Source organism: Nannocystis sp., from assembly GCF_016714285.1.
In the GTDB taxonomy this organism is placed as follows: Bacteria; Myxococcota_A; Polyangia; order Nannocystales; family Nannocystaceae; genus Nannocystis.
Map to the genome: position 1 here is coordinate 172662 of NZ_JADJNN010000042.1, position 81738 is coordinate 254399.

Annotated in this window: 60 protein-coding genes and 2 pseudogenes (1 of these 62 cut by a window edge); 23 read left to right on the forward strand and 39 right to left on the reverse strand. The window is 69.7% G+C overall.

Annotation, left to right across the window (positions count from 1 at the left end; genetic code table 11):
* From IPJ59_RS37060 to IPJ59_RS37085, 6 genes are all read right to left on the reverse strand, one after another.
* Window positions 1–867 carry the 5' portion of a DUF4215 domain-containing protein gene (locus IPJ59_RS37060; protein WP_293275868.1) on the reverse strand. 735 nt of this gene lie to the left of the window's left edge, so the window shows 867 of its 1602 coding nt (coding positions 1–867); its start codon is at window positions 865–867; its stop codon lies beyond the left edge, outside the window.
* A 131-nt stretch (window positions 868–998) separates the two neighbouring features.
* Window positions 999–2450 (reverse strand): NHL repeat-containing protein, encoded by a 1452-nt coding sequence (locus IPJ59_RS37065; protein WP_293257868.1) that lies wholly within the window; start codon window positions 2448–2450, stop codon window positions 999–1001.
* Window positions 2451–2555: 105 nt separating this feature from the next.
* On the reverse strand, window positions 2556–6533 hold the full coding sequence (locus IPJ59_RS37070) for a DNA topoisomerase 3 (protein WP_293275869.1): 3978 nt from the start codon (window positions 6531–6533) through the stop codon (window positions 2556–2558).
* A gap of 40 nt (window positions 6534–6573) precedes the next feature.
* Window positions 6574–8277, reverse strand: a complete 1704-nt coding sequence (locus IPJ59_RS37075) for an FAD-dependent monooxygenase (protein WP_293275870.1) — start codon at window positions 8275–8277, stop codon at window positions 6574–6576.
* A gap of 156 nt (window positions 8278–8433) precedes the next feature.
* On the reverse strand, window positions 8434–10074 hold the full coding sequence (locus IPJ59_RS37080; RefSeq protein ID WP_293275871.1) for a DUF4215 domain-containing protein: 1641 nt from the start codon (window positions 10072–10074) through the stop codon (window positions 8434–8436).
* 251 nt (window positions 10075–10325) lie between these two features.
* Complete coding sequence (locus IPJ59_RS37085) at window positions 10326–10727, reverse strand: hypothetical protein (protein WP_293257914.1); 402 nt, start codon at window positions 10725–10727, stop codon at window positions 10326–10328.
* Between the two features lie 130 nt (window positions 10728–10857).
* Here IPJ59_RS37085 and IPJ59_RS37090 point away from each other — a divergent pair, with 130 nt between their 5' ends.
* Window positions 10858–12249 (forward strand): peptidoglycan-binding domain-containing protein, encoded by a 1392-nt coding sequence (locus IPJ59_RS37090; RefSeq protein WP_293275872.1) that lies wholly within the window; start codon window positions 10858–10860, stop codon window positions 12247–12249.
* Between the two features lie 35 nt (window positions 12250–12284).
* Here IPJ59_RS37090 and IPJ59_RS37095 read toward each other — a convergent pair whose 3' ends face one another.
* Window positions 12285–13277, reverse strand: coding sequence for a YukJ family protein (locus tag IPJ59_RS37095; RefSeq protein WP_293275873.1), 993 nt, complete (start codon window positions 13275–13277; stop codon window positions 12285–12287).
* 202 nt (window positions 13278–13479) lie between these two features.
* Between IPJ59_RS37095 and IPJ59_RS37100 the strand changes: the two genes are divergently transcribed.
* Window positions 13480–13896: a hypothetical protein gene (locus IPJ59_RS37100; RefSeq protein ID WP_293275874.1), complete on the forward strand. Its 417-nt coding sequence runs from the start codon at window positions 13480–13482 to the stop codon at window positions 13894–13896.
* A gap of 23 nt (window positions 13897–13919) precedes the next feature.
* Here the strand turns inward: IPJ59_RS37100 and IPJ59_RS37105 are convergent, their stop codons facing one another.
* Window positions 13920–14597 (reverse strand): hypothetical protein, encoded by a 678-nt coding sequence (locus IPJ59_RS37105; protein ID WP_293257922.1) that lies wholly within the window; start codon window positions 14595–14597, stop codon window positions 13920–13922.
* A 213-nt stretch (window positions 14598–14810) separates the two neighbouring features.
* Window positions 14811–17204, reverse strand: coding sequence for a hypothetical protein (locus IPJ59_RS37110; RefSeq protein ID WP_293257924.1), 2394 nt, complete (start codon window positions 17202–17204; stop codon window positions 14811–14813).
* Between the two features lie 107 nt (window positions 17205–17311).
* Here IPJ59_RS37110 and IPJ59_RS37115 point away from each other — a divergent pair, with 107 nt between their 5' ends.
* Complete coding sequence (locus tag IPJ59_RS37115; protein ID WP_293275875.1) at window positions 17312–17809, forward strand: hypothetical protein; 498 nt, start codon at window positions 17312–17314, stop codon at window positions 17807–17809.
* A 15-nt stretch (window positions 17810–17824) separates the two neighbouring features.
* Here IPJ59_RS37115 and IPJ59_RS37120 read toward each other — a convergent pair whose 3' ends face one another.
* Complete coding sequence (locus IPJ59_RS37120; protein WP_293275876.1) at window positions 17825–19147, reverse strand: radical SAM/SPASM domain-containing protein; 1323 nt, start codon at window positions 19145–19147, stop codon at window positions 17825–17827.
* A gap of 114 nt (window positions 19148–19261) precedes the next feature.
* Between IPJ59_RS37120 and ftsH the strand changes: the two genes are divergently transcribed.
* Complete coding sequence (gene ftsH / locus IPJ59_RS37125; protein ID WP_293275877.1) at window positions 19262–21184, forward strand: ATP-dependent zinc metalloprotease FtsH; 1923 nt, start codon at window positions 19262–19264, stop codon at window positions 21182–21184.
* Window positions 21185–21196: 12 nt separating this feature from the next.
* On the opposite strand, the gene IPJ59_RS37130 is transcribed toward ftsH, so the two are convergent.
* The 5 genes from IPJ59_RS37130 to IPJ59_RS37150 are packed head-to-tail and all read right to left on the reverse strand — an operon-like array spanning window position 21197 to window position 28547.
* The gene (locus tag IPJ59_RS37130) at window positions 21197–24256 is read right to left on the reverse strand and encodes an efflux RND transporter permease subunit (protein ID WP_293275878.1); all 3060 of its coding nucleotides are present in this window, start codon (window positions 24254–24256) and stop codon (window positions 21197–21199) included.
* Entirely contained in the window at window positions 24256–25422 is a 1167-nt protein-coding gene (locus tag IPJ59_RS37135; RefSeq protein ID WP_293275879.1) for an efflux RND transporter periplasmic adaptor subunit, read from the reverse strand. The genes IPJ59_RS37130 and IPJ59_RS37135 overlap by 1 nt, the downstream gene beginning before the upstream one ends.
* Entirely contained in the window at window positions 25403–26776 is a 1374-nt protein-coding gene (locus IPJ59_RS37140) for a TolC family protein (RefSeq protein ID WP_293275880.1), read from the reverse strand. Before IPJ59_RS37140 ends, IPJ59_RS37135 begins: the two co-directional genes overlap by 20 nt.
* Window positions 26773–27882, reverse strand: a complete 1110-nt coding sequence (locus tag IPJ59_RS37145; RefSeq protein WP_293275881.1) for a sensor histidine kinase — start codon at window positions 27880–27882, stop codon at window positions 26773–26775. The genes IPJ59_RS37140 and IPJ59_RS37145 overlap by 4 nt, the downstream gene beginning before the upstream one ends.
* Window positions 27879–28547, reverse strand: a complete 669-nt coding sequence (locus tag IPJ59_RS37150; RefSeq protein ID WP_293275882.1) for a response regulator transcription factor — start codon at window positions 28545–28547, stop codon at window positions 27879–27881. Before IPJ59_RS37150 ends, IPJ59_RS37145 begins: the two co-directional genes overlap by 4 nt.
* Before the next feature lie 234 nt (window positions 28548–28781).
* Between IPJ59_RS37150 and IPJ59_RS37155 the strand changes: the two genes are divergently transcribed.
* The 4 genes from IPJ59_RS37155 to IPJ59_RS37170 all read left to right on the forward strand — a co-directional run bounded on the left by IPJ59_RS37155 (window position 28782) and on the right by IPJ59_RS37170 (window position 33076).
* On the forward strand, window positions 28782–30335 hold the full coding sequence (locus tag IPJ59_RS37155) for a c-type cytochrome (RefSeq protein WP_293275883.1): 1554 nt from the start codon (window positions 28782–28784) through the stop codon (window positions 30333–30335).
* Window positions 30323–30769: a hypothetical protein gene (locus tag IPJ59_RS37160; protein WP_293257946.1), complete on the forward strand. Its 447-nt coding sequence runs from the start codon at window positions 30323–30325 to the stop codon at window positions 30767–30769. Before IPJ59_RS37155 ends, IPJ59_RS37160 begins: the two co-directional genes overlap by 13 nt.
* Window positions 30770–30773: 4 nt before the next feature.
* Complete coding sequence (locus IPJ59_RS37165; protein ID WP_293257948.1) at window positions 30774–31865, forward strand: hypothetical protein; 1092 nt, start codon at window positions 30774–30776, stop codon at window positions 31863–31865.
* 200 nt (window positions 31866–32065) lie between these two features.
* Window positions 32066–33076, forward strand: coding sequence for an alcohol dehydrogenase (locus IPJ59_RS37170; RefSeq protein ID WP_293275884.1), 1011 nt, complete (start codon window positions 32066–32068; stop codon window positions 33074–33076).
* 9 nt (window positions 33077–33085) lie between these two features.
* On the opposite strand, the gene IPJ59_RS37175 is transcribed toward IPJ59_RS37170, so the two are convergent.
* Window positions 33086–33391: a helix-turn-helix domain-containing protein gene (locus tag IPJ59_RS37175; protein WP_293275885.1), complete on the reverse strand. Its 306-nt coding sequence runs from the start codon at window positions 33389–33391 to the stop codon at window positions 33086–33088.
* 92 nt (window positions 33392–33483) lie between these two features.
* Here IPJ59_RS37175 and IPJ59_RS37180 point away from each other — a divergent pair, with 92 nt between their 5' ends.
* The 4 genes from IPJ59_RS37180 to IPJ59_RS37195 all read left to right on the forward strand — a co-directional run bounded on the left by IPJ59_RS37180 (window position 33484) and on the right by IPJ59_RS37195 (window position 40109).
* Entirely contained in the window at window positions 33484–34014 is a 531-nt protein-coding gene (locus tag IPJ59_RS37180; RefSeq protein WP_293275886.1) for a helix-turn-helix transcriptional regulator, read from the forward strand.
* A 92-nt stretch (window positions 34015–34106) separates the two neighbouring features.
* Window positions 34107–35024 (forward strand): FHA domain-containing protein, encoded by a 918-nt coding sequence (locus IPJ59_RS37185; RefSeq protein WP_293275887.1) that lies wholly within the window; start codon window positions 34107–34109, stop codon window positions 35022–35024.
* A 126-nt stretch (window positions 35025–35150) separates the two neighbouring features.
* Window positions 35151–38702, forward strand: a complete 3552-nt coding sequence (locus IPJ59_RS37190; RefSeq protein WP_293275888.1) for a serine/threonine-protein kinase — start codon at window positions 35151–35153, stop codon at window positions 38700–38702.
* A gap of 1050 nt (window positions 38703–39752) precedes the next feature.
* Complete coding sequence (locus IPJ59_RS37195; protein WP_293256718.1) at window positions 39753–40109, forward strand: hypothetical protein; 357 nt, start codon at window positions 39753–39755, stop codon at window positions 40107–40109.
* Between the two features lie 30 nt (window positions 40110–40139).
* Here the strand turns inward: IPJ59_RS37195 and IPJ59_RS37200 are convergent, their stop codons facing one another.
* From IPJ59_RS37200 to IPJ59_RS37215, 4 genes are all read right to left on the reverse strand, one after another.
* Window positions 40140–41237 (reverse strand): POTRA domain-containing protein, encoded by a 1098-nt coding sequence (locus IPJ59_RS37200; protein ID WP_293256715.1) that lies wholly within the window; start codon window positions 41235–41237, stop codon window positions 40140–40142.
* Entirely contained in the window at window positions 41234–41875 is a 642-nt protein-coding gene (locus tag IPJ59_RS37205) for a SurA N-terminal domain-containing protein (protein ID WP_293275889.1), read from the reverse strand. Before IPJ59_RS37205 ends, IPJ59_RS37200 begins: the two co-directional genes overlap by 4 nt.
* 352 nt (window positions 41876–42227) lie before the next feature.
* Window positions 42228–43556, reverse strand: coding sequence for a hypothetical protein (locus tag IPJ59_RS37210; protein WP_293256709.1), 1329 nt, complete (start codon window positions 43554–43556; stop codon window positions 42228–42230).
* A 34-nt stretch (window positions 43557–43590) separates the two neighbouring features.
* Window positions 43591–44286 carry a hypothetical protein gene (locus IPJ59_RS37215; protein WP_293275890.1) on the reverse strand — a complete coding sequence of 232 codons (696 nt, stop codon included), beginning with the start codon at window positions 44284–44286 and terminating at the stop codon, window positions 43591–43593.
* 48 nt (window positions 44287–44334) lie between these two features.
* Between IPJ59_RS37215 and IPJ59_RS37220 the strand changes: the two genes are divergently transcribed.
* Window positions 44335–44547, forward strand: a complete 213-nt coding sequence (locus IPJ59_RS37220) for a hypothetical protein (RefSeq protein ID WP_293256703.1) — start codon at window positions 44335–44337, stop codon at window positions 44545–44547.
* A 99-nt stretch (window positions 44548–44646) separates the two neighbouring features.
* A complete protein-coding gene (locus tag IPJ59_RS37225) occupies window positions 44647–45384 on the forward strand; it encodes a hypothetical protein (protein WP_293275891.1) in 738 nt (245 codons plus the stop codon).
* A gap of 22 nt (window positions 45385–45406) precedes the next feature.
* Here the strand turns inward: IPJ59_RS37225 and IPJ59_RS37230 are convergent, their stop codons facing one another.
* The 4 genes from IPJ59_RS37230 to IPJ59_RS37245 form a co-directional block, all read right to left on the reverse strand.
* Window positions 45407–47596, reverse strand: coding sequence for a UvrD-helicase domain-containing protein (locus IPJ59_RS37230; RefSeq protein WP_293275892.1), 2190 nt, complete (start codon window positions 47594–47596; stop codon window positions 45407–45409).
* A 102-nt stretch (window positions 47597–47698) separates the two neighbouring features.
* A complete protein-coding gene (locus IPJ59_RS37235; RefSeq protein ID WP_293275893.1) occupies window positions 47699–49024 on the reverse strand; it encodes a class I SAM-dependent methyltransferase in 1326 nt (441 codons plus the stop codon).
* Between the two features lie 137 nt (window positions 49025–49161).
* A complete protein-coding gene (locus tag IPJ59_RS37240) occupies window positions 49162–51624 on the reverse strand; it encodes a serine/threonine-protein kinase (protein WP_293275894.1) in 2463 nt (820 codons plus the stop codon).
* A complete protein-coding gene (locus IPJ59_RS37245; RefSeq protein WP_293275895.1) occupies window positions 51581–53053 on the reverse strand; it encodes a tyrosine-type recombinase/integrase in 1473 nt (490 codons plus the stop codon). Before IPJ59_RS37245 ends, IPJ59_RS37240 begins: the two co-directional genes overlap by 44 nt.
* Before the next feature lie 717 nt (window positions 53054–53770).
* Between IPJ59_RS37245 and IPJ59_RS37250 the strand changes: the two genes are divergently transcribed.
* Window positions 53771–54409 (forward strand): tyrosine-type recombinase/integrase, encoded by a 639-nt coding sequence (locus tag IPJ59_RS37250; RefSeq protein WP_293275896.1) that lies wholly within the window; start codon window positions 53771–53773, stop codon window positions 54407–54409.
* A 737-nt stretch (window positions 54410–55146) separates the two neighbouring features.
* Here IPJ59_RS37250 and IPJ59_RS37255 read toward each other — a convergent pair.
* Window positions 55147–55539, reverse strand: a complete 393-nt coding sequence (locus IPJ59_RS37255) for a hypothetical protein (RefSeq protein ID WP_293275897.1) — start codon at window positions 55537–55539, stop codon at window positions 55147–55149.
* 92 nt (window positions 55540–55631) lie between these two features.
* On the reverse strand, window positions 55632–56276 hold the full coding sequence (locus tag IPJ59_RS37260) for a ParA family protein (protein ID WP_293275898.1): 645 nt from the start codon (window positions 56274–56276) through the stop codon (window positions 55632–55634).
* Window positions 56277–58429: 2153 nt separating this feature from the next.
* Between IPJ59_RS37260 and IPJ59_RS37265 the strand changes: the two genes are divergently transcribed.
* Window positions 58430–59314 (forward strand): hypothetical protein, encoded by an 885-nt coding sequence (locus IPJ59_RS37265; RefSeq protein ID WP_293275899.1) that lies wholly within the window; start codon window positions 58430–58432, stop codon window positions 59312–59314.
* A 33-nt stretch (window positions 59315–59347) separates the two neighbouring features.
* Here IPJ59_RS37265 and IPJ59_RS37270 read toward each other — a convergent pair whose 3' ends face one another.
* Window positions 59348–60727 (reverse strand): hypothetical protein, encoded by a 1380-nt coding sequence (locus tag IPJ59_RS37270; protein ID WP_293275900.1) that lies wholly within the window; start codon window positions 60725–60727, stop codon window positions 59348–59350.
* Window positions 60728–61089: 362 nt separating this feature from the next.
* Entirely contained in the window at window positions 61090–61959 is an 870-nt protein-coding gene (locus tag IPJ59_RS37275) for a hypothetical protein (protein ID WP_293275901.1), read from the reverse strand.
* 94 nt (window positions 61960–62053) lie between these two features.
* On the opposite strand from IPJ59_RS37275, the gene IPJ59_RS37280 reads away from it, so the two are divergent.
* Together IPJ59_RS37280 and IPJ59_RS37285 are read left to right on the forward strand one after the other, a co-directional pair.
* Window positions 62054–64615: a protein kinase domain-containing protein gene (locus IPJ59_RS37280; protein ID WP_293275902.1), complete on the forward strand. Its 2562-nt coding sequence runs from the start codon at window positions 62054–62056 to the stop codon at window positions 64613–64615.
* Window positions 64616–64892: 277 nt separating this feature from the next.
* The gene (locus IPJ59_RS37285; RefSeq protein WP_293275903.1) at window positions 64893–65366 is read left to right on the forward strand and encodes a hypothetical protein; all 474 of its coding nucleotides are present in this window, start codon (window positions 64893–64895) and stop codon (window positions 65364–65366) included.
* A gap of 133 nt (window positions 65367–65499) precedes the next feature.
* Here IPJ59_RS37285 and IPJ59_RS37290 read toward each other — a convergent pair whose 3' ends face one another.
* A complete protein-coding gene (locus IPJ59_RS37290; protein ID WP_293275904.1) occupies window positions 65500–65823 on the reverse strand; it encodes a hypothetical protein in 324 nt (107 codons plus the stop codon).
* Between the two features lie 435 nt (window positions 65824–66258).
* On the opposite strand from IPJ59_RS37290, the gene IPJ59_RS37295 reads away from it, so the two are divergent.
* The 4 genes and pseudogenes from IPJ59_RS37295 to IPJ59_RS37305 all read left to right on the forward strand — a co-directional run bounded on the left by IPJ59_RS37295 (window position 66259) and on the right by IPJ59_RS37305 (window position 68633).
* Window positions 66259–66681, forward strand: a complete 423-nt coding sequence (locus tag IPJ59_RS37295; RefSeq protein ID WP_293275905.1) for a hypothetical protein — start codon at window positions 66259–66261, stop codon at window positions 66679–66681.
* A gap of 776 nt (window positions 66682–67457) precedes the next feature.
* Window positions 67458–68204 carry an IS66 family transposase gene (locus IPJ59_RS37300; RefSeq protein ID WP_366524769.1) on the forward strand — a complete coding sequence of 249 codons (747 nt, stop codon included), beginning with the start codon at window positions 67458–67460 and terminating at the stop codon, window positions 68202–68204.
* Window positions 68167–68280: pseudogene (locus IPJ59_RS38645) on the forward strand (hypothetical protein); the annotation flags it as partial. The gene IPJ59_RS37300 and the pseudogene IPJ59_RS38645, both read left to right, overlap by 38 nt.
* Before the next feature lie 92 nt (window positions 68281–68372).
* Window positions 68373–68633, forward strand: coding sequence for a transposase domain-containing protein (locus IPJ59_RS37305; RefSeq protein WP_293275907.1), 261 nt, complete (start codon window positions 68373–68375; stop codon window positions 68631–68633).
* 120 nt (window positions 68634–68753) lie between these two features.
* Here IPJ59_RS37305 and istB read toward each other — a convergent pair whose 3' ends face one another.
* The 3 genes and pseudogenes from istB to ltrA all read right to left on the reverse strand — a co-directional run.
* Window positions 68754–69539, reverse strand: a complete 786-nt coding sequence (gene istB / locus IPJ59_RS37310; protein WP_293275908.1) for an IS21-like element helper ATPase IstB — start codon at window positions 69537–69539, stop codon at window positions 68754–68756.
* Entirely contained in the window at window positions 69536–70192 is a 657-nt protein-coding gene (locus IPJ59_RS37315; protein WP_463673397.1) for a Mu transposase domain-containing protein, read from the reverse strand. The genes istB and IPJ59_RS37315 overlap by 4 nt, the downstream gene beginning before the upstream one ends.
* Window positions 70193–70210: 18 nt before the next feature.
* Window positions 70211–71697 (reverse strand): annotated as a pseudogene (ltrA, locus tag IPJ59_RS37320) (group II intron reverse transcriptase/maturase); the annotation flags it as partial.
* On the opposite strand from ltrA, the gene IPJ59_RS37325 reads away from it, so the two are divergent.
* Window positions 71585–72274 (forward strand): IS66 family transposase, encoded by a 690-nt coding sequence (locus IPJ59_RS37325; RefSeq protein ID WP_293275909.1) that lies wholly within the window; start codon window positions 71585–71587, stop codon window positions 72272–72274. The pseudogene ltrA and the gene IPJ59_RS37325 sit on opposite strands and share 113 nt — an antisense overlap.
* An 18-nt stretch (window positions 72275–72292) precedes the next feature.
* Here IPJ59_RS37325 and IPJ59_RS37330 read toward each other — a convergent pair whose 3' ends face one another.
* The 7 genes from IPJ59_RS37330 to IPJ59_RS37360 form a co-directional block, all read right to left on the reverse strand.
* On the reverse strand, window positions 72293–72520 hold the full coding sequence (locus tag IPJ59_RS37330) for a hypothetical protein (RefSeq protein WP_293275910.1): 228 nt from the start codon (window positions 72518–72520) through the stop codon (window positions 72293–72295).
* 195 nt (window positions 72521–72715) lie between these two features.
* Complete coding sequence (locus IPJ59_RS37335; protein WP_293275911.1) at window positions 72716–73972, reverse strand: hypothetical protein; 1257 nt, start codon at window positions 73970–73972, stop codon at window positions 72716–72718.
* A gap of 1464 nt (window positions 73973–75436) precedes the next feature.
* The gene (locus IPJ59_RS37340; protein ID WP_293275912.1) at window positions 75437–76354 is read right to left on the reverse strand and encodes a hypothetical protein; all 918 of its coding nucleotides are present in this window, start codon (window positions 76352–76354) and stop codon (window positions 75437–75439) included.
* Between the two features lie 993 nt (window positions 76355–77347).
* Window positions 77348–77788 (reverse strand): hypothetical protein, encoded by a 441-nt coding sequence (locus IPJ59_RS37345; RefSeq protein ID WP_293275913.1) that lies wholly within the window; start codon window positions 77786–77788, stop codon window positions 77348–77350.
* Window positions 77785–78120 (reverse strand): hypothetical protein, encoded by a 336-nt coding sequence (locus IPJ59_RS37350; RefSeq protein ID WP_293275914.1) that lies wholly within the window; start codon window positions 78118–78120, stop codon window positions 77785–77787. Before IPJ59_RS37350 ends, IPJ59_RS37345 begins: the two co-directional genes overlap by 4 nt.
* Before the next feature lie 233 nt (window positions 78121–78353).
* Complete coding sequence (locus IPJ59_RS38650; protein WP_366524771.1) at window positions 78354–79277, reverse strand: protein kinase domain-containing protein; 924 nt, start codon at window positions 79275–79277, stop codon at window positions 78354–78356.
* 1059 nt (window positions 79278–80336) lie between these two features.
* Window positions 80337–80951 carry an IS66 family transposase gene (locus tag IPJ59_RS37360; RefSeq protein ID WP_293275916.1) on the reverse strand — a complete coding sequence of 205 codons (615 nt, stop codon included), beginning with the start codon at window positions 80949–80951 and terminating at the stop codon, window positions 80337–80339.
* Between the last annotated feature and the right edge of the window lie 787 nt (window positions 80952–81738).

Consider the following 81738-nt stretch of genomic DNA (forward strand, 5'->3'; position numbering starts at 1 on the left):
GCAACTCTTGGTCGAGAGGCCCTTGCAGGTGTTGGAGCAGCCGTCGTTGTCGACCATGTTGCCGTCGTCGCAGTCCTCGACGCCGGCCTGCACGACCTTGTCGCCGCACTTGGCGGCCTTGCAGGTGTTCAGGCAGGCGTCGGTGTCGACCATGTTGGCGTCGTCGCAGTCCTCGACGCCGGCGTTGACGACCATGTCGCCGCACTTGGCGGCCTTGCAGGTGTTCAGGCAGGCGTCGGTGTCGGTCAGGTTGCCGTCGTCGCACTCCTCGACGCCGGCCTGGACCGCCATGTCGCCGCACTTGGCGGTCTTGCAGGTGTTCAGGCACATGTCGGTGTCGACCATGTTGCCGTCGTCGCAGTCCTCGCCGGGCTGCAGCTTGCCGTCGCCGCAGGACGCGGCGGCGCACATGTTGGTGCAGTCGTCGTCGTCGATCTGGTTGCCGTCGTCACAGGCCTCGCCCGGGCCGAGGATGCCGTCGCCGCACACGGCGTCCTTGCAGGCGTTGGTGCAGGCGTCGGTGTCGATGTCGTTGCCGTCGTCGCAGGCCTCGCCGGGGTCGACGTTGCCGTCGCCGCAGCCTGGCTGCACGCCGGTGCTCGCGGTTGTCGAGGCGTCGGTGGTCGAGGCGTCGGTGGTCGCGTCCGTCGTCGAGGCGTCTGTCGTGGCGGCGTCGGTCGCGGTGCCGGTGGGCGTGTCGCTGGTGGGCGTGTCGCTGGTGGGCTCCGTCGCCTCGCCGGTCGAGGACTGCGGGCTCGTGCTCGACGGGGTCATCGTGGTGAAGGGGCTCTCGGTGGTCGCGTTGTCGCTGTCGCCGCAGCCGCCGAGCCCGGTCGCACACGCGACGATCAGAACGGTCCTACCCATGAGTCGATGCATGCCTGGATGGTCGACAAGTGCCCGCCAGCCGTCAATCCCGAACCTCGGGCGCGGCTGGGCGCGAGGTTCGGGATTGACGGCGCCGCGCCACACCAGGAGCGCGCGGCGGTCTCGCTGGTTCATTGCGGGGCGACGTTCTTGAGCGCGTAGCCGGTCATGTCCGAGTACGTGTAGGGGCCGTTGAGGCCGCCGACCCAGCTCGCCATCTTCGTCATCGGGTTGTACACGAACGCGCCGCCGCCGTTCTTGGACTGGTCGACCAGCCAGATCTTGCCCTGGACGTCGATGCTGGCGCCGGTGGGCTCCTGGATGCCGACGAGGGTGGCGGCGCCGATGTGCTCGATGAAGGTGGCGGTGTCGGTGTCGATGCGGAGGAGGCCCTGGGGCTCGAACAGGGCGGCGATCCACAGCTCGCCGTTGGTGTCGTTCATGCCGCGGCTGAGGACCGGATACTGCGGCGGGATCATGGCCTTGGTCCACGACTTGGCCACCGGGTCGTAGCGCTGGAGGTTGCCGTCCCAGCCGCCGACCCACGAGCGGCCCTTGGCGTCCACGGTGAAGCCGTAGGCGCTGCCGATCGGCAGCGGGATGGTCTCGGCGATCATGGTGTCGTAGTCGACGTGGACCAGGGGGCCGGCGGAGTAGGTGACGCCCCAGAAGTCGTTGTTCTGATCGACGGCGCCGCCGTAGATGCCGAGGCCGCCGTTGGCCCCGGGCACCAGCACCTGATCGAGGATCGCACCGGTCTCGCCGTCGAGGATGTAGACGAAGGCGTCGTTGCCGGTCGGCGCCGAGGTCCACACCTTCTCGCCCGTGAAGCCGGAGCAGGGGTTGTTGGGATCGATGAGCTCGCCGGAGGTCCAGGCCGCGGGCCGCGAGGCGGGCATCAGCAGGGTGTTCCACAGGACGCACTCGTCGGCGCCCCAGGCCAGGACGTCGTTGGGGCCGGAGGAGGTCTGGATGCCCGGCTGGCCGTTCTTCTCCTTGCACTGATCGTCGATGGCGCCGATCTTCGTGATGCTGCCGTCGCGGTTGGTGACGGCGACGTCGCCCTTGAGGTTGACCGAGGTGCGCGAGGGATCGGAGCCCTGCGGGCCGGTGCGGTAGCGTGCGACCTCGATCAGGGTCTCGGTGTCGATCTTTGAGACGGTGCCCTCGGGCGAGTTGGAGATCCAGATGTACGAGAACTGGATGTCGCCGCCGCCACAGTCCGTGTCGACGCCGGTGTCCATGCCGCCGGTGGTGCTGCCTTGGCCGGTGGTGGTGTCGAGGACGCCACCGCTGGAGGCCTCGCCCGTGCTCGTCGCGCTGGTGGCCGTGGTGGCCTCGGTGGCGCTCGTGCTGGCGACGCTCGTGCTGCCGCCGGTCATGGCCTCGGTCGCGCTGCCGCCGGTGTCCGCGGTGCCGGCGGTGGTGGTCGGCGTGCCGCTGGTCGGCGTGGTGGTCGGCTCGTCCGTGCTCACGCCGGTCGGCGACTGGGTGTTGCCGGTGGCGTCCGAGGACTGCGTGGTGTTGCCGGAGTCGCCGCAGGCGGCCAGCGCGAGGAGAGAGGCGTAGGGAGCGAAGCGCATGCCGGGAGTCTACCCGAAGCTGCGGGTGATTCCGAGGGCCGCTGCAGCGGGCAGGCGGGGTGTTCCCAGCAGCGGCTGCGGTGTCGCTGGATGCGGTACATGCCGTCATTCGCTCCCGGCGGCGGGCGCTCGCTTGCGCGTGGCGGTGCTGCGTTTCGCGGCGCTGCGTTTGGTGGTGCTGCGTTTGGTGGTGCTGCGTTTGGCGGCGCTGCGCTTGGCGCTGCGCTTGGCGGTGCTGCGCCGTGTCGGTCGCCCGGCTTTCGCGGCGCTCAGCTTCGGGAGCAGCAGCCCGGTCGCGGTCCAATCGTGCGATCTCCCGGCGGCGGTGAGGGTCGCGCGCTGGAATGGGATGACCTTGCCACGCTTGGTGAATGAGGCCGCCGCGAGCGTCACGAGGCCGGCGGTCACCAGGCCGCCGAGCAGATGTTCAAAGGAGTGGCGATCGACGTCGCCGTCCGGGAAGGTCTCGAGGTGGAGCCGCCCCGTGGCCTGGCCCTTGGCCTGGCCCTTGGCCTGACCGTCGGCGCGGGCCAGGGCCGCCAGGATGCGGGCCGCGTGGACCTGTTCGCTGGCGCTCGGGGTGCGAAATTCCTGGGCGATGCAGCGATCCGGGGCGCACACATCACAGATACCGCAGGGTGCGCCGTGGTCCTCCTGATCGCCGAAGTGACGGATCAAATGCACCATCCTGCAGTCGTGCGATCCAGCGAAGCGGGCCATGATCTCGAGCTGGCTGCGCCGGTGCTCGCGCTGGGCCGCGTAACCCGGGCCCCAGCTGGCGGCGCCCTTCATGATCTCGTCGTCGCCGGACTCGATCGCGCCGCCGTGGACGACCAGCTTCTCCAGGGCCTTGTCGAACGCCTCGCGGGCGGCGCGGCTGCGCTTCTTGTTCAGCGCGGCGCGGGCCGTCGCGGTCCTCGGTAACCTCGCGTGGATCGCCGCGAGCTCGAGCGGATCGGGGTAGTCGCGTTCATGGAAGAATTCATGGGTCTTGCGGTCGACGTATGCGTGCATCAGGATCGCCTGCGCGGGGGCGCCGTCGCGGCCGGCGCGGCCGATCTCCTGATAATATCCCTCGAGGCTGCCGGGCAGCGCGGCGTGGATGATGGTGCGCACGTCGGCCTTGTCGATGCCCATGCCGAACGCGGTGGTGGCGACGATGACCTCGCGCTGGCCGGCGAGGAAGGCGGCCTGGACGCGATCGCGGTCCTCGCTCGCCATGCCGGCGTGGTACGCCGCGGCGAGGCGGGGACCGATGGCGCGGGCCAGCGACTCGGCGCTCTTGCGGGTCGCGGCGTAGACGATCGCGGGCCGGTGGGTGGGCTCGGACAGGAGCTCGCGGATCGCCGCGGCGCGCTCGCCCGGGTTTCGCTCGAGCACCTCGATGGCGATGTTGGTGCGGCGAAAGCCATGAATGAAGCGGCCGGCGTCGCGCAGGCCCAATTGGGCGACGATGTCGTCCTGGACGGTGGGGGTCGCGGTCGCGGTGAGGGCGATGATCGGCGCCGGGCGCAGCATGGGGAGGCGCTGGCCGAGCATGCGATAGTCCGGGCGAAAGTCGTGGCCCCACTGCGAAATGCAGTGCGCCTCGTCGACGGCGATCAGCGCCGGTGTGCGGCGGGCGAGCATCTCGGGGAAGCCGGGCACGCGCAGGCGCTCGGGCGCGATGAACAGGAAGTCGAGCTTGCCCGCGAGGTAATCGACGCAGGCCTGGCGCGACTCGGCGCGGCCGCGGCCCGAGTGGATGCGCTCGGAGCGGAGGCCCAGGGCGGTGAGCCGCGAGGATTGATCCTCCATCAGGGCGATGAGCGGGCTGATGACCAGAGTCGTGCCGCCGCGGGCGATGCCCGGGAGCTGATAGCAAAGCGACTTGCCGGCGCCGGTCGGCATCACCAGCAAGAGATCGCGGCCGAGCGTGGCGGCGCGGCAGACCGCCTCCTGGTGCGGGCGAAACGCCGGGAAGCCGAAGCGGGAGCGCAGCAGTCCGTGCAGGTCGTCCACGCGGGTGCTGCTGGATTGCGCCAATTCGCGGCGCGGGGGTGGCGTTGGGGTGGGCTCGCTCGCAGTGGTGCGGGCGGGGGGAGTCTCGCTGATCTTCGGCTCGCGTGGCGTGGCGCTCGCGTTGGCACGGGGGTGCCGCTCGCCTGGGCCGGCGCTGTGCGGTGGGGTCGGGGTGGGCGACCCGCCCGAGGTGACGCGGTCGATGACGCCGCGGACGAAGGACTCGATGCCGGCCATGAAGGTCGGGAGGTCGCCGTCGCCGCGCGACATTCGTCGGAGTTTGGCCTCCCATTCGCCGGTCATGGCGGGGCTCTTGACCTCCGGGTGGACGACCGAGATGAGATGAATGCCCTTGTCCGTGGCCGCGAGCGCCTTGCCGTCGCGGATCATATATTCGCGGCGCAGAAGCGTCTCGATGATCTGGGCGCGCGTCGCGGGCGTGCCGAGGCCGAGGTCGCGCAGCGCGTCCGAGAGCTCCTTCTCCTCGAGGGTCCGGCCCGCGGTCTCCATCGCGGTGAGCAGGGTGCCCTCGCTGTGGCGCGGCGGGGGGCGCGTCTGCTTGGCGACTGCGGTGGCGCCCTGCACCTGTTGCGGCTGGCCGCGGGCGAGGCCGGCGGGCAGCGCCTGATCGCCGGGGTCCTGTGTTTCCGTGCCCGTGCCGGGTTTGCCGCGGGGTTTCACGGCCGGCTTGCCGTAACCGACCTCGAGCAGCTTCCAGCCCGGCTTCTGGATCGCGGTGCCGCGGCTCTCGTAGGTGTCGACGATCGGCTGCGGCTCCGGCGACGTGATGGCGGTGATGACGGTCGTCGCCGAATATACGTAGTCCTCGTGCCAGGCCGCGAGCAGGCGCCGGCAGATGAGATCGTAGATCTTCTGCTCGTCGGCCGCGAGCGCGCCGGCGCGGGCCGGGGTGGCGGTGGGCAGGATCGCGTGGTGATCGCTGACCCGGGCGTCGTCGACGAAGCGGCGCCCGAGCGGCGTCTCGCCGGTGCCGGGGGCCAGGAGGCCGGGGTAGCGGCCGCCGATCGCCGCGGTGACCGCGGCGAGGGTCGCCGCGATGTCTGTCGATAGATGGCGGCTGTCGGTGCGCGGGTAGCTGATCAGCTTGTGCCGTTCGTACAGCGCCTGGGCCACGTCCAGGGTCTTCTGCGCGCTCAGGCCGTAGAGGCGATTGGCGTGGCGCTGCAGCTCGGTGAGGTCGTAGAGGAGGGGCGGTGGGATGGCCCGGGTCTCGGCCTTGACCGAGGCGATCGCGGCCTGACCGGCGAGCGCCCGGGCCACGATCGCCGCCGCCTCCACGCCGTCGGCCGGCAGTCGCTTGCGTGGGGTTGCATCGTCGTTGCGCTCCCCCCAGGTCGGGGCCTGGGTCGGCGCCCGGAACCATGTGCCAACATAGGCGACGGGCGTGCCGGTGGTCGGCTGGAAGCGGGCCTGGACCTCGCGATAGTCCTCCGGGACGAAGTCGCGGATCGCCAGCTCGCGCTCGACCAGGATCGCCAGGGTCGGCGTCTGTACGCGGCCGACGGAGAGGTCCTGGTCGAACACCAGGCTGTAGGCGCGGGACAGGTTCATGCCGACCAGCCAGTCGGCGCGGCTGCGGCCGCGGGCGGCGTCGGCGAGGCCGTCGTATTCGTCGCTGCTGCGCAGGCGCGAGAGGCCGTCGTGGATCGCGTCGGGGGTGAGGGACGAGATCCACAGGCGGCGGACCGGCTTCGTGCAGCCGGCCGCCTCGTAGATGTAGCGGAAGATCAGCTCGCCCTCGCGGCCGGCATCGGTCGCGCAGATCACCTGCGTGACCGAGCGATCGCAGAGGACCCGGCGCACCACCGTGAACTGATCGCGGGTGTCGGGGACGACGACCAGGGGGAATTGGCTCGGGAGCATCGGCAGCGTGCTCAGGCTCCAGCGCTTCCACGCGGGGTCGATCTCGTGGGGCTGGGCGAGCGCGACGAGGTGGCCGATCGCCCAGGTCACGACGTAGCCTTCGCCGGTGAAGCAGCCCTCGCCGCGCCGCGTGGCGCCGAGCGCAGCGGCGATGTCACGGGCGACCGAGGGTTTTTCGGCGATGACGGCGGTGGTCACGGCGGGGCGCGGACCTTAGCACGCGCCGTGACCGGTGCCGCTACACGAAGATTCGCTCGAGGTATGCGACCAGTTTGTCGGGGTCGGCGGGCTGGCAGCGATAGGCGACATAGCCGTCCGGGCGGACGAGATAGAGGCACTCCGAGCGAGCGCCGTAGCGTTCGTGGATCCGTCCGTCGGCGTCCTGCAGGACCTCGCCGGGCCACGCGGCGAGCGGCGCGGGGCGCTCGTCGTGGGGCACGACGATGCGCACGGCCACGAGCCCGGGGAAGCGAGCCGCGAGGCGCTCGGCGAGGGCCACGAAGCCGCGGTACCCCGCCTCGGAGGCCGAGGCGCCGTCGAACAGCAGCAGCGTGTGCCGCAGCGGGTCGAACGCGGCGAACAGGCGCGGCGAATCCTCGATCTCGGGATCGAAGACGTCGGGGGCGCGGTCGCCGGGGGCGGGCCCGTGGCCGAAGTGGAACCAGTCGCGCACGAAGGGCGCCTCGTCGCTACGCTGGCCGAACACGTGGGCGCCGAGCAGCGAGGGCCGATCCTGGGCCACGATCGGACTGCCGGGATAATGCACGTCGAGCATCGAGGCGGCGCGCGACAGCTTGCGGCGCAGGAAGCCGAGGCTGGTGGCGAAGCCGACCAGGCGATTGCGCAGCTCGAGCGCGGTGTGGCTGCGCAGGCCGAGGTTAAAGGCGAGGCCGGAGGTCGCCGCGTCGGTGCCGGCGAGGGTGGCCGCGGCGACCGGGTGACGCTCGGCGTGGTACGAATCCAGCAGCTCGGGGCGGGCGCGGCCGTGGTGGCACAGCGCGAGCTTCCACGCCAGGTTGAATGCGTCCTGGATGCCCATGTTCATGCCCTGGCCGCCCGCGGGGCTGTGAATATGGGCGGCGTCGCCGGCGAGGAAGACGCGGCCGACGCGGTATCGACCGACCATTCGGCAGTGCAGGCGGAAGGCGATCATCCACGCGGGGTCGTCGACCACCGCGCCGGGCGGGCCGACCGCGGTGAAGATGCGCTGAAAGTTCTCCAGGGTGGCGTCGGTCTCGTCGCCGGGCGGTCGCGGCACGAGCATGCGATAGCGGTGCTTGCCGGGCAGCGGCAGGAGACCGACGAGGGCCCCCTCGCCGAAGAACACGACCGCCTCGTCGTCCTCGGCCGGGATCGGCAGGTCGACGCGCACGTCGGCCTGGATGATGCGGACCTCGTAGCTCGAGCCCTCGAAGGGCAGCTCGAGCGCGTGGCGAACGGTGCTGTGGGCGCCGTCGCAGCCGACCAGCCAGGCGGCGCGCACGGCCTCCTCGCGGCCGTCGGCGTGCACCAGCGTCGCGTCGACGCCGTGCTCGTCCTGGCTGAAGCGGGCGAGCCGGAGCTGGCGCTCCACGACCCCGCCGGCGCGCTCCAGGCAGCGGGCGAGCACGATCTCGGTGTCGCGCTGCGCCAGGCTGTAGATATATGGATAGGCGGTATCGAGGCCCTCGATCTCCATGTGGGCGACCCGTCGGCCCGCGGCGCCGTAGATATTGACCTGGCGGATGCGCTTGCCGTCGCGGAGCAGATCCTGGGCGATGCCGGCGCGCTCGAGCAGCTCGAGCGTGCGCGCGTGGATCGCCTGCGCCTTGGACCAGATCGAGGGCCCCTCGCCCTGGTCGATGACCCGGCAGCGCAGGCCGTGGCGTCGCAGCTCGTGGGCGAGCGCGAGGCCGGTCGGGCCGGCGCCCACAACCAGTACGTCGATCTCGATCGTGCTCATGACGCGTGATGTTGGCCGGCCCGCCCGCGGGATGTCAACCACCCCCGGGCCTGGCGTTCGAAGTCCTACGATTGCGATCGCGGGTCCGGACGGTCAGGGTGCCGGGGGGCTGTGCGCCGCGCGGGTCGCAGGGGCCGCGCGACGCAAGAGGTCGGCTCAGCGGCGCCGACGCGGACGGCTGCGGACGAGGAAGCCGAGGCCCAGCAGCGCGAGCAGACCGCCGCGCAGGTTGTCGGCGGGGTCGCGGGTCGTGCAGCCGCAGCCGAAGTCGTCGTCGATGCCCACCTCGGTGGTGGTGCTGCTGCCGTCGCCCGTCGTGGTGTCCGTGGTCACGGGTGGACCGTCGGTCGTCGGGGTCTCGCCGGTGCTCGAGCCGCCGCCGCTGTTGGAGTCGCCGCCGGAGTCCGAGCCGCTGGTGCTGGCGGGCTCGCCGGTGCTGCCCTCCGTCATGCCGGCCGAGGCGCCGCCGGTGCCGTCGGTGGTGGTGTCGGCCGGCGGCAGGGTGCAGTTGTTGGTGCACTCGTCGTCGTCGATTGCGTTGCCGTCGTCGCAGTCCTCGATGCCGGCGTAGACGAGGCCGTCGCCGCACATGGCGGGTTTGCAGCCGGCGACGCAGCTGTCGCTGTCGTCGGCGTTGCCGTCGTCGCAGTCCTCGACGCCGTCCTGGAGGAAGCCGTCGCCGCAGAGCGCCTCGACGCAGGTGTCGAGGCAGGCGTCGATGTTCTCGAGGTTGCCGTCGTCGCAGGCCTCGACGCCGGCCTGGAGGAAGCCGTCGCCGCAGCTGGCGGCGAGGCAGGTGTCGAGGCAGGCGTCGGTGTTGTCGACGTTCTTGTCGTCGCAGTCCTCGTTGACCTGCTTGATGCCGTCGCCGCAGCTGGCGAGCGCGCAGGTGTTGCTGCAGGCGTCGTCGTCGACCATGTTGCCGTCGTCGCAGGCCTCGACGCCGTCCTGGACGAAGCCGTCGCCGCAGACCGGGAGCTTGCACAGCGAGGTGCAGAGGTCGGTGTCGACCATGTTGCCGTCGTCGCACTCCTCCTTGTCGGCGTTGTTGTCGACGCCGTCGCCGCACTTCTCCAGCTTGCACATGGCAGTGCAGCCGTCGCCGTTGGTGTTGTTGCCGTCGTCGCACTCCTCGCCGTTGTTGACCATCCCGTTGCCGCAGGGGCTGGCGCACCAGCTGAAGGTGTTTCCCCACAGCTTGTAGAAGTCGCCGTTGAAGTCGACCCCGTAGTCGCCGTAGGACTCGTAGTCGGGGAAGATGGAGATGCCGACGAAGCGGCTGCCGTTGTTGTCCTCGCGGAAGCCGACCACGGGGTCGGCGGTGCCGAGCTTGTTCGGGCCCAGCCATTTGCCGAGGACCGTGGTGCCCGGCTTGGCCTCGACGCCGCCGCGGTAGGAGCCGGCGCTCAGGGTGGCCACCCCCTGCGTGATCGGGTGCGGGACGATCGAATTGGGGTCGAGCGAGTCGGGGGCGTACTCGCTGCCGCCGGCCTTGCCGAGGAACACGTCGACCGCCTCGAGGGCGCCCCAGCCCGGCGTGTTGAAGACCGTGTTGTCGCTGCGATCCTGCCAGTAGAAGGTGCCGATCACGACGCACTTCCCGCCCTGGTTGTAGTATTCTGCCACCGCGTCGCCGACCGCCTTCGCGTTGCCGAACAGGCCGTTCTCGAACAGCAGGACGGCCTCGTATTGATTGAGCGTCGCCAGCGACGGGACCATGTTCGGGACATCCATGCCGGTATAGGTGTGGCCGACGGTCTTGGCGGTGAAGTCGGTGGCCACCTGGTCGGCGCCCAATTGGACAGGACCAGCACCTTGGCCGCGTGGGCCGGGGCGACGCTGGTCATGGCGAGCGCACAGGTGGCCGCGGTGAGGGAGATGCGAGCGATAGGGTATTTCACGGTAGTATCCTTTGCCGTGGGCGCTGGGGCCCGAGTCCATCGATTGTCAACAGCGACGCGAGCGCCAGCGCTCGCGGCCTCGATGGTACCCATTTGCGGGCCGCACCGCCAGGCTCGAGAATGGTCCGCGAAGACCGGCCCGCGGGGTCAGTTGGTCTTGCAGCTGGGGTCGCTGCAGCTGCTCTCGCAGCTCCCGATCGTGGCGCAGGCCAGCTCGCAATCCTTGGTGCACTCGGTCAGCTCGCACGAGCCCGCGCCGCTGCAGCTCAGGTTGCAGTTGTTGCCCGGGCAGGCCAGCTCGCACGAGCCCTGGCCGTGGCAGGCCACGTCGCAGCCGCCGCCCTCGCAGCGAAACTCGCACGATCCGGCGCCCTCGCAGCTCATGGCACAATTGCCGTCCGGGCAGTCATATTCGCACGAGCCCGCGCCCTCGCACACACAGGATTTGCCGGCCGCGCAGGTCGCCTCGACGGCGCCGCAACCCGCCGGTGCATTGAGCCACAGGCCGAGAGCCAGCCCGATCCCCATCATGGTCCGTCCGCTTCGCATGTCGGCCAGGTTATCGCAGCCAGAGGGGCGCTGTCACGACGGCGTCGGGGCGAAGACGAAGCCGCGGGGTGCGGCTCGCGGAACAATCTGCGCGATACGAGCGGCCCAAGGTGCGTTACTGTTCGCGCGCATGCCGATCGAACTCCACTCCAAGATCTTGCGCGGGGTCAGCGACCTTCAGCGCGTCGCCACGGGTGAACTGGTCCTCGTCCGCGGCGCCCGCGGGGAGGGCGTGCGCGCCATGCAGCGCGGCCTCCTCGCACTCGGCTACGCGCTGCTCGGCGGCGCCGACGGGGTCTTCGGTCGCTCGAGCGAGTCGGGGCTGCGCAGCTTTCGCGAGCTTCACCTCCGCTTCGCGGCGGCGGTGCTGGACGCGGCGACCCTCGCGCTCCTCGACGCGTCGCTGGTCCGCGCCGAGGCGGTCGCCAGCTATACGCTGGTCAACCCGCGCTTCGCCGCGGACCCGCAGCTCGTGCGCCTCCTGCAGGGGCGCGCGCCGCTGCCTCGCCGCGGGGACGCGGTCACCCGGGTCCAGAAGGCGCTGCTCGACCTCCTGTTCTCGCTGCCCCGCTTCGGCGCCGACGGCTCGCTCGGCGACGAGAGCCGCGAGGCGCTGCGCCAGTTCCAGTGCTGGCAGCGGATCCGCCCCGGCGGCGAGGCGACGCCGCTGACGCTGATGGCGCTCGACCAGCTCGCGCCAGCGCCGGAGCAGCGGATCACGCGGTACCCCGAGTACGACAGGTTGATCCGCGACGGCTGGCTGACGGTCACCGTGGCGATCGGCTACGACGAGGACAGCAACGACCTGCGCGAGCTCAGCGAATTCCGCACCGGTCTGGTCGGCGACGGCTTCACCCGCTCCGGATCGACCGCCGAGGACGCCGTCCACACCTACAGCCGGGCGCTGATGATCCCGGGCCACACCGGCGGCATGCGGGTGCGGCTGGTCTCGCGCCACACCGCGGACCCCGAGGAGCGCTACGCCGACGGCCTCGTCCAGGATTCGGTGTGCCTGTACGCGGGGCACGCTCGCTACGGCACCGGCCCTGACTTCGACCCGATCGAGTCGACGGCGGAGAACTTCGTCATCGGTGTCGGCGCGCCGCAGCACCTGAGCGGCGAGCTCGAGCCCGGCTACGACCCGCACATGAACCAGATCCTCCGCGGCGTGCCCAACGATCTGATCACCCGCCGCTTCGACCCCGAGCGCTATCAGCTGTGGGCCTTCGTCGGCTGCACGACCCGGCATTATCTCGACGAGCTGCGCACGCTGGTCGCGGGCAAGCGCAGCGACAACCTCGACCTGATCGTCTCGACCCGGCCGCTCTATTGGAGCGACAGCGGGTACTACCCGCTGGCGATCATTCGCGGCCTCCTGCGCGGCCAGAGCATCAACGCGATCACCGCGGCGATGTGCGCCCAGGCGGTGGCGACCGAGAAGAGCCTCGGCATCGAGAAGACCGGCGACGCCTTCTTCGGCGACGGCTTCGGGGACGACGCCCCGGCGTGGACTCCGACCTGACGCAGGCAGGCGACGGCGGGCTCGCGCCGCCGAGCCTATGCGCCGAGGATCAGCGTGTGCCCCTCGGCGGGCACCTGGCGCTTGCTGTAGGCGGCGCCGTCGATCTTGAGGCCGGCCTCGTCGAGGAGTGTGATGATATCGCCGGTGTTCGCCAGGGCGAGGGGGGCCGCGACCGGGACCGCGACGGCCGCGCCCGGGGCGAGGATCCCGGTGAGCGGGCAGCGGGCCTTGCGATAGTCGGCGAGGCACCACCCGGCCAGGTCGACCGGCTCTGCGCCGGTGTTGAGCAGCGTGACCGTCTGCGCCTGGCCCCGCGGGGCGCGTAGCCTGGCGGCGACGATCCGCACGAGCCCGTCGCGGACGGCGGGCGCGGGGATGGTGTGCCCGGTGCCGTCGTCGGTGTGCAGCGCCTGCGACTGAAACGCGAGGAACACCGCGACCCAGCGCAGCGAGCGATCCGCCTGGGGGAAGCTCAGCAGCAGCCCGCCGTCCTGCCAGGGGCCGTCGTCGCCGGCGAAGCTCTTATCGTTCCCCTGATTCATGTGAATGTTGTGGATCCCGGCGCCCGGGAAGAACCCCATGTATTTGTCCTTCTGCGGCTCGGCCGACCACGGCTCGCCGAAGGCGTAGATATTCGCCGCGCCTTCGCCCATGACGCGCTGGGCCAGGGCGTCGAGCTGATCGTAGAGGTCGTTCGCGGGGCCGACCTCGGCGTAGGGCAGGACCTTCAGGCGCCGGGCGCCGAGCAGGTTGCCGCGGATGTAATCGAGCGCCATGCCACCAGGGCGAGACTCGAGCTCGGTGAAGCCCGGCGGCAAGCGCTGCAGCGCCTCGGTGAGCGGGTGCTGAAAGTCATCGATGACGGCGAACATGAGCTCGGATGGCGCCAGCGCCGAACGAACATTGACCGCGGCGCGATAGTCGGCGACCTGGTCGATGATGCGAAGCTGGTGATGCGGCGAATTGCCTTGCCCCGCGAGCTGTTGCGTGATGCGTCCCTTAAGAACCCCGTAACGTGCGAGCGGCATGGCCACGAAGTACCGCGCCGGGTCGCCGCTGGCGCGTGCAGAACTTGCGTCGGGAAGCCGCGGCTGGACCGGCCACGCTCAGCTCAGGGCCGGGTCGCTCGGGATGTGGATCGGCGCGGGGCCAGGCGTGGGCACGTCGTCGGGCTGGGCCGGCTCGTCGGGGTCGGCGGGGTGGTCGGGCTCGATGGGACCGGACATGCGCGTGGACTTCATCACCGGAAGCATCATCGGCGTTGCCGACGAAAATGTCGATGCCTGGCGCCCCCGGGCGCCAAAGCCGCGGCGAGATAATTCACCGTTGCGGCGCGCTTGCTGTCATCCTGTGGGTCTTGGCTCGCTGGGTAGGCTGTTCGGCCGGTGGCGTTCTTCGAAACTCGCCGAAAGGAAGTGCCTCATGTCGATGTCCGAGATCGCTGACAATAAATGGGAAGTCCAGGCCGCCAAGGCCCCCGTCACCTCGTTCTCCGCGATCTGCCAGGTCCTGCTGATCGTGGGCTTCACCGGCATTTTCATCTACATCCTCCAGGGCTCGGCCGCCGGCATCTTCGGCGCCAAGCGTGACGGCGGCATGACCGACAATTACGGCAAGATGACCAACGAGGCCTCGCCGAAGAAGTGACCCGGCCAGGCCGCGACCGTCGATCAGCGAGCGGGCCGAGCTCGGCGACGGCGGGTCGCGCCCAGCACGAGCAGGCCGACCAGACCGCCGCTCGGCGCCGTCTGGCTGGCACATCCGCATCCGGCCTCGTCCCTGGACTCCTGGCCTGACGTACCGCTGCTGTCGGTCGCGTCCGAGCTCGCCGCTTCTCCGCCAGTCGGGTCGGGCGGGTCAGTCGTGGCGGGTGGGTCGGTCGTGGCGATGCTCGTGGTCTCATCGGGGCCGGCGTAGGTCGACGCGTCGGCGCTCGTGTTGCCGGTGGTCGTCCCGCCGCTGCTGGACGAGGAGGTCCCGGGGTCGGAGGTCGTCGTCCATGGCGAGATCGTGTCGGTCTCGTCAGGGCCCGAGTAGGTCGAGGCGTCGGGCGTCATGGTGGTGTCGTCGAGCGTCGTCCCGGTCCCGGTCCCGCTGGTCCCGGTGCTGCCGCTGGTAGCAGTTGTGGTGCCGCCCGTGGACGTGCCCGGGAGGTCGCGGAGCAGCCACGCCGCGTCCTCGTTGTCGTCGCAGGCGAGGGTCGTCAGACCGAGGCCGCAGACCAGGGAGGCCGCGAGCCAGCGCGGGGCGCCGACGCGGCGCTGCGCCGCGCCGCAGAACGGGCAGGTCGGATCCTCGACCTGAATGAGACACGCACAGGTGTGACAGTCCACCAGGACACGGGCCATGACGGGAGGGTAGCAACCACCCCGGCGATGCGCAGCAGTCGTGCCCGCGATCCGCGTCTCGATCGGGGTCTCGCTTGGTGCAATGATCGATGTCGGGTGCGCAGCGAATGCGCTTGAGATCGATGCGTGACCCTGCTGTGGGTGACGATCGCCGTGAAGTCTGCGCATATCGACGCGGCGAGGTCACGCTGGCGTGCGTGCGGCTCGGCGCCGTCACCCCGGCGGGCCACGCAGCGCCACGGCGCTCGCCACATGGCGGCGGCGATCCTCGCGGGCCCACACGCCGAGGCCCAGCGCGAGCCCGAGCGCGAGCAACAGCCACTGCGGCGTCGGAGCATCCTGTCCTTTGGGCCAGGTGTAGTGCAGGCTCCCTGGCGGGGCGGGCGGCAGGCCGTGGCGGGCGCGCAGCTCGTCGTCGAGCTGGGCGAAGGGCTCCGTGGCGCAGGTGATGCGGGTGATCGGCTGGGCCACCGCGCGGGCCCAGAAGTCGACCGGCCCTGGTGCGAGCGGATCGATCGCCGCGCTCATCCGCTCGAGGATCACCGCGCGCGCCGGCTCGCGGTGCTCGAGCTCCCACCGGCGGCACAGCCAGCGCGCGTGCCAGGGCGCCAGCTCGGGTCGGGACAGGCTGATCGCGTCGTCGATCTTGCGCGACCGATCGTGACGCAGCGAGGGTCGCACGAGGTGGTGCTGGAGCTCGGTTCGCAGGTCGTGCTCGACGCCCGCGGCGTCGATGACACGCGTGCGCAGGGTGGTGTTGTGGCGCGGGTGATTCGGCGCGAACATCGACCACGCCTGGCGCGTGGCGCAGAGGTCCATCCACGGGCTGACCAGCGCCCGCACCGGGTCGCGGTAGGGCAGGGCCGGCCACCTGGGCAGCTGCCACAGCAGCAATGCGACCAGATGGTATGTGAAGACCCCGCCAGCCGCGAGCCGCCCCGCGGGTCCGTAGGCCCACGGCTCGCCGCTGGCCTGCAGGGCCGCCCGCCTCGCGCTGCGCCAGCCGACGATGCTCAGCCCCGCGGCGACCAGCAGCCAGCCGCTGTGCCACCACCAGGGCCCGCGCTCGGGCCCCGCGACCGCGAGCAGCGCCGCGGCCAGCAACAGGGCGCCCGCGCCCGCGAGCGCCCAGCCGGGCACGGCGGCGGCGTCGCGTCGCAGCTGCGGCAGGTCGCGGTCCTCGGCGGCGATCGGTGTCGCAAGCGACATGTGCTTCGGGACAGGTATGCCACGGCCTGCGAGCGCCCGTGCGATCCGCTGCAGGCCCCGCACCGCGCCCGGTCCAGCGCCGCACGCGAGGTACACGCTGAGGGTCGCCAGAGCGAACGCGCCGACGTTGAGCAGCGCGAGGTTCAGCGCGTGAAAGACGGCGCCGAAGCCGAGCCACACGCGCGGCGCGAGCGGCCAGCGTAGCAGCCACCTGCGGTCGAAGCGGCGGCCGACGAGCGTCGTCGCGACGATCGCCCCGGCCATCAGCGCGAGCACCAGCGCCCGCGCCGGGGCGCTCGGGTCACCTGGCCCTTCGACCAGGTCACCTGAAAGCGCCGCGATGGCCAGCGCGAGCGCCAGCGCGAGCCAGCAGGCGAATGTGGCCCGGCGGCTGGCCGGCGGCGCCCCCGGGTGGCGCGCGCTGGCCTGCAGCCACAGGCCGATCAGCAGCAGCGGGAACAGTCGCTCCCACCACAAAACGCCCCAGGTTGCGATCCGAAACGGCCAGGGCCCGAGCGCGACCACCAGCGGATGCCAGTCCGCGCGGCCCCATTTGTCGAGCTGCAGCGTGTACATGAGCGCATCGCCGGACACCCAGCCAGCGCCCCACTTGGCCCAGCCGTTGGCCGCGTAGCAGATCGCTAGCTGGGCCACGATCAGCGCCTGCGGCCAGGCGGGCACGCGGCGGTATATCGCGGCCAGGCCTTGCGGGTGCCCGGGGCCAGGCGGCGCGCCGGCCCCGGCTCCGGGCCCGTCCGCCTCGCTCAGCAAGGCGCGGGCGCGCAGCCGACGGCAGCGCAGCCAGTTGTCGACGCTGAAGGCCTCGCCGCAGCGGGCCAGCACCAGCAAGAACATGAATCCGCAGTACACCTGCTCGCCGCCCCAGTGGGCGTCGCCGCGGCGCAGCATGCCGATGTAGAGCAGCCAGGTGATCGCCGCGGCGACGCGCGTGCGCCAGCCGAGCACGAACAAGCCGCAGGCCGCCACGAAGGCCGCGAAGTAGGCGCGCACGAACGCCGGATCGTCGCGAAAATACAGCAATGACCAGCGCCCGCTGACGAGGAAGTCGCGGACCCCGAGGCCGTCGACGAAGCCAGCCGGGGCGCGCACACCGTCGCCGTAGCCGAGCAGAGCGGCCTTTCCGTACACCTGCGGCACGGCCGGGCTCGGCAGCAGGCCCTCGTCGGAGAACAGGTATTGATTGAGCGGCGCGACCTCGAGGGCCCCGAGCAGCAGGCAGAGCCCGAAGCAGATCCGCAGCAGCGCCAGCGGTCGCGGGTCGATCAGGCCCAGCAGCACTCGCCGCAGCTGATCCCGCTCCAGGCTCACCACACCGATCACCGCGCCGGCTCCCAGCAGCAGCGCCGCGGCCAGCAGTGGGGAGGCGGCGGGGACCATGGCTGGCCACAGGGTACCGCAAGCCGGCGCGCGCGTCGGCGCGCCCTGCCAGTCCCGGCCCTCGGGTTCACTTGTTGCTCGCGCCGGTGCCGTGATACGGTCCAGAGATGCGCGCGTATGTGGATTGCCCCGGTTGCTCCTGTCTGGTCGGCGCCGGAGAGTCCTCGTGCCCGTTTTGCGGGCACGGGCTCCGCAGCAGCACCGCGCCGCTGTGGCTCGCCCTCGGGCTCGTGTTCTCGCTCGGCACCGTCTCGGTTAGCTGTGCCGACAAGGAAGGCGACTCCGTCTCGGAGAGCCAGGGCAGCAACAGCTACGAATCCATCGGGGTCACCTACGCCGGCCCCGACGAGACCTCGGTGACCGACCCGGGCGGCGACAGCAGCAGCACCGACCCGAACACGACCACCACGAACCCTACCGCCGACCCCACCGCCGACGCCTCGACCTACGCGGGCCCGGACGAGACCACGACCACCAACGACGTGACCAGCAGCAGCGAGGGGTCGGGCAGCGAGAGCTCGGGCACCGGCAGCACGGGGGACAGCACAGGCGGCACGGGCGAGAGCACGGGCGAGAGCTCGGGCGGCACCGGCAGCACCGGATAGGCCCGGGCGTTCGGCTCAGCGCTCGAGCGGCCGGCCGGGCCCGCTGGGCTCGACCTGGCGCGACACCCGTGGCTCCTCGGTGGCGACTGGACCGCCGTGGGCGGCGCGCATCTCGGGGTCCTTGTGCTCCCGAATGACCCGAAACAGGCCGTTGTCGAAGCCCTCGCCGCGAGCGCCAGAGATCTGCTCAATGCGCTCGCGCAGGCCCTCGCGGTCCATCATCAGCGCGCGGTGGTGGCAAAACGGGTTGTTGCCGGGGCGACCGAGCAGCGGCTCGGCGGCGGCGGTGCAGCCGGCCATGCAGGTTTCAGCGTAGTAGCAATCGCGGCAGTATCCCCACAGGTCGTCGACCGTGCGGCCGCGGATGTAGCCGAGCTGGTATGTCTCCTCCCAGAGCTTCTTGAGCCCGTGCACGCGCCAGTTGCCGCCGACGTTGTTCTCGCCGCCGAGGCTCGGGCAGTTCTTGATCCCGCCGTTGCTCTCGATGCCGACCACGGACACCCCCGCCGTACAGCCGCGCCAGTGCTTGCTCTGGGACGCCCGCAGGCGCCGCTCGATCGGCCCGAAATAGCCGAGGTTGTTGCCCGGCCACAGCCGCACGCCGCGGGCCTTGCAGCGGTCGACCAGCCTGTCCAGGGTCTCGAAGACCTCGAGGTACATGTATGGTTGGAGGATGATCTCCGGGTGATCGGCCGCGTTGCCGTGCGGGACCGTGATCTGCAGCTGCCATGAGTGGATGCCCTCGTCGGCGAGCAGCTCGAACAACGCCGGCAATTCGCCGCGGGTCAGCGCGTTGATCTGGGTGTTGCAGGCGATCTTGCCGCCCGCGGCCTTGACGCGGCGCATCGCCTGGATCGCCCGCTCCCAGCTCTCCGGGACCCCACGCAGGCGGTCGTGGGTGGCCTGCAGGCCGTCGATGGAGAATGTCACGCTGCCGATGCCGGCCTCGATCATGGCGTCGACGCGCTCGCGGCTCAGGTTGTATCCGCCGGTGGTCATCGTGCAGCTCATGCCGGCCTCGCGGATCGCCCGGATGAGGAGGATAAAGTCGCTGCGCAGGTACGCCTCGCCGCCGATCAGCACCACCTCGCCGGTGCCCATGGCCCGGAGGTCGTGGATCACCTGCAGGCATTCCTCCGTGCTCAGCTCGTCTGGACGCCGATGGCCCGCCCGCGGGCCGCAATGAGCGCACTTCTGGTCGCAGGCCAGGGTCAGCTCCCACACCGCCCAGCGCGGGCCTGCCGCGACCTCTCGCGCCTCGCGGGTCGACCACCGGCTGTCTGGTTGCGGCAGGCTGGCAACCACGGGCAGACGGCGGCGAACATCGGCCAGGCTCATGCTGCGACGCTATCACGCCGCCCGCGGCCTGCCCAGATCGACGAAGATCGGCGACCCGCGCGCGGCCTTGCCTCACGCGGCAATACCCGTCATGGTGCCCGCGATGGTGCGCCCATGATCGAGCCCCGCGAGACCGACGCCACGCCGACACGGCGCGCACCGCAGGCGAGCCCGCGGCGGCGTCAGCCGTGGTGGGTGCTGATGCTGTTCGCGCTCGCTGGCAATTATCTGCTGCTGCGCGCGTGCTCCGGTCCCGAGGACGCGATCACGATCCCGTACACGGTGTTCAAGGAGCAGATCCAGGCGGACAACGTGGTGAGCGTCACCGGGGCGGGCGACGCGATCCGCGGGCAGCTGAAGGCCGAACTGCGCTATCCGCCGGATGCCGGGGGCGACCGCAGCTGGTTTGAGATTGGCGGCAGGGCGCACACATCGAAGCAGTTCCAGACGCGGCGGCCGAGCTTCGCCGATCCGGGGCTCGAGGCGCTGCTCGCGGCCAGGGGCGTCGTGATCGAGGCGACCGACGAGCACGAATCGTCGTGGTTTGGCGTGCTGATCGGCTTCGGGCCGACCCTGCTGCTGATCGGCGCCTTCGTGTGGCTGTCGCGGCGCGCCGCCGAGGCGGGCAGCGGCGGCGTGTTCGGCCTCGGCAAGAGCCGCGCCCGCCGCTACAGCGAGACCGAAAAGAAGGTCAGCTTCGCCGACGTCGCGGGCATCGACGAGGCCAAGGCCGAGCTGGTCGAGATCGTCGACTTCCTGAAGCACCCGCAGAAGTATCAGCGGCTCGGCGGTATGATGCCCAAGGGGGTGCTGCTGGTCGGCGCGCCGGGCACGGGCAAGACCCTGCTCGCGCGGGCGATCGCGGGCGAGGCCGGCGTCCCGTTCCTGAGCCTGTCGGCCTCGGAGTTCATCGAGATGATCGTCGGCGTTGGGGCAGCGCGCGTGCGCGACCTGTTCAAGGAGGCGAGGCAGGTCGCGCCCTCGATCATCTTCATCGACGAGCTCGACGCGATCGGTCGCTCGCGCGGCAGCGGTGCGGCGCTCGGAGGGCACGACGAGCGCGAGCAGACCTTGAACCAGATCCTCACCGAAATGGATGGCTTCGACTCGCGCGAAGGGATCGTCGTGCTCGCCGCCACGAACCGGCCCGACGTGCTCGACGCGGCGCTGCTGCGGCCGGGTCGCTTCGACCGTCGGATCGTCGTGCAACACCCGGATCGCCCGGGTCGCGCGGCGATCCTCAAGGTCCACACGCGCAACGTGCCGCTGGCGCCGGAGGTGTCGCTGGAGCGCCTCGCCGCCGAGACCCCCGGGCTCGTGGGCGCGGACCTGCGAAACCTCGTGAACGAGGCGGCGTTGCTCGCGGCGCGCCAGGGGGCCGCGGCCGTCGGCCCGGAGCACTTCGCCGAGGCGATCCAGAAGATCACGCTGGGCCCGGTGCGCCACGTCCTGCTCAATCCGGCCGACCGCGAGCGCACCGCCTACCACGAGGCCGGGCACGCGCTGCTGGCCCTGCTGGTGGCGGGCAGCGACCCGGTGCATCGCGTGTCGATCGTCCCGCGAGGGATGGCCCTCGGCGCGACCTACCAAATGCCGAGCGACGACCGCAGCAGCCACGGCGAGGACTATCTCCGCGCGCGCATCACCGGCGCGCTCGGTGGCCGCGCCGCGGAGCAGCTGATCTACGGCGTGGTCACGACCGGCGCCGAGAATGACCTCCAGCAGGTGACGGAGATCGCCCGGCGCATGGTCCTGCGCTGGGGGATGAGCGCGAAGCTCGGGCCGATCAGCTTCGTCGCGGCGGCCGACGAGGGCCTGCCGCCCGCGTTCCAGCACCAACCCTACAGCGAGGCGACCTCCGAGTTGATCGACAGCGAGGTGCGCCGCATCGTCGAGGAGTGCCACGCGGAGGCCGATCGCCTGCTCGCCGAGCACCGGCCCAAGCTCGAGTCGCTGGCGCGCGCGCTGCTCGAGCACGAATCTCTCGACGAGCAGGAGGTCCGCGCGGCGGCGGGCCTGGGCGCCCGCGTGGCCTAAAACGCGGGTCGGCTACGGCGTCCGGCCGTAACGCAGGTAGAGCACCGGCGCGAGCAGGAGGTTGAGGGCGGTGGAGGTGATGAGTCCGCCGAGGATCACGACCGCCATCGGGTACTCGATCTCCTCGCCCGGGAGGTCGCCGCCGAGGGCGAGGGGCACGAGGGCGAGGCCGGTCGCCAGCGCGGTCATCACGATCGGGGTGACGCGCTCGGCGGCGCCGCGGAGCACCAGGGCCGGGCCGAAGGCCACGCCCTCGACCTGCTCGAGGTGGCGAAAGTGGCTGATGAGCATGATGCCGTTGCGGGCCGCGATCCCCAGCACGGTCACGAGGCCGACGAGCGAGCCGAGCGAGAGCACGCCGCCGGTCCACCACACGCCGGCGACGCCGCCGACCAGCGCGAAGGGCAGGGTGGTGAGCACGAGCAGCGTCGGGCGCAGCGAACGGAAGTCGATGAAGAGGACGACGCCGATGCCGAGCAGGGCCAGCAGCGAGAGGCCGAGCAGGCGGGCCCTGGCGGCCTGGCGGGCCGCGTATTCGCCGATGAACTCGGCGTGGTAGCCGGCGGCCAGCGGGAGCGCGAGGGTGCGGGCCTCGACCTCGCGGGCGACCTCGCCGAGGTCGCGGCCGCGGACGTCGCAGGTGATGTCGAGCTTGCGCGAGCCGCCCTCGCGCAGGACGACGTTGGGGGTCGCGCTGACGTGAACCTCGGCGACGTCGCCCAGGCGCAGCTCGCCGCCGATCGGGGCGCCGATCCGCAGGGCCCGGACGGCGGCCAGGTCGGCGCGCAGCGGCGCCGCGCCGATGACGACGACGTCGATCACACGCTCGCCGCGGTAGACCTCGCCGACCTTGGTGCCGCGCACGAGCGTGGTGGCGACGCGGCGGACCTCGCCGGGGCTGAGCCCGAAGGGCAGGGCGGCGGCGGGCTGGAAGCCGACCTCGATCTGGGGCACCAGCACCTGCGGCTCGATCTTCAGGTTGGTCACGCCAGGGATGTCGGCGATCGCGTGACCGACCTCGGCGGCGTGGCGGCGCAGCTGGTCCTGGTCGGGCCCGTAGAGGCGCACGACGATCGCGCCGCCGGAGCCGCTCAGGACCTCCTTCATCTTCTCGCGCAGGTAGGTCTGGACGTCGCGGTAGATGCCCGGGTAGCCGTCGACGACCGCACGGATGCGGGCGAGCGCGGGGCCGTGATCGGCGGCCGGATCGAGGCTGATCCACAGCTCGGCGAAGTTGGGACCGACGACCTCGTCGGCCGCCTCGGCGCGACCGATGTGGGCCCCGAAGTTGCGCACCCCGGGGATCGCCCGCAGCTCGGCGCTGGCCCGGATCGCCGTGCGCTGCACCGCCGCGAGCGAGGTCCCGGGCTTGGCGACCCAGTGCATCAGGAAGTCGTGCTCCTTGAACTCGGGCAGGAAGCCCTCACCGAGCCACGGCACCGACGCGGCGGTGCCGGCCAGCAGCGCCCCCGCGGTCGCCAGGGCCAGGCGCGGGCGGGCGAGCAGCGGTGCGAGCATCGGCGCGTAGATCCGGCGCAGGCCGTGGGCCAGCGGGCTCTCGCGGCCGGTGCCCGCGCTGCGCGGCAGCAGGAGCAGCGAGAGCGCGGGGGTCAGGGTCACGGCGACCAGCATCGATGCGAACACGGCGAGCACGTAGGCGAGGGCGAGCGGGCGGAAGAAGGCGCCGGCGACCCCGTCGAGGAGGACGATCGGCAGGAACACGAGGATGACGATCGCGGTCGCGTAGACCACGGCGCTGCGGACCTCGAGCGAGGCGGCGAGCACGACCTCGAAGGCAGGGGCGGGCGTCGGCTTGCGGCGGTTCTCGACCAGCCTGCGCAGGATGTTCTCGACGTCGATGATGGCGTCGTCGACGACCTCGCCGAGGGCGATCACGAGGCCAGCGAGGACCATGGTGTTGATCATCGCGCCGGTCGCGTGCAGCACCGCGACCGCGGCCAGCAGCGAGGTCGGGATCGCAAGGATGCTGATCGCGGCGGTGCGCAGGTTGAACAGGAAGCAGCCGAGGATCAGCACGACGAGAGCGCAGCCGACCAGCAGGGCGTGGCCGAGGTTGGCGATCGCCAGCTCGATGAAGGTGGCGGGGCGGAAGATGGTCGCGTCGATCTCGACGCCCGGCAGCCCGGGCGCGACGGCGGCGAGCGCCGCCTCGATCCCGCGGGTGACCGTCAAGGTGTTGCCCCACGGTTGCTTCTCGACCACCAGCAACAGACCGGGGCCGCCGTTGACGACGGCGTCGCCGATCGGCGGCGGGTGGTCCTCGACGATGTCGGCGACGTCGCCGAGGCGGAGCACGGCGCCGCCGCGGACGGCGACGACGATCTGGGCCAGCCCGGCGGCGTCGCTGGCGGCCGGCAGGTGGTTGACGGGGAGCCGCTGATTCGGGGTGTCGACGAAGCCGCCGGCGCCGAGCAGGGCCGCGTCGCCGCTGGCGCGCAGGACCTCGTCGAGGCGCACGCCGTGCAGGCGCAGTCGCTCTGGATCGACCAGGACCTGCAGCTGGCGATCGCGCTGGCCCCAGATCGCAACGTTGGCGACGCCGGGCACGGCCATCAGGCGCGGGCGCAGGATCCAGCGCACGCGGTCGGTGAGCTCCATCTGCGACAGGGTGGGCGACGAGACGCCGATCTTGAGCACGCGGCTGGTCGATGACAGCGGCGGCATGAGGACCGGCGGGCGCGACACGGCCGGCAGCTGCGGGGCAGCCCGGGTCAGGCGCTCTTGCACGAGCTGGCGCGCGGCCATGAGGTCGGTGCCGTCGGCGAAGATGAGCAGGACCGACGAGAGGCCGAGCACCGACTTGGAGCGCAGGGTCTTCAGCCACGGCGTGCCGGCGAGGGCCGTCTCGAGCGGGACCGAGACGAGGCGCTCGACCTCGGTGCTGGCCAGGCCGGGGGCCTCGGTCTGGATCTCGACCATCGGCGGGGCGAACTCGGGGAACACGTCGACGGGTGTGTCGGCGGCCACGCGCACGCCGAGCACCATCAGCAGCGCCGCGGCGAGCACGACGACGTGGCGCAGGCGCAGGCAGGCGACGATGAGCGCGCGCATCAGTGCCCGGCTCCGAACTCGGTGCCGTAGAGCTCGACGGCGCCGGCGACCACGACCTGGGCGCCGGGCTCGGGGCCGCGGCTGAGCAGCGCGAGCTCGCCGACGACGCGCAGCAGCTCGACGCGACGGCGGGCGTACTGCTGGGCCCCGACCTGCACGTAGACCCAGGTGCCGCCGGTGGTGTCGTGCACGACCGCGGGCCACGGCACGATCAGGGATACCGGCGCGGCGCGGGTCGGCACGGTCACCACGACGCGCTCGCCGAGGCGCCACGCGCCAGGTTCGGGCAGCGCGAAGTAGAGGTCGACGGTGCCCGCGAGCGGATCGGCCGAGGGGGGCCCGAGCACCGAACTTGCGATGGTCGGCGCGGCCTCGCTGGCGAAGGCGGCGACCTGGGCGGGCCCGTCGGCGAGCTCGGCGAGCTCGACCGCGAGGATCGCCGCGACGCGCACCCAGCGGGCGTCGGTGGCGACCAGCTCGACGATCGGCGCGCCGCCGCTGACGGCCTGGCCGTCGGCGACCTGGACCTGGCGGACCACCGCGGCGAAGGGGGCGTGCAGCACGGTGGCGACGTCCGACGAAAGCGGGGCGCGTTCGATGATCCGCAGGCGAGCCCGGGCCGCGACCAGCTCGGCGGCGGCGACGTCCCGCTCGACCCGGGCGTCCTCGGCGGCGCGTTCGCTGCCGGCCCCGCTGGCGATCAGGCTCTCGGCCCGCTGAGCGCGGCTCTTGTTGGCGAGCAGGCGGGCCTCGGCGGCGGCGACCCGGCTCTGCGATTGGGCCCGCAGATCGCGGTCGACCGCCGCGAGAGGGATCAGGCGGACGATCGCTTGCCCGCGCTCGACCGTCGCGCCCGCACGCGGAAGGCCGTCGACCGCGAGCACCAGACCTGGCACTGGCGCGGTGATCGTCACGGTGCGCCCCGGCGGCGCGATGACCTCGCCGGGCAGCTGCCGCGCCCCGGGCACGCTGCGTCGCTCGACCGGCGCGAGGGCGACGCCGAGGCGCTGTTCGGCCTCCGGTGTCAGCGTGACGCTGGCGAGCGCCTGCTCCTCCGGGTGCGCCGGTGTGAGCGCGGGGGCAGGCGTGGGAGCCGGCGGCGCGGCGCGATCGCAGGCGAGGCAGAGGGCGCAGACGGTGATCCAATCAACGAGGCGACGTGACATCAGCGGCCCCTCCTGTTCGCGCGGGTCCGTCGACGCGTCGACCGACGCTGCGGCCGAGCTGGGCGAGCGCGCGGCGCAGGTCGGCGCGCAGCTCGATCTCTCGCAACCTCGCGTCTTGCAGGCGCCGGGTCGCGTCGATCACCGCGACGTAAGATTCGGCGCCGGCGGTGAAGCTGCTGGTCGCGGCGGCGACGTTGCGCGCGAGGGTCGGCAGCAGCTCGCGGCGCCAGCGGGTCAGCGAGTCGCTGGCCTGTTGCGCCTGCAGCTGGGCCGTCGCCACCTCCGCGACGATCTGCTGGCGCAGCGCCGCGTAGCGCCACAGGGTTCGCTGCAGCTCGGCCCTGGCCCGACGGCGCCCGCCAGGGTTCCAGTTGAAGATCGGGAGCTCGATCTGGTGCACGCCGATCGACGGGTGAAAGCCCTGGCTGTCGAGCTGGCCGTCGAGTCGCAGCAGCGCCTGGAAGATCCTGGCGCGCTCGAGCCCGAGGCGCTTGCCCGCGGCCTCGACCGCCAGCTCGGCCGCCCGGAGGTCGGGCCGGGCCGCGAGGGCCTCGCGAACCAGCGCTGGCGTGTCCGTCGGCGCGTCGCGCTCGCTCGCCGCGACGATCGCCAGGTGGTCCGGCAGGAGCCCCTCGTCCACGCCGAGCAGCAGGCGCAGCCGCAGCCGGGCGGTGACCGCGTCCTGTCCGGCCCGCGCCACCAGGTCCGCGGCCATCAGCGCCTCGCCGTGGATCGCATCGAACTCGAGGCGGCTCGCGTCGCCGGCGTCGGCCCGTGTCCGTGCCAGTTGCTCGCTGGCGGTCCACAGGGCGAGCATCACCTCGCGGGCCTGGGCCCGCTCGGCGGCGGCCTGGGCCTCGCTGTGGGCGACCCGCACGTCACGGATCAGGTCGAGTCCGGTCTGCACGAGCGAGTGGGCCACGCGCTCGACGTCTCGCTGGGCCGCCTTGACCCGCGCGGGTCGCTGTGCCAGCGCCGCGAGCGGCAGCAGCAGATAAGCGCTGAGCTGGTGCGGCCCCAGCGGGAACAACATCGTCAGCATCGGGTTCGGCAGGGCGCCCGCCTCCGCGAGGTCGGCTCTGGCCGTGGCGAGCTGCGTCAGGTCGGCCTGAAAACCCGGGCTGTTCCACAGCGCCACGCTCACCGCGTCATCCTCGCTCAGGCCATCGGCCAGCGACACGCCGGTCGGGAGCGTCGCCTTGCGGTCGACCTCGGGCGGACCGACGCGGGCGCCCGGCGAGCGCGTGCCGAGCTCGTGGCTGACAAAGCCGCGATCGAAGTCGGAGCGGGCACACGCCGCCGAGCTCGCCAGCAGGGCCATCAGCACCGCGTCGCTGCATCGGCTGTGTCTCATGTCGGGAGCGCCACTCTGGGCAAGTTGACGCTGAAGACCGCACCGCCGCCGGGTCGATCCTCGACGAGAATGTGGCCACGATGCCCCTCGACCACGCGACGGGCGATGGCGAGGCCGAGGCCGAGGCCGATCCGCGAGCCGCCGCGGTCGGCCGTCGCCGCGGCGCCGCGGACAAAGGGGTGAAAGATCCGCTCGCGTTCACCCGGCGGGACACCGGGGCCCTCGTCGCTCACGCGGATATGGACATACTCCTCCTCGGCGATCGCCCCCACGCGGACGCTGCCGCCCGGGGGCGAGTGGGCGATCGCGTTGGCCACGATATTCCCCAGCGCGACCGTCACCAGCTCGCAATCGACCGCCACGGCGAGTTCGTCGAGGATATCGATCTCCAGCTGTATCCGCCTGCTCGCCGCGTGCGCCGCGAGGCGGGCGAACACCGCCTCGACGAGCGCGCGCGCCGTGATCGGCGTTGTCCTGGGCAGGGTGCCCGCGCGCGCCAGTTGCAGCAAGGACTCGACCAGGCGGGTCATATGCTGCACCTCCCGCAGCGCGCCGTCGGCGACCGCCTCCCACTCCTCGCTCGAGCGCGGACGCCGGCGGGCGACCTCCAGCGTGCTCGAGAGCACCGCCAGCGGCGAGCGCAGCTCGTGCGACGCGTCCGCCGCGAACTGGCGCTGCAGCGCCACGCCGTCCTCGAGGCGGGCGAACAGGCCGTTGAGGGCCACGGCCAGGGCGTCGAGCTCATCGCCGCGGGGCGACACCGGCAGGCGCTCGCTGAGCTGCTCCGCGGTCATCCGGGTCGCTGTGGCGCTGACATCGACAACCCGGGCGACCGCGCGCCGTGTCAGCCATTGCGCGCTGACGATGGCGAGGAGGATGCCGATGGGCGCGGCGACCAGCATCGCCGTGCCGACCTCCTCGAGGGCCTCGTCGAAGGGCTCGATCGCCGGGCCGCTGTGCGGCGCCTCGCGTGCCTCTCGCTCCTCGGCGAATTGTAGGACCGCCGCGGCTGCGCCCGCGAACACCGTCAGGCTAAACGCCGTGGTGAGCCCGACCCAGCGCGCGAGGGATGTGCTGAGCGAGCGGCGTGGTCGGTTCGCCGTCATCGCTCCTCCACCTTCACCCGGATCCCGACCCCGCGGATGGTCTCGAGGGTCAGGGCCGTGCCGGCCAGCTTGCGGCGCAGGTGGGTCAGGTGCACGTCGATCGCGTTGGTCCCGGGATCGGAGACGTAGCCGAACACCTCGCGCAGAATGTCCCCTCGCGGCACGACCTCTCCGCGCCGCCGCACCAGGTACGCGAGCATCGCGTGCTCGCGCGGCGACAGCAGCACCCGCTGGTCCGCGAACTGCACCCCATGCTCGTCGTCGAAGGACACCACGCCCTCGACCCGCGGTGACCACCTCGGCCCGGCCGCCCGGCGGCTGAGCGCCCGGATGCGGGCCAGCAGCTCGGCGAACGCGAAGGGCTTCAGCAGGTAATCGTCGGCGCCGAGGTTCAGCGCCTGGACCCGTGATTCGACGGCGTCGCGCGCGGTCAGGACGAGGATCGGCACATGCGACTGGCTGCTGCGGAGATCTCGGAGGACATCCATTCCGTCGCGGTCGGGGAGCCCGAGGTCGAGGACGACGAGGTCGAGGTCACCGCGCGCCGCACGCGCGAGCGCCACGCCAGCCTCACCCGCGGCCACCACGTCGATGCCCTCCTCGCGCAGCCCCTGCCCGAGGGCAGCGACGAGCCGTTCGTTGTCTTCGATCAGGAGGACTCGCATGCGGCGCCGCTGGCCCGGGCGATGCTACACCTCTCGGGCTCCGCGGGTGGACTTATTGGGCCCCTCGCGCGCCTCCCAATTATTAAGAATGGGTGAAGGAGTGTAACAATCGGGCAGGCGCCTATCATGGCCCGCCGGGCCGGGCACGCGGCGCCCTTTCATTAACCAATCTTAATACATGCGCGACGAAGCTCCGCGCCGAGGAGTGGTAGATCCCAGCGGAGCGAACGACCCATGCGCCACTCCCCACGATCCCAGCAATCCCGCGCCGCCCTCCTGTGTAGCTTGCTCGCGGCCGCCTGCGGCAGCGACGGCGCGAACGACGAGGATTTCGGCGAGACGAGCACCCTCCTGATGGGCGAGCTCGGCGAGCTCGGCGAGCTGAAGCCCACGGTCTCGTCGCTGGTGATCGAGAACAGCGGTGAGGTGCTGATCTACATGAGCTCTGCGCCGATCACCTGCGCGCAGCTCATGGTCTCGCGTTGGCTCGGGGACGTCGAGGTCGGCGCGCAGGTCGTGGAGGTCGTGGTGCCCTCGGAGCTGGCCGTCGACACGGTCGCCGTCGAGCCAGGCGGGGCGGAGGTCAACTACGCGGCCGGCGGAAAGTCCTCGGCCTACGAGGTCGGGGCCACGGGCGGCCACGTGACCTTCACCAAGGGCCTGCCCGGATCGCTTCTCGGCCACCTACGCCGACGCAGCCGTCAGCGTGAAGGGCCGCTTCCAGGCCGAATTTTGCGCGGGCGGACAAGGATACTGATCACAGGGCGACCCCCGGAGGACGAATCAATGACCAGGCAAAGATCCATTATCTGCAATCGCGCTGTCGCCCTCGCCTTGTTGCTGGGCGCCTGCGCCGGTGATTCAGGCGCGTCCGCCACGCACAGCGGCGGGTCATCGTCCTCCGGAGGCGAGACCGGCCAAGATCCCCTCGACGCGTACCGCGGCACGGTGGAGCGCGGTCAATACCTGGTCGACCACGTCCTGATGTGCGGCGTCTGCCACACGCCCACAGGGGACGATGGTAAGCCCGACATGTCCCTATACCTCGCGGGCAGTCGATCCTACGACTTTACCGACATCGACGGGACCATCATCACGGTCAACGCCGAGAACCTCACCTCACACAACCCGGAGGGGCTGGGCAGCTGGACCGACGACCAGATCCGCACCGCGCTCATCAAGGGCATCGACGACGAGCACATCGCGATCTATCCGATCATGCCGTACCCCGAGTACGCGCTCCTGACGCCCGAGGATGTCGACTCGATCATCCAGTACCTGAGGACCGTGCCGCCGAACGACAACGTCGTCGCGGCCGATTTCCCACACTTCGACCAGCAGCCGCCCGCGCCCGCCGTCAAGGATACGGAGGTCCCACACTCGACGCTGCCCGCGGGCGACCCTGACTTCGCGGCGGCGGAGCGCGGCCGCTACATCGCGGCGACGGCGTGCCTCAACTGCCACACCGAGCAGATCACGCCGGATGTCCCCGATCTGGCGAAGGCCTTCGCGGGCGGCAAGACCTACACCTTCATCCGCGGCGCGCCCGAACAAACCTCCGTGAACCTGACACCCGACGCGACGGGCCTGGCGGACTGGAGCGTGGCCGACATCGAGGCGGCGCTCAAGACGAACCTGGAGAAGGGCACGAACCGCGAGCTCTGCAATACGCACCCGGGCGGCCCCGATCGCCTCGGCGGAATGACCGACGCCGATCGTCACGATGTGGCCGTGTACCTCCACACCCTCCCGCCGGTCGAGAACGGCCCCTTCCAATGCGAACCCTGAGGATCAAGCTGCGCCTGCGGGCCCGCCACGCCGTGCTGCTGGCCGTGAGCGCCGCGGGCTGCGGCAGCGACGGCGGCGGCGAGCCTCCGGGGACCTTCACCGAGATCTTCGAGACCCTGTTTCCGCCGACCACGAATGCGCGCTGCAACTTCTGCCATTCGATGCCGGCCAGCGACATCAGCAACGGCAACCTGAGCACGGGGATGGACCAGGCCAGCGCCTACGCGGCGCTGATCGACGTCGTATCGACGAGCAGCCGCTGCGGCGGCAAACCGCTGGTCGTGCCCTTCCACCCGGAGGAGAGCCTCTTCCTCGACAAGCTCATGGGCAAGCCAACGTGCGGAGATCGCATGCCGCTCGGGGGCATGGCGCTGTCGGAGAGCGAGCTCGAGGTGGTCCGGAGCTGGATCGAGGCGGGGGCCAAGGACGATTAGGCCCATGACGACCACTTGCCACGATGTTCGGGTGCTCGTCCTGTGGGTGTTGGCTTCGGCGAGCTGCGCCCCCGGTTCGGGCGCGGTGGGCGACGCTGATAGCGGGACGAGCGGGACGACCGGCGCGGAGCCCCCAGCGTGCGAGATCCCAGTTCAAGGATTGCCGGCGGACGTGTTCTGCACCGGCCTCTACCAGGGCCGCGATTCGGGCAAGTACGCGGATGAGGTCATGCCCTACACGCCAGGCGTGACCCTGTGGAGCGACGGCGCCGAGAAGCGCCGTTTCCTGTATCTGCCCCCCGGGGCCGCGATCGACACCTCGGACATGGACGTGTGGAAGTTCCCGGTCGGGACGAAGTCATGGAAGGAGTTTCGTGTCGGCGGTGTGCTGATTGAGACGCGCTTCTTCTGGAAGCGCGGGGCGTCGGACTGGGAGTCTGGCACCTATGTCTGGGACGACGCTGGCGAGGCCGCGCTCAATACCTCGAAGCAGCCGATCCTGCTGGCGGACGGCTATGAGATCCCCACCGCGAAAGATTGCGGCAAGTGCCACCATGGTGGAGCCGACAAGCTGCTCGGCGTCGAGGCCGTGGCGCTCGGCCTGCCGACCGCGGAGGGCGCGACGCTGGCGAAGTTGGCCGCCGCCGGGCGCCTCAGCGCTCCGCCGGCCCGAGCCACCATCGAACTGCCCGAGGACGCCACGGGCAAGGCTGGCGCGGCGCTCGGCTACCTCCACGCCAACTGCGGCATGCCCTGCCACTCGACGCGCGGGCTGGGTGACGAGACCGAGCTCGTCTTGCGCCTGCGCGCCGGCGAGTTCTGGCCCGCCGACGCCGGCCCTGACCCGCCGCCGGTCGACGCGACCGAGACGGACACCTACGCGGCCACCGTGAGCCAGGTCGCCACGACCGCCTCGGTGGCCCAGAAATTCCCCGATGCGCTGCGCATCACCCCTGGGTCCCACGAGCAGAGCCTGGTGTGGCTGATGTCGCATCGCCGCGATGACTACGCGATGCCACCGCTGGTGAGCCACAAGATCGACGACGCGGGCACCCAGGCGCTGGCCGACTGGATCGACGCGCTACCGGCTCCCTGACGTGGATATTTGAAAGTGCCTGCTTTCGGCCGCTGCTCCAACATCGGGCTGGAGCTCGTCGATCGCATGGAGGGTATCTTCACCAAGCGAACGGTGGCTGAGCGGGGCCCGGATCGCTGCAGCACGCGGGTCCGCGGGTGGTGCTTGGGGGCGTCAGGCCGCTTGCGGAGGCGGGCAGGGCGCTGCACTATCGCCGCACCATGCCCACCATGCGCGCGATCCAGGTCAGCAAGCCCAACGGTCCCTTCGAGCTCGTACAGCGGGAGGTCCCGACGCCGGCGCCGCGCTGGGTGCGGGTGAAGGTCGAGGCGTGCGGTGTGTGCCACAGCGACGCGTTCGTGCGCGCCGCTGCGTTCCCGGGGCTGGTGTTGCCGCGGGTGCCGGGGCACGAGATCGCCGGGCGGATCGACGCGGTCGGGGCCGAGGTGACGGCGTGGAAGGTCGGCGATCGCGTGGGGGTGGGTTGGCACGGGGGGCACTGCTTCGAGTGCGACGCGTGCCGGCGCGGGCACTTTATCAATTGTCCGAAGGGCAAGATCACGGGCATCTCGCACGACGGGGGATATGCCGAATACGCGGTGGTGCCGTCGGAGTCGGTGGCGCGGATCCCCGAGGGGCTGTCCGCGGTCGACGCGGGGCCGCTCTTGTGCGCCGGGGTCACGACCTACAATTCGCTGCGCAACAGCGGGGCGCGGGCGGGCGACACGGTGGCGGTGCAGGGCATCGGCGGGCTCGGGCACCTGGCCATTCAGTACGCGGCGCGGATGGGGTTCCGGACGGTGGCGATCTCGCGGGGGGCGGACAAGGCCGCGCTGGCGCGTGAGCTCGGCGCACACGAGTACATCGATACGGCGGTGACGAGCGCAGCCGAGGGGCTGCAGAAGCTCGGCGGGGCAGATCTGGTGCTCGCCACGGCCCCGAGCAGCGCGGCGATCGAGAGCACGGTCGGCGGGCTCAAGTCGCGCGGCAAGCTGCTGATCGTGGCGGCGGCGTTCGAGCCGCTGAAGGTGTCGGCGATGGGCCTGCTGAGCGGAAAGACGATCGCGGGCTGGCCGAGCGGCAGCGCGATCGACTCGGAGGACACCATGGCCTTCAGCGCGCTGACCCACGTGCGGCCGCGGGTCGAGACCTTCCCGCTCGAGCGGGCGGAGGAGGCGTTCGCCTGCATGATGGAGGGCCGGGCCCGGTTCCGGGTGGTGCTGGTGCCGTGATACCCCCGATCAAGCGGAGCCCAGGAGCGCGATGACCAGCTGGGCGCGGTTGCCCACGCGCAGCTTGCCGAAGATCGCGGCGATCTGATTCTGCACGGTCCGGACGCTGCGCCCGCGCTGCGCCGCGATCGCCTGGCTCGAGAGGCCCTTGGCGACTTGCGCCGCCACTTCGCGCTCGATCGGCGTGAGCTGGGCGAGCGCGACGGAGCGGTCCACTGCCGCCTCGTCGAGACAGACCACGACGTACTGCTGGCCCTCCAGCGCGAATCGCGTCTGTCTCGCTGCCTTGTCTCGTGTGGACACTGCACGATCCATCACAGCAAAGGCCTGGCAAAGTTGCAAGCCGGCGATCGAGCGCGAAGGCCCGTGTAACAGAGCCGTAATGGTCCGCGGCGGGCCTGGTCGGCATGATCGGTACGCGAGCATCGACGCACTATCATGGGACCAGCAGAGAATATCGATATCATCGATGCTGCCCACAACGACGTCGTGGGCTCGCCCTCGGGGACCATCGCCGGCGCCGGGGGTGCTCGCCGCGAGCCCGCGAGCCGCTGCGCGCCGCGGCGGTCGCCCACGACCGGGCCCGCCTCTGCCGCCGCGACGCCGACGACCCGCTCGACCTGCATCGGGCGCTCGTCGCCGGATGCTGGCACCTGGTCGACACCTTCGAGCGTGACGGCAAGCGCTACCTGATAGCGCGACGCACCACGCCCGCGCCGACTTCGGGGTCCGAGTTGAGCGTGCGCGAGACCCAGGTCGCCGTGTTCGCGGCGATGGGACACGCGCTCAAGGTGATCGCCTACGAGCTCGGCGTGAGCGAGTCCAGCGTCGCCACGTACCTGCGGCGGGCCCTGGTCAAGCTGCGGCTGCCGGACCGCATCGCCCTCACCCGGCAATTCGCCGGGTTCCGCCAGTCGACGGGCCCACCGGCGCAGTGACCCGCTGAGCCGGGGCGAGCGCTTGTCCCACTTTTGCGCCTCGGATATTCTGGCGGGCGTGGCGATCCTCGTTCAGCCGGACACGGACACGAATGTTCCTGCCGAGCCGCTGCCTGATCGGACGGTCGCCGGCCAGCGACCTCGTGCTCGCCGAGAAGAACGTCTCCGGCCAGCACGCCGTCCTCGAGTGGACCGGCGTGGTCTGGCAGCTCCAGGACCTCGGGAGCCGCAATGGCACCTATGTCGACAATCAACGGGTCGGCCCCGAAGGTCGATTCGCGCTCCAATGCGGCCACGAGCTCCGCTTCGGTCGTGAGTCCGCGCCGTGGATCGTGCGGGACATCGCGGCGCCGGTGGCGATGGCCCGCAACCTGTCGTCGCGCGAGTGGCAGATGGCCGAGGGCGGATATCTGTCTCTGCCGCGCCTGGACGCCCATGAATGCTCCATCTACCAGCTGCCCGACGGCACCTGGGCGCTCGAGCGCGACAGCGAGGTCGCGGCGATCGAGGACCGCGCCACCGTACTGACCAGCGGGGGCAGCGGGGGCAGCGGGGGCGTCCTGTGGCGCATCTTCCTCCCGCTCTCCCTCGGCACCACGGTGCGCGAGGACGTGCCGCCGGTGCTGGTCACCAACCTCCGGCTGCGATTTCGCTTCAGCCTCGATGAGGAGCAGGTCGAGATGACCGGCTATTGCGGCGACACCCGCCTCGACTTCGGTATCCGCGCCCACCACTATCCATTGCTGCTGCTCGCCCGCCGGCGCCTCAGCGACCGCCGCGCCCCGGAGGCCGACCAGGGCTGGCTCTCGCTCGACGACCTCCTACGAATGCTCAGCATGAGCGAGTCGCACCTGAATATCTGCATCCACCGCGCGCGCACCCAGCTCAGCCAGGCCGGCGTGCTCGATGCGGCCTGCCTCATCGAGCGCAAGCCACGAACCCGCCGCCTGCGTCTCGGCCCCCACGACCTCGAGCTCATGCCGCTCGACCTTGCTGTAATGGATGCGTAATGGCCCGCGCAGGAGCCCGCCCTCTAGCCTGGTCACGGAGGGAGCGACGCCCCGCCGCGCCCGGGAGCGCCGACTGATATGGAGGAGAGACCGCCCCACGCACCGCTCGCCGCGGGCCCAGCATTCATGCCAGAGGTCTCGGCGACGCTGGTCGAGGGCGATATTCCCAGCGGCACCAGACCGGCGCCCGCGGCCCGGCCGGTCGTGCCCGGGGGGCTGATCGGGCGCTACCTCACCCTGTCGATCCTCGGCAGCGGCGGCATGGGGGTCGTCTATGCCGCCTACGATCCGGAGCTCGAGCGAAAGGTCGCGCTGAAGCTGCTGCGCCCGAGCGCCGTGGCGGTGGAGTGCGCTCGCCTGCTGCGCGAGGCCCGGACGCTGGCCAGAGTGGCCCACCCAAACGTCGTGTCCGTGTTCGACGTCGGCACCGTCGGCGACGAGCTGTTCGTCGCAATGGAGTTCGTCGAGGGGGTGACCCTGAGCCGCTGGCTGCGCCAGCGAATGCGCACGACCCGAGAGATCGTCGATGTCTTCGTCGCCGCCGCGCGCGGGCTGGCGGCCGCGCACCGGGCCCATGTCATCCACCGGGACTTCAAGCCCGACAATGTCATGGTCGACGGCGACGGGCGGGTGCGGGTGCTGGACTTCGGCCTCGCCCGCGCCGGGCTGGGCTCCGATCGGCAACCGGAGCTCGACGAGACGCTCGTCAGCGGGTCAAGCTCGGCGCTGGCGGCCGAATCGCTGACCCGCGAGGGGGCGCTGCTCGGTACGCCCGCCTACATGGCGCCCGAGCTGTGGCGCCGCGCCGCAGCGACCGCGAGCACCGATCAGTTCGCGTTCTGTGTCGCTTTCTGGGAGGGTTTGTACGGCCAGCGCCCATTTCGCGGCGAGACGATGTCGGCGTTGGCCAGGGCGGTGACCGTCGGCAAGCCCGAGCTGCCGACCGGGAGCGAGCGAAGGATCGCGCCGTTTCTGCGGCGGGTGCTCGAGCGCGGGCTCGCCACGGCGCCCGAACGGCGCTTCGCGTCGATGGACGATCTGCTGGCCGCGCTCGCCAGAGGGCCGGCCCAGCAGCGCCGACGCATGTTGGGGCTGGGGCTCGGCCTCGCGGCGCTCGTGCCCGTCGGCATGCTCGGGCTGCGCGCCCAGCGGGCCGCCACCTGCGTCACGGCCGGTGCCGAGATCAACGCAACATGGAACGACGAGTCCCGGGCAGCCCTGCACGCGGCCATCGCCGCCACCGGGCTGCACTACGCCGAGGCATCGTTTCAAAGGGCAGCGGCTCGCATCGACGTGTGGGCCGGGCAATGGTCGACCCTGCGAACCGAGCTGTGTCACGACGCGACCGTCGCGGGCACGCTCTCGCCGGAGATCCACGCGCTCGCCGCGGAATGCCTCGAGGAGCGCCGCGACCGTCTCGCCGGAATGCTCGCGGTGTTCGCGGAGGGCGTCGCCTCGGACGTCGAGAGATTGGTGCCGGCCGCGGCGGACCTCGATCGCCTGGAGCCCTGTGTGGATGGCGCTGCGCTGGCGCGGCGCCCCAGGGCGCCGGAGGAGCCGGAGACACGCGCGCAGGCCCTGCTGCTGCGCGCTGACCTGATGCGCATCCACGGGCTATGGGTCGCTGGACGCTACCAGCAGGCCCTCACGCAGATCGAGGGGCTGCTGGCCGTCGCCGATGGCCTGGGTTACCGCCCGCTCGAGACCGAGGCGCGGGCCCTGTTCGCGACCGTGGCCATGCACCTCGATCACTTCGATCGCGCCGAGGACGCCTTCCAGCGCGTATACACCGACGCGGGTGCGCTCGGGCGCGACGAGATGGCAGCCGACGCGGCGGTCCAGCTCGTGCGGCTCGTCGGCGTCATGCGCCAGCGCCCGGCCGAGGGCCGCCAGTGGGCGCTGTCGGCCGACCTGTTCATTCGCCGCCTCGGGCAGGAGCAGGGCCTGCTCGGCGCACGCCTGCTGAGCCACCGGGCGCTGGTGATCCGCCGCGAGGGCAACTACGATGAATCGCTGGCCGACCAGGAGCGGGCGCTGGCGATTCGTGAGGAGCTGCTGGGTCGCGATCACCCGGAGGTCGCCACCAGCCTCAGCCACGTGGCCAACATCCAGCGCGACCGGGGTGAGCTGGCCGCGGCGCTGGTGGCCCTCGAGCGGGCGCTGACGATCCGCGAGCAGGCCCTCGGTCCCGACCACCCGACGGTCGCCGCGGCGCTGAACGACCTGGCGCTGCTGCAGCAGGTTCGCGGGAAGTACCCCGAGGCCCAGGCGCTGCTCGAGCGCGCGCTCGTCATCGCCGAGGCGGCCTGGGGGGCCGAGGGACTCGACGCCGCGACGATCCTCAACAACCTCGGCCGGGTCCGGCATATGCGCGGCGACTATGGCGAGGCCCAGCTGCTCCTCGAGCGGGCGCTGGCGATCCGCGAGCGCTTGCTGGCGCCCGATGACCTCGAACTGGCGACCTCGCTGCAGTACCTCGGCCTGCTGCATATGGTCCGCGGGGATCGGCTGCGGGCCCGGGAGCTGCTGGAGCGCGGCCTGGCGATCCGCGAGCGACACATGGATCCCTCCAACCCCGAGATCCTGAACATTAGCGACAGCCTGGGCAGCGTATATTACCGCCTCGGCGACTATGATAGATCCCTGGCGATCCACGAACAGACCCTGGCAGCGCAGCGCGTCAAGTTCGGCCCCCGGCACGCCTCCGTCGCTCACTCGCTGCGAAACCTCGCGCTCGTCCGCCACGCGCTCGGTGAGCACGAGGATGCGCTCGCCAGCGCGACCGAGGCGCTGACGCTCGGCGAGGCGGCGCTCGGCCCGGAGCACCCCGACATCGCCACCTTTCTCAACACCTTGGGGACGATCCAGCGCGGCCGCGACCCCGCCGCGGCCGAGGCCAACCTGACCCGGGCGCTGGCGCTGTCGCTGCGGACCCGCGGGCCCAAGCACCCGGGGACCGCGATGTCGATGCAGCGCATCGGCGAGGTGCTCCTCGACCGTGGCGCCCTCGACGAGGCCGAGGCCCAGCTGGCGGCGGCGCTGGCGATCCGCGAGGCTGTCGGGCCCGGGAGCCCCGAGGTCGCCGACGTGCTCGTCAGCCTCGCAGATGTGGCGATCGCTCGCGGTCAACACGAGCGAGCGATCGCCCTGCTCGAGCGTGCCGTGGCGATCCGCAGCGCCGCCGGGATCCCGATCCACGAGCTCACGCAGGCGCGTGCCAGGCTAGCCGGCGCCACGCGAGCCGCGGTGGCGCGGGGCCGACCGGGCCTTGACCGGGCGTGTCGTCGATCGGTGAGCGCGCCGCGATCAATCGATCGGCGTGCCGAGGCCGCAGCCGTTGGCGCTGTTGATGCCGATCGTGCGGACCTGGGCGGCGAGGAAGTCGTACGCGGTCTCGACGGGGACAGCGACCGTGCTGAGGTCGTAGCCGCGTTTGGGGCTGAACAGGACCTCGGCCTTGATCGCCCTCAGCTCGGCGAGCGTCGTCTCGCCGTCGCGATCGAGATCCGCGTCGGCGACCCACTGGGCCCGGCGAGGCGAACGCTCGGCGTCCACCGAGAAGCTGCCGAGGAACCAGTGGTCTCCGGGGAGGGTGACGGTCAGCTCCGCGGTTTCGTTACCACTCAGCGTGAATCCGTCGCAGCCGGAGAAGCTGGCCGCCGCCGCCAGGCCCCATGAGAACGTGATCATCGGGGCGGGCGTACAGTCGGTCGGATCGTCGGGTCGGCAAGAGCGGCCCCTGGCGTTCGTCATGCTCCCCTCGATGTAGATCGAATAGCCCGCCTTGACCATGAGATCGCGGTCGGCATCGGTGGCGAGGATCAGCAGGGTGCCGTCGGAGGGGATCAGGGTCGAGAACTCCGCGCTCTCGAAGCTCATCCGCGCAAGCGCGCCAGTCGCCATGCTGGCCCCGTCGGCCGGGACCTGCAGTAGATCGACGAGGTAAGTGGTCTCGTCGGCGAAGGACTCGGGGGCGCTCCCCGAGCTCTCCTTCACGTCGCCGACCGCGACCAGGAGCTTGTCGTAGCGCACGGTCCAGCCGTCCACCACGTCGAGCCCAGCCACGCCATTGCCCGCCTCGATCGTGAAGTTCACGGTGCTCACGCCGTCCCCGGCGCTGGATGCCCCCTGATTCATCTGATCGAGCGTTGCGGTGCTGCGGTCGTCGATCCCGCACGCTGCCATAAGCACTCCAACCAAAGCCACCGAGTTGATCGTTTGCATATTCATACGACTATCCTCCATATTGTCTGCTGGTCGAGAGTTCCCGCGCCATACCGCCCATCGTGTCGAATCTATCAGAATCTGGCGCGATGGGCGATCGGAGCCGTCACCCGCCCTGGAGTGTCTCCAGGCGCTGAAATTGAAGGCGCGGCAGGTCATGGGCGTGACCATGGCCCCAGGGATGCGAGGCGCACGATCGCTTCGGCCGAATAAGCGCGGTCGTACTGTCGAGGATATCCCCCGGGCCCGGCGCTGACGATTACGCGTCTCTTACGCCTGGTGAGCGCCCGCGGGGCCGGCCGGGGTCGCCAGTTCGCCGGTGGTGGCGGCCGTGGCGTCGCCGGTCGAGGTCGGCGTCGTGGGGGGCAGCGCCGTGGTGGTGGTGCGGCGCGAGCGTGCCTCCGCGGTCCGACGGGCGCGTGGGCCTGGCCTGCGCCGAGAAGCGCCGCAATCGCGGCGCCGTGGCGCTTGCGCTCCGCGCCTGTGTGGCCGCACCATCGGCCGATGCTCCGTCGGTCAGCGATCGTCGCAATGCTCAGCGTCTCCACGCTCGCGGCTGGCTGTGTCTATCACGTCGCCAATTGCGACCTGCCCGCGGAGCCGTTCGCGCTCGACGAGGAGCTCACGGCGCGGGAGGTCGACCGGTTGATCACGGAGAACCACGTGATCGACCGCAACAACCTCGAGTGCGAGGTCGTGTGCGAGTCGATCTACCTCGATCAGCACCCGGAGGGGGCGGCCACCACCGTCGATAGCTGCACGCTGAAGTTCGACGGTGAGTTCAGCGGCGATCCCGAGGAGGTGGTCGGCTCGCTGCTGTGTGACGGTCGCGGGATCCCGCAGTTTTGCAAGGACGGCTAGCCCCACGGCGGCGCCTGACGCTCGCGCTGATCAGTTCGAGATCTCGATCGTCAGGTCGATCGCCTTGCGCTTGCGGTCGATCTCCGTGATCGGCGTGATGTTCGGCGGGCCGCTGCGCTCGCGGTGGAGGATGCGGATCTTCTCGAGGCCCTCGGCGACGCGCGAGCGGTTGAAGGGCTGGCCCCGGCGTACGCCGAGCAGCAGCTCGTACTCGCGGACGGGGAGCAGCAGGGCGCCGCGGACGGTGAGCTTGCCGAGGCGGAGGGTGTCGCCCTCGCGCAGCTCGTAGGTCGCGGAGATCGTGGCGCCGTCGGGCGAGCGGACCTCGGAGGCGGTGGCGAACTCGGCGTCGAGGTTGCCGAGGTCCTGGTAGCGGGCGAGCACGCCGAGGCGGGCGGCGTCGAGGCCGGCACCGGTGAATGGCTGGCCGACGGCGACACCGTGGCTGCGAAACAGGGCCGTGAGCTCGGCGGTGCCGAGCTTCTTGTTGCCGCGCAGGGTGAGCGCGCCCAGCTTGACCTGCGGGCCCTCGGTGACCTTGAGGATGACGTCGACGCGGTCCTCGCCGGCGGCGACGATCTGCGTGTCGACGGTGGCGTCGAGGTAGGCCTGGCTGACGAGCTCGGCGCGCAGCTCCTCGGCGAGCTTCGTGAGGGTGGTGGGGTCCTGCGGCACGTCCTTGATGCCGGCGAGGCGGATGCGCCAGCGCGGGGTGTAGAGGATCGAGCCGCCCTCGAGGCTGACGCTGGCGACGCGCGGGAGCTCGCGGATGCGATAGCGGAGGGCGACGCCGCCGGCTTGCGGCCGGGCGTCCACCTGGATGTCGGCCATGCCGCGCAGGCGCCACAGCGCGTGCACATCGCGGGCGATGACCGCGGGATCGTAGGCGGCGCCGATGGTCGCGCTCAGCGCGGCGCTCACGTCGGCGCTGCGCGACGTGCCGCTGACATCGATCGCCACGATCGGGCCGCGCAGCGACTCGGGGGTCGGCGGCGGCGTGTCGACCCGCGGGGTCGGCGAGCTCGCGGGCGGTGGTGTCGGCGCGAGGGTCGGCTTGCACGCGAGGCACGCGATGCACGCGAGGATGCACGCCGCGTGGCGAGCAGCGGTCGTTCGGCGGGCGGTCACAGGCGCAGCTCCACGTGGGCGTTGCGGCGGGCCTCGCCGAGCCAGCGGGCGGTCGCCTCGCTCATGGCGCGCTCGAACAGGACGGCGCGCAGGTGCTCGAGCTCACCGGCGGACTCGCCGAGCGCCGGGTTCTTCGCCTTCTCGGCGGCGTACGCGGCCTGCACGGCCGCGTCGGAGATCGTGACGCTGGCGGCGAACAGGAGCGAGATCAGCTTGAAGCGGAGCAGCTGGCGGTGGAGGTCCTGCCGGTACTCGGCCATGGTCCAGCCGCCGTCGGCGACGGCCCGGGCGAAGCCGGCGTCGTCGAGCTTGTTGAAGTCACGGATCTGGGTGACAGCGGCGTCGATCTGGCTGTCGTCGATCGTGATGGCCAGGCTGGCGGCCGTCTGGGCGACCAGCCGCTCCTCGACGATGGTCTGCAGGGTCTCGCGGGGGAGGGTCGCCTGGCGGCGTTCGCGTTCGCCGGGGTCCGCGAGCTGGCCCAGCGCGACGCGGGCCTGGGCGACGCGACGCTCGAGCTCGCTGGCCAGCACGACGTCGTCATCGACGACGGCGACCACGCGCTCGACGAGGAGCCAGCCGTCGGGCGCCGTCGCGGCGGCGCTGCCGAGCCACAGGGCGAGGATCCACGGGTGCATGCAGACGCACGGTATCACGGCCCGGCGCGCACGGCCGAGCGCGGGTTCACGTCCGTCACTGCGGCGGCGAGCAGCGATCGTCGGGCGTCGCCGGCATCGACGTTGACGCCGTCACGGACGAATGATGGCGACGTCGCTACCCGAGCCCACGCTGCTCACGAGACCCCATGTATGCCGGTTGCTCTGCCAGCTGAGCTACAGTGGGATCGGCGTACCTGGGGGCCGGCGCGTGGGGACACGCGCCGGCCCGGTAAACCGCCCCGGGGCGACGTGAGGGCGTGCGATGGGACTCGAACCCAAAACCTCCTGAGTCACGCCCGCTGCGACCGATGCTACGAGCATTCCACCTTGCTCAGCGGTCCGTCGTCGTGCCGGAGCTCTTCTCGTTGAACCGATAGAGCGCCACCGTCCGCGGCGTGCTGGAGATCATCACGGCCAGGCGGACTTCGTCGCCGCGGCGGGTCCAGCCGAGTGGCCAGGCGTCGGCGTCGAGCGTGGCGACGATCGTCCCGTCGATCCGCCGGACCACCGCGTGGTTCGGCGGACCCGAGCTGCTCGCGGGCAGGTGAACTCGGTCGACCACCACGGGCGCCGGCAGGATCGACGGGATCACCTGACCGGTGTGATCGCGGTCCTGCTCGCTGTTCGTCGTGCTGACCGAGCCGTCCGCTGCGACCGCGATCGCTCCGTTCGGATCGAGGGTCGTCGTGGTGACGACCTGTCCTGTGCCCTCGTCGAGGACGAGCAGCGGCGTCGGCTTGTCCTGCCGATATGAGAGATCGGCCAGATCGGTCAGGCGAGCCCGCCGGGGCACCGCCAGCGCACCGGCCGGCAGCTTCACCTGCCAGCGCCAGGTGTTCGTCGCCGGGTCGAGGAGCGCGGCGGAGCTCGGGCTGTCCACGAAGATCCCCCCGCCCTCGTCGCCGACCCACAGCACCCGGCGCACCGCCGCGACTTTTCGGGCCCCGCGGACCTCGCCTGTGCGGCACGCGAACAGCGAGAGCACCTCGTTCTCGACCGCGAAGCACCACGTCCCGCCCGGGCTCATCCCGAAGCGCTCGTTCGAGCAGAAGCGGCAAGCGACCGCGGCGGAGCTCCACACGCGCGCCCCGTCCTGCACGTTCACCCCGAACGCCCTGTGCCCGCCCGCGGCCGCGGAGTCGTCGGAGAGGTACACCACGACCTCGCCCGCGCGGCCCACGAGGTCGACGTCGAAGCCCCAGCACCCGCTCGACGCTCCGCCGTCGGGGTCGCTCTCGTGGTGGATCTGCCCCTCGATCGGTGCGCCGAGCGGCCGCCCCATATCGCAGTCGACCAGCTGCATGCTGCACTGCCCCCGCAGCCCGCAGGCCCCGTCCCGCGTCCACAGGAACAGGCGATCCTCGAGCTCGACGTCATGGCGCGTAGCGACGCGGCCGTCGTGCAGGTCGAGCGCGACCAGCCGACCCGGGCGACGCACGAGCACCCGCGGCGCCCCTGGCAGCCGCTGGATCAGCTCGGCCCCTGGCTTGGTCGGTCCCAGCTGCGCGCGCCACACCTCGACTCCGTCGAGCTCGCGGGCCACCACGCTCCCGTCGTCCGCGAGCGCGATCAGCCGATCGCCTGCCACGATCGCGTCGACCACCGTGAACCGCTGCGCTCCGTCGGACGCCGGCGGGGCCACCGTCGCCGGGCCCTCCACCGCGGAGCGGACTCCGGAGCGCGGCGCCGATGGTTCATGTCGAAGCTCCTCCGGCGCACGCGAGCACCCGCCCGCGGACGCGACCCAGCACGCGAGCAGGATCGTATGAACGGACGCGCAGCGCACTCGGACAGCCATTCGCCGCAGCATAGTACAGGTACCCGCCCACGACGCGATGCCGTCGAGGCGGCGCTGCGGGGCTACTGCGGCCTCGGCAGCGCCGCGCCCCGGGCCGCACGCCGCGGCCGCGCAGCGGCGAGTCGTCCTGCGGGGAGCCGCCGGCGAACGGTGGATCCCGCGACTCCGGGCGGACGACGCCGCTGGGGTCGAGGTAATGCAGGGTCGTGGCCCATTCCGACTGCGCCAGGTTGCGCGCGTATTGCTCGATCTCCCACGAGCGGCCCGGACGACCGCGGCTAAACGACATGATGGCGATCGGCGCGTGCGCCAGGGCGAGCGACCAGAACGTGCGGGAAGTGCGGTGATAATCGACGGACAGGACGCCGTGGCCGAGGCCCCAGTGGAGGGTCTTGCGGTCCGGATCTTGCCAGCCGATCGGGGCGGGGAAGGTCGGCGAACAGGCGATGACGTCGTAGCCCGAGCCCCGGTAATCGCTCTGGAGCTCCCGCCACTTCCACAGCATGCCGCGACGCGCCGGGATGCCGATGTCCGTGGGCGGCCAGTAGCCGAACAGGAGCACGAGTCGCCGCGTGTCTGGCGTGGTCGTCACGACGGCGATGTTACTGCCTTCGCGCCCCGTCGGGGCCACTCAGGCGGCGTGGGCGGCGACCGGCGCAGTGGCGACGGGCAACTCCGCGACGTCGCCGCGATCGAGCGCAAAGTCGAGGCCCTCGGCTTCCACGACGCGGAGCGCGACCGCATCGTCCGCGCCGTCGTCCCCTACGCCGAGGCAGTCGCTCGCGGCGGCGGCGATCCTCCGCGAGGCCCGCGCGGCCTCACCCAGGTGCCCGCCGAGCGCCGCAACGGCTGAGCGCGCTGCAGGGTGGGGTGTAAGTCCCGCGTAAGGGCCCACGCAGGGGGTCGCGTCGCTCATGTCACGTCCGCCGCGTCGCGGACAGGAGCACCCGCCATGTCGCCACGAGTCCTGTTGACTGTCCTCACCCTCGCCACCACCCTCGCGCCATCGTCGCGCGCCAGCGCCGACCCGGATCTGGACTACGCCCCGATCGAGGGCGACGAGCAGGCCTCCGCGGCGAAGGGCAGCCCGCACAAGGTGAAGACCTCGGGGTCGCGGATCGAGATCGACTTCGATCCGAAGCTGTCCGATAAGGTCAGCGCCGAATGCACCGAGATCGGACATCTTCAGTTCATCCAGATGTGGGCGGTCTACACCGACCGCTGGCGCCTCGTGAAGCCGAGCGAGGTCCGGGCCAAGGACGCCTGGCTCGACGCGACGCTGTCCGACGCGGGCCACGCGGTGGACACCTGCCGCGGCGCCGATCCGGTGTATCAGGACCCGGAGAATCGGGGCAGCAGCGCCGGCACGCACGCGACCATGGAGGACCTGCCGAATCTGCAGCAGTCGGACCTCGCGCCGTACCACCCGGAGACCAACAAGGAGGGCTGGGCGAAGATGGTGTGGCGCTTCCGGACCTACGCGTACTGCGTGTCGGGTGCGGCGAAGGGGACCTGGTACGAGGGGCTCGCGTGGACCTGGGAGGTGTACGCGAACCAGGTGAAGCCGGGCGACGGCGTGGGCACCTCGGCCTTCGTCACGGATATGCCGGTGCCGGAGGCCGACGCCTCGGTGCGTCAGGCGCTCGAGCGCTACCGGGCGGCGCCGCGGCACTTCATGTGCCGCGCGTAGATCTGAACCACCCTGGCAGCACCTAAGCCGACGATCGCGCGAGCGGGCGCTGGCGGGCGGCGTCGCGGGTGGCGACGACGCCGAGCTGGACCAGGCGGGCAGCGATCGCGGTGGGGCTGCGGCCGAAGCGGGCGGCGAGGCCCGCGAGGTCCTCGCGCGCGGCCCAGGCGGCGGCGAGCGCTTCGTCGTCGGCGGGGCGCCAGGGCTTGCGGACGCTGGGACGCTCGTCGGCCTCCGCGGGCGCGTTGCGGCGAAATGCAGGCCGCGCCGACTCGTCGGGCGCGGCGGGCTTGTTGCGCGCGGCGAGGCCAGTGACGTCGCTGTCCGGTCGCGGGCGATGCTTCGGTTTGCCCGCGGGGCTCGCTCGCGGATCGCGATCGACGGGCCGTCGCTCGAGCGCGAGCTCCTCGATATAGCTGCTCGGAGATTGTTCGGGGATCTCGAGGCATACGCGCTCGCGGGCGCGGGTGAGGCCGACATAGAAGATCCGGCGCTCCTGCTCGGCCCAGTCGCTCTGGTCGATGCCGTGCGGATGATCGACGGTACCGGGGACCTGGCCGCGCTGGCCGGCGGGGCACAGGCCCTCGGCGAGGCGCGGTAGCAGCACGGCGCGCCACTCCTTGCCCTTGGCGCGGTGGATCGTCGAGACCCACACGCATTGCTCGGGGGGCTGGCCGGCGCGCGGGTCGAGCTCGGTGAGGGCGCGCGCGGCGTCTGTGGGAGCGACGCCGAGGCCGTGGAGCAGGACGTGCACGGCGTGGAAGGTCGCGACCGATTGCTCGAGCTCGACGTCGGAGCGCTTGCGGGCGGCGAGCAGGGCCTCGATGTCCTCCTCGCGGGTGAGCAGGTCGAGGGCCTGGCCGGCGCTGCGGCAGCGACCCATGCGGTGCAGGAGGTCGGCGAGCGCGGCCATCGTGTCGATGGCGCCGGCGGGCTGCTCACAGCGGCGGGCCAGCTTGCTGTCCTTCAGGACAGCTCGCAGGCCGCGCTGCCCGAGCTGCTGGATCTGCTTATGAAAGGACTCCTTGCGGATGTAGCGGTCGGGGGCGTAGGCGAGGTTCCACGCGGCGTCGAAGTCGACGGGGGCGTCGCTGGTGGCGAAGTGGAGGTAGGCGAGGGCGAGCTCGGGGCCGCGGCCGCGGCGGAGCTGGTCGATGTCCTCGGTCTCCATGGCGATGCGGCGGGCGGCGAGCTCGGCGAGGACAGCGACGCCCTGGGTGCGGCCGCGGTAAAGGACGGCGAGGTCGCGCGGGGCGTGGGCGTCGGCGAGGAGGGCCGCGAGGGCGCCGGGGACGTCGTCGATGCGGTCGATGCGACCGGGGTGCGGGCCCTCGCCGACGACGACCAGGGGGGCGCGGTCGGTGTTGTGGGCGATCAGCGACGAGGCGGCGGCGGCGATCGTGGGACCGAAGCGGAAGCTGTGCGACAGGGTGTAATTGCGGGCGGGGAGGCCGGCGAAGGTGCTGGCGAACTCGCGGAAGAATTTGGGGTGGGCGCCGGACCATTCATAGATCGCCTGGTCGGCGTCGCCGACGGCGGTGACCGTGGTGCGATCGTGCATGAGGCCGCGCAGGAGCGCGACGCGGGCTGGGTTGATGTCCTGGAATTCGTCGATGAGGAAATGATCGATCGCGCCGAGCAGGCGCGGGTGTTTACGCAGGACGCCGACGGCGGTGTAGACCATGTCGGGGAAGTCGATCTGCAGGCGCGGGCCAGCGGCGCGCAGGGCCTCGAAGTCGCGGTAGGCGTCGACCAGCTGCGGCTGCTCCACGCAGGCGGCGCGGGCGGGCGGGACCAGGTGGGCCTTCCAGAAGAAGACGGCGGCGGCGAGGTCGTCGGGGCTGTCGATCGTGCGGTGATACTTGCGGTGGACAGCGTGGGCCCAGTCTCGGCTGCGGTGGGCGGCGACCTCGAGCGGGCGGGTGAGCAGGCCCCGGCGCTCGGCGACGCGGAGGACCTCGAGGCCGAGCGCGTCGAATGTGGTGACCTTGACGCCGTCGACCCCGGCGGCGGCGAGGCGGGCGGCGAAGGTCTCCTGGATGGCCTTGTTGAACATCACGACGCGCAGGCGGCGAGGGTCCAGGCCCTGCGCATGCAGCTCGGTGACGCGGCCGACCAGGGTGGTGGTCTTGCCGGCGCCGGGGACGGCGTGGACCAGGGCATGCGCGTCGAGCGGGTGGGCCAGGATGGCGCGCTCCGGGGTCCAGTGCATGCGGGGCGCAAGCTACTGCGGCGGCGGATCGAGGGCAAGCTCTGGGCGCATGGATCATCACGCCGCGCGTCTGGCCGATCGGAACGCGGGGTCGGTCGCCGGTCAGGGGCAGGTGGCGGGGGACACGACGCAGCCGGTGAACCAGCTGGCGAAGTCCCGGCATTCGGCCAGGAGGTCGGGATCGAGGGTCTTGTCGCAATTGAGGAAGAATGCGGGTTGCTTCAAGGTGCAGCTGCGGGCGACGCCCCAATCCCGATCGCTGCACGACCCGATGCAGGAGACGTCGCATTCGCCCTCGAGCCACATGGCCGTCCCGTCGCCGCGGAGGTACACGCGATCGTCGAAATCGGGGTCGCCTTGGTTTGTGTGCACACGCAGGACGCCTGGCAGGTCGGCGCCGCCCTTAAGCCGCTGGTCCACGCGTCGCCGGGCCTCGTCGTGCGCCAGCTCGCCGTCCATCCGCTCCCACGACCTCGCCCCGGATGGGGCGTGGGGTCGCCTTGCCACACTCGGCCAGCATTGGCCTGTCCGATGAGCCTGAAGTGACGCTGTCGGCTGCGAGGCGTTAGCTGGGCCTCGGAGGTCATGAGCGCGGGCGGGCGCCGGTGACGATGTGGACGTGGGCGTCCATGTGGACGCCGTCGCCCTGCAAGTGGCGGAGAAGCGGGCCGTGAGGGCGCGCTGGGCCGCGTTGAGGGCGTCGTCACCGGCGCGGGCGAGATGCTCGGCGAAGTTGGCGAAGGCGGCGAGCGTGAAGCGGGCCGCGTCCGCGGGGGGGAGGCGGCCGCCGACTGGCAGCGAGCCGCGCCAGGTGTGCAGCTCGAGGCCGGTGAAGCCGGCGCGGGCGAGCAGGGCGAGCAGGGTGTCGGCGTCGGCGTAGCGAAACGGGCCGGGCGCGTTCGGGTCGGTGTGTGGCAATTCGACGATCCGGGCCACCACCTCGCGCGCGCAGGTCATCCACGGGTTCTCGGAGGGCGGGCCCCAGACGGCGAATGCGAACCGTCCGCCCGGGGCGAGCCAGCGCAGCAGGTTGGCGAAGGCGGCGGGCGGATCGGCGAAGAACATGACGCCGAAGCGCGAGACGAGGCGGTCATACGGCTGCTCGCAGGTAGCGACGGCCATGTCCGCGGTCGTGAAGGCGATGGCGCGTTCGCCCGGCTGCCGGCGCGTCTGGGCGCGTTCGATGAGAGCGGGTGAGATATCGAAGCCATGGACGAGGCTCCCGGGAGGTGCCCGGCGCAGGAGCCCCAGGGCCGTCCCGCCGCCGCCGCAGCCGACCTCGGCGATCGTGACGGGGGCGTCGAGCTGCAGCGCGCGGAGGAGGGGGGCGTCGATCGGGGTGAGCGTCGCTTCCATGCCGGAGAGTTGGGCGCACCATTGCTCGCCGCGAGCGGTGGACCAGTCGAGCGTTGTAGTGTCCTTGTGCATGGAGAGCAGGCTGGCCCGTTGGGCCACCCGCTCGCCAATCGGATTTTCGCGGGTCAGCCCTCGGGGAAGCTGAGGTCGGCGTGGCGTGTCCGTGCCATGCAGATGGGTCCGCGACGCGTGGAGGCCGCGACGCCGTGTCAGCGGGCGAGCAGGGCCTCGAGCGCGAGGCGGTCATCGCGGGTCGCGGGTGTGTTGGCGAATTCGGCGAGCGCCTGGGTGGCGAGTTCGCGGGCGCGTGGCGGGTCGCTCCCGGTCGCGGCGAGGATCTGCGCCGCGACGGATCGGGTGAAGGCCAGCTCGCCGAGGGCCCCGCTCGCGGTGCGGATCTCGAGGGCCCGCAAGACGGCGCGTTCGGCCGCCGGGAGGTGCCCTGCGGCGAGCTCGAGGCGAGCGAGGGTGACGAGCGGGAAGCCGAGGTCAGGATGCGAGGGGCCGAGCGCGGCCTCGAGGTCGGCGAGGGCCGTGGTGACCTCGGCCCGGGCCTGGTTAGCGTCGCCGAGGCGGCGCAGGAGGTCGGCGAGGTTGGCCCGGGCGGCGCCGACGTTGGGGTGAGTCGGACCGAGCGAGGCGGTCCAGATGCGGAGGACCTCGCGGGTCGCGGCGGCGGCCTCGGCGAGCCGCCCGGCCTCGGCGCGCACGGCCGCGAGGTTTAGCTGGGTCTCGACCACACGCGCGTGGTCGTCACCGTGGCTGGCGCGGAGGATCTTCAGGGACCGCGTGAGCGCGGCCTCGGCGTCGTCGTGGGCGCCGCGGCGCAGGGCGATAAGTCCGAGGTTGCCGAGCGAGGCGGCGACGTCGGGGTGCTCGGGGCCGAGATGCTGCTCGCGGATCGCCAGGGATCTTCGCTCGGAGGCCTCGGCGGCGTCCAGCTCGTTGAGCTCGAGCTCGACGCTGGCGAGGTTGCTGAGGGTACGGGCGACATCGGGGTGTTCGGGGCCGAGATGGTGCTCGCGGATCTGCAGGGCCCGCAGGTACGACGCGCGCGCCGCAGCATGGTCGCCGTGGCGGAATTGGGCGACGCCCAGGCCGTTGAGTGGCCCCGCGAGGTCGAGGTGGTCGGGCCCCCGCTCGCGGGTCCGCAACGTGATGGCCTCGGTCAGCTCGGCGACCGCCTCGGCGTAGCGGCCGTGGGTGGCGAGGGCTCCGCCCCACACGCTGTGGAGTCGGGCCACGAGGTCGACGGCCGGGGCGCTGTGGAGGTCAGCGAGGGCGAGGCGCCGCCACAGACCGCCGTCGTCGAAGCGAGCGAGGCGGTTGCCGACGACGTGGACGAGGTTGGTGGCGGCGTGGATGGCCTGCTCGTCGTCGCGGGCGGTGCGGGCGGCGAAGTAGGCGTCGACCAGGATCGCCTCGGCCTCGGCGTACGCGCCCTGCCGCTCCTTGAGGTTGCCGGCGAGGACGGCCCAGCGGGCCTGCAGCGGCTCATCAGCGAGCGCCTTGGCGTTCGCCTGGCCCGCCGCGATCTCGGTGGCCGCGGTCTCGTAGTGGGCGGTCTGGATCAGGTGCCAGCTGCGCTCGGCCTGGGCGTGTGCGTCGGCCAGCGCGGTGGTCCGGGCCGGGTCGTTGGGTGCCGCGGTGTGACCGACCAACCACGCGAGGTCGGCGCAGCGATCGAGCGTCGGCAGGGCGGTGGCAGCCGCGACAGCGCGCTCGGTCGTCCGTGCGTCGGCCTCGGCGAGCACGCCGACGAGCGCTGCGAACGAACGGCGACGCTCGTCGAGACAGGCCATGCGTCGATCGAGCTGGATCGTCGACTGTTCGCGGCGCAGGTGGGTCGCCCCGCAGGCGTCGCGGTGGGCGGCGATCCAGGCGTCGGCCCAGGTGTCGAGGAGGGCGCCCGTGTGGGCGGCGGCGGCGGCGGCGTAGGGGACCGTGGTGGCGCTCAGGGCCTCGACCACCGCCGTGCGGCGGTCTGCGTCCCAGTCGGAGGCGAGGGCCGAGGCGCCGCCGGTGCACGCGGCGGCCGAGTCGTCGCTCCACAGGACGCCGACGCTGATGCCGGCGGCGAGCAGGCCCAGCGCGCCGATGCTGGCGAGTTGTCGTCGGCGTCGCCCGGGGATGCTCGCCAGTTCGGCGAGCAGCGGTTCCATGGTCGGCCAGCGGGCGTCGGGGTCGGTCGCGAGTGCGCGGCGAATGGCGAGGTGGATCTTTGTCGGCAGCTTCACGCGGGCGGGCGCGTCGACGATCACGCCGTCCTGGACCGCAGCGGCGAGCGCGGCCATGGTTTCGCCGCGGAAGGGTCGATGCCCGTGGAGGGCCTCGAAGAGCGCGACGCCGAAGGCGAAGATGTCGCTGCGAGCGTCGGCCGATCGGCCCTGCCACTGCTCGGGGGACATATAGGCCGGGGTGCCGACGGAGGCGCCGGTCGCGGTCAGGGTGACGTCGCGGGATGCATCCTGATCGGGCGCGGTGGATCCGCGGGATCCGCTGGCGGCGACGCTGCCGGTCTCGGCGGCGCGGGCGAGGCCGAAGTCGCCGACCTTGACGTGGCCGGCGTCGTCGACGAGCACGTTCTCGGGTTTGAAGTCGCGGATCGCCGGGATTCCGGCGTATACGCTACTTTCGGCGGGGCTTTGCCCGCTTTGCCAGGGCTTTGCCAACGTGGCCGTTGGCGGCGGCGTCCACGAGCACAGCGGCCTCGCTGGTGAGCTTGGACTGCTGCGTGTGGAGGTACTTCTGCGTGGTCTCCAGGCGAGCGTGCCGCGCGACGGCCTGGATCTGGTAGATGCTCGCGCCGAGGTTGGCCAGGCGCGTCAGGGCCGTGTGCCGCAGCAGGTGCGGCCCGGACTCGATGAGACCGGCCTCGCTCTGCAGGGTGTTCAGCCGGTGGCGGATGCTGTGGGGCGTGTGGGGCTTCCACGCGCCGCCTGTGCGGTGCGAGCGTCGATACAGGACCAGGGCCCCGATCGGCTCGCGCTTGCGGTGCTTGACCAGGGCGGCGCGCAGGGCCTTGGTGAGGGTGATCGTGCCGATCGTCCCCTTCGGGGTCTGCTTCTCGCCGCGGTAGGTGTTGCACTGCACGATGATCGTGCCCGCCGCGAGGTCGATGTCGGCCCACTCCAGCGCGCAGATCTCGGACACGCGCAAGCCCGCGTCGAGGGCCAGGAGGCACACGATCAGGGCCTCGGTGCCGTGGTCGCTCGCCGTGGCGGTGAGCCTGGCGATCTCGGCATCGGTGAAGACGACCTTCTTCTTGTCCTTCGGCTGCGGGAGCTTCTCGATGTCGGGCACCGTGGCGAGCATGCCGAGCTTCTTGGCGAAGCCAAGGAGCTTGGCCAGCTTGGCCAGCACGCAATTTGCCATGCTCGCACCGACGCGCTTGCGAAGCGCGGCGCGAAACGACGAGATCCGATCGGCATCGATCGCGGACAGGGGCAGGTCCCCGAGGAGGGGCGCCAGGTGGTTGCGGTAGACGCTGTCATAGCCGACGCGGGTCGCGGCCTTCAGGAGCTGCACGTATTCCGGGAGGAACCGCTGCTCGTAGAACTCGGCAAAGGTGAGCCGAGGGGCGCGCGCGCTGGGGGTCTTCTCCTTCGATGCGTTCAGGTCGACGGGGCCGCTGTTGACTGCGACCAGCTCCCGCAAGATCGCCGGGATCTGGCGCTCCCCCCATGAGCGGGCTTGCTTGTCATCAAGCCCGGGGGGCGCGACCAGACGTCGGCGGATCTCAGAGGTCTGGTTGCAGGGGTTCATGAAGCGGATGTCGACGTGGATGCGGGTGCTGTCGTTGTGGTACGGGCGTGTGGTGATCTTCATGGTCGGACCTGGCGTCCGGCCGCATTCCCAGAGCCAGGTGATAACGACATCGCGCGTCCAGGCAAGCGCTTTTCCGCACCGAAACGGCCGGGGGAGGTGCCCCCTGGCTATCCGGTGCCGCAGCGCCTTCTCGCTGATGCGCAGGAATTGGGCCAGTTCACGCACGTTCAGGACCGGGGGCAGGTCGAACTCCTCCTTGGCCCTATCGAGCGCATCGCCGCCCGGCGCGGAGGCGATCCCTCCCCCGCGGCCGACCTCGTTGCTGGCGTCCATCGACATGTCTTTAGGGACACGTCGATGAGGGCATGCCCGACTGCCTTCGCCGCTTGAGACTCCACCCGCCATCCCACACCATCCGGTTATGGTCAGTGTAACCAATGGCGGCGTGCGAAGGTGTACGCTGTAGTGTCGTAACATTGACCGCCGAGCTCGGCGGCGGCACTCGGCATATCGCGCATCATCACGAAGATTCCGCGCCGCACGGTGCGTGACAGCTCGCCGCGGCGGGTGGTGTTGCAACACATCTGCGACGCACCGTCCCATGATCGAGGCCGACGAGCGAAGCGCTCAAGGTCGGCAGAACTGATCGACGGAGCGCATCCGGGGAATCAGGCCTCGTCGTCGGCCGGGGGCGCCGGGGCGGATGGTGGCGCGGATGTCGACAGTCAGCGATCATCAATCGTAGTTCGTGAGAGTGCCGTGACGGCCTCGGTGTCTCGCTCTGCGCCCGGCCGGTAGTGGTCAGGGTCTTGCCTCCAGTACGGGATCACCTCAAGCGCTAGGATCGTTTCCAACGTCCTTCGGCGACCAGGCGATGCAGCAGCAGGGCAGAAGCGAGCGACTCCAGCACCCTGCACAACAAGGCTCTGCTGCTGCGCTGCCACATCCTCCCGCTGATAGGTCACGGAAACTGCGTTCGCGCTCGTAGTCAAGAAGCGGGCCGACCTCGAGCCCGGGTCCGTCAACAACCTGCTCAAGTACATCATCGCCTTGCTGCGCTGCGCTAAGGAGAAGCACGGCAAGAAGATCGAGATCCCCAAGGCGCCGTACCTGACGAACGAGACCGAGGCGGCTTGGTACACGGCCGAGCAGTTCGAGGCCCTCAACCAGAGCGCGGCGACCTTCGCGGCCGCCGACCTCGTCTTGATCCTGCTCGCTGGCGAGGCGGGGCTGCGGTCGGGGGAGATCAGCGCGCTCCGCTGGACCGACGTCGACCTCGCCAAGCGCGAGATGACGATCCGGAGCAACCTCGTGCGGGGCCACGAGGGCACGCCCAAGGGCGGGGTTACGCGCACGGTGCCGATGTCCGGCCGGTTGCACCGCACCCTCGTCCAGCACCAGGCGGCCGAGGGCGATACGGGCCGGGTGTTGCGCCGCGACGACGGCAGCGACATGACCACGGACTCGCAGCGCACGGTCCTGCGGCGGGTCGCGGGCTACGCTGGGCTGCCGGCCTACGGCATGCACGCGCTGCGTCACTGCTTCGGCTCGCGCATGATGAACGGCGGCGCGGGCGGCAAGGTGGTGATGCGCCTGCTCGGGCACAAGAAGCTGTCGACCACGGAGCGCTACGTCCACACGTCGGACGAGCACTGCCGGAGCGTGGTCGATCGGCTGCTGCCGGGCTGACGCCCGCTCGGCTCTCGCGGCGAGAGGCCGCCTACGGCGCGTCGCGCGGTAGGCGGCCTCGTCATTCATCACCGCCGGCCGGCTCGTCGCGCCTTGATCCCCTCGGACATCCGACGCGCAACATCCTCCATCCACGGTTCGACGATCGGCGGCTCTTGCTCCGCCTTCGGCGACGGCACCGGCCTCGCCGCTCGCGTAGGGTCGAAGACCGGACCGCCCCGCGAGCCCCAACCCCGCGAGGGCTCTGCGGGCTTCGGGCTTGGGGGCGCCCGCGAGGGCTCCACAGGCGTCGGGCCTGGGGACGCCCGCGAGGGCTCCGCGGGCTGCGGGCCCGGGGGCACCCGCGAGGGCTCCGCGGGCGCCGCGGGCTTCGGGCCTGGGGGCGCCCGCGAGGGCTCCGCGGCCGGCGAGGGGGATCGCCGGGGGGATGGTCCGGGCGGTCGCGGCCATCCGGGCGGGCGTGGCCAGGCGGGTATTTGCCAGCCATCGACTGGGAGGCCAGGACCCGGCGTGCGTCGCGGCCGCGGTTCGGGATCTCTGGACCTCAGCCCGTTAACGATCCCGCCGATGATCAGTCCTCCCGCGATGCCGCTGATCACACCGATCGCGATACCGGCGATCGCCTCCTTGGTCTCCGAGTTGTCCCGCGCGTCCGCCATCAGGACAGCATAGAAGAGACCTGTAAGCCGCTCAAGATGCGGGAGCGCGCGGCGGGCGTACTGATCGCTGACCGACGTCTAGCTGCGATCAGGCGGCGATCCGAAACAACGTCGCCAGTCTTCGGCGATCGCCACGCTGGCGGCAGCGTTCAGGTCCACGCCGCGGAACTCGGCGAGCTGCCGCAGCTTCGCATCGAGCTGCGGTGACAGACGGATCACCCGTTGCGCGCGGTCTTCCTTCGGCGGTCGGCCTTGGCCACCCTGCGCACGCGCGCGCGGAGTCCGGCCGCGTGGCTTGGTCTCGTCGGCCTCGCCCGTGCCCTCGTCGGAGCGTGATTGGGGTGACGTGTTCGAGCGGCGCCTGGCTGCGCGGGGCTGCGGGCCCGCGTCGTCGTCTTCCCCTACGTCGTCGGGAGATCGACGCGCTGACTGCGTCGGCGTGCTCGGCGGCTTCGGAGCCTCCTGCCTCATCTTCTCGAGTTCATGCAGCGCCTCTGGGCTGGCGCCCGGTGGTGCGTGGGTACCCGGGAAGGGCTGGGGGTTGAAGGATGGGCCACGCCCCATCAACGTTTCTCCTCGGGGAATCCAGCCCGCTTGAGGATCGCGTCGCAGAGCCCGACCATCAAGTGATGGGCGGCCGTCCCCTTGCCATGGGGCACGTCCCACACCGGCCTGTAGTACGCCTGGGTCCGAAACGCTGCGGGGCTGTGTGGGATGACTTCCGGGTGATACTCGACGTCCGGGATGAGCCTTGTGGCCTCCTGCAAACCGCGGAGGGTGTTGATGCCCCCCGCATCCGCCCCGTAGAAGACGACGTAGCATGGCGCCTTCTCAGTCATCGCCGGCACGACCTCGGCGAGGGACTCGATCGCGGTGCGGTTGTCGACGGGACAGATCCAGAGGTCTGGGGTGACGATGGCCGGGATGCCTGCCTCGGGAGGAGTGTCGATGACCACGAGGGGAAAGCCGCCCGTCGCGCTCGCAGGCGGCTGTTCCATCGGCGAGTAGAGCGCGGTGATGTTCCCGCGCTTGCTCGGCTTGTTCGGGTCGAGCTGCCGCTCGTCGCTGTACCAGCGCATAAGGTCGCCCTGGCGGTCGAGCGTGACCATGAGGCTTGGGATGCCGCGCTGATCGGCGCGGAGCCCGAGGTGTGCGCTGATCGTGGTCTTCCCGATGCCGCCCTTGTGGTTGTGGACTCCGATGATCACAAACGTCTCCTTTTCAGATCGCTACCAGCGATCACATTGATATCCGGAAGACGCGGGGCTCACAAGACGACGGATCCGAGCGATGGTGATTGGCGCACGCGACGGCGGGCTCATCCGCGCTGCGCGACGGCACGCCACCCGCAGACGCGCTGCATCCCGCGCGTCGCCTGCCTACATAACCCGCGCTTCCTTGGCCAGCCCTCGGCGCCGTCGAGACTGGTGACGATGATGCGCGGTCTCTGCGATCCTCCACCCTTCATCCACGCGCACCCACGAATTCTCCAGGGTGCTCCAGTCGTCATCCACGCTGCACCCACGTGCGTCGTGTGCGGCATCGGGCACGCCGCCGCATCGGGCCGCGGTCGTGACCGGCCCCCGGCCCCCAGCGTCATTCTCCAGATATCAGTGTGATCGCGGGTAGCGATCAGAAATGGACCGGGCCCCAACCCGCCGCGTCGTTCCCCAGATATCAGAGTGATCCCTGGTAGCGATCAGAAATGACCAGGCCCACGGCCCACGGGTCGTTTCTCCTGGTATCATGGTGATCGCTGGTAGCGATCAGAAATGACCGGACCATGCAGCCCGACGCGTCGTTCACCTGATATCAGTGTGATCGCTGGTGGCGATCAGAAATGACCGGACCATGCAGCCCCCCGCGAGGTTCGCCTGATATCAGTGTGATCGCTGGTAGCGATCAGAAATGACCGGACCACACAGCCCCCGCGTCGTTCGCCTGATATCAAGGTGATCGCTGGTTGCTATCAGAAATGGTTGGCTCGCGGCACAGGCGAATGAGGCGCTTTGCGTGCAGGACGGCAGGCAACGCCGTGTCAGATGCGTGCCGCATCCCGCGGCGCCGCGTCCGTGTCGCATCCCGCGGCGCCTGGTCCGTACCGCGTCCCGCGGCGCCGGGTCGGTGTCGCATCCGCGGCGCCGCGTGCGTGTCGCGTCCCGTGGCGCCGCGTGGCGCCGCGTGCGTGTCGCATCGCGGCACCGCGTGCGTGTCGCATCCCGCGGCGCCGCGTGCGTGTCGTATCCCGCGGCGCCGTGTCCGTGTCCCGCGGCGCCGCGTATGAGATCACGGCGGCGCCGTGCCGGCGCCATGTCCGACGCGTGCGCCAGCGAGGCGGCGGGTCGCCGCTTGCACACCGAGGGTAGCGATCAGAATGCCTGCATGCACGTGGCCGCCGCACGCGGCGCCCGGCGGCGCGCGACGGGCGGCGCGTCGCTCGGCGAGGGCGACGGGTCAGCCGACCCGCGCGTATCCTTTGCGGGGGCTCGGGCGATGGCTGGCGCGCGGAACCACTGGTCGGCGACGCGGGCCGTTGGTCGGCGACGCCGGCCGTTGGCCCGCGCGGTGCGAGGGGTCCGGGCGACGGCTGGCGCGCGAAGCTGTCGGTCGGCGACGCCGGCCTGTCCCGCGCGCGGTACGACGGCGCCGCGGGGCCCGGGCGACGGCCGGCACACGTTGCAGTACACCCGCACGCGTGATCCCACACGGATCGCGCGAGGCGGCGCGTTGCGGCGCTCCGGTCTCGAGCCGCGTGACGCTCCGGTGTGTGGCGTGACTCGGTGTCCACGACGCTCGTGCTCACCCCGACGTGCGACGGCGGTGCACGCAGCTCGGTGTCAACGACACTCGTGCTCACCTGGCCGCGCGACGGTGCGCAAGACAGCCGACCGATAGAGCGCCGTGTCACCCGCGGCGGCCGGGCCACACCCGCGAGGCCGTTGTCACCGCCGCCACTGGTCGGTGTTCACGACGCTCGTGCTCACCCCGCTGCGCGACGGCCGGTCGAGCGCCGTGTCACCCGCGGCGGCAGGGCGTCAGTGCACGCGACGACGCTTGCACGGGTAGTCGGCATGGCGAGGGGTACTCCATGGGGCGCGGGCAATTTCGAGCTGACAGCCGGGGCGGCGCGGACTAGGCTTGCAGGGTGACGCACACGCCGCTCCTCGCCGGCCTGGTCCTCGCTGCTTGCGGGGACGCTGCCCCGTCTGGACTCTCGACCGGACCGGGGGTCACTAGCGTGCCCGCATCGACGAGCGGCAGCTCGCCCGGCACCGACACGACGTCGACCGGGCCGGCGGACGACTCGGCCGGCAGCTCCGGCATCTCGACCACGGGGACCCTGCGCGACGTCGGGTCCTCGATGGACTTCGGGCCCGTCCAGCCGCCGGGCTGCAAGGGCAAGGTGGACGTGCTGTTCCTGATCTCGCGGCTCGGCACGATGGACACCGAGCAGGAGCAACTCCTCGCCAGCTTCCCGGGCTTCATCGACACGATCGAGCAGACGCTCGAGGGCTTTGACGTTCACATCATGACGGCGAATCCGGACGGCATCTGGCCGGGAAAGTACGTGTGCGAAGGCGGCGATGGCGGGTGCTCAGATTACTGGCCGACCTGCGGCCCGGACGCCGAGGACTACGACTGCACCACGTACAAGGACCTTGTGACCGAGTGCGACGAGGTGCTCGGGGCCGGCCTGACGTTCAACACCGGCGGGTTCGCGGCGAACAAGGTGTGCGACCTGCACGGCGGCAACCGCTACATCGTCGGCGACGATCCGAACATAGCGGGCGCGTTCGAGTGCATCGCCAAGGTCGGCACGTCCGGCGCAGACCCGCCGCTGGGCGACGCGATGATCGCCGCGCTGTCTGCCAAGCTCAACGGCCCCAAGGGCTGCAACGAGGGCTTCTTGCGCGAGGACGCGTTGCTCGTCGTCGTACTGATCATGGACAACGCGGACATCAAGTCGAAGTCCTACGCGAAGACGCAGTACGAGGCGATCGTCGCGGCCAAGAAGGACGCGAGCGCCGTCGTCATGCTCGCGGTTGTGCCGCAGCATCTTAAGGAAGGCGAGCCCATGGTGCCCGGGTGTGCTTACGATGAGGGCGGTCCGCTCACCTTCGCGGATCTGCTGTCGAGGTTCCCTTACCACGAGGTCGGCGACACCTGTGCGCCCAGTTACGCCCCGTTCTTCGAAAAGGCCGCCGCTAAGATCGGCGAGGCGTGCGGGAGCTTCATCCCGCAGTAATCCGCCCGTCGTAAGTGCGCTGCGCCCTGCGAGCTACCCGTGGATCAACGTGATCCGGGCCTGCGTCTTGCCGCTGACGGTGATGTAGCCGGTGGGGAAGATTCGATCGTAGCTGTCCCGGACGATGCCCAGCGCCTCGGAGGGCCCTGCGCCCGGGTACCAGTGATCGAGCAGGATCGGCCCGTCCACGCCAACCTCGCGGCCGAACACGTAGCCGCGTAGCTTGCTGTTCTGTGTCACCGCGCCCGCGACGAGCGCACGCCCTTGGCTGTCGAGCGCGACGTCGTTGCCGTAGGCAAGGCCGCTGTTCGACAGCTCAGGCGCGAACCACGTGCGCTCGCCGTCGGCGGAGTAGCGTGATGTCTCGATCCGGTACTTCGAGCAGGTCTCGTCGCACCCGTAGCCGGTCACGACGATGCCATCGGAGCCAAGTGCAGCGCCGAAAAAGGCGCTCTGAAGCCAGGGATTGACCGTTGGCGCGACGATCACGGGTCCAGCGATCTTGCCAGTGTGGAGGTCCATCGGCACGAGGACGCCGCGCAGAAAGTTGTTCTTGACGTTGTTGTCGTGCTTCCCCTTGCTCGCGCCGACGATCCAGGCGACGTCGCCGTCGATCAGAACGTCGGTGGCGAAGTCCACGAAGCTGTGAGGCAGATGCTTGCCATCGGTGTAGTCGTACGTGTCGCCGAGCGTCTGCACACCGGCCGCGTTGACGGCCCAGAAGGCGATGTCCCAGTCTCCCATGACTCCGGCGAGGCCCACCGCGAAGCAGCCGCCGTCCGCGTCTGTTGCGAGCGCCCGGACCACCCGGCCAATGGTTCCCGGGGCTTCGATCCCGACCTCGTGGCCGTCCGCGTCGAGCAGGACGATCCGCGGCAGCGGGTCGGTGTTCGGCGCGTGGACGTTCATGGCGACCCACATGCGCCCGTCCGGTAGCATGGCGACGTCGACCACGGCGCCCTCGCGCGTGTCGAGCGTGATCGTGCCCTCGGGCCACAGCTCCGCCCCGGTGACGCCTGATCGCTTGCGGATCGTCGGCCGCGGCACGCCGCCGATCTCGGTCTGGCCGACCTCGATCAAGTCTCCGGCGGGCGTGACAGCCACGCGGTTTGTGCGGCTGGCGACGGGCCCGGCCTGCGACCACGCCTCGGTGCCAGGCTCGGGCGTAGAGACCTCGTACATGGCCGGGCGGCTGTCCTCGTAGGGGCCTTGCTTGGCGATGATCTCGACGCTGTGCGAGCCGTTGTCGATCGCGCCGTGGACCGCCAGGGCGCCGGTGAACAGCCCGCCGCCCGCCGCGATCAGCTCGCCCGCGTCGGCGCCGTCGAGCGTCACGTACACCACCCCAGTGTTCTCGGTCTGCACGGCGAGCTTCACGGGGCCGGCGGCGTAGACCTTCGCCGGCAGGTCCACCGTGACGATCTTCGGCTTCTCAGGATCGACCACGGGCGGGCCGTCGGCGGTGTCCGTCGCATCGCCGCTGTCGGTCGCGCTGCCGGACATTGTGTCGGCCGCCGTGGCGTTGGCCGTGTCGGCGTCGGTCGCCGACACGCCCGCGCTGTCGCTGCCGGTCGGGCCCGTGCTCGCGGGCGACGTATCGCCCGTGGTAGCGAGCTGCCCGTCGCCGCTCGAGACGTCCTCGGTGCCCACATCGTCCGCGTGTTCTTCCAGGAGCGCCTGGTACTGCGGCGAAGTACACCCCGCGAGGAGGCTCAGGGCGAGGGAAAGGCGGCGCATAGGTGCCACGGTAGCGGAAAAGGCGAATCCGCGCATGATCAGAACCTCCCCTGCAGGACAAGGCCGCCGACCCCTCGCGCCCCCCACGGGGCGACCGCCATGCGGCGCTGCCGTGCGCCGGTCGCCAGCAGCGACGCGCCGGTCACGACCAGCACGGCGCCTGTCACCCCGAGCGCGACGGCCCCGGCCGTGGTCGCCGTGTAACGTCGGCCCAGCGCCGCCGAGTCGCCCTGTTCCTGCTGCGTCAGCGTGCGGCCCTTGCTGTCCTCGCGGATCCCCGCGAGCGTGGCCTCGCCGTCAGATCGGTAGGCCAGCAGACCGGCCATCGGCGCGAACGACACGAGGCCGGGGACGAGCGTCGCCAGACCTGCCCGGACGCGGCGGTGATCGGCCGGGGGCCGTGCGACGGGGCGGGCGACGGGGGGCAGGGCCGGACCGACGGGGGCGGCGTACGGCTTCGCCTCGATCGGCGGCGGGCTGTCCGTTTTCTTGCTCGGGGCCTGCTCGCAGGGCGTCGCACCGAGACTGTCGCGCGCCTCAGTGCGGAAGTCCGTCGCGGCGGCGAATAGCACCGGCGGAATGCCCTCCCGCGCCAGCACATTATCGGCCGCGTCGATCAGCCGACACAGGTACTGCGCCTCGCCGGTGCGCTGGTAGGCGACCTTGAGCCCGCCTACCGTGAGCATGAGGAGGTCGGACGCAGCGTCGGCGTCGGCCGCCTGGCGCAGCTTCTCGTCCGCGAGCTGCGTGGCGGCCAGGAGCCGCTCGAGCGACGCGGGCGAGTCGGTGAGCGCCGGGTTGCTGGCTGCGATCTCGGCGTAGATCGCATCGTTGTCGGCCGTCGGCGACAACGGCCGTGTGACAGGGTCTACGAGGGCCACGGCGAGCAGGGAGGCGAGGGCCAGCATGGTCTCCCTTGTAGCGCACCGACGGGGTAGCGAGAAGATGCCAGGGCACGAAGGGGGACCTCGCGGCACCCGGGTTGTGGCAGGCTTGGGGACGATGGACAGCGCCACGTCCCCTTCGTCTCACCCCACGGCCAAGGGCTGGCCCATCTACAAGGAAGTCGGCGCCGACATGGTCGGCGAGCTGATCGGCCGCCGTCACAAGATCCTCCGGCGCCTCGCCAAAGGCGGCATGGCGGACGTGTTCCTGGCCAAGGACCTGTCCCGCAAGGCCCACGTGGCGATCAAGATCCTGCGATCGCGTAGCCCGGAGTCGTGTCGCCGCTTCGGTGTCGAGGGCGTGGTGCTCAGCAACCTCAAGCACCCGTTCATCGTGCGTGCGGTCGACGTCGGCAAGGCGCCAGACGGCCAGCCGTATATGGCGCTCGAGTACCTCGAAGGCGAGTCGCTGTCGGCACGGCTCGCGCGCGGACCCATGGCCTGGCGCGATGTGGCGGTATTCGGGAGCCAGATCGCGGGCGCCGTGCATGCGCTTCACGCCGCGGGGATCGTCCACCGAGATCTCAAGCCCGACAACATCATGCTGACGACGGAGGACGATCGCACGGTCGCCAAGCTGATCGATCTGGGCCTCGCACGGGTCGGCGCGCCGTTCCAGGATGCCCAGGATGCGCGCTTCACCCCGGACCCGCCGGCCCGCCACCAGACCCAGCTCGGCCACCCGATCGGCACGCCGACGTACCTGCCGCCCGAAGCCGGGCAATGCCCGGCCGAACCCCGACTCGACGTCTACTCGCTGGGCGTGACGCTCTACCAGCTCTGCACGCAACTCCTGCCGCAAGCGACCGGCGGCCGGCCGATCCGCGAGGTGTGCCCCGCGAGTGACGCTCCCGACGAGCTGTCGCGGCTGCTTCAAGCCGCGTTCGCGGCCGACGTGGACGAGCGTCTGCCCTCCGCAGATCACATGCGGCGCGGCCTCGAGGCGATCCTGGCCGCGCACCCGCGGCAGCGCTCGCCCCACCTGTTCGGCGGCAGCTACGATCGGCTCGAGGTGCTCGGGGTCGGCGCGAGTGCAGTGGTCTTCCGTGCCTCCGATCGCGCGCTGTCCCGCGAGGTCGCGGTCAAGGTCCTGCGGGACGCGGAGCCGAGCGAGGACGACGCGATCCGCTTCCGTCTCGCTGCCAAGGTGCTGTCCGCGCTGTGCCACGCGAACATCCCCCGGATCCTGCACTTCGGGGTCCACGACGATCAGTCCTTCGCGGTGACGGAGCTGTGCCCCGGCGCGCCCGCGACGGTGTTCGTGCGCCCGGACAGCCACCTGCGCCCCGACGAGACGATCGCGGTCGGCCTCCAACTCGCCGGGTCGCTCGCGGCGGTGCACGCCGCCGGCGTCGTCTACCGCGACCTGCATCCGGGCAACGTGCTGATCGCCCGCGAGCCGCTGCGCGCGTCGATCTTCGACTTCGATCAGGCGCAGGTGTCTCCCAGTTTCTACGCGGCCCTGACCGAACGCTGGGCCACGCCTCCCGAGGAACGGCCGCAGCCGAAGCACGACAAGCGCTTGCAGAACATGGACTACGCGGCGCCCGAAGTGCGCGCGGGCGCGGCGTTCTCAGCGGCCAGCGATGTATACGCGCTCGGCCTCCTGCTCTACCGCCTGCTGACCGGCAAGCGGCCGTTCCCTTCGTCGGGCGGCGAACCGACGCCCGCGCGCAGGGTGTGTCCGGCGTGCCCGCGCGGGCTTGAGGGTTTGCTGCTGGCGATGCTAAACCCCCGCCCCGACATGCGCCCTGGGCTCGCCAGGATCCAGACCATCCTGGAGGACGAGCAGGCGGAACTCGCCGCCGAGCTCGCCGAAGACGAGACCAGGGACGATCCGGACGACGAGGCGGGGCCGTTCGCGCCCGCGGGCGATCGAACAATCGAGCCTGTGTCTGTCGCCGTGGCCGACACCATGACTGCGGGCACCGCCTCGCTGCCTATCCCCACGACCGACATCGCTGCGGCGGCTGCGACAACGACGGATGCGGAACCGGCTTCGAGCGGCCGGCTCGACGTCGTCGCCGCGCCCTCGCCACCCAGCCGAGCGCGGCGCAGCGTCGGCGTGTGGACGCTGGGGCTTACGGCAGCCGCGTGCCTCGTAATCGGCCGTGCGACGGCGGCGCGCGACGAGGCCGACCCGGGCCGGGATGCGACGCCCCTGCCGGCCCCTCCGACGATCGAGGCGACGGTCGAGTCAAGCGAGCCGAGTCGGCCAGCGCGCGCCGCAGAGGTGTGCGAGCCGCCGATGATCGCCGTGGACGATGCTCCGCCCGCTGTGCCGGTGATCGCGGTGAAAGGCCCTCCACTACCTGCCCCGAAGCGCGACATATCCGGCGGACATCCCCGGCGTGGCGCCGTGACGTCCGCCGAAGCGACCGCGGCGGCACAGGACGCCCTACCAAGCCTCCGCACGTGCAAGGACGTCCCGCCCTCCGTGACCGCGGACCTCGAGATCGTTCGCGGCCGCGGCGTCGTCAAGGCGCTCAACCACCACGCGCCCGCGCCCGACGATCCGGACTACCCGTGGCATGGCTGCGCCCAGCGGAGCCTCCGCGGTGTCCGCTTCCCGGTGAGCGAGACCGCCGGACCCGTGCAGGTGCGCCTCACGCTGCGGTGACAGCTTTCCGCTCGAGGCTGTGGCTCGTGCTGATCGCGGTCTGTTGCCTGCGGCTCGCCCCCAGGCGCATGATTGAGCGATGGTCTCTGCGCCTCGACGCGTTTGTGCGGATCGGGCAAGAGGTCAGCGAGGTCGTGGACCGACCCGGTCCCCGCGAGCACCGGAGAGCTCGTGCCGACCACCTCGACGCAGGACCCCGGCACCACCACCGGGGAGCCGCCGGGAGACCAGCGTCGAAACCGGCAGCACCACCACGCAAGGCGACGAGGGCGAGGCGGTGCCGACGATCCTCGACTTCGACGTCACCCCCGCCTTGATGCAGGACAACGGCCTGATCACCATCTCCGTTTCGACCATCAACGCCGACGGCGTGCACATGCAGCTCGAGACCGGGGACACGATCGAGCCGCCAGCGTCTCACGCCTCGATTCTTCCAGCCGCGGCCGCAGCGAGGTGGCCGGGAGCGCCAGGGCCTTTTGGACGAGGCGATGCGCGCTCGTGCACAGCTCACCCTACAGATGCTCGAGATGCTCCTGGAGACGAGTGCGAGCCCGAGGGGGACCTGCGGACCTACCTCAAGGGGGGGAAGCTCCTCGGCCCGCACGACATCGCGTGGAGCCCGGCCGGCTACATGGTCATCGCGCTCGGCGAGCTGCAGGGCCAGTCCTACACGTTCAAGGTCCAGGCGTTCAAGCCGGACTCCCCGGAGCCGCTGTGGACGTTTACCCCGAAAGACAAGCAGGGGCTCTAGATCGCCTATGCGGTGGCGGTCGACTTCTACGGCAAGGTCTGCGCGGGCGGCGTCGGCAAGGCGAGCTACCCGGCCTTCGCGTGCATGGGCTCATAGCCGCGTTGATGCGGCAACTCGCGGTCCGAGGTCTTCGTCAGCCCGGCACCACGAACCCGGCGCACGCGGTCTCGACCAGGCTCGCCGCCTCGTCGAACGCGGGGCCGTAGTCACTAATCTCGGAGTCCACGAGGTAGTGATACGGGAACATCTTGGCCAGCTTACACAGCCCGTCTTGTTTATCGCACTCTGGCTCGTTCCATCCAATGTTGAGCAGGACAATCGACTCGGCGACGACCAGCACCGCCGCCGCCGCGTAGACCGCGGGCGAGCGCATCCACCGGCCCAGCGCCACGACGTTGCGGCGCTTGTGGAGCTGGCACCGCTGGACGAGGGCCCGCTTGCCGAACACGTCGAGCACGGCCCGGCGCAGGCGGCACGGACGGCGGCGGGATTGCGCCTCGATCCAGCTGCCGCGGGCCGTGCTTGACCGCGACTGCCGAGCGAAGCTCGGCGAGTGGCTCGTGGAGATCGCTGGCAAGCGCACGGGGCGGCCGTCGCGGAGCCTCCCCAAGAAACGATGAGTGTCTATACTCACATGCAAGACAGCCACATGCACAGGATGCATCTCTCACACTCTCAAATTGGCGAAGAACAATGCTCTGCGTTGTACGATCGTGGCCGAGCTGCGTGCTTTCGGCCGTCCAGTCGTTCTTGCGACGGGAAATTAGTCCTTGCATGTGCGCCCTTGAGCAGCAGATGAGGCTAAGATGGCCGGGTGTCCGTGACGGCGACATCGAGCCCTTGCTCCCTCCTCGCTGTAGACTTGTAGATTTCAACCTGAAAGGGCGTTTTCATGGCCGGCATCATTGTACCCATTTGTGAGAAGCGCGTTTTCGAGTACAGCTACCTTGCAGTCGGTACGTACCAGGATGGGATCCTACATCCCGCCGTCGATGTGGGAGCCTGGTACAGAGTGCGCCCAGTTGTTTTGGTGCACCAGATCACCACAACGGGCGGTGGCACCCCCAATAGATTCATCCTCAAACTCCAGCACACATTCCCGTGCGAGCAGGATCGGCAGGAATTCGTTGATACGACGGCGGATTTCCTGACGTCAGCAAACATCACAAGCGCATCGCCAAACATCAAGACCGTCGCGTCGGGAACTGATCCACAGGGCTACTTGAAGGTGATCCTTCGTGCGGACCAACCAAATACCACGGGAGCCATCCTGTACGGTGAGTTCAGTGTATACCTCGTTCTGAGAGACGTCTAGAGAAGCGCTTCGCTAGCTCGCGCGACCGACCTCTTCCGCATCCCTAAGGTCGGCAGTAGGTGTGCTTCTCGTCTGGCCGTGTTCCCTGATGTGACCAAGTGAGGCTTATGATGAATGGCGGCATCCTGGTTCCCTTTCTCGCACCTCGGCGGTTTGACTACAGCTTCTTGTCCGCAAGCGGGTCTCAAGTTGTTACACTAGAGCCCGCCCTTGATACTCTGCGATATTCGTACGTCGGCTTGTATGTACGCGTCCACCAAAGGGACATGGCGGCCGGGCAGTCGATCGTTCTCAGCATGTTTAATACGGTCCCGAGCGGCGATGACTCACGCGAATTTGTCGACACGTCCAGCTCGGTTCTTGACGTGACCATTACAAGTTCAGCGCCAACCAGCATCCCAGGCATTCGATACGATTACACGACCAGATTCGGGCCCTATCTCAAGATTATCTTGACGGCCAACCAGGCACTGGCATCCCCGGGGACGCTTTACGCTGAACTGAGCGCAGTGCTGGAATTCCGACTTCAATAAGCAGGACCAACGGAGCGACATGGCATTCTACCACAATCACACCCAAGTCGAATCCATCATCACACTTAGAGTTGTGACCGTGCCAGACGATAAAAGTGCGCTCGGCATTGGAATCCCGTCTGCTCTGAACAAGTTGAAGATTCCGGTTGGCATCCATGATGTTCGCGTTGGACCAGGTGAAATGGTCGATTCGGAAGATGGGCTCATCATAGAGTTCATCGGGTCTCGATGTGTTTAGGGGTCATGCTCGCTCGGATTGCTCGGCTCGAGCATCGCCTCGATCGTCGGTCTGGCCAAGGCTCGGCTGCGCGTCAAGCGGGTGCTGGGCGGGCCGTGGACGAAGCGCTCGAGCGGCCGATCGTGCGTGGCATTGCCGGCCCTGGCCTGCTGGCCAAGACGGTCGTCTATCGGTGGCAGGACCACCTCCCGGTGTATCGTCAGGAGAGCATCCATGCCCGCGACGGTCTGGAGCTCGCGCGCTCGACGATCTGCGGGTGGCACCAACAGCTCGCGGACCTGGTCGAACGCGTCGTCGAGGCGATGCTGCGCGACGCCTTCACGCAGCCCTATCTGTGCGTCGACGCGACTGGTATCCTCGTACAGGCCAAAGAGCAGTGCCGCAAGGCGCACTTCTGGGTGATGGTCGCGCCAGAGCGCCATGTCATCTATCGCTATTCGCACAAGCACGACAGCGCCGCGGTCGACCAGCTCCTCGCCGGCTACAAGGGGCATCTCGTCGCTGATGCCCACTCCGTCTACGACCATCTCTACAAACAAGGCGACGTCATCGAGGTCGGCTGCTGGGCCCACGGCCGGAGGTACTTCCACAAGGCCCTCGGCTCCGACCCCGCCCGAAGCGAGCACGGGCTCGCGTTGATTCGGGCACTGCCGCGTCGAACGCCCTCTCCAGACGGCCACCCGCAAAAAACGCGAGGACGCCCGCCGCCAGAAGTCGCGCCCCATCGTCGACGCCTTTTTCGCCTGGTGTGACGAGCAGGCGGCCGTCGTCCTCGACGAGACCCCGATCTCCAAGGCGATCGGCTACGCCCGCAACCAGCGTGTCGCCCTCTCTCGCTTTATCGACGACGGCCGGCTCCCCCTCGACAATAATATCTCCGAGAGAACCTTCGTCGGGAGGTCCTCGGCCGGAAGAACTGGTTGTTTCTCGGCAGCGACGAGGGGGCACGCGTCAACACGATCTTCGTCTCCCTCCTGGCCAGCTGCCAGCTCCACGGCATCGAGCCCTGGGCCTACCTCCGCGACCTCTTCTGCCTTATCCCGTCCTGGCCTGCGTCCCGCGTCCTTGAGCTCGCGCCCGCCTTCTGGAAGGAGACCCTCGAGAAGCAGGACACTCAGCAGCGCCTGGCCGCCAACGTCTTTCGCGCCGTCACGCTCGTTGATCACGCTCCGACCCTGTAACGCGGATCGGCGCCATGGTCACCATGGTCACTTCGTGTCGGCTCTCACCAGCATGGGACCCCGGTTTCTCACCACCATTCCCCCCCTGGGATCCATCTGCGTGACGAGGGCGATTGTGGATCAGGCCGCCCTCCGGGATCCAGTTTTCGACGAGCGTGAGAGGGCAGGTTTCTGACGGGCGCGGTAGGACTCGCCGTCGATGACCAGGTCGTAGGCGTTGCTGGTGAATCGATCGACGGCGGCCTGGGCCCGCACGGGATCGGCGAAGGTGGCGAGCCACTCATCGGGGCCGCGGTTAGAGGTCACGATGATCGATCCTCGGCGGTGACGTTCGGTGAAGAGCTCGTAGATATCGCGGCTCTCGGTGGCGTCCATCGCGTCGAGACCGAAGTCGTCGAGGATCAGCAGGTCGACCGAGAGCAGCTTGCGCAGCTCGGCCTCGTGGGTTGCATCGAGTCGAGCATGGCGCAGCGCCTTGAGCATCCGGTCGCAGGGGTGCGCGAGCACGCTGTAGCCGCGTCGGCAGGCGGCGGCACCGAGCGCGTGGGCGAGGAAGGTCTTGCCGACGCCGACGGGCCCGACGACGGCGACGTGCGCGTGGGTCTCGAGGAAGCGCAGCGAGCACAGCTCGTTCCACAGCTCGGCGTCGTACCGGACGTTGGCGGTCGCGTCCCATGCCTCGAGCTGATGCCCGGGATCGAGTCGAGCACGTTGAGCCCGGAGCTGGGCGGAGATGCTGTCGCGGCGCGTGACCTCGTCGGAGAGGATCAGCAGAAGAAAATCCTGGTGCGGCATCTTCTGCTGTCTGGCGAGGGCGAGGCGCTCGGGGAGCGTGTCGAGGATCGGGCCCAGCTTGAGGCGCTTGAGGACCTGTTTCAGATCGGCGGTGATGATGTCGGGGCTCATGATGATTCTCCAGTGGTGGTCGTGGTGGTCGTGGTCGTCGTCGGGTTCAGCGCGAAGTGCTGGCTCGGTCGGAGGAATCTTCCCGGCGGTAGCGTTCGCGTCGGCTCGGGTTTGGTCTCGGCCACGGCGGTCTCGAGCATGCGGCGCAGGCGATGCATGCTGAGCATGTCGTGGGCGAGCGCGGTGACGCAGGTCGCGTCGACTCGCTCGGCGCCGTAGCGCCTGGCGAGGGAGATCAGGGCCTGGACGCTTCGCATGCGCGTCCAGGGCAGTGGGTTGTCGAGCAGGCGCCGGGCCATCGCGCTGATCGAGGGGCCGAGTTCGTCGGCAGTCTTCTGCAGGAATTCGATGTCTCGCATGGCATAGCCTCGCTTGTGCTCGGGGTAGTCCTCGGGGTCGATGTGGCGGCCACCGGGTGGCAGCTTCGTGCAAGTCTTTACGAGTCGACCGCGGTCATAGAAGCGGACCAGGCTGCGATCCGCGCGGGCGTCCAGGGTCCGCCCGATCAGCCGCGTCGGCAGCGTGTACAGGGCGCGCTCGACCTGCGCGAAGTGGTCGCGTGCGATCTTCGGCGTCGACCATCGCGGCACGTCGTAGGATCGCGGTAGGGACGGCCCTTCGCCCTTCAGGCTCGGGCCGCCCCCCGCACAGATCCGAGCGAGCGGAACTACCGCACTCGGCTCCTGCCTCGGGTTCGATCGTCGAAGCGAGCCGCGGGATAGGGGTGGATAATACGCGGTCGAGGGAGCCATCGCATCGCAAGCCGGTTCATGCGGGCCCAGGTCATCCTGCTTCGTTGGCTTCGACGCCGCAAGGCGTGGAGCCACGCTCGGACAATCTGGGTGCGAAAACCGGCAAGGCTATCAATGTTCGTTGGGACAGCGTGGTACGCAAAGTACCCGCGGACTACGGCACCGAGCCATTGCCCTTGTATGGGCACCGGGGAGTGACGTCGCCGATGGAGCACCTCGCGCACCGCTTTGAGCTTCGCCCGCATACGCTTCTTAATGGTGCGTCGAAGAAGCAAGAACTTTCCCGCCCTTGTCTTCCCGCAAATATGCGTGAATCCAAGGAAGTCGAAGGTCTCCGGCTTTCTCTCCCCCTGGGCACGCCGGTCCGCGGCAGCAAACCTGCCGAAGCGGATCAGGCGTGTCTTTTCGGGGTGCATTTCCAGGGAAAAGCGCTCAAGGCGTCTCTGGAGGTCAATCCTGAACTGGACTGCGTCGCTTTCGTGCTGGAAACCCAGCGCAAAATCGTCAGCATAACGGACTACGATGACTTCACCGCGTGCCGTACGCTTCCTCCATTGCTGTACCCAAAGGTCGAGCACGTAGTGCAGGTATACGTTCGCCAGGAGCGGCGAGATCGTCGCCCCTTGCGGCGTTCCGCTTTCCGTGACCGACCACTTTCCCTCCTCGAGGACCCCCGCGGCCAGCCACTTCTGGATGAGCCGAATGATCCTCTTGTCCGCGATTCGGTGCTCGATAAACTTCACCAGCCACCCGTGGTCGATGGCATCGAAGAAACCACGGATGTCCACTTCGAGCACCCAGTTCACCTTCTTGCACGTGATCGCGGTCGCCAACGCGTCCAGCGCATGATGCTGGCTGCGCCCCGGCCGGAACCCATACGAGAAGCCGATGAAGTCCACCTCGTAGATCGCATTCAGCACCTCGACCACCGCACGCTGGACGATCTTGTCCTCCAGCGATGCGATCCCCAATGGTCGCTGCCGGCCGTCGGGTTTCGGGATGTAAACGCGTCTTGAGGGCTTCGCGTGGTAGGCTCCCCTGTGTACGCGTGCGTGCAGATCCTGAAGGCGTGCCTCAAGATTCTGCCCGTACTCGCTCCACGTCATACCGTCGACGCCGGCCGCGGCCTTGCGCTCGAGCGCGAGGTATGCGGCGCGGAGCCGATCGATCGTGACGTGGTGGAGGAGCGCTGTGAACTGCATCTTCCTATCTTTTCGTGCTGCTTCACGCACACGGTCGAGCGCACTGGGCGCGCTGGTCCGGCACTGTGTCCGGGGCGCGTTTTGCCCTCCCGTGTTCCCCTCGGCCGGGCTCCTTCCCTCCATCGCCTCCGCCGCCGGCGAACCGGCCTTGTTCGGCGACTTCGTCGGTACTACGAGCCCGTCTGACCTCTCCGGGCCGTACATTGTCGGCTTGGGGCTCATGGCCTTCCCGACACGTCCCCTCGCGATGCCATCGCGGGGGGCGCCCCGGAGATCTCCCGGTTCTCGCGCAAAGAGGTTCCGGCGCGAACAATCGCAGCCGCTCCTCGACAAATTCTTCCAATGGTGCGACGAGCAGGCCATCGCCGCCCTCGACGGGACGCCGATCTCGCAGGCCCTCGGCTACGCCCGCAACCAGCGCGTCGCCCTCGGTCGTTTCGTGGAGGACGGGCGTTTGCCACTCGACAATAATATCTCCGAGCGCAACCTCCGTCGCGAGGTCCTCGGCAGGAAGAACTGGCTCTTCCTCGGCAGCGACGAGGGCGCGCGCGTCAACACTATCTTCGTCTCGCTCTTGGCCAGCTGCCAACTCCACGGCATCGATCCCTGGGCCTACCTCCGCGACCTCTTCTGCCTCCTGCGTATGTGGCCGCCAGATCGGATCCTCGAGCTCGCCCCAGCCTTCTGGAAGCAGACTATCCAGCAGCAGGACACTCAGAAGCGCCTGGCCGCCAACGTCTTCCGCACCGTCACGCTCGCTGATCATCCCTCGACCATGTAGCCCGAAGGCCGGCACCGGTCACCACGGCTTCACCGGACGCTTACGAAAGTCCAGCCGCAGCGTCCGGCCCGACTCGGTGACCTCGAAGCACATGGTATCCGACATGATCAGCGTAAACGTGCCGGGCTTTGGCACAACCCGATCTACGATGAGCGCCCCGCCCTCGACCAGACTCAAGTCTTCCTCGTTGTTTGACATCGAACCTCCGAGGCACAGATAGCGTCCCAAGGTTGGCGTCGTCACCATGGGCTCACAGGACGCATACCTCTATGCACAGATCCTCGGGGTCACCGCTCAGCGGCGTCGCCGACGTCCCGGCTGGTGAGCGTGGGAAGGAAATTGCGGCGTAGATAACCTACACCGGCCTCCACGCGCCCTTTCTTTTCGGGGCTCCGCGGCGGCGCCGGGTCGATCCGGCAGCCGTAGGGCGAAGGGCCGTCCCTACCGCGATCGACCGTTGACCTGCCGGCGGCGCCGGCCCGCGATCACGAGTAGCAGGAATAGCCCGCCGCCGCTGCTGCCGGTCCCGAAGGTGCATGCACAGCCTCTGCCTTCGGCAGGGAGATCATCGGCGCCCGCAGCATCCATGCCATCGCCCGTGCTTTCGCCATCCTCTGTTGAGGCTCCGGTTGTGGGGGCGTCGTCAGGCGGACCCGAGTCGACGAACAGACTCGCGTCGGGGCATATGGGAGCGAACGCCGCTTCGTATGGCCAGTTCGGCGGCGGCGCTGGTGGGAGGTCAGGATCGTAGGCTGCGCACTCGTCGCTCCACGTGTAGGCGTCTGTGGCGCACAGCTGGGCGTCGTCGCAGGGCAGCATTGGGTCGAGCGCGACGGGGCCCAGCTGCGCGACAACCTCGGGGGAGGGGCAGGTCTCGGCGGATGCGACGATCTCGCCTGTTCCGAGGTGGATCCGTTCCACGCGCGCGCACGTGGCGGTCCGACGGGATGTGCCGATGAACGCGCCCAAAAATTCAACAGAGGCGAGCTCACCGTCCACGATGAGCTGGTGGGCAAATTGGCCGCCGCTTGTCTCGGCAAGCGGCGGCAGGTCAGCAAAGATCGATAGCCGGGTGTAGCCGTGAACGACACCACAGCCATTCGGCTGGTCGATGTCCCAGTATACTTCTGGGAAGCAGGAGCCGTCGTCGTAGAAGGGTATTACCTCCGGGCAGCACGCGTAACCGAGGAGGCTGGTGTCGAGCGAGATACTCTCCGTCGTGAGGGCCGGGGCGGGGGGCATCGGCGCGGCGGCGAGGGCATCGTCGACGGTGAACATGAAGGACGCTACAAGTTGTGCGGGCTCGCAAGTCGAGAAGTCGACTTCCGAGGGCCCAAGGCCGTCGTTATCGACGACGAACTCCACCGCGTAGGTCCCGCCTGCGACCAGCTGCGCCTGCGGGCGCCAGATCAGCACGTGAGGCAGGCCGGCGAGTTGGACGAGTTCGCCGGGGACTGCCTCGTCGGCGTGTTCCACAGCGATCGAGAGGTTCGGCGTCAGATCGGCGAGGCAGGTCGGTGAGTCCTCCTGGTCGGTCACGAACACGAATGCACCGTCGCGTGGGACCGGAGACTCGCTGTGCGCCTCAATCCCTCCGATGCGCGGGCTGCCGTAGTAGCAAGGGTCGTACGAGCAGGGCTTCGCCGCGCGCGGCGCCAGAATGGTCAGGGCCGCCAAGGTGAGCGCGACGGTTCTCATCGCGCCAGCGTACCGTCTACCCACACGGAGCACCAGTCGATTCAAGGCGCGGCGCGCTTAATCTCAAGCCACCCAACGACATCACCCAGACGCCCGGAGCGGGCGCCCACGTGAGGCCGGCGCCCAGATACGGCCGATGCGCTCGCCGCGTCCGTCGGTGGCCCGCAGCCCGCAGGCGGGACGGCCTGTCCCATCCGCTGGCCGGGCGCATGGGGTGTTGGTGCGTTGTTGGGTTGTTGCGCAGCAATCTCGGCGGCTTCGTGAGCGGCGCCGTGGCTGGCCGGCTTTCGCACCCAGATTGTCCGAGCGTAGCTTCACGCCTTGCGGCGGCCGAAGCTCAAGCGCGGCAGCCTTGGCCTCACCCTCGAGGCCATGCGGCGACGGCAGCTCGCGCTCCAGCAGGAGTCCAGGTGGGTAGACTGGTGGTGGCGGGCTTCATGAAAGGCCCAGTGGCCGCGGTCACCCGGTAGAGATCGCTCATGAACCACGAAACGCGGCGAGCGATCGCCCTCTGGCGAATGAGTGTTCTGGGGCCGCTCGTCAGCATGGACCTGGAACACGCGCAGCCCAGGCAGCAGGAGGTTTGCCAGCACCGCCGCCGCCGCGTAGACCGCCGCTCGCGCTCATCACATGCAGCACAGGCCCGGCCGGCTTCCGGCTGCGTGCCCGCCATCGGCGACCCGAACGCGGCGAGACCTTGCTTGCCGCCTGTTTCGACCGCCGGATCCGCAGGAACCCGGCGAGCCCTCGGTACAGATCGACAGGGCCGTGCTCGGCGAGTTGCTCGACGCTTAGTGCGCCGGGATAAACCGGCAGAGAAGGAGGAGATGAAAGAGCTCTACATCGAAGGAGTAGCGAACCACGATGACCCCGAGTCCTGCGCCGGCACCCGCGAGGTGCAGGTGAAGCATCGGACAGGGGCACGTGCAGGCCGGGTATTGAGCCGCGAAATCAGGTACTCTAGGGCGCCGACGCTGTTAAGCGAAGCGGAAGGCAACACGCACCGAACCGAGAGCGCGAGGCGCGGTGCGGCCCTGCGCGGTCGAAGACCCCGTGCATGCACGGAACCTCTTTGCGCGAGAACCGGGAGATCTCCGGGGCGCCCCCCGTGATGGCATTGCGAGGGGACGTGTCGGGAAGGCCATGAGCCTGGAGCGCTGGCCAAGCGATCGATGTTAGTCGGCACAGGTAGAGCAAGAACTTTCCCGCCCTGGTCTTCCCGCAGATATGCGTGAAGCCAAGGAAGTCGAAGGTCAGTTTTCGCACCCAGGCCGTTCGAGCCTGGCACCACGCCTTGCGGCTCCCAACGAACATTGATAGAGTGCGGTAGTTCCGCTCGCTCGGATCTGTGCGGGGGGCGGCCCGAGCCTGAAGGGCGAAGGGCCGTCCCTACCGCGATCGTCCCTACCGCGATCGTCCCTACCGCGATCGTCCCTACCGCGATCAGCTCAAGGATCACCGGGGCTACTTCCCACTTTTATTCGGGGGCCAACATTTGTTGCGGATCTGAGCTGCATAGAACCATTTGGCGAACGCATCATAGTTGCCATTGTTGCTCGTCGCCACATCAAAAAGACCCTTGACTACAAGCGCCCTTGAATTGACCGCGTTGTCGCAATGGCAGTTAGTGGGGGGGTCGCAATGGCCATTGGCGGGGTTTTCAGCTTTTGGATCACATCCAGTGCATGCGCTGGAACAGTAATGGGTAACATGGCTCATCTCGTGCATCAAGGTAAATGCAATGGTTTCGGGACTAGCTTTCCCACCCCCCCCGCATAGCCATACCCATCGTTCGTTGTTGGGCAGAAACCTATTGGATCCGCCCGCACTCGTACAGCTCATCCAACAAAACGGGGTGCCACCCGGGACATTCGACCAGTCATTTGTGACCATTGCGATGTCGCTATGGTAGTATGCCCGACTGAACTTGTGTGCGACTTTTAGGAAGGACTTGTCGCTATAGGGACCGAACCAGTATTCAAATGAGCAACGGTGACCATTGTAAACAACCCAGTCATTAGCTTTCCAGACCCCCTCACGCTTCTGTTGGTTCTTCCACATGTACTCAATCGTCCGCAAGATGGAGATGGCGAGTTGCTGCTCAATAAGATAGCCCTCCCAGAAGCGGGACGCCCAGTCATTCGCGGAAACGCCGCAGAAATTGATGAACTTAGATTTGATCGGCCTAACAGTCCAGCCAATTTTGAGGAGTTCATCTAGGTTCGATGAGCAGTTGACTTGCCCGGGCACCGGATCGGGAGGATCAGGAGGAGTACAGGCACCTCCCGCTTCATTACAGAGGGCAACACTCTTGGGCTTCACCGACAGTTCTGAAATCCCATGAAATCCATCGCACGGGCTGTAGCTGCTTGAGACATCCACTCCGGCGCGTAGAGCTTCATTAAGGAAGAAGTCAGGATCGTCGCACGGTTGGTCGCTCGGGCGGACTGCCTTTGGCCCGGGCGCTACTTTGTTGAACGCACTGCGCTGGTTTTGCCCGCTGCAACTGTCACAACCTTGCTTTGCAGCCGTTCGAGTGCACTGTCCGTTCGTGGGTGCTCGACATCCGCGTGGAGCTTCCATTCTACCCAACTCTGCCGCATCAACATGTGAACAGTGGCACGACTTAGGTCGCATCACACTGCTTGGTACAGATGCGACAGTCGAACTTCTATTCGTGTCGAGACTCACTCTACTGCTCGGAATTCTTCTCGCGTTGTTGTCAACGGTGTTCCTCATGGTAGTATACGCTTTCTTTGCTACAGGGTGCGTTCATGGAATAGATCTGCGACGAGCAGATTGCAATTGATCTCACGAACGGTGTAATCAATTCACGCAACTAACATTCGCGCATTCCCAATGTAAGTAGCGACGCCGGCGTGATGCTGGCGGACCGGCCACCAAGGCGAGGGACGATCGAGAGACAGGGAATGCCCTGAAGGGCTCGTTGTATTGTACTTGCAGGATAGCATCGACCAACCTGGGAGCATCGCTCGTGGACGGGGAGGGCGAATCAGTGGACGTGGGCTGAGTTTCGGCGTTCGGCCTGGACGAGTTTGAGTCGGTTTCGTCGCTTGTCGAGGTAGGGATAGCACTCGTGGCCTCGTCGGCCGCACATGAGTTGTACACGAGCATCCCGAGCATGGCGCTTAAGTAGGTAGATTTATGCGCTATTGCGAGCCGCATGCAGATTATACTTCCTATGTAGAACGAATTGGAGAACTGCGAATTTCTTTGAGAATCTCACGGTACAAGATCTCGGCACTCGAGGGGGAGCAGAGATGGAAAATTGCGAGGAGAAAAGTCACGCATATTTAGGGCGTAATCGGTCGTACAGCGGCATCTCCTACCTCAAGATCCTCACCGACGACGGGATCATGCGCGCGCCTCCAGGACGGGTGGGCGCGGAGCGGTCTGTCGTGCACGGAGTACGCGGCCAAGGTCGACCTGGCCCTGTTCGCCGGGCAAGGTCGAGAGGCGCAGGAACGCCTCGGCCTTTGGGCGCGGCCGGATCGCCGCCACGATCTCGCGGAAGCGCGAGCACTGCCCCGTGTAGCCACGCTCCTGCACCATCTGCAGCAGCCGGCTCGCGCGCAGCTTTGGGTAGGTCTCCAGCGTCTCTCGGATGAATGGCAGATACGGGTCGACCATCGACGGCCGCGGCATCGTCACCGCACGCACGACATCAGCCTGCCCAAGCACACGCATCACGACGCTCGGGTGCACGCTGATCTGCCGTCCGATCGTCCCGATCGGCCAGCCCTCGGCGTGATGTAGGCGCACGATCTCCGACTCGACTTCGGGTGTTGTCTTCACAGGTCACCTCCCAGGAGGCGAAGCTGCCGGAAATCACCGACGCCGTGGATCCGGCCCCTCGCGTGCCCGTGCATTCGCGTGGAGAAATCCACGAGCGGGCTGCAGCGCCCGCCGAGGTCGGCGCCTGGGAAAGCCCAGTCGATGTAGTCCGGCGCCTTGGCGTCCACAAAATGTACAGCCTCGAGCAGGCCCCCCTTCCACATCGCCAGCCCCTCCAGCACCGTCACCAGTGCCCGCGGGTGCTCGCTCCGATGCGGCAGCTTGGCCTTCAGCAGATCCCCCTCCGGGCTCATCACCAGGATCTGCAGGTCCGCCTCGCAGACCCGCGTCACGGCTCTCCATCTCGATGAATTCATGATCCGTGTCACGCAGGTAGGCGATATCCTGGGTACGCCCGCCTATATGGCACCAGAGCAATTACAAGGCATGCAGGCTACTGCTGCGCGTGGTCCCCGCGTGATGTCCGGGCGGGTACCGAAACTACCACCGTGCGCCGGGCTCGCTGAGCTGCCGGTCACCGGGTGAGCCGCGCCGAGCTTCTTGAGGGAGCGGCCCGCCGGGCGAGTCAAGAAAACTGGTGGAACGACCGTCTAGCTTGCTTGCGAGCTGTCGGAAGGGGCGGAGGCTGGGTGCGCTCAGTAGAAGCTGAACTGCTGAACTGATTACTGTCGCATCGTGGCCGCCCGAGAGCACCGACCGCGGGGGCCCACCCGTTGCCAGCTCTTTGCCAAAACTTGGGGCAAGGCGGGGCAACGGGGGGCAAGCCGGAGCAAGCTGACCCTCTCAAATCGCCCCAATTCGTGGGAATGCGGCCGGTCGGTGGGCTGCGGGGCGGTCTGAGAGAGTCGGCGATACTTGGGCTTGAAGTCGCGGTGGATGATGCCGGCGGCGTGCGCCGCGGAGGCCACGCCCGGCCTGGAGAGAGGGGTCGGGGAGGTCCTCCGGAGGGGCGGGGCACGGCGGCGAGCCAGGCACGCAGGGTGCTGCCCCGGACCAGCTCCATCACCACGTAGACGCCGTCCTCGTACTCGTTGGCCTCGTGGACGGCGACCACGTGGGGGTGGGTGATCTTGGCCATCGCCCGGGCCTCGCGGAGCATGCGGGCCCGGGAGAGCGGGTCGGCCACTTTCTCGCCGCGGACCAGCTTGATCGCCACCTTGCGGTCGAGGCGGCGATCGTAGGCGACGTTGACGGTCCCCATGGCGCCCTGGCCGAGGCGCTCGAGCAGGATGAAGTGGCCGAGGGCCGCGCCGAGGGCCGGGGTTTGCCGGTCGGACGCGGCGCCCAAGGTCGACGCACCGAGCGTGCTGTCCAGCGAGGCGTCGCTGCGCTCGCGTTGGAGCGCGGCGATGACGGCGAGGCAGCTCGAGCAGCGGGCGAGGTGGGCCTCGAGGCGACGGCGAAGCTCGGGCGAGGCGTGGCCAGCGAAAAAGTCCGCGACCTCGGATTCGCGCGGGCAATCCATGGTGTCGAGCTTCGCGGGTAGCATGCGAGAGCCTCGGGTATACCGGGACACCGCGGGCGGCACAAGCGCCCGGACAGCGGCTCGTGCGGAGCTGGCACGGGTACTGACCGCTTCAGTCCCTGGGAAAGCTCGACTTCACTCTCCAGCCGACGGTCGAGGCTCGAAGGCGACGGGCAGTCACGGCGAGGCGGATGGTGGCGTCGGCGCCGAGGCCGGGGCGCGGATCTCGACGGCGCCATCGCCGTCGTTGCGCACCCAATCGTAGTCACCGAAGATCGGGCATGGCGGCGGCCCTCGCCACTCGATGAACGAGAGGTCGTCGATATCCAGGGTGGTGACATCGTCGCGGCCGGGATAGTCGATGCGGAAGTACAGCGTCAGCTACCTCGTGGAGGTTCCCGAGACGCGTACGCGCTTCATGCATACTCGCCACCACGTCGTAGCGTAGACTAAAAACCGAGGACGCTTGCCGGCGGGGGATGGCACAAATGACCGAGGACCTGCAAGAGGGTACGTGAGGCGCTACAGAAGCGCTTTGGCGACAACAGGAAGGAGATCGAGCTGATGCTCCGGCGCTACGCCGGGCGGCATCTCACCGTTCGCAAGCTTCTTCCGCGGCTGGCTGCACGAGCGGCTGGCGGAGCAGGCGACGTGGATGATGGACCTCATCAACGTCAGGCTGATCGCCGACACGGCGGTGGCGCTGGGCCGGGTGATCACGGTACCCGCAGAGCCGGCGAGTCAGCTGCGGCGGGGCGATGTACGTGTTCCTCGCCACCTCGTAGGCTGCCAGTGCGCCCGATCCTCGCCCGCGAGCTGATGCTCGCGGGCAAATTGCTGGGGGCAAGACGGCGGTCCCCGGTGACCATAGCGCGGCGCGAGCGGTGAAGCGGAGGTACTCCTGCGGATCGACGCCGCACAGGATGCGAGTCTCAACCAATGTGTAGAAGATGGCCGTGACCTGGGTGCCGCGGACGGACCGCGAGCCGTAGTGGTTCTTGCCCCGAGGACCATACCCCTGGCGCCCGCTCGGTCCAGTTGTTGTCGAGAAAGCGGGATCGAGTGGGTCGTCGAGGAAGGCGGTCAACGTCTTCCAGTGCCCCGGAGGTAGCCGAGCGCCTCGGCGAGGGTGCTGCGCGGCAGAGCCGCTGGGCCTCGGCCCAGGTCTTGAAACTTCGTCGCCAGCAACCGTGATTCGCCGTCACGGCGCACGCGCCAGGCGCTCGACGCGCCGCAGCGTGCTGCCTCGCCCTCGAGGCCATGCGGCGACGGCAGTTCCCGCTCGATCAGGAAGATCGGATCGATCAGGTCGAGCGCTGCCCCACAGGCATCGGGGTAGGTGCTGCGTAGCTCGTAGAGACTTACGGCGCGCGTGCGCGAAACGGTGCGCAGGCCGAATCCGGCTCGTGCTCGCCTTGGCCAGGGCATTAAATAACCCGGATACGCGTCGCAGCACACGGCCCGCCCTCGAAGCCACCGGGCACGCCGCGAGATCGTCTTCGCCGGGCGACTGGGTTCGAGCATGTACCGAACAGCGTCATGGGTCGTCAGGCACCAGACCCACCACTTCGCGGTGCTGCCCGGCTGCATGAGTCGCCAGTGGGTCTCGTCGACGCCGATGACATCGTCGCCCAGGATGTACTCGAGCAGCAGGGTAGCTGGGGGCTCCATCGGTCGGCGAGCGTCCTCCGGATCCACATCGACTGCGTAGGATAAAAACCCTTCGCTCCACGTGCCGGCGCTGGCGGTCTGGCAGCAGGTGGTTGAGGCGCCTTGTCGATCTCGGGGGCGATGGCAAGTCTAACGAATAGCGGCCTCCGACGATCCGGTCGCAGCAGGCCCGGAGCCGTCTTGATCGCGCCGTTACTGCAGCGGCAGCGATACTATTAATCGACGGTGCCCGATAACCGTGAATCAGCGAGGCTCGACCGTCGATCTCGTCGGTCTCCGGTTTGCCCTTTCATCTCCTCGAGATTTTTTTGCCAGACCGGACATGCCCGCTCGTCCTTGAGCCGATCGGTGGACCTCGCGGCTGGGCAGCTTTGCCTGAGCAGTTGGGCCGTGGCCTCGCTTGGAAGCCTCGGCCTCCGCCGCCGGCGGTACCGGGCTCGGGCGTCGCTCGACGACTCCCCGAGACCTTGTGCCGTAGCCGGGCGAGTTGCTCGGCTTGCTTGACGACCAGGAACTCGAGGCTGCTCGCCGCCCTTGAGCTGCACGCGCGAGCTCCTGCGCCATCTCCTTCACGCGCTTCTGGAGTAGTCATTTTCAATACCATGAGCCGGGCGTGCTTCTTGAGCGGCTCAAAGTCTTCGATCGATCGACGTCGACCACAGGCTATCTATGCCCTTATCGCGCGCCGATGACAAGATCTTTTCGCTCATCGGCGCCGGCGCGAGGGGACCTTGCCGACGAGCAAACTGCCCGCAAAAATTTAACTCGAGGCTCTGAGCGGGTCAGCGACAGGCTGGTCGTGCAGTCGTCGCCC

Excerpts from the sequence above, each read along its gene's own strand:
- IPJ59_RS37065 (WP_293257868.1), bottom strand. The coding sequence starts at position 2,450 with ATGCGCTTCGCTCCCTACGCCTCTCTCCTCGCGCTGGCCGCCTGCGGC.
- IPJ59_RS37075 (WP_293275870.1), bottom strand. The coding sequence starts at position 8,277 with ATGAGCACGATCGAGATCGACGTACTGGTTGTGGGCGCCGGCCCGACC.
- IPJ59_RS37085 (WP_293257914.1), bottom strand. The coding sequence starts at position 10,727 with ATGCGAAGCGGACGGACCATGATGGGGATCGGGCTGGCTCTCGGCCTG.
- IPJ59_RS37090 (WP_293275872.1), top strand. The coding sequence starts at position 10,858 with ATGCCGATCGAACTCCACTCCAAGATCTTGCGCGGGGTCAGCGACCTT.
- IPJ59_RS37095 (WP_293275873.1), bottom strand. The coding sequence starts at position 13,277 with ATGCCGCTCGCACGTTACGGGGTTCTTAAGGGACGCATCACGCAACAG.
- IPJ59_RS37105 (WP_293257922.1), bottom strand. The coding sequence starts at position 14,597 with ATGGCCCGTGTCCTGGTGGACTGTCACACCTGTGCGTGTCTCATTCAG.
- IPJ59_RS37110 (WP_293257924.1), bottom strand. The coding sequence starts at position 17,204 with ATGGTCCCCGCCGCCTCCCCACTGCTGGCCGCGGCGCTGCTGCTGGGA.
- IPJ59_RS37115 (WP_293275875.1), top strand. The coding sequence starts at position 17,312 with ATGCGCGCGTATGTGGATTGCCCCGGTTGCTCCTGTCTGGTCGGCGCC.
- IPJ59_RS37120 (WP_293275876.1), bottom strand. The coding sequence starts at position 19,147 with ATGAGCCTGGCCGATGTTCGCCGCCGTCTGCCCGTGGTTGCCAGCCTG.
- ftsH (WP_293275877.1), top strand. The coding sequence starts at position 19,262 with ATGATCGAGCCCCGCGAGACCGACGCCACGCCGACACGGCGCGCACCG.
- IPJ59_RS37130 (WP_293275878.1), bottom strand. The coding sequence starts at position 24,256 with ATGCGCGCGCTCATCGTCGCCTGCCTGCGCCTGCGCCACGTCGTCGTG.
- IPJ59_RS37135 (WP_293275879.1), bottom strand. The coding sequence starts at position 25,422 with ATGTCACGTCGCCTCGTTGATTGGATCACCGTCTGCGCCCTCTGCCTC.
- IPJ59_RS37140 (WP_293275880.1), bottom strand. The coding sequence starts at position 26,776 with ATGAGACACAGCCGATGCAGCGACGCGGTGCTGATGGCCCTGCTGGCG.
- IPJ59_RS37145 (WP_293275881.1), bottom strand. The coding sequence starts at position 27,882 with ATGACGGCGAACCGACCACGCCGCTCGCTCAGCACATCCCTCGCGCGC.
- IPJ59_RS37150 (WP_293275882.1), bottom strand. The coding sequence starts at position 28,547 with ATGCGAGTCCTCCTGATCGAAGACAACGAACGGCTCGTCGCTGCCCTC.
- IPJ59_RS37155 (WP_293275883.1), top strand. The coding sequence starts at position 28,782 with ATGCGCCACTCCCCACGATCCCAGCAATCCCGCGCCGCCCTCCTGTGT.
- IPJ59_RS37160 (WP_293257946.1), top strand. The coding sequence starts at position 30,323 with ATGCGAACCCTGAGGATCAAGCTGCGCCTGCGGGCCCGCCACGCCGTG.
- IPJ59_RS37165 (WP_293257948.1), top strand. The coding sequence starts at position 30,774 with ATGACGACCACTTGCCACGATGTTCGGGTGCTCGTCCTGTGGGTGTTG.
- IPJ59_RS37170 (WP_293275884.1), top strand. The coding sequence starts at position 32,066 with ATGCCCACCATGCGCGCGATCCAGGTCAGCAAGCCCAACGGTCCCTTC.
- IPJ59_RS37175 (WP_293275885.1), bottom strand. The coding sequence starts at position 33,391 with ATGGATCGTGCAGTGTCCACACGAGACAAGGCAGCGAGACAGACGCGA.
- IPJ59_RS37180 (WP_293275886.1), top strand. The coding sequence starts at position 33,484 with ATGATCGGTACGCGAGCATCGACGCACTATCATGGGACCAGCAGAGAA.
- IPJ59_RS37185 (WP_293275887.1), top strand. The coding sequence starts at position 34,107 with ATGTTCCTGCCGAGCCGCTGCCTGATCGGACGGTCGCCGGCCAGCGAC.
- IPJ59_RS37190 (WP_293275888.1), top strand. The coding sequence starts at position 35,151 with ATGCCAGAGGTCTCGGCGACGCTGGTCGAGGGCGATATTCCCAGCGGC.
- IPJ59_RS37195 (WP_293256718.1), top strand. The coding sequence starts at position 39,753 with ATGCTCCGTCGGTCAGCGATCGTCGCAATGCTCAGCGTCTCCACGCTC.
- IPJ59_RS37205 (WP_293275889.1), bottom strand. The coding sequence starts at position 41,875 with ATGCACCCGTGGATCCTCGCCCTGTGGCTCGGCAGCGCCGCCGCGACG.
- IPJ59_RS37225 (WP_293275891.1), top strand. The coding sequence starts at position 44,647 with ATGTCGCCACGAGTCCTGTTGACTGTCCTCACCCTCGCCACCACCCTC.
- IPJ59_RS37230 (WP_293275892.1), bottom strand. The coding sequence starts at position 47,596 with ATGCACTGGACCCCGGAGCGCGCCATCCTGGCCCACCCGCTCGACGCG.
- IPJ59_RS37235 (WP_293275893.1), bottom strand. The coding sequence starts at position 49,024 with ATGCACAAGGACACTACAACGCTCGACTGGTCCACCGCTCGCGGCGAG.
- IPJ59_RS37245 (WP_293275895.1), bottom strand. The coding sequence starts at position 53,053 with ATGGACGCCAGCAACGAGGTCGGCCGCGGGGGAGGGATCGCCTCCGCG.
- IPJ59_RS37255 (WP_293275897.1), bottom strand. The coding sequence starts at position 55,539 with ATGAGGCAGGAGGCTCCGAAGCCGCCGAGCACGCCGACGCAGTCAGCG.
- IPJ59_RS37265 (WP_293275899.1), top strand. The coding sequence starts at position 58,430 with ATGGACTTCGGGCCCGTCCAGCCGCCGGGCTGCAAGGGCAAGGTGGAC.
- IPJ59_RS37275 (WP_293275901.1), bottom strand. The coding sequence starts at position 61,959 with ATGCTGGCCCTCGCCTCCCTGCTCGCCGTGGCCCTCGTAGACCCTGTC.
- IPJ59_RS37280 (WP_293275902.1), top strand. The coding sequence starts at position 62,054 with ATGGACAGCGCCACGTCCCCTTCGTCTCACCCCACGGCCAAGGGCTGG.
- IPJ59_RS37295 (WP_293275905.1), top strand. The coding sequence starts at position 66,259 with ATGGCCGGCATCATTGTACCCATTTGTGAGAAGCGCGTTTTCGAGTAC.
- IPJ59_RS37300 (WP_366524769.1), top strand. The coding sequence starts at position 67,458 with ATGCTCGCTCGGATTGCTCGGCTCGAGCATCGCCTCGATCGTCGGTCT.
- istB (WP_293275908.1), bottom strand. The coding sequence starts at position 69,539 with ATGAGCCCCGACATCATCACCGCCGATCTGAAACAGGTCCTCAAGCGC.
- IPJ59_RS37330 (WP_293275910.1), bottom strand. The coding sequence starts at position 72,520 with ATGGTGACGACGCCAACCTTGGGACGCTATCTGTGCCTCGGAGGTTCG.
- IPJ59_RS37335 (WP_293275911.1), bottom strand. The coding sequence starts at position 73,972 with ATGAGAACCGTCGCGCTCACCTTGGCGGCCCTGACCATTCTGGCGCCG.
- IPJ59_RS38650 (WP_366524771.1), bottom strand. The coding sequence starts at position 79,277 with ATGCTACCCGCGAAGCTCGACACCATGGATTGCCCGCGCGAATCCGAG.